General features: G+C 22.1%; 153 protein-coding genes, 8 tRNA genes, 1 pseudogene and 1 other annotated feature (2 of these 163 only partly in view). Of the genes and pseudogenes, 67 read left to right on the forward strand and 95 right to left on the reverse strand.

The features are described from left to right. The 3 genes from AAHM89_RS02945 to AAHM89_RS02955 all read right to left on the reverse strand — a co-directional run. Nucleotides 1-478, reverse strand: partial view of a 3'-5' exoribonuclease YhaM family protein gene (locus AAHM89_RS02945; protein WP_338957759.1) — the start only. It extends 494 nt beyond the left edge of the window; 478 of the gene's 972 nt are visible here — the first part of the coding sequence; the start codon lies at nucleotides 476-478; the stop codon falls past the left edge of the window. 14 nt (nucleotides 479-492) lie between these two features. Beyond that, on the reverse strand, nucleotides 493-2,175 hold the full coding sequence (locus AAHM89_RS02950; RefSeq protein ID WP_342266911.1) for a phospho-sugar mutase: 1,683 nt from the start codon (nucleotides 2,173-2,175) through the stop codon (nucleotides 493-495). A gap of 168 nt (nucleotides 2,176-2,343) precedes the next feature. Next, nucleotides 2,344-2,655, reverse strand: a complete 312-nt coding sequence (locus AAHM89_RS02955) for a hypothetical protein (protein ID WP_342266912.1) — start codon at nucleotides 2,653-2,655, stop codon at nucleotides 2,344-2,346. A gap of 418 nt (nucleotides 2,656-3,073) precedes the next feature. On the opposite strand from AAHM89_RS02955, the gene AAHM89_RS02960 reads away from it, so the two are divergent. Beyond that, nucleotides 3,074-3,508: a hypothetical protein gene (locus AAHM89_RS02960; protein WP_342266440.1), complete on the forward strand. Its 435-nt coding sequence runs from the start codon at nucleotides 3,074-3,076 to the stop codon at nucleotides 3,506-3,508. Here the strand turns inward: AAHM89_RS02960 and AAHM89_RS02965 are convergent, their stop codons facing one another. Next, complete coding sequence (locus AAHM89_RS02965) at nucleotides 3,509-4,630, reverse strand: Mbov_0401 family ICE element transposase-like protein (RefSeq protein ID WP_342266913.1); 1,122 nt, start codon at nucleotides 4,628-4,630, stop codon at nucleotides 3,509-3,511. A gap of 659 nt (nucleotides 4,631-5,289) precedes the next feature. Here AAHM89_RS02965 and AAHM89_RS02970 point away from each other — a divergent pair. Both AAHM89_RS02970 and AAHM89_RS02975 read left to right on the forward strand, forming a co-directional pair. After that, nucleotides 5,290-5,787, forward strand: coding sequence for a hypothetical protein (locus AAHM89_RS02970; RefSeq protein ID WP_342266914.1), 498 nt, complete (start codon nucleotides 5,290-5,292; stop codon nucleotides 5,785-5,787). A gap of 15 nt (nucleotides 5,788-5,802) precedes the next feature. Next, nucleotides 5,803-6,516: a hypothetical protein gene (locus AAHM89_RS02975; RefSeq protein ID WP_342266444.1), complete on the forward strand. Its 714-nt coding sequence runs from the start codon at nucleotides 5,803-5,805 to the stop codon at nucleotides 6,514-6,516. 19 nt (nucleotides 6,517-6,535) lie between these two features. Here AAHM89_RS02975 and AAHM89_RS02980 read toward each other — a convergent pair whose 3' ends face one another. The 3 genes from AAHM89_RS02980 to AAHM89_RS02990 are packed head-to-tail and all read right to left on the reverse strand — an operon-like array spanning nucleotide 6,536 to nucleotide 9,136. Further along, entirely contained in the window at nucleotides 6,536-8,551 is a 2,016-nt protein-coding gene (locus tag AAHM89_RS02980) for a hypothetical protein (RefSeq protein WP_342266915.1), read from the reverse strand. Continuing rightward, nucleotides 8,502-8,678, reverse strand: a complete 177-nt coding sequence (locus AAHM89_RS02985) for a hypothetical protein (protein WP_342266916.1) — start codon at nucleotides 8,676-8,678, stop codon at nucleotides 8,502-8,504. Before AAHM89_RS02985 ends, AAHM89_RS02980 begins: the two co-directional genes overlap by 50 nt. Continuing rightward, on the reverse strand, nucleotides 8,678-9,136 hold the full coding sequence (locus tag AAHM89_RS02990; RefSeq protein ID WP_342266917.1) for a hypothetical protein: 459 nt from the start codon (nucleotides 9,134-9,136) through the stop codon (nucleotides 8,678-8,680). The genes AAHM89_RS02985 and AAHM89_RS02990 overlap by 1 nt, the downstream gene beginning before the upstream one ends. Nucleotides 9,137-9,438: 302 nt before the next feature. Between AAHM89_RS02990 and AAHM89_RS02995 the strand changes: the two genes are divergently transcribed. The 17 genes from AAHM89_RS02995 to AAHM89_RS03075 all read left to right on the forward strand — a co-directional run bounded on the left by AAHM89_RS02995 (nucleotide 9,439) and on the right by AAHM89_RS03075 (nucleotide 15,649). Next, on the forward strand, nucleotides 9,439-9,645 hold the full coding sequence (locus tag AAHM89_RS02995; RefSeq protein ID WP_342266918.1) for a hypothetical protein: 207 nt from the start codon (nucleotides 9,439-9,441) through the stop codon (nucleotides 9,643-9,645). Between the two features lie 467 nt (nucleotides 9,646-10,112). Further along, the gene (locus tag AAHM89_RS03000) at nucleotides 10,113-10,604 is read left to right on the forward strand and encodes a hypothetical protein (protein ID WP_342265952.1); all 492 of its coding nucleotides are present in this window, start codon (nucleotides 10,113-10,115) and stop codon (nucleotides 10,602-10,604) included. Between the two features lie 134 nt (nucleotides 10,605-10,738). Next, nucleotides 10,739-10,897 carry a hypothetical protein gene (locus AAHM89_RS03005; protein ID WP_342265953.1) on the forward strand — a complete coding sequence of 53 codons (159 nt, stop codon included), beginning with the start codon at nucleotides 10,739-10,741 and terminating at the stop codon, nucleotides 10,895-10,897. Further along, nucleotides 10,887-11,069, forward strand: a complete 183-nt coding sequence (locus AAHM89_RS03010) for a hypothetical protein (RefSeq protein WP_342265954.1) — start codon at nucleotides 10,887-10,889, stop codon at nucleotides 11,067-11,069. The genes AAHM89_RS03005 and AAHM89_RS03010 overlap by 11 nt, the downstream gene beginning before the upstream one ends. A gap of 2 nt (nucleotides 11,070-11,071) precedes the next feature. Beyond that, nucleotides 11,072-11,281 (forward strand): hypothetical protein, encoded by a 210-nt coding sequence (locus AAHM89_RS03015; RefSeq protein WP_342265955.1) that lies wholly within the window; start codon nucleotides 11,072-11,074, stop codon nucleotides 11,279-11,281. 15 nt (nucleotides 11,282-11,296) lie between these two features. Further along, a complete protein-coding gene (locus AAHM89_RS03020; protein WP_342265956.1) occupies nucleotides 11,297-11,476 on the forward strand; it encodes a hypothetical protein in 180 nt (59 codons plus the stop codon). Continuing rightward, nucleotides 11,476-12,246: an ERF family protein gene (locus tag AAHM89_RS03025; RefSeq protein ID WP_342265957.1), complete on the forward strand. Its 771-nt coding sequence runs from the start codon at nucleotides 11,476-11,478 to the stop codon at nucleotides 12,244-12,246. Before AAHM89_RS03020 ends, AAHM89_RS03025 begins: the two co-directional genes overlap by 1 nt. Nucleotides 12,247-12,350: 104 nt before the next feature. Next, nucleotides 12,351-12,518 (forward strand): hypothetical protein, encoded by a 168-nt coding sequence (locus tag AAHM89_RS03030; RefSeq protein WP_342265958.1) that lies wholly within the window; start codon nucleotides 12,351-12,353, stop codon nucleotides 12,516-12,518. Next, complete coding sequence (locus AAHM89_RS03035; RefSeq protein WP_342265959.1) at nucleotides 12,511-12,789, forward strand: hypothetical protein; 279 nt, start codon at nucleotides 12,511-12,513, stop codon at nucleotides 12,787-12,789. The genes AAHM89_RS03030 and AAHM89_RS03035 overlap by 8 nt, the downstream gene beginning before the upstream one ends. A gap of 2 nt (nucleotides 12,790-12,791) precedes the next feature. Continuing rightward, the gene (locus tag AAHM89_RS03040) at nucleotides 12,792-13,412 is read left to right on the forward strand and encodes a hypothetical protein (protein ID WP_342266919.1); all 621 of its coding nucleotides are present in this window, start codon (nucleotides 12,792-12,794) and stop codon (nucleotides 13,410-13,412) included. Further along, complete coding sequence (locus AAHM89_RS03045) at nucleotides 13,412-13,573, forward strand: hypothetical protein (protein ID WP_342266041.1); 162 nt, start codon at nucleotides 13,412-13,414, stop codon at nucleotides 13,571-13,573. The genes AAHM89_RS03040 and AAHM89_RS03045 overlap by 1 nt, the downstream gene beginning before the upstream one ends. Beyond that, nucleotides 13,573-13,743, forward strand: coding sequence for a hypothetical protein (locus AAHM89_RS03050; RefSeq protein ID WP_342265961.1), 171 nt, complete (start codon nucleotides 13,573-13,575; stop codon nucleotides 13,741-13,743). Before AAHM89_RS03045 ends, AAHM89_RS03050 begins: the two co-directional genes overlap by 1 nt. A gap of 542 nt (nucleotides 13,744-14,285) precedes the next feature. Beyond that, nucleotides 14,286-14,777 (forward strand): hypothetical protein, encoded by a 492-nt coding sequence (locus AAHM89_RS03055; protein WP_342265952.1) that lies wholly within the window; start codon nucleotides 14,286-14,288, stop codon nucleotides 14,775-14,777. A gap of 134 nt (nucleotides 14,778-14,911) precedes the next feature. Next, entirely contained in the window at nucleotides 14,912-15,070 is a 159-nt protein-coding gene (locus AAHM89_RS03060; protein WP_342265953.1) for a hypothetical protein, read from the forward strand. After that, entirely contained in the window at nucleotides 15,060-15,242 is a 183-nt protein-coding gene (locus AAHM89_RS03065; RefSeq protein ID WP_342265954.1) for a hypothetical protein, read from the forward strand. The genes AAHM89_RS03060 and AAHM89_RS03065 overlap by 11 nt, the downstream gene beginning before the upstream one ends. Nucleotides 15,243-15,244: 2 nt before the next feature. Beyond that, nucleotides 15,245-15,454: a hypothetical protein gene (locus AAHM89_RS03070; protein WP_342265955.1), complete on the forward strand. Its 210-nt coding sequence runs from the start codon at nucleotides 15,245-15,247 to the stop codon at nucleotides 15,452-15,454. Nucleotides 15,455-15,469: 15 nt separating this feature from the next. Continuing rightward, nucleotides 15,470-15,649 carry a hypothetical protein gene (locus AAHM89_RS03075; RefSeq protein ID WP_342265956.1) on the forward strand — a complete coding sequence of 60 codons (180 nt, stop codon included), beginning with the start codon at nucleotides 15,470-15,472 and terminating at the stop codon, nucleotides 15,647-15,649. Between the two features lie 203 nt (nucleotides 15,650-15,852). Here AAHM89_RS03075 and AAHM89_RS03080 read toward each other — a convergent pair whose 3' ends face one another. Both AAHM89_RS03080 and AAHM89_RS03085 read right to left on the reverse strand, forming a co-directional pair. Next, nucleotides 15,853-16,260 (reverse strand): transposase family protein, encoded by a 408-nt coding sequence (locus AAHM89_RS03080; RefSeq protein WP_339045908.1) that lies wholly within the window; start codon nucleotides 16,258-16,260, stop codon nucleotides 15,853-15,855. A gap of 23 nt (nucleotides 16,261-16,283) precedes the next feature. Further along, nucleotides 16,284-16,706, reverse strand: a complete 423-nt coding sequence (locus AAHM89_RS03085) for a transposase family protein (protein ID WP_339045912.1) — start codon at nucleotides 16,704-16,706, stop codon at nucleotides 16,284-16,286. Between the two features lie 103 nt (nucleotides 16,707-16,809). On the opposite strand from AAHM89_RS03085, the gene AAHM89_RS03090 reads away from it, so the two are divergent. From AAHM89_RS03090 to AAHM89_RS03130, 9 genes are all read left to right on the forward strand, one after another. Beyond that, entirely contained in the window at nucleotides 16,810-17,580 is a 771-nt protein-coding gene (locus AAHM89_RS03090; protein WP_342265957.1) for an ERF family protein, read from the forward strand. A gap of 104 nt (nucleotides 17,581-17,684) precedes the next feature. After that, nucleotides 17,685-17,852 (forward strand): hypothetical protein, encoded by a 168-nt coding sequence (locus AAHM89_RS03095; protein WP_342265958.1) that lies wholly within the window; start codon nucleotides 17,685-17,687, stop codon nucleotides 17,850-17,852. Beyond that, nucleotides 17,845-18,123: a hypothetical protein gene (locus AAHM89_RS03100; protein ID WP_342265959.1), complete on the forward strand. Its 279-nt coding sequence runs from the start codon at nucleotides 17,845-17,847 to the stop codon at nucleotides 18,121-18,123. Before AAHM89_RS03095 ends, AAHM89_RS03100 begins: the two co-directional genes overlap by 8 nt. Nucleotides 18,124-18,125: 2 nt before the next feature. Continuing rightward, nucleotides 18,126-18,716 (forward strand): hypothetical protein, encoded by a 591-nt coding sequence (locus tag AAHM89_RS03105; RefSeq protein ID WP_342266506.1) that lies wholly within the window; start codon nucleotides 18,126-18,128, stop codon nucleotides 18,714-18,716. Continuing rightward, the gene (locus AAHM89_RS03110; RefSeq protein WP_342265961.1) at nucleotides 18,716-18,886 is read left to right on the forward strand and encodes a hypothetical protein; all 171 of its coding nucleotides are present in this window, start codon (nucleotides 18,716-18,718) and stop codon (nucleotides 18,884-18,886) included. The genes AAHM89_RS03105 and AAHM89_RS03110 overlap by 1 nt, the downstream gene beginning before the upstream one ends. Continuing rightward, nucleotides 18,886-19,068, forward strand: a complete 183-nt coding sequence (locus tag AAHM89_RS03115; RefSeq protein WP_338978655.1) for a hypothetical protein — start codon at nucleotides 18,886-18,888, stop codon at nucleotides 19,066-19,068. The genes AAHM89_RS03110 and AAHM89_RS03115 overlap by 1 nt, the downstream gene beginning before the upstream one ends. A gap of 2 nt (nucleotides 19,069-19,070) precedes the next feature. Beyond that, the gene (locus AAHM89_RS03120) at nucleotides 19,071-19,355 is read left to right on the forward strand and encodes a hypothetical protein (protein WP_342265962.1); all 285 of its coding nucleotides are present in this window, start codon (nucleotides 19,071-19,073) and stop codon (nucleotides 19,353-19,355) included. A gap of 3 nt (nucleotides 19,356-19,358) precedes the next feature. After that, nucleotides 19,359-19,625: a hypothetical protein gene (locus AAHM89_RS03125; protein WP_342265963.1), complete on the forward strand. Its 267-nt coding sequence runs from the start codon at nucleotides 19,359-19,361 to the stop codon at nucleotides 19,623-19,625. Between the two features lie 145 nt (nucleotides 19,626-19,770). Further along, the gene (locus AAHM89_RS03130) at nucleotides 19,771-20,625 is read left to right on the forward strand and encodes a DUF3800 domain-containing protein (protein WP_342265964.1); all 855 of its coding nucleotides are present in this window, start codon (nucleotides 19,771-19,773) and stop codon (nucleotides 20,623-20,625) included. A 72-nt stretch (nucleotides 20,626-20,697) separates the two neighbouring features. On the opposite strand, the gene AAHM89_RS03135 is transcribed toward AAHM89_RS03130, so the two are convergent. The 13 genes from AAHM89_RS03135 to AAHM89_RS03195 form a co-directional block, all read right to left on the reverse strand. Beyond that, nucleotides 20,698-21,009, reverse strand: coding sequence for a hypothetical protein (locus AAHM89_RS03135; RefSeq protein ID WP_342266920.1), 312 nt, complete (start codon nucleotides 21,007-21,009; stop codon nucleotides 20,698-20,700). A gap of 45 nt (nucleotides 21,010-21,054) precedes the next feature. Then, entirely contained in the window at nucleotides 21,055-24,021 is a 2,967-nt protein-coding gene (locus AAHM89_RS03140) for a hypothetical protein (protein ID WP_342266921.1), read from the reverse strand. Continuing rightward, the gene (locus tag AAHM89_RS03145) at nucleotides 23,951-25,312 is read right to left on the reverse strand and encodes a hypothetical protein (RefSeq protein ID WP_342265966.1); all 1,362 of its coding nucleotides are present in this window, start codon (nucleotides 25,310-25,312) and stop codon (nucleotides 23,951-23,953) included. Before AAHM89_RS03145 ends, AAHM89_RS03140 begins: the two co-directional genes overlap by 71 nt. A gap of 11 nt (nucleotides 25,313-25,323) precedes the next feature. Beyond that, nucleotides 25,324-26,784 carry a phage terminase large subunit gene (locus AAHM89_RS03150; RefSeq protein WP_342265967.1) on the reverse strand — a complete coding sequence of 487 codons (1,461 nt, stop codon included), beginning with the start codon at nucleotides 26,782-26,784 and terminating at the stop codon, nucleotides 25,324-25,326. Between the two features lie 4 nt (nucleotides 26,785-26,788). Next, nucleotides 26,789-28,456, reverse strand: a complete 1,668-nt coding sequence (locus AAHM89_RS03155) for a hypothetical protein (protein WP_342266922.1) — start codon at nucleotides 28,454-28,456, stop codon at nucleotides 26,789-26,791. A gap of 43 nt (nucleotides 28,457-28,499) precedes the next feature. Beyond that, nucleotides 28,500-28,850 carry a hypothetical protein gene (locus AAHM89_RS03160; RefSeq protein ID WP_342265969.1) on the reverse strand — a complete coding sequence of 117 codons (351 nt, stop codon included), beginning with the start codon at nucleotides 28,848-28,850 and terminating at the stop codon, nucleotides 28,500-28,502. A gap of 3 nt (nucleotides 28,851-28,853) precedes the next feature. Then, on the reverse strand, nucleotides 28,854-29,333 hold the full coding sequence (locus tag AAHM89_RS03165) for a hypothetical protein (protein ID WP_342265970.1): 480 nt from the start codon (nucleotides 29,331-29,333) through the stop codon (nucleotides 28,854-28,856). Between the two features lie 8 nt (nucleotides 29,334-29,341). Further along, nucleotides 29,342-30,253: a hypothetical protein gene (locus tag AAHM89_RS03170; RefSeq protein ID WP_342265971.1), complete on the reverse strand. Its 912-nt coding sequence runs from the start codon at nucleotides 30,251-30,253 to the stop codon at nucleotides 29,342-29,344. After that, nucleotides 30,253-31,089 carry a hypothetical protein gene (locus tag AAHM89_RS03175; protein ID WP_342266923.1) on the reverse strand — a complete coding sequence of 279 codons (837 nt, stop codon included), beginning with the start codon at nucleotides 31,087-31,089 and terminating at the stop codon, nucleotides 30,253-30,255. Before AAHM89_RS03175 ends, AAHM89_RS03170 begins: the two co-directional genes overlap by 1 nt. Next, nucleotides 31,052-31,345, reverse strand: a complete 294-nt coding sequence (locus tag AAHM89_RS03180) for a hypothetical protein (RefSeq protein ID WP_342265973.1) — start codon at nucleotides 31,343-31,345, stop codon at nucleotides 31,052-31,054. Before AAHM89_RS03180 ends, AAHM89_RS03175 begins: the two co-directional genes overlap by 38 nt. 2 nt (nucleotides 31,346-31,347) lie before the next feature. Next, the gene (locus AAHM89_RS03185) at nucleotides 31,348-32,664 is read right to left on the reverse strand and encodes a hypothetical protein (RefSeq protein ID WP_342266045.1); all 1,317 of its coding nucleotides are present in this window, start codon (nucleotides 32,662-32,664) and stop codon (nucleotides 31,348-31,350) included. Between the two features lie 14 nt (nucleotides 32,665-32,678). Further along, nucleotides 32,679-33,212: a hypothetical protein gene (locus AAHM89_RS03190; RefSeq protein WP_342265976.1), complete on the reverse strand. Its 534-nt coding sequence runs from the start codon at nucleotides 33,210-33,212 to the stop codon at nucleotides 32,679-32,681. Between the two features lie 147 nt (nucleotides 33,213-33,359). Then, nucleotides 33,360-33,740 (reverse strand): hypothetical protein, encoded by a 381-nt coding sequence (locus AAHM89_RS03195; protein ID WP_342266046.1) that lies wholly within the window; start codon nucleotides 33,738-33,740, stop codon nucleotides 33,360-33,362. A 122-nt stretch (nucleotides 33,741-33,862) separates the two neighbouring features. Here AAHM89_RS03195 and AAHM89_RS03200 point away from each other — a divergent pair, with 122 nt between their 5' ends. From AAHM89_RS03200 to AAHM89_RS03215, 4 genes are all read left to right on the forward strand, one after another. Continuing rightward, complete coding sequence (locus AAHM89_RS03200; RefSeq protein WP_342266924.1) at nucleotides 33,863-35,026, forward strand: Mbov_0401 family ICE element transposase-like protein; 1,164 nt, start codon at nucleotides 33,863-33,865, stop codon at nucleotides 35,024-35,026. Between the two features lie 322 nt (nucleotides 35,027-35,348). Continuing rightward, entirely contained in the window at nucleotides 35,349-35,633 is a 285-nt protein-coding gene (locus tag AAHM89_RS03205; RefSeq protein WP_342265962.1) for a hypothetical protein, read from the forward strand. Nucleotides 35,634-35,636: 3 nt separating this feature from the next. Then, nucleotides 35,637-35,903 carry a hypothetical protein gene (locus AAHM89_RS03210; RefSeq protein ID WP_342265963.1) on the forward strand — a complete coding sequence of 89 codons (267 nt, stop codon included), beginning with the start codon at nucleotides 35,637-35,639 and terminating at the stop codon, nucleotides 35,901-35,903. A gap of 145 nt (nucleotides 35,904-36,048) precedes the next feature. Continuing rightward, nucleotides 36,049-36,903 carry a DUF3800 domain-containing protein gene (locus tag AAHM89_RS03215; RefSeq protein WP_342265964.1) on the forward strand — a complete coding sequence of 285 codons (855 nt, stop codon included), beginning with the start codon at nucleotides 36,049-36,051 and terminating at the stop codon, nucleotides 36,901-36,903. Between the two features lie 53 nt (nucleotides 36,904-36,956). Here AAHM89_RS03215 and AAHM89_RS03220 read toward each other — a convergent pair whose 3' ends face one another. The 3 genes from AAHM89_RS03220 to AAHM89_RS03230 all read right to left on the reverse strand — a co-directional run bounded on the left by AAHM89_RS03220 (nucleotide 36,957) and on the right by AAHM89_RS03230 (nucleotide 40,352). Then, nucleotides 36,957-37,265 carry a hypothetical protein gene (locus AAHM89_RS03220; RefSeq protein ID WP_342266925.1) on the reverse strand — a complete coding sequence of 103 codons (309 nt, stop codon included), beginning with the start codon at nucleotides 37,263-37,265 and terminating at the stop codon, nucleotides 36,957-36,959. 62 nt (nucleotides 37,266-37,327) lie between these two features. Continuing rightward, entirely contained in the window at nucleotides 37,328-40,279 is a 2,952-nt protein-coding gene (locus AAHM89_RS03225; protein WP_342266926.1) for a hypothetical protein, read from the reverse strand. Then, nucleotides 40,209-40,352 (reverse strand): hypothetical protein, encoded by a 144-nt coding sequence (locus AAHM89_RS03230; protein ID WP_342266927.1) that lies wholly within the window; start codon nucleotides 40,350-40,352, stop codon nucleotides 40,209-40,211. Before AAHM89_RS03230 ends, AAHM89_RS03225 begins: the two co-directional genes overlap by 71 nt. A gap of 93 nt (nucleotides 40,353-40,445) precedes the next feature. Between AAHM89_RS03230 and AAHM89_RS03235 the strand changes: the two genes are divergently transcribed. Then, entirely contained in the window at nucleotides 40,446-40,868 is a 423-nt protein-coding gene (locus AAHM89_RS03235) for a transposase family protein (protein ID WP_339045912.1), read from the forward strand. A gap of 23 nt (nucleotides 40,869-40,891) precedes the next feature. Beyond that, nucleotides 40,892-41,299 (forward strand): transposase family protein, encoded by a 408-nt coding sequence (locus AAHM89_RS03240; RefSeq protein ID WP_339045908.1) that lies wholly within the window; start codon nucleotides 40,892-40,894, stop codon nucleotides 41,297-41,299. Nucleotides 41,300-41,472: 173 nt separating this feature from the next. Here the strand turns inward: AAHM89_RS03240 and AAHM89_RS03245 are convergent, their stop codons facing one another. From AAHM89_RS03245 to AAHM89_RS03340, 20 genes are all read right to left on the reverse strand, one after another. After that, a complete protein-coding gene (locus tag AAHM89_RS03245) occupies nucleotides 41,473-42,735 on the reverse strand; it encodes a hypothetical protein (RefSeq protein WP_342266928.1) in 1,263 nt (420 codons plus the stop codon). Nucleotides 42,736-42,746: 11 nt separating this feature from the next. Next, a complete protein-coding gene (locus AAHM89_RS03250; protein WP_342265967.1) occupies nucleotides 42,747-44,207 on the reverse strand; it encodes a phage terminase large subunit in 1,461 nt (486 codons plus the stop codon). Between the two features lie 4 nt (nucleotides 44,208-44,211). After that, nucleotides 44,212-45,879, reverse strand: coding sequence for a hypothetical protein (locus AAHM89_RS03255; RefSeq protein ID WP_342265968.1), 1,668 nt, complete (start codon nucleotides 45,877-45,879; stop codon nucleotides 44,212-44,214). 43 nt (nucleotides 45,880-45,922) lie between these two features. Continuing rightward, nucleotides 45,923-46,273 carry a hypothetical protein gene (locus tag AAHM89_RS03260; protein ID WP_342265969.1) on the reverse strand — a complete coding sequence of 117 codons (351 nt, stop codon included), beginning with the start codon at nucleotides 46,271-46,273 and terminating at the stop codon, nucleotides 45,923-45,925. A gap of 3 nt (nucleotides 46,274-46,276) precedes the next feature. Continuing rightward, nucleotides 46,277-46,756 carry a hypothetical protein gene (locus tag AAHM89_RS03265; protein WP_342265970.1) on the reverse strand — a complete coding sequence of 160 codons (480 nt, stop codon included), beginning with the start codon at nucleotides 46,754-46,756 and terminating at the stop codon, nucleotides 46,277-46,279. 8 nt (nucleotides 46,757-46,764) lie between these two features. Beyond that, nucleotides 46,765-47,676, reverse strand: coding sequence for a hypothetical protein (locus AAHM89_RS03270; protein ID WP_342265971.1), 912 nt, complete (start codon nucleotides 47,674-47,676; stop codon nucleotides 46,765-46,767). Next, on the reverse strand, nucleotides 47,676-48,512 hold the full coding sequence (locus AAHM89_RS03275; RefSeq protein WP_342265972.1) for a hypothetical protein: 837 nt from the start codon (nucleotides 48,510-48,512) through the stop codon (nucleotides 47,676-47,678). Before AAHM89_RS03275 ends, AAHM89_RS03270 begins: the two co-directional genes overlap by 1 nt. Beyond that, a complete protein-coding gene (locus tag AAHM89_RS03280) occupies nucleotides 48,475-48,768 on the reverse strand; it encodes a hypothetical protein (protein WP_342265973.1) in 294 nt (97 codons plus the stop codon). Before AAHM89_RS03280 ends, AAHM89_RS03275 begins: the two co-directional genes overlap by 38 nt. Before the next feature lie 2 nt (nucleotides 48,769-48,770). Then, the gene (locus tag AAHM89_RS03285) at nucleotides 48,771-50,087 is read right to left on the reverse strand and encodes a hypothetical protein (protein WP_342266045.1); all 1,317 of its coding nucleotides are present in this window, start codon (nucleotides 50,085-50,087) and stop codon (nucleotides 48,771-48,773) included. Nucleotides 50,088-50,184: 97 nt separating this feature from the next. Then, nucleotides 50,185-51,162, reverse strand: coding sequence for an IS3 family transposase (locus tag AAHM89_RS03290; RefSeq protein WP_342265776.1), 978 nt, complete (start codon nucleotides 51,160-51,162; stop codon nucleotides 50,185-50,187). A 74-nt stretch (nucleotides 51,163-51,236) separates the two neighbouring features. Continuing rightward, nucleotides 51,237-52,349, reverse strand: coding sequence for a hypothetical protein (locus tag AAHM89_RS03295; protein WP_342266929.1), 1,113 nt, complete (start codon nucleotides 52,347-52,349; stop codon nucleotides 51,237-51,239). Between the two features lie 3 nt (nucleotides 52,350-52,352). Continuing rightward, entirely contained in the window at nucleotides 52,353-52,916 is a 564-nt protein-coding gene (locus AAHM89_RS03300) for a hypothetical protein (protein WP_342266930.1), read from the reverse strand. A 246-nt stretch (nucleotides 52,917-53,162) separates the two neighbouring features. Then, nucleotides 53,163-54,071, reverse strand: coding sequence for a hypothetical protein (locus AAHM89_RS03305; RefSeq protein ID WP_342266931.1), 909 nt, complete (start codon nucleotides 54,069-54,071; stop codon nucleotides 53,163-53,165). Nucleotides 54,072-54,085: 14 nt separating this feature from the next. After that, on the reverse strand, nucleotides 54,086-55,270 hold the full coding sequence (locus AAHM89_RS03310; RefSeq protein ID WP_342266932.1) for a hypothetical protein: 1,185 nt from the start codon (nucleotides 55,268-55,270) through the stop codon (nucleotides 54,086-54,088). Between the two features lie 86 nt (nucleotides 55,271-55,356). Then, a complete protein-coding gene (locus tag AAHM89_RS03315) occupies nucleotides 55,357-55,662 on the reverse strand; it encodes a hypothetical protein (protein ID WP_342266933.1) in 306 nt (101 codons plus the stop codon). A gap of 17 nt (nucleotides 55,663-55,679) precedes the next feature. After that, the gene (locus AAHM89_RS03320) at nucleotides 55,680-55,865 is read right to left on the reverse strand and encodes a hypothetical protein (protein ID WP_281748210.1); all 186 of its coding nucleotides are present in this window, start codon (nucleotides 55,863-55,865) and stop codon (nucleotides 55,680-55,682) included. A gap of 1 nt (nucleotide 55,866) precedes the next feature. Next, nucleotides 55,867-56,055 carry a hypothetical protein gene (locus AAHM89_RS03325; protein WP_174481134.1) on the reverse strand — a complete coding sequence of 63 codons (189 nt, stop codon included), beginning with the start codon at nucleotides 56,053-56,055 and terminating at the stop codon, nucleotides 55,867-55,869. 35 nt (nucleotides 56,056-56,090) lie between these two features. Next, nucleotides 56,091-56,249 carry a hypothetical protein gene (locus AAHM89_RS03330; RefSeq protein WP_174480221.1) on the reverse strand — a complete coding sequence of 53 codons (159 nt, stop codon included), beginning with the start codon at nucleotides 56,247-56,249 and terminating at the stop codon, nucleotides 56,091-56,093. 16 nt (nucleotides 56,250-56,265) lie between these two features. Continuing rightward, nucleotides 56,266-57,090, reverse strand: coding sequence for a hypothetical protein (locus AAHM89_RS03335; RefSeq protein ID WP_342266934.1), 825 nt, complete (start codon nucleotides 57,088-57,090; stop codon nucleotides 56,266-56,268). Nucleotides 57,091-57,101: 11 nt separating this feature from the next. After that, entirely contained in the window at nucleotides 57,102-57,338 is a 237-nt protein-coding gene (locus tag AAHM89_RS03340; RefSeq protein ID WP_342266935.1) for a hypothetical protein, read from the reverse strand. Between the two features lie 255 nt (nucleotides 57,339-57,593). Here AAHM89_RS03340 and AAHM89_RS03345 point away from each other — a divergent pair, with 255 nt between their 5' ends. Beyond that, nucleotides 57,594-58,016, forward strand: a complete 423-nt coding sequence (locus tag AAHM89_RS03345) for a transposase family protein (RefSeq protein ID WP_342266936.1) — start codon at nucleotides 57,594-57,596, stop codon at nucleotides 58,014-58,016. A 23-nt stretch (nucleotides 58,017-58,039) separates the two neighbouring features. Then, complete coding sequence (locus AAHM89_RS03350) at nucleotides 58,040-58,447, forward strand: transposase family protein (RefSeq protein WP_339045908.1); 408 nt, start codon at nucleotides 58,040-58,042, stop codon at nucleotides 58,445-58,447. A gap of 215 nt (nucleotides 58,448-58,662) precedes the next feature. Here AAHM89_RS03350 and AAHM89_RS03355 read toward each other — a convergent pair whose 3' ends face one another. The 6 genes from AAHM89_RS03355 to AAHM89_RS03380 all read right to left on the reverse strand — a co-directional run bounded on the left by AAHM89_RS03355 (nucleotide 58,663) and on the right by AAHM89_RS03380 (nucleotide 61,614). After that, the gene (locus tag AAHM89_RS03355) at nucleotides 58,663-58,956 is read right to left on the reverse strand and encodes a hypothetical protein (RefSeq protein WP_342265856.1); all 294 of its coding nucleotides are present in this window, start codon (nucleotides 58,954-58,956) and stop codon (nucleotides 58,663-58,665) included. Nucleotides 58,957-58,958: 2 nt separating this feature from the next. Then, on the reverse strand, nucleotides 58,959-59,423 hold the full coding sequence (locus AAHM89_RS03360) for a hypothetical protein (protein WP_338978835.1): 465 nt from the start codon (nucleotides 59,421-59,423) through the stop codon (nucleotides 58,959-58,961). Nucleotides 59,424-59,712: 289 nt separating this feature from the next. Beyond that, the gene (locus tag AAHM89_RS03365) at nucleotides 59,713-60,120 is read right to left on the reverse strand and encodes a transposase family protein (RefSeq protein WP_339045908.1); all 408 of its coding nucleotides are present in this window, start codon (nucleotides 60,118-60,120) and stop codon (nucleotides 59,713-59,715) included. 7 nt (nucleotides 60,121-60,127) lie between these two features. Next, nucleotides 60,128-60,565, reverse strand: coding sequence for a transposase family protein (locus AAHM89_RS03370; protein WP_339046404.1), 438 nt, complete (start codon nucleotides 60,563-60,565; stop codon nucleotides 60,128-60,130). Between the two features lie 276 nt (nucleotides 60,566-60,841). After that, on the reverse strand, nucleotides 60,842-61,264 hold the full coding sequence (locus tag AAHM89_RS03375; RefSeq protein ID WP_342266937.1) for a hypothetical protein: 423 nt from the start codon (nucleotides 61,262-61,264) through the stop codon (nucleotides 60,842-60,844). Between the two features lie 98 nt (nucleotides 61,265-61,362). Further along, nucleotides 61,363-61,614 carry a hypothetical protein gene (locus AAHM89_RS03380; RefSeq protein WP_342265833.1) on the reverse strand — a complete coding sequence of 84 codons (252 nt, stop codon included), beginning with the start codon at nucleotides 61,612-61,614 and terminating at the stop codon, nucleotides 61,363-61,365. A gap of 1,360 nt (nucleotides 61,615-62,974) precedes the next feature. Here AAHM89_RS03380 and AAHM89_RS03385 point away from each other — a divergent pair. Both AAHM89_RS03385 and AAHM89_RS03390 read left to right on the forward strand, forming a co-directional pair. Next, complete coding sequence (locus AAHM89_RS03385) at nucleotides 62,975-63,202, forward strand: hypothetical protein (RefSeq protein ID WP_174481002.1); 228 nt, start codon at nucleotides 62,975-62,977, stop codon at nucleotides 63,200-63,202. Beyond that, a complete protein-coding gene (locus tag AAHM89_RS03390) occupies nucleotides 63,202-63,399 on the forward strand; it encodes a hypothetical protein (protein ID WP_281749520.1) in 198 nt (65 codons plus the stop codon). Before AAHM89_RS03385 ends, AAHM89_RS03390 begins: the two co-directional genes overlap by 1 nt. A 53-nt stretch (nucleotides 63,400-63,452) precedes the next feature. Here the strand turns inward: AAHM89_RS03390 and AAHM89_RS03395 are convergent. The 3 genes from AAHM89_RS03395 to AAHM89_RS03405 all read right to left on the reverse strand — a co-directional run bounded on the left by AAHM89_RS03395 (nucleotide 63,453) and on the right by AAHM89_RS03405 (nucleotide 64,432). After that, a tRNA-Gly gene (locus AAHM89_RS03395) sits at nucleotides 63,453-63,526 on the reverse strand. Between the two features lie 649 nt (nucleotides 63,527-64,175). Then, nucleotides 64,176-64,304, reverse strand: coding sequence for a hypothetical protein (locus AAHM89_RS03400; RefSeq protein ID WP_342266938.1), 129 nt, complete (start codon nucleotides 64,302-64,304; stop codon nucleotides 64,176-64,178). Nucleotides 64,305-64,309: 5 nt separating this feature from the next. Beyond that, on the reverse strand, nucleotides 64,310-64,432 hold the full coding sequence (locus AAHM89_RS03405) for a hypothetical protein (RefSeq protein WP_342266939.1): 123 nt from the start codon (nucleotides 64,430-64,432) through the stop codon (nucleotides 64,310-64,312). A 111-nt stretch (nucleotides 64,433-64,543) separates the two neighbouring features. Between AAHM89_RS03405 and AAHM89_RS03410 the strand changes: the two genes are divergently transcribed. After that, the gene (locus AAHM89_RS03410; RefSeq protein WP_342265776.1) at nucleotides 64,544-65,521 is read left to right on the forward strand and encodes an IS3 family transposase; all 978 of its coding nucleotides are present in this window, start codon (nucleotides 64,544-64,546) and stop codon (nucleotides 65,519-65,521) included. Nucleotides 65,522-65,647: 126 nt separating this feature from the next. Here the strand turns inward: AAHM89_RS03410 and AAHM89_RS03415 are convergent, their stop codons facing one another. Beyond that, complete coding sequence (locus tag AAHM89_RS03415) at nucleotides 65,648-66,034, reverse strand: hypothetical protein (protein WP_342266940.1); 387 nt, start codon at nucleotides 66,032-66,034, stop codon at nucleotides 65,648-65,650. A gap of 486 nt (nucleotides 66,035-66,520) precedes the next feature. Between AAHM89_RS03415 and AAHM89_RS03420 the strand changes: the two genes are divergently transcribed. Continuing rightward, nucleotides 66,521-67,549: a hypothetical protein gene (locus tag AAHM89_RS03420; protein WP_342266941.1), complete on the forward strand. Its 1,029-nt coding sequence runs from the start codon at nucleotides 66,521-66,523 to the stop codon at nucleotides 67,547-67,549. A 73-nt stretch (nucleotides 67,550-67,622) separates the two neighbouring features. Here AAHM89_RS03420 and AAHM89_RS03425 read toward each other — a convergent pair. The 7 genes from AAHM89_RS03425 to AAHM89_RS03455 form a co-directional block, all read right to left on the reverse strand. After that, nucleotides 67,623-67,704: transfer RNA gene (locus AAHM89_RS03425), tRNA-Leu, on the reverse strand. 65 nt (nucleotides 67,705-67,769) lie between these two features. Continuing rightward, nucleotides 67,770-67,857: transfer RNA gene (locus AAHM89_RS03430), tRNA-Leu, on the reverse strand. Between the two features lie 6 nt (nucleotides 67,858-67,863). Next, nucleotides 67,864-67,938, reverse strand: a tRNA-Lys gene (locus AAHM89_RS03435). 16 nt (nucleotides 67,939-67,954) lie between these two features. Further along, nucleotides 67,955-68,029, reverse strand: a tRNA-Gln gene (locus tag AAHM89_RS03440). Between the two features lie 10 nt (nucleotides 68,030-68,039). Beyond that, a tRNA-Tyr gene (locus AAHM89_RS03445) sits at nucleotides 68,040-68,124 on the reverse strand. A gap of 11 nt (nucleotides 68,125-68,135) precedes the next feature. After that, nucleotides 68,136-68,212: transfer RNA gene (locus AAHM89_RS03450), tRNA-Thr, on the reverse strand. Nucleotides 68,213-68,219: 7 nt separating this feature from the next. Continuing rightward, a tRNA-Val gene (locus AAHM89_RS03455) sits at nucleotides 68,220-68,295 on the reverse strand. A gap of 284 nt (nucleotides 68,296-68,579) precedes the next feature. Between AAHM89_RS03455 and AAHM89_RS03460 the strand changes: the two genes are divergently transcribed. The 6 genes from AAHM89_RS03460 to AAHM89_RS03485 all read left to right on the forward strand — a co-directional run bounded on the left by AAHM89_RS03460 (nucleotide 68,580) and on the right by AAHM89_RS03485 (nucleotide 71,362). Next, nucleotides 68,580-69,008, forward strand: coding sequence for a hypothetical protein (locus AAHM89_RS03460; protein ID WP_342266942.1), 429 nt, complete (start codon nucleotides 68,580-68,582; stop codon nucleotides 69,006-69,008). A 118-nt stretch (nucleotides 69,009-69,126) separates the two neighbouring features. Continuing rightward, nucleotides 69,127-69,444 (forward strand): hypothetical protein, encoded by a 318-nt coding sequence (locus AAHM89_RS03465; protein WP_342266943.1) that lies wholly within the window; start codon nucleotides 69,127-69,129, stop codon nucleotides 69,442-69,444. 9 nt (nucleotides 69,445-69,453) lie between these two features. Next, nucleotides 69,454-70,080, forward strand: coding sequence for an isochorismatase family cysteine hydrolase (locus tag AAHM89_RS03470; RefSeq protein WP_338962067.1), 627 nt, complete (start codon nucleotides 69,454-69,456; stop codon nucleotides 70,078-70,080). Between the two features lie 195 nt (nucleotides 70,081-70,275). Then, nucleotides 70,276-70,425, forward strand: a complete 150-nt coding sequence (locus AAHM89_RS03475) for a hypothetical protein (protein WP_342266944.1) — start codon at nucleotides 70,276-70,278, stop codon at nucleotides 70,423-70,425. A gap of 83 nt (nucleotides 70,426-70,508) precedes the next feature. Further along, nucleotides 70,509-70,931, forward strand: coding sequence for a transposase family protein (locus AAHM89_RS03480; RefSeq protein ID WP_342266945.1), 423 nt, complete (start codon nucleotides 70,509-70,511; stop codon nucleotides 70,929-70,931). 23 nt (nucleotides 70,932-70,954) lie between these two features. Next, nucleotides 70,955-71,362 carry a transposase family protein gene (locus AAHM89_RS03485; RefSeq protein WP_339045908.1) on the forward strand — a complete coding sequence of 136 codons (408 nt, stop codon included), beginning with the start codon at nucleotides 70,955-70,957 and terminating at the stop codon, nucleotides 71,360-71,362. Between the two features lie 1,303 nt (nucleotides 71,363-72,665). Here the strand turns inward: AAHM89_RS03485 and AAHM89_RS03490 are convergent. Both AAHM89_RS03490 and AAHM89_RS03495 read right to left on the reverse strand, forming a co-directional pair. Then, on the reverse strand, nucleotides 72,666-73,976 hold the full coding sequence (locus AAHM89_RS03490; protein WP_342266946.1) for a glucose-6-phosphate isomerase: 1,311 nt from the start codon (nucleotides 73,974-73,976) through the stop codon (nucleotides 72,666-72,668). Nucleotides 73,977-74,146: 170 nt separating this feature from the next. Further along, entirely contained in the window at nucleotides 74,147-74,533 is a 387-nt protein-coding gene (locus tag AAHM89_RS03495) for a S1 RNA-binding domain-containing protein (RefSeq protein ID WP_342266947.1), read from the reverse strand. Nucleotides 74,534-74,958: 425 nt separating this feature from the next. On the opposite strand from AAHM89_RS03495, the gene AAHM89_RS03500 reads away from it, so the two are divergent. Then, complete coding sequence (locus tag AAHM89_RS03500) at nucleotides 74,959-75,366, forward strand: transposase family protein (RefSeq protein WP_342266948.1); 408 nt, start codon at nucleotides 74,959-74,961, stop codon at nucleotides 75,364-75,366. Between the two features lie 100 nt (nucleotides 75,367-75,466). After that, nucleotides 75,467-76,444 carry an IS3 family transposase gene (locus tag AAHM89_RS03505; protein ID WP_342265776.1) on the forward strand — a complete coding sequence of 326 codons (978 nt, stop codon included), beginning with the start codon at nucleotides 75,467-75,469 and terminating at the stop codon, nucleotides 76,442-76,444. Here AAHM89_RS03505 and AAHM89_RS03510 read toward each other — a convergent pair. The 5 genes from AAHM89_RS03510 to AAHM89_RS03530 all read right to left on the reverse strand — a co-directional run bounded on the left by AAHM89_RS03510 (nucleotide 76,441) and on the right by AAHM89_RS03530 (nucleotide 79,456). Beyond that, nucleotides 76,441-76,617 (reverse strand): hypothetical protein, encoded by a 177-nt coding sequence (locus AAHM89_RS03510; RefSeq protein ID WP_342266949.1) that lies wholly within the window; start codon nucleotides 76,615-76,617, stop codon nucleotides 76,441-76,443. The genes AAHM89_RS03505 and AAHM89_RS03510 overlap by 4 nt on opposite strands. Before the next feature lie 7 nt (nucleotides 76,618-76,624). After that, complete coding sequence (locus AAHM89_RS03515) at nucleotides 76,625-77,047, reverse strand: transposase family protein (protein ID WP_342266950.1); 423 nt, start codon at nucleotides 77,045-77,047, stop codon at nucleotides 76,625-76,627. Between the two features lie 136 nt (nucleotides 77,048-77,183). After that, nucleotides 77,184-77,744 (reverse strand): 5-formyltetrahydrofolate cyclo-ligase, encoded by a 561-nt coding sequence (locus tag AAHM89_RS03520; protein ID WP_342266951.1) that lies wholly within the window; start codon nucleotides 77,742-77,744, stop codon nucleotides 77,184-77,186. After that, on the reverse strand, nucleotides 77,728-78,186 hold the full coding sequence (sufU, locus tag AAHM89_RS03525; protein ID WP_174481014.1) for a Fe-S cluster assembly sulfur transfer protein SufU: 459 nt from the start codon (nucleotides 78,184-78,186) through the stop codon (nucleotides 77,728-77,730). The genes AAHM89_RS03520 and sufU overlap by 17 nt, the downstream gene beginning before the upstream one ends. Then, nucleotides 78,173-79,456: an aminotransferase class V-fold PLP-dependent enzyme gene (locus tag AAHM89_RS03530; protein WP_342266952.1), complete on the reverse strand. Its 1,284-nt coding sequence runs from the start codon at nucleotides 79,454-79,456 to the stop codon at nucleotides 78,173-78,175. Before AAHM89_RS03530 ends, sufU begins: the two co-directional genes overlap by 14 nt. A 305-nt stretch (nucleotides 79,457-79,761) precedes the next feature. Between AAHM89_RS03530 and AAHM89_RS03535 the strand changes: the two genes are divergently transcribed. The 6 genes from AAHM89_RS03535 to AAHM89_RS03560 all read left to right on the forward strand — a co-directional run bounded on the left by AAHM89_RS03535 (nucleotide 79,762) and on the right by AAHM89_RS03560 (nucleotide 85,999). Beyond that, nucleotides 79,762-81,801, forward strand: a complete 2,040-nt coding sequence (locus AAHM89_RS03535; protein WP_342266953.1) for a hypothetical protein — start codon at nucleotides 79,762-79,764, stop codon at nucleotides 81,799-81,801. Nucleotides 81,802-81,817: 16 nt separating this feature from the next. After that, nucleotides 81,818-83,533: a hypothetical protein gene (locus AAHM89_RS03540; protein WP_342266954.1), complete on the forward strand. Its 1,716-nt coding sequence runs from the start codon at nucleotides 81,818-81,820 to the stop codon at nucleotides 83,531-83,533. Nucleotides 83,534-83,631: 98 nt separating this feature from the next. Further along, nucleotides 83,632-84,051, forward strand: coding sequence for an HIT family protein (locus AAHM89_RS03545; protein ID WP_252318901.1), 420 nt, complete (start codon nucleotides 83,632-83,634; stop codon nucleotides 84,049-84,051). 24 nt (nucleotides 84,052-84,075) lie between these two features. Beyond that, the gene (locus AAHM89_RS03550; RefSeq protein ID WP_252318892.1) at nucleotides 84,076-84,438 is read left to right on the forward strand and encodes a hypothetical protein; all 363 of its coding nucleotides are present in this window, start codon (nucleotides 84,076-84,078) and stop codon (nucleotides 84,436-84,438) included. A gap of 303 nt (nucleotides 84,439-84,741) precedes the next feature. Beyond that, nucleotides 84,742-84,864 carry a hypothetical protein gene (locus tag AAHM89_RS03555; RefSeq protein WP_256468302.1) on the forward strand — a complete coding sequence of 41 codons (123 nt, stop codon included), beginning with the start codon at nucleotides 84,742-84,744 and terminating at the stop codon, nucleotides 84,862-84,864. Nucleotides 84,865-85,081: 217 nt separating this feature from the next. Continuing rightward, a complete protein-coding gene (locus AAHM89_RS03560; RefSeq protein ID WP_342266955.1) occupies nucleotides 85,082-85,999 on the forward strand; it encodes a hypothetical protein in 918 nt (305 codons plus the stop codon). 59 nt (nucleotides 86,000-86,058) lie between these two features. Here AAHM89_RS03560 and AAHM89_RS03565 read toward each other — a convergent pair whose 3' ends face one another. Together AAHM89_RS03565 and AAHM89_RS03570 are read right to left on the reverse strand one after the other, a co-directional pair. Further along, complete coding sequence (locus tag AAHM89_RS03565; RefSeq protein ID WP_342265776.1) at nucleotides 86,059-87,036, reverse strand: IS3 family transposase; 978 nt, start codon at nucleotides 87,034-87,036, stop codon at nucleotides 86,059-86,061. A 281-nt stretch (nucleotides 87,037-87,317) separates the two neighbouring features. Further along, on the reverse strand, nucleotides 87,318-88,604 hold the full coding sequence (locus AAHM89_RS03570; RefSeq protein WP_342266956.1) for a hypothetical protein: 1,287 nt from the start codon (nucleotides 88,602-88,604) through the stop codon (nucleotides 87,318-87,320). Between the two features lie 375 nt (nucleotides 88,605-88,979). Between AAHM89_RS03570 and AAHM89_RS03575 the strand changes: the two genes are divergently transcribed. The 4 genes from AAHM89_RS03575 to AAHM89_RS03590 all read left to right on the forward strand — a co-directional run bounded on the left by AAHM89_RS03575 (nucleotide 88,980) and on the right by AAHM89_RS03590 (nucleotide 92,507). Continuing rightward, nucleotides 88,980-89,318 carry a hypothetical protein gene (locus AAHM89_RS03575; RefSeq protein WP_342266957.1) on the forward strand — a complete coding sequence of 113 codons (339 nt, stop codon included), beginning with the start codon at nucleotides 88,980-88,982 and terminating at the stop codon, nucleotides 89,316-89,318. A 397-nt stretch (nucleotides 89,319-89,715) separates the two neighbouring features. Further along, nucleotides 89,716-90,021, forward strand: coding sequence for a hypothetical protein (locus AAHM89_RS03580; protein ID WP_342266958.1), 306 nt, complete (start codon nucleotides 89,716-89,718; stop codon nucleotides 90,019-90,021). Nucleotides 90,022-90,250: 229 nt separating this feature from the next. Then, nucleotides 90,251-92,257, forward strand: a complete 2,007-nt coding sequence (tkt, locus tag AAHM89_RS03585; RefSeq protein WP_342266959.1) for a transketolase — start codon at nucleotides 90,251-90,253, stop codon at nucleotides 92,255-92,257. A 13-nt stretch (nucleotides 92,258-92,270) separates the two neighbouring features. Beyond that, the gene (locus tag AAHM89_RS03590) at nucleotides 92,271-92,507 is read left to right on the forward strand and encodes a YneF family protein (protein WP_252319938.1); all 237 of its coding nucleotides are present in this window, start codon (nucleotides 92,271-92,273) and stop codon (nucleotides 92,505-92,507) included. A gap of 129 nt (nucleotides 92,508-92,636) precedes the next feature. Here the strand turns inward: AAHM89_RS03590 and AAHM89_RS03595 are convergent, their stop codons facing one another. From AAHM89_RS03595 to AAHM89_RS03625, 8 genes are all read right to left on the reverse strand, one after another. Continuing rightward, on the reverse strand, nucleotides 92,637-93,512 hold the full coding sequence (locus tag AAHM89_RS03595; protein ID WP_342266960.1) for an ankyrin repeat domain-containing protein: 876 nt from the start codon (nucleotides 93,510-93,512) through the stop codon (nucleotides 92,637-92,639). Between the two features lie 210 nt (nucleotides 93,513-93,722). Then, a complete protein-coding gene (gene rpsO, locus AAHM89_RS03600; protein ID WP_252319942.1) occupies nucleotides 93,723-93,989 on the reverse strand; it encodes a 30S ribosomal protein S15 in 267 nt (88 codons plus the stop codon). Between the two features lie 166 nt (nucleotides 93,990-94,155). Then, a complete protein-coding gene (plsY, locus tag AAHM89_RS03605) occupies nucleotides 94,156-94,869 on the reverse strand; it encodes a glycerol-3-phosphate 1-O-acyltransferase PlsY (protein WP_342266961.1) in 714 nt (237 codons plus the stop codon). Nucleotides 94,870-94,911: 42 nt separating this feature from the next. Further along, complete coding sequence (locus AAHM89_RS03610; protein WP_281748102.1) at nucleotides 94,912-95,217, reverse strand: SemiSWEET family sugar transporter; 306 nt, start codon at nucleotides 95,215-95,217, stop codon at nucleotides 94,912-94,914. Further along, a complete protein-coding gene (locus AAHM89_RS12785; RefSeq protein ID WP_342258053.1) occupies nucleotides 95,210-95,500 on the reverse strand; it encodes a SemiSWEET family sugar transporter in 291 nt (96 codons plus the stop codon). Before AAHM89_RS12785 ends, AAHM89_RS03610 begins: the two co-directional genes overlap by 8 nt. A gap of 117 nt (nucleotides 95,501-95,617) precedes the next feature. Further along, entirely contained in the window at nucleotides 95,618-95,782 is a 165-nt protein-coding gene (locus AAHM89_RS03615) for a hypothetical protein (RefSeq protein WP_338957675.1), read from the reverse strand. Between the two features lie 61 nt (nucleotides 95,783-95,843). Next, on the reverse strand, nucleotides 95,844-95,984 hold the full coding sequence (locus AAHM89_RS03620) for a hypothetical protein (RefSeq protein ID WP_338980494.1): 141 nt from the start codon (nucleotides 95,982-95,984) through the stop codon (nucleotides 95,844-95,846). Nucleotides 95,985-96,092: 108 nt separating this feature from the next. Further along, nucleotides 96,093-97,244 carry a hypothetical protein gene (locus AAHM89_RS03625; RefSeq protein WP_342266962.1) on the reverse strand — a complete coding sequence of 384 codons (1,152 nt, stop codon included), beginning with the start codon at nucleotides 97,242-97,244 and terminating at the stop codon, nucleotides 96,093-96,095. A 214-nt stretch (nucleotides 97,245-97,458) separates the two neighbouring features. On the opposite strand from AAHM89_RS03625, the gene AAHM89_RS03630 reads away from it, so the two are divergent. From AAHM89_RS03630 to AAHM89_RS03650, 5 genes are all read left to right on the forward strand, one after another. Next, on the forward strand, nucleotides 97,459-97,746 hold the full coding sequence (locus tag AAHM89_RS03630) for a GNAT family N-acetyltransferase (RefSeq protein ID WP_342266963.1): 288 nt from the start codon (nucleotides 97,459-97,461) through the stop codon (nucleotides 97,744-97,746). Beyond that, the gene (locus tag AAHM89_RS03635; RefSeq protein WP_342266964.1) at nucleotides 97,727-97,900 is read left to right on the forward strand and encodes a GNAT family N-acetyltransferase; all 174 of its coding nucleotides are present in this window, start codon (nucleotides 97,727-97,729) and stop codon (nucleotides 97,898-97,900) included. Before AAHM89_RS03630 ends, AAHM89_RS03635 begins: the two co-directional genes overlap by 20 nt. A gap of 53 nt (nucleotides 97,901-97,953) precedes the next feature. Further along, nucleotides 97,954-99,270, forward strand: coding sequence for an ankyrin repeat domain-containing protein (locus AAHM89_RS03640; RefSeq protein ID WP_342266965.1), 1,317 nt, complete (start codon nucleotides 97,954-97,956; stop codon nucleotides 99,268-99,270). Between the two features lie 236 nt (nucleotides 99,271-99,506). Next, nucleotides 99,507-99,926, forward strand: a complete 420-nt coding sequence (locus AAHM89_RS03645; protein WP_342266966.1) for a hypothetical protein — start codon at nucleotides 99,507-99,509, stop codon at nucleotides 99,924-99,926. A gap of 213 nt (nucleotides 99,927-100,139) precedes the next feature. Further along, nucleotides 100,140-101,117, forward strand: a complete 978-nt coding sequence (locus tag AAHM89_RS03650; RefSeq protein ID WP_342265776.1) for an IS3 family transposase — start codon at nucleotides 100,140-100,142, stop codon at nucleotides 101,115-101,117. Between the two features lie 4 nt (nucleotides 101,118-101,121). On the opposite strand, the gene AAHM89_RS03655 is transcribed toward AAHM89_RS03650, so the two are convergent. From AAHM89_RS03655 to AAHM89_RS03695, 9 genes are all read right to left on the reverse strand, one after another. Continuing rightward, on the reverse strand, nucleotides 101,122-101,244 hold the full coding sequence (locus AAHM89_RS03655; protein ID WP_342266967.1) for a hypothetical protein: 123 nt from the start codon (nucleotides 101,242-101,244) through the stop codon (nucleotides 101,122-101,124). A gap of 120 nt (nucleotides 101,245-101,364) precedes the next feature. Continuing rightward, nucleotides 101,365-101,601 carry a hypothetical protein gene (locus tag AAHM89_RS03660; protein WP_342266968.1) on the reverse strand — a complete coding sequence of 79 codons (237 nt, stop codon included), beginning with the start codon at nucleotides 101,599-101,601 and terminating at the stop codon, nucleotides 101,365-101,367. A gap of 307 nt (nucleotides 101,602-101,908) precedes the next feature. Then, entirely contained in the window at nucleotides 101,909-102,631 is a 723-nt protein-coding gene (locus tag AAHM89_RS03665) for a YebC/PmpR family DNA-binding transcriptional regulator (protein ID WP_342266969.1), read from the reverse strand. A gap of 12 nt (nucleotides 102,632-102,643) precedes the next feature. After that, complete coding sequence (gene nadE, locus AAHM89_RS03670; RefSeq protein ID WP_338957464.1) at nucleotides 102,644-103,390, reverse strand: NAD(+) synthase; 747 nt, start codon at nucleotides 103,388-103,390, stop codon at nucleotides 102,644-102,646. Between the two features lie 2 nt (nucleotides 103,391-103,392). After that, nucleotides 103,393-104,484, reverse strand: a complete 1,092-nt coding sequence (locus tag AAHM89_RS03675; protein WP_252319141.1) for a DNA recombination protein RmuC — start codon at nucleotides 104,482-104,484, stop codon at nucleotides 103,393-103,395. A 24-nt stretch (nucleotides 104,485-104,508) separates the two neighbouring features. After that, a complete protein-coding gene (gene obgE, locus AAHM89_RS03680; protein WP_342266970.1) occupies nucleotides 104,509-105,804 on the reverse strand; it encodes a GTPase ObgE in 1,296 nt (431 codons plus the stop codon). A 1,122-nt stretch (nucleotides 105,805-106,926) separates the two neighbouring features. Continuing rightward, nucleotides 106,927-107,286 carry a hypothetical protein gene (locus AAHM89_RS03685; RefSeq protein ID WP_342266971.1) on the reverse strand — a complete coding sequence of 120 codons (360 nt, stop codon included), beginning with the start codon at nucleotides 107,284-107,286 and terminating at the stop codon, nucleotides 106,927-106,929. A gap of 136 nt (nucleotides 107,287-107,422) precedes the next feature. Beyond that, a complete protein-coding gene (locus AAHM89_RS03690) occupies nucleotides 107,423-107,947 on the reverse strand; it encodes a DDE-type integrase/transposase/recombinase (RefSeq protein ID WP_342266766.1) in 525 nt (174 codons plus the stop codon). Nucleotides 107,948-108,438: 491 nt separating this feature from the next. Then, a complete protein-coding gene (locus AAHM89_RS03695) occupies nucleotides 108,439-109,416 on the reverse strand; it encodes an IS3 family transposase (RefSeq protein ID WP_342265776.1) in 978 nt (325 codons plus the stop codon). Between the two features lie 228 nt (nucleotides 109,417-109,644). Here AAHM89_RS03695 and AAHM89_RS03700 point away from each other — a divergent pair, with 228 nt between their 5' ends. Continuing rightward, nucleotides 109,645-110,052, forward strand: a complete 408-nt coding sequence (locus AAHM89_RS03700; RefSeq protein WP_342266972.1) for a transposase family protein — start codon at nucleotides 109,645-109,647, stop codon at nucleotides 110,050-110,052. A gap of 294 nt (nucleotides 110,053-110,346) precedes the next feature. Here the strand turns inward: AAHM89_RS03700 and AAHM89_RS03705 are convergent, their stop codons facing one another. The 7 genes and pseudogenes from AAHM89_RS03705 to rplU all read right to left on the reverse strand — a co-directional run. Then, nucleotides 110,347-110,472 carry a hypothetical protein gene (locus AAHM89_RS03705; RefSeq protein ID WP_342266973.1) on the reverse strand — a complete coding sequence of 42 codons (126 nt, stop codon included), beginning with the start codon at nucleotides 110,470-110,472 and terminating at the stop codon, nucleotides 110,347-110,349. 16 nt (nucleotides 110,473-110,488) lie between these two features. After that, complete coding sequence (locus AAHM89_RS03710) at nucleotides 110,489-110,878, reverse strand: hypothetical protein (protein WP_342266974.1); 390 nt, start codon at nucleotides 110,876-110,878, stop codon at nucleotides 110,489-110,491. Nucleotide 110,879: 1 nt separating this feature from the next. Next, entirely contained in the window at nucleotides 110,880-111,200 is a 321-nt protein-coding gene (locus tag AAHM89_RS03715) for a hypothetical protein (protein ID WP_342266975.1), read from the reverse strand. Between the two features lie 601 nt (nucleotides 111,201-111,801). Further along, the gene (gene coaBC / locus AAHM89_RS03720; RefSeq protein WP_342266976.1) at nucleotides 111,802-112,974 is read right to left on the reverse strand and encodes a bifunctional phosphopantothenoylcysteine decarboxylase/phosphopantothenate--cysteine ligase CoaBC; all 1,173 of its coding nucleotides are present in this window, start codon (nucleotides 112,972-112,974) and stop codon (nucleotides 111,802-111,804) included. A gap of 102 nt (nucleotides 112,975-113,076) precedes the next feature. Further along, entirely contained in the window at nucleotides 113,077-113,364 is a 288-nt protein-coding gene (gene rpmA / locus AAHM89_RS03725) for a 50S ribosomal protein L27 (RefSeq protein WP_174481212.1), read from the reverse strand. Nucleotides 113,365-113,366: 2 nt separating this feature from the next. Next, nucleotides 113,367-113,678, reverse strand: a complete 312-nt coding sequence (locus AAHM89_RS03730) for a ribosomal-processing cysteine protease Prp (protein WP_342266977.1) — start codon at nucleotides 113,676-113,678, stop codon at nucleotides 113,367-113,369. A gap of 334 nt (nucleotides 113,679-114,012) precedes the next feature. After that, nucleotides 114,013-114,303 (reverse strand): annotated as a pseudogene (gene rplU, locus AAHM89_RS12790) (50S ribosomal protein L21); the annotation flags it as partial. Nucleotides 114,304-114,314: 11 nt separating this feature from the next. After that, nucleotides 114,315-114,387 (reverse strand) — a sequence feature (ribosomal protein L21 leader region). A 285-nt stretch (nucleotides 114,388-114,672) separates the two neighbouring features. Here rplU and AAHM89_RS03740 point away from each other — a divergent pair. Further along, nucleotides 114,673-115,194, forward strand: coding sequence for a hypothetical protein (locus AAHM89_RS03740; RefSeq protein WP_342266978.1), 522 nt, complete (start codon nucleotides 114,673-114,675; stop codon nucleotides 115,192-115,194). Between the two features lie 137 nt (nucleotides 115,195-115,331). Beyond that, a protein-coding gene (locus tag AAHM89_RS03745) for a hypothetical protein (RefSeq protein ID WP_342266979.1) crosses the window boundary here: on the forward strand, nucleotides 115,332-115,343 show its start. It continues 279 nt past the right edge of the window; the window shows 12 of its 291 coding nt (coding positions 1-12); it begins with the start codon at nucleotides 115,332-115,334; its stop codon lies beyond the right edge, outside the window.

A 115,343-nucleotide genomic window follows, 5' to 3' on the forward strand; every position in this document is an offset into this window, starting at 1 on the left:
ATAAACCGCTTTGAACAGCATGATGCATTTTAACTGCTGCTGGTCACTTTTTATAATCATCAATATTTTTTTTATTAAAACATTGGATTAATACTTTTTTTAAAATTGGATTTTTAAATTCCTTTATTGTTTGACTAATTTCAGTTCATGCTTCAATAATATTAATTGGTGCTTGTGTAAGTAATAAATCATAATATTCACTAGGATTAGTAATAATAGTTCAATTATTAATTTTTAGTTGTATTTCATTATTATAATTAATGCTATTTGCTTCAATTTTAATTACTTGTCCTATTGTTAATTGTTCAATGGTTTCTTTGCTTACGTCTCAAATTCTTGCTGAAATTGTCCCAGTTTTATCTTGTAATTGTAAGTTTAAATAATTAGTATTGTTAGAAGCAACACCTTGAATTACTCGATTAATAATTACTACTAAACTTAAAACATTATTAGGTTTAATATCTTTAATTACAGTCATTTTTTAGTTCCTTTCTATCATTTTATATCTTTGATATTTAGATATTTGATAGCTAATTCTTCATACATTTTTCTCATTTTTAATTGTGCATCATTAATGGTTTTATCAACACAAACAAAATAGAATTTAATTTTTGGCTCAGTTCCACTAGGTCTAACAGCAACTCATGAACCATCACTGAAGTAAAATTTTAGTAAATTTTGTGATGGCATTCCATGTAAACCAGTTTGATAATCTTCAACTTTAATTGTTTTAATATTATTAAGTGTTGATATTTTACTAGTTCTTAATGTTTCTAACATATTATTAATAGTATTTTGTCCTGTTTTGCCTTTTAAAATAAGATTAACAGTATAACAGTAATAATATCCAAATTTTTGATAAATATTTTCTAAAACATCAACTAATGTTTTTTGTGACTTTTGATAATATCAAGCCGCTTCTGCTGCTACTATTGCTGATTGAATACCATCTTTGTCACGAGTAATATCTTTAATAACATAACCATATGCTTCTTCAAAACCAAAAACAAAGTTAATGTTACGTGCTTTTTCTTTTAGCATTTCTGCACCAATTCATTTAAAACCAGTTAACGTTTTAATAACTTGACATCCATATGATTTAGCAATCATATCAGATAAATTTGAAGTAACAAATGTATTGTACATAACAGGATTTTTTGGCGTTGTTTTATTAAGTTGATAATGGCTTAATAAATATTCTAATAAAATTGGTGCTGTTTCATTACCTGTTAATAATACATAATCATTATTATGTTTTACAGCAATACCAATGCGATCAGCATCAGGATCATTTAAAATAATTAATGGTGCATCATGTTTTTTAGCATGTTTAATTGCTAAATCAAATGTTGGTTTTACTTCGGGATTGGGCGACACTACACCTTTAAAATCAGGATCATAGTTAGCTTGCTCTGTTACTAAAATAATTTCATAACCGCATTGTTCTAAAATTGGTTTAACTCATTCACGACTAGTACCGTGTAGATTAGAAAATACAATTTTAAAGTTACGATTTTTAACTTGTGGATAAAACTGTAAATTTTTAATATCATCACGATAATTATCTTCTACTGTTGAAGGCACTTCTTTAATTAGGTTAGTATCATAATCGAATGTTAATTGAAAATCATCAGGCAATTGTTCCATTTTATTGCTAATTATATTGGTAACATTAGGAAGAAATTGACAGCCATATTGATCATAAATTTTATAACCATTATATTCAGGAGGATTATGACTGGCTGTAATAACAATTCCAGCAAGAGCATTAACTTTTCTAATACTATATGAAAGTACTGGTGTTGGTCTTAAATCATTATTTTTAAATAAAAAAACAGGAATTTTATGTTTAGCTAAAGTTTTTGCTGTTAACATTGTAAATTCTGCTGAAAAGTGACGATTATCATGAGCAATAATAACACCACGAAGTAAGTCTTTTTCAGAAAAGGCAGATTTTAAATATTGAATAAATGCGACAGTTGCCTTCATAATAATAATTTCATTAATTCTGCCGGTACCAACTCCAGTAATACCACGCATTCCAGCTGTACCAAATTCTAAAGTTGTAGTAAAAGCATCTTCAATTTCACTTTTAGACATTGTAGTTAATTGTTTTTTTAAGTGTTGCGGTAAGTTTTGCTTTTTTCAAATCTCATATGTTTTTAGTACATTCATTATTATTTCTCCTTTATAATAAAAAATTAAGTTTATAGGTAAATCATACTATAAAATAAGAAGAAAATAAATTTTAGTAGTTAATCTAAACATAAACTTTGAATTAAATAATAAAAAATAAAATTATTAAAAATTTCAATTTCAATCTTTAATAATTTTATTTTATTTTTATATTGATTGTGAATTGGTTTTATTTAGAATTGTTGTTGGTTGTTTGTCATTTTTAATAGAATTTATTGCTTTAATGTTTATTTTTTTATTTGGTTCTGAAGTTTTAATTAGTTTATATAATGGTACTTGTTTGTTATCTTTATTAAGATACTGATCACTAGTAATAGTACCAACAAGTTTTTCATTATTATTTAGTAATATTTCTGCAAGAGATGTTGTTATTGGTAATTGTGGTTTAATTTTTCTTGAATTTGTTGTTGTTTTTTCTTTTTCTGTTATAAGATTTTCTGATTTTTTACTATATAGCACTTCTAAATATCTCCTTTTTCAAATTAAAAACCTATTTACTTTTATTTTAAAGTAAATAGGTAAAAACTTATATTAATTTTAGGAAAATTATATCATAATATCTATATTAAATATAGATATTTTTCATTTATTTTTGTATTAGATAACTATTGTTTAATTAGAAATAGTTACCTCCTTAGAAGTTTTATAATTGAATTGTTTATAAAAAATACATGTATATGAAATTAATTAGGGAGATTGTCAAAAATCTGGAATAAATTAAATCTTATATATATTATATTTTAGACAAGAAATAATTTGGATTTTTATGAAATTGTATTTAAATAATATAATTTTTTTAAATTTATTGCAACTAAAATACTTAAAATTAAATTTAGTAAGTACTAAACTTTTAAAGTAAATTAAGGAGATTTTAAAAATGAAACTTAAAAAATTACAGTTAATAACTGTATTAATATTTATTTTAACTATTTTAATTATGATTGCTGGACTATTATTACTAAGTTTATTTCATGGAAAAGAAGTAGTAACTACTAAAAATACAGAACCTTTAACATATGAATATAATGGTTTTACTTTATGAAGTAAATATAGTTGATATTACATATTAACTAATAACAATATTTGTTTTAAAAATTTTGGAAGTTATTATATTATTGATAATTCCTATAATTATTCTTTATTATGGTTAAAAATTGCTATTATCTTTTCTACAATTGTAGTTCCAATTTTTATTTCTATAATTTTGTCATTAACATTCTTAATTATTGGTTTAAAAAGAAAAATAAAAAATAATAATTTTTGAGATGCTATTGCAAATTGTGAAATAATAAGTAATTATTACATTCATTAATTATGTTTCTAAATTTATCTTATTACATTTAAAAATAACCATTTTAATATAAATTAAAATATTATATGTTCTATTACCAAGCATTTCTTTTAAAACATGTCAAATATTAGTTTCTGTAAAACAACCAATATTTCATTTCTTACCTTGATTTTCAATACCTTGTTTATTATTTTTAAAATATTTTTTCTTTAATTTTTTATGATTATCTAATTCTTTATATAAATAATCAATTAATTGTTCATAATTACCATTATTAATTAAATTTTTACAGTGATTATATTCTTTTAAATATTTTCCTTTATTTCCAGCCATTATTCCAAGATATAATGTTCTAATTAAGTGGAATTTATCTAAAACAAACTGTGCCCCTAAATAATCTGCTACATCTTTAATTCATCCTGCACTATCACCACAAATAATAATTTTTGCTTGTTCAACATTTTCATAAAATTTTTGACAATGTTCTTTAACAAATTCAGCAGTTTTTTTAACTCCAATTACTGTTCTTGTTGGTCTTATAATTGCTTTTACTCTTTTATTTTGTACTTTGTGATTAATATTATCTGTATATGTTACTATTAAACGCATAGAATGTTTTATACCTTTACGTTTAAAATTTCAAAATTTTCGGTGACCATCATCAATAGCAACAAAAATAGGTTGATTTTTTTCTAATTTTACTTTTACTGGATTTGCTTCAATTATTTTTAAATTTTTAAAAACTCTATGAACAGTACTAACACTAATACCTGCTTTTTTACAAATAGCACAAATATCATGATATCTTTTTCCATCAGCAAAATATTCAATAATAGTTTGTTCAATATCTTCGCCAATTCTTTTATATTTAGGTAATTCTAGTCATTCATCAACTAAACAAACACGAACTCATTTTTGTAATTTTTCATCAAAATATTCATAAATTCTTCTTTTATAAGTTACTAATCCATACATTATTTTTCTTGTTCGATATTGATAATCAACAATTTTATATTTCTTTTTATCTCTTGTATTTTTTATTCTTCAATCTCATTTTTCTCATTTCTTTGTTATATGTTCTAAAACTAATTTATCAATTTTTGCACTTTGTTCTCTAAAATTTCATTTATAATTAAAATTCACATTTACTTCTCCTAACTATTTTAAAAAAATCTAAATTTATTGTAAATATTTTTTAAAAAATAATTTACTTATTTATTATATACATTTATAAGTGTAATTTTAAATAAAATAAAAAATATTTTAAAAAAATGATTTTATATTTACCATATAATAAACAATTTCAATAGAATTAATAGTATAGGTCTCATAAAATAAAAACCTTTAATTTAGGCGTTATTTTGAATTTAAAAGCATACTTGTAAAAATAATCAAAAATAGTACAATTTAAAAGTAAAATTAAGGAAAAAAGGAGTAATTAAATGAGCAAAATAAATAAATGTTTAATAATAAATTGTAATAAAAGAAAAGAATTTTTTAATAAAAAATATAATATTTTTTTGTAATGAGCATAATATTAAATTTACAGATTTTATTGGTAATCAATGAATTCCAAGTGCAACAATAGAAAAATGAAGAAAATATCCAAAATTACATACAGAATTTGTTAATTTAAAAGCAGCAGAGTTTATTCACCAAGAAAATAAAAAAATAAATCCCAAAGTTAGTTTTAGCCAAACAGGAAAAGAAATTTTAAAAATGGAGAATTTAAATGCAAAATAGTAAAGGAAAATTATTAAAAGTTGTAACTAATTTAAAATCTTTAAAAAAGATTTTGCAAAATGAATGTTGTTTGTCAAAGTAAAAATTGTAATAACAAATGAAGTAATATTGTATTATTAGAATGAAAATCAACAACTTTTAGTCTTTTTCTTTGTGAAAATCATGCCAATAATTTAGAGTATGAATTATTACCAAAATGATTAAAAACTTGTGAAAAATTAAGAAAAAATAACAAAATAAAAAAGGAGAGATTTATTATGAAAACGTGAATAAAAACAAATTTAAGTAAAATAACATTAGCATTAGCACTAACTGGTGCAATAAGTGGAGTAACTGGTTTAAAAATTGGTTCAATAACACATCACAAAACAAATAATTTACAATATTTTTTAGATTATGATGGTAAGGTCCACTGGGGGGCTTGTACAACGATATGGTCAGAAAAAAAAGATGATATTCATAAAATATATTTATATATTTCAATTAATTCTGCATCTAAAAGTGATGTAAAATGAGATGGTATTTATCCTAATGGATATTTTAATAAGAAAATCTAAATAAAATGGTTTATTATGAAAAATAATAGAAAAATTCAAATAGTATGATTAATTTTAATTTGATTATTTAGTTTTTATGCATTATCAGTAAAATTTTGACAAGGTGATATTAATTTAAGTTATTTAGTTTTTATTATTGATATCTTAAGATGATTTAGTGTTTGAGCAACCATTATTTCTTTAATTTGAAGTTCATGAAATTTATTTATTTTTTTTAAAAAAATTAATATTCGTTTAATTACTAATTATAATTTTAAAATTTTTTCATTAGTTTATAATTTAATAGCCGGAGTTACTTTTTGATGTGGAATATTTACATATGGATGAAATGATTATATTTTAGCAAGATTACAAGAACCATTATCATTTTCTGGTACTTTAATTGGGCATTTAGTTATTCCTATATTATTAACAATTTACTCAATTATTTATCGTGACTATTGTGTGATTAATCGAACTTATTATAAAAAAGATTTTTGGTTAGTATTGATTTTTCCTTTTTTATATTCAATATTTATGTTATTTCGTTCATTTTATTTAATTCATCAATATAAAATTAAAGGAATTAACATAAATGATTATTTAGATTTTATTTCACCTTATTGATTTCTTTCATGATTTATTTATGGTTGAAGTTATTGAATTTTATCAATGTTATTTTTTGGAATTATTACATTAGTTTTAACTTTAATAATTAATCTAATTAGTGTAATTAAAAAAAATAGTTAATTTGAATGCTATATATTTTCTAAATTTCTAAATTTATATAAGAAATATTTTCGTTGTATTTATCAAATAAATTAATATTTTTTAAGTTTATTTCTTGTTTATCAGTTATTAAAATTAAATCATAATTACCGGCACCAAATATTCCGCTGATTTCAATCATATTTAAATTATTAATAGGATTTTCAATTTGTAATTCAAATTTATTGTCATTATCAATTTGTGAAATTTCTTTATAAAATTCTAATTTGGAAAATAATTGAGATTTATTAGAACCATATAAATTTAAAGCATTTTCAATTTTTATTTTTCCAATAATTGCTCTTGTAAAGTATTTGCCATATTCACCATTACCTAATGTTCAATCAGCTGGAATTAATGAAGGTATGTTATTACTTTCTAATTCATTAATTATAGATAGTCAGTTAAATTGGTTATCATCTAATTTGAATAATTCATTTTGGCTAATGTCATTATTTTTTAATTTAATATTATTTATATCTGTAAAATCAAAATATTGAGATTTTAATATTACTTTTACATCTTTAAACTCTCAGACTTCATCAGGATTTTTATGAATTGGATTTGATTTTAATTCAAAATAATAAGGTAATAAAATTTTATTATCATCATTTAAACCTTTATTAATTGACATACTTGAATAAATATTATTTGATAACATAATAATTATTTTTTTAAGTATTTGTACTTGTGGTAAATTTACATAATTTGGATAATCTAATTTTCATTGTTTAAACAAATTGCTAATTACTTCTTCAGGTTTTTGTCCTTCAAATTTTGCACGTAATTGTGATATTTTTTGTTCAAGATGTGATGGGTCAAAACCATCAAAGTTTCTGTTATAAGTATATGTATAAGTTAGCATATCTAATAATACTTTTTGTAAACTATCAATTGGTGGTCTATCTTTTATTTCTAATTCAACATCATGAAATTTATTTGTTGTAGAAATAAATAAATTATAGTTACCTGCTAAAAATCATGACTCTAATTTTGTATCTTTTAATTCTAGTTCATCAGATAAGGGTCATACTTTTGAATTTTTAGTAACATCATAACCAATTTTAGCATTAGTTATTCTTGCATTATTAATAATTTCTTTTCTTGTTTCTTTACCACCACCAATAGCAATTAAATCTAAAACTGATTTTTCTTGACCTATAAATTGTTTTGCTAAATTTCAAGGTAATATTTGTTCACTAAATCATTGTTGTAATATTCTAACTTTTGGTTGAGTTTCAATAGGCATTGATAATAGCGGAAATGCTATCTTATCTTTAACAAATAACTTTGGGTATACTTCCATATTATCAACTTCACCAAGTACCTTTATATTGCCAAAAATCATGCTTCTAGGTGCTTTAATTTTTAAACCAATAACTTTGGTATCTTTATCTAATGGTTTTTGTAATTTAATAATAATTGGATAACCATCTCTTGTTTTAAAGTCTTTAATTTTAATAATAGTAATACTTTTCGTACTTCTTGTTTTTGGATTTTGATAAGGTTGCGAATAATTATTAATTATATATAAATTATCAATATTATTTTCAGTTAATGGTTCATTTATAGATACAGCATATAACTTAAATTGATTTAATAAATTTATTTCTTGAAAAATTAAATTTTTAATATCAGTCATACTATATTCAATAGTATTATCATTAATATTAGTACTTGCTCTTTGATTTAATTGCATAGTAAAGTCAGATGTTTCAACAGCAGTAGTTTTTAAAACTTTATCAATATCAATAAAACCTATTTTAATAGTATTTGCTGAAAATTTTAAACTATTATTTTCATTATTCTTAAATAAACGTTCAATTTCATAAATATATATAGTTCTTTTTTTAAATTCATCGTATGCTCTATTAATATCTGGGTCACTAGTAGCACTCATCATATTAGTAAAATCATAAGGAATATTATCAATTAAATAATCATTTTCTACTTCTGCTTGATTAAGTTTAGTTTGTTTCTGTGGAAACTTCGTTTGTGGTTTGTTGTTGTTTTCCATTGTTCTCTCCTATTAATTGGTTATTTTTGGGATTAAATAATTTTAATTTAACTGTTAAATTATTAATTTCTTGTTCATCATTAATATTAAATGTTTTACTATTTAATAAATCTTTATCAATTCTCACTAATATTTGAATAAATTTAAGAATATCAATATTAAATTGTCATAATTTTTGTTCAATATAATTAATAGTTGAAATATTAACTGCTGTACTTTCGGGAACTGATTGTTGTGCAGATTTTTTTGACTTGGTATATGAATACCACAACGTTTAAATATTTCATTAACATTTCAATCGTATATATCAGTTAAATTTTTACCTTTAAAATTACTATTTGTCATATTGATGTTTTCGTTTTGTTCATTATTATCTCCACCACTTTTAAATATGTAGTTTTTAGTAACTAATGTTCTAACAGTTTCTTCTAATGTTGATTGAACATTACCATAAGTTTGACTAAAAATAAACTTTGGTGAGTTTAAAATAGTATCTAAAACTATTTGTTCATAAATAACATCTAATGCTTTAATTTTATCCATTACTTTATCACAATCTGCTAATTCATTTGCTTTATTTCGCATAATTACTATTGGTATATAATTAATATTTAATGTTTGTTCTTGTAATAAATTAGGATTATTAATAAATGATTTAAAATCTAATGGAAATTGTTTTTTATTATCACTAATACTATAAATTGCACGATTAATAGTTACTTGTTCATTAAACTTGGCCCATATGCTGATATTTCTTTTTTACATATGGTTATGAAAACTTATAAAGACATATTCCGTAATTAAATTTTTTAAAAGTCAATTAATAATTTTAAAATTTATTTTATAATTTTGTTATTAACAATAAATTTAGAAAAGTGTTGATAAAAATGATTTTTGAAAATTTAAAAAAATTAAAAAATGAAGAATTTTACAGATATTTTGGTATAAAACGTTTTCATTTTAATGAAATGTTAGAAAAATTAATTGAAATAGAAAAATTAGAAAAAAATAAAGGTCGAAAAAATAAACTTTCAGTAGAAGAAAGATTAATGATGACTTTATTATACTGAAAAGAGGACGTATTGCAACCTTAGTTAGATTTAATAAAAATATAAATGAGAGATAAAACTCTCATTTTTTAATTGTTAAATAAAAAAACTTTAAAACTCTCGTAGATATTCTAATTGTGAGTACTAAATGTAAATACTACTACATGAGTATAAAAGAGTAATTTATTTATTTTTATTGAATTGTTATTGTATGAAATTGAAATTAAATTTGTATAGAAATGCAATAACCATAAACCCTGTTCTTTAATTATTAATAAATTATTACACATAAGGGGGGTTATATATTACATACATACCTCATCAATAATATCATAACATAAATAAATTAATTATTAAATATAATTTTTTATTTACGTATATGTGCTTCACTCATCAAGAGTGAAAGCACAATATATTACGTATACGTATTAATAAAAATATATATATAAGCCTTTTATCACTGTAGGTGATAAGGCTTATACGTAAAAATACGTATTAGAAAGGAATATTATATGCCAAATATTAGTTTAGATTTAAAAACTAAAATACAAGAATCAACTAATGGTGGAATATTATTAGAAATTGGTGAATATGAAACATGATTTCCTAAACAATATACTAGTATTGACGAAAATAATAAAAAAATAGCATTAAAAATATTTGAAAATTTTGATTATAAATTAGGTAAAAATTCAATTACAGAAAATATGAAAAGTATTAAAGGTAGTGAAGTTTTAAAATATATAAAAAATATTCCAGATATTACTACAAATGAAAATGAATTAATATCTTGTGAATTTTATGAACAATATAATGGTTATTATATTTTTACAAATGATAAAAATCAAGAATGTTTTAAATATAACATTACATGAGAACAAGATATGAAAAGTTTTAAAATAAATAATCCATATAATGATAATGATTTAGCAATAAATTATATTGTTACACCAATGAAAGATATAAATACTCATAATGAAAAAATATTTTATTTAAAGTATTAAAGGAAATTAATATGTTATTAAATGTTGAAAAAATAGAATTAATAAAAAAATTATGTAATGAAAAATTACTTAAAAATAAAAAATATATTGAAATACAAGAAATATTAAAAATTATAGAAAGAGAGTAATTAATTATGTTGAATTTAAAAGAAGATAAAAGAATATATTTAAAATATGAAGAAATTGAAAAAATATTTGGTTCATGTGATATATGTAATAAAAATTCATCATTTGCAAATAGAACTTGTAATAAATGTTTTTATAAATTAATAGGTGAAAAAAATGAAATGTAATATACATAATGAAAAATATATATGATTTTCTGAATTAGAAAAAACATATTATTGTAATAAATGTATTGATGAAATGATTGAAGAAGATATGTATTTAACATCAAATAATTGAGATTACTTATATGAATATTATATTAATGAATTACAATTAGAAAATTTTAAAGGAGTGTAAATATGAATAGATTAGAATTACAAAATGCAAGAAAATTAATAGAAAAATTTGAAGAATTACAAGAAGAATTTAATAGTAAATATGAAAATAGTTTAGATGTTAGAATTGATGATGATTATGAATTAAACATTAGTAATGATTATTTTACATATGAAGATGTAAATAAATTAGAACAAGCAATTATTGATTATAAAAGAATTTTTAAAGGTTAAAGGAGATAAATAAATATGGTAGCAGCAGCACTTAAAAAACATGAAGATAAATTATTAATTAAAAATTTAAAAATTCGTCTTACTAAAAATGATCATTATGAATTAAAAACATATTGTTATGAAAGAAATATAACTATGAATGATTTTGTAAGGGATTTAATAAAAAATGCAATAAATAGAAAGAGTGATAAATAATGAATAATTTATATAAAAAAATACTTAAATTACAATTAGAAATTGGTAGTACACCTAAAAATGGTTTTAATACTCATGGTAATTATAAATATTGATTATTAAGTGATATTTTTAATAAATTAAAAGGACTATGTAGAGAACTAAATATACTTATTTTACATTCAGATAATTCAGAAAATATGAATATAAATAAAATAGAAAATATTAAAGAATTTATGGATAAAAATAATAATAAAATACAAAATGTAACAAAAGAAATAGAAGTTTCATATCAAAAAAAATATTCAATTATTGATTTAGATAATATAGAATTTAGAGAAGATTTTAATATTTTTGCTTGTGCTAAAAATACAGATATAGCAAAAGCAAAAGGTAGTGCAGAAACTTATGCTTATAGATATTTTTTAATGAATTTACTTTTATTAAGTGAAGATGAACTTGACCCAGATAATGATAATGTTAATTTAATTCAAAATAATAAACAACAAAATAATTATATTAATAATAATGTAAAAATACAAAATGAAAAATGAGAACCAAGTGAAAAACAATTAGATTATTTTGAAAAATATATGATTACAAATACAGTTTTATTTGATGAATGTATAAGAGAAGATATGGAAAGATTAAATCCAAATAATAATAAAGATTTTTTAATATTAATGGGTGAAAATTATTTAAAAACTTTATTTGATAAATTTAAAGAAATTCGTGAAAGATTTAAAAATTTAAAAAATAATAATAAAAGTGAATATAGAAATTATGAATAAATGTAAATATTGTAATAAAAGAATTTGATTAACTAATTATTGATGTATGAATTGTTTAAAAATATTAGTTATAAATTTAAATAAAAAAAAGGAGAAAAAATAATATGAATAAAGAAAAATTAATTAGTTGACTAAATATAATTTTAGATAGTGATATAGAACAATATAATAAAGAAAAAGACATATATTATTTAAATAAATTAAGAGGTTCAATTGATTTTATTAAAATTTTAATTAATAAAATAAAATGTGGAGAGTTTGATAATGAATAAAGAAAATTACTATATATTTACATATAAAGAATGTCAATTATTAGAAGAGAAATATAAATTAGATTTTCCTTATTATGTTGGTAATAAATTAAGAAGTGAATGTGATGAGTGTAAAAGTATTACTGATAATGATGTATTAGATTGAATTAATGAAGAAATGGCAAAAGTTGAAAATTTATTAAAAAAATATAAAAATAAAAAAATGTTAAAAGGTTATTATTTAGGATTAGAAAAAGCAAAATCTTATTTTGTTTGTAGAGAGGGACAATAATAATGAATAATTATTTACTTTCAATTGACCCAAGTATTAAAAATACTGGATTTACATTATGAGAAAAACAATGATATCAAAATGATATTAAATCTTATCCTACTTATTTTAGATGAAAACCAATATTAATTAAAAGTTATAGTTTTAAAAAATATAGTACTGGAGTTGAAATTAGTAAATCAGATTATATTTATAATAATAACTTTAATTATTTAATACTTAATCAAATAGAAAAAGAATTAGATTTTCAATTAGGAAGTAAAAATTCAAAATCCAACTTTAATCTAATTATAGAACGTGGTACTTTTCATAGTAAAAATGGTATTGGTTATGAAACACAAGAACATTTAAGAGGTTTTATTGCTGGACAATTTAATAAATTATTAACAAAAAATATGTTAATAAGTCCAAGTGAATGAAAGAAATGATATGTAAAAAATGATAAATATTGTTCTGCTATTACATTTGTAAATGGTATAAATTATAAATGAGATAAAAATGTTTCTTTATTTATGTGTGAATATTTAATAAAAGAAAATAAATGAAATATAAAAATATCAAATCATGATGAAGCAGATAGTTTATTAATTGGTTGATATTATTTAAATAAGGAGAATAAATAATGAAATGTTTACTGTGTGAAAAAAGAGCAGTAGGAAGTCGAAAAATTATGAAATTAGAAGCATATAGTAACGATAATTTTTCATTTAACTTATATTTTTGTAAAAAACATTTAGAAAAAGAATTAAATATGAATGGTATAAAAATTAAGGAGAATAAATAATGTTTATGAATTTTAAATTAAAAAAAATAACAAAAATTAATAAATTATTAGATGAAAGAGCTTCTTTTTTACATATGTATTTACTTTATAGTAATGAACAAATAAAAAAAGATGTAACTATTATTTATTTAAATAATTATTTAAATAAATTAAATAAGGAAGTAAAATAATGCAAAAACAAAAACAAGAAAAAGTATTACTTAAATGTATTGTTAAAGATTGTAATGGACGTATTGCAACCTTAGTTAGATTTAATAAAAATATAAATGAGAGATAAAACTCTCATTTTTTAATTGTTAAATAAAAAAACTTTAAAACTCTCGTAGATAGTCTAATTGTGAGTACTAAATGTAAATACTACTACATGAGTATAAAAGAGTAATTTATTTATTTTTATTGAATTGTTATTGTATGAAATTGAAATTAAATTTGTATAGAAATGCAATAACCATAAACCCTGTTCTTTAATTATTAATAAATTATTACACATAAGGGGGGTTATATATTACATACATACCTCATCAATAATATCATAACATAAATAAATTAATTATTAAATATAATTTTTTATTTACGTATATGTGCTTCACTCATCAAGAGTGAAAGCACAATATATTACGTATACGTATTAATAAAAATATATATATAAGCCTTTTATCACTGTAGGTGATAAGGCTTATACGTAAAAATACGTATTAGAAAGGAATATTATATGCCAAATATTAGTTTAGATTTAAAAACTAAAATACAAGAATCAACTAATGGTGGAATATTATTAGAAATTGGTGAATATGAAACATGATTTCCTAAACAATATACTAGTATTGACGAAAATAATAAAAAAATAGCATTAAAAATATTTGAAAATTTTGATTATAAATTAGGTAAAAATTCAATTACAGAAAATATGAAAAGTATTAAAGGTAGTGAAGTTTTAAAATATATAAAAAATATTCCAGATATTACTACAAATGAAAATGAATTAATATCTTGTGAATTTTATGAACAATATAATGGTTATTATATTTTTACAAATGATAAAAATCAAGAATGTTTTAAATATAACATTACATGAGAACAAGATATGAAAAGTTTTAAAATAAATAATCCATATAATGATAATGATTTAGCAATAAATTATATTGTTACACCAATGAAAGATATAAATACTCATAATGAAAAAATATTTTATTTAAAGTATTAAAGGAAATTAATATGTTATTAAATGTTGAAAAAATAGAATTAATAAAAAAATTATGTAATGAAAAATTACTTAAAAATAAAAAATATATTGAAATACAAGAAATATTAAAAATTATAGAAAGAGAGTAATTAATTATGTTGAATTTAAAAGAAGATAAAAGAATATATTTAAAATATGAAGAAATTGAAAAAATATTTGGTTCATGTGATATATGTAATAAAAATTCATCATTTGCAAATAGAACTTGTAATAAATGTTTTTATAAATTAATAGGTGAAAAAAATGAAATGTAATATACATAATGAAAAATATATATGATTTTCTGAATTAGAAAAAACATATTATTGTAATAAATGTATTGATGAAATGATTGAAGAAGATATGTATTTAACATCAAATAATTGAGATTACTTATATGAATATTATATTAATGAATTACAATTAGAAAATTTTAAAGGAGTGTAAATATGAATAGATTAGAATTACAAAATGCAAGAAAATTAATAGAAAAATTTGAAGAATTACAAGAAGAATTTAATAGTAAATATGAAAATAGTTTAGATGTTAGAATTGATGATGATTATGAATTAAACATTAGTAATGATTATTTTACATATGAAGATGTAAATAAATTAGAACAAGCAATTATTGATTATAAAAGAATTTTTAAAGGTTAAAGGAGATAAATAAATATGGTAGCAGCAGCACTTAAAAAACATGAAGATAAATTATTAATTAAAAATTTAAAAATTCGTCTTACTAAAAATGATCATTATGAATTAAAAACATATTGTTATGAAAGAAATATAACTATGAATGATTTTGTAAGGGATTTAATAAAAAATGCAATAAATAGAAAGAGTGATAAATAATGGACATATTCCGTAATTAAATTTAATTAATTGTCAATAAAATTGTTTTAAAACTATTTAGTGTTATTGAATATAGAAATAAATATTTTTTGAAAAAATAGTTTAAAAAATGAGTTTACATTTTAAACAAAAAATTGTTAATAATATTTTTATATTAACTCGATAAAAATTTAAATTTTAAAAAAATATTTTTAATATTTTTTTTATTTTAATGGTTTTATTTTATTAAAAATTTCACAAAGTAAGTTAAATCTTAAGTACATAAGTCTAAATTTAGATTTTCTACATTTATTTACTAAAATTTTGAATCTTTTCAATCAAGCAAAGACATGTTCAACTTTAATTCTAATTTTAGATACAATCTTATTGTATTTTCTTTCTTGTTTAGTTAATTTTTTATTTTTAGTTCTTTTAATTGGTATTATTGTATTTTTATAAATATTTTGTATACCTTGATATCCTAAATCACCAATAATTATTGTTTTTTCTGAAAATTCAAGATTTGAATTTTTTAATATTTGAAAATCATGCACTTTACCATTATCAGCAAAAATATCAACAATTTTTTTATTAAAAAAATCATATACAATTTGAAATTTTATAGAATACATTCAACTTTTACCAGAAAAATATTCTAACTGTAGTTTTTTTTAGTTGGTCTTTCAATTTCAATCTCAGTTGAATCAATTAAATAAAATTGAAATTCATTTGAATTTTCTTGTTTTTTATCAATTTTTAATTTATATCTTTCTTTTAAAAATTGGTAATCTTTGTGGTTACTAAGTTTATTTTCTACTCAAGTAATATTTCGAAAACAACTTGATGGGCTCATTTTAGATTTAATACTCATTTGAAAAAAAGTATAATATTCTTTTCAGTATAATAAAGTCATCATTAATCTTTCTTCTACTGAAAGTTTATTTTTTCGACCTTTATTTTTTTCTAATTTTTCTATTTCAATTAATTTTTCTAACATTTCATTAAAATGAAAACGTTTTATACCAAAATATCTGTAAAATTCTTCATTTTTTAATTTTTTTAAATTTTCAAAAATCATTTTTATCAACACTTTTCTAAATTTATTGTTAATAACAAAATTATAAAATAAATTTTAAAATTATCAATTGACTTTTAAAAAATTTAATTACGGAATATGTCTAATGAATAATTTATATAAAAAAATACTTAAATTACAATTAGAAATTGGTAGTACACCTAAAAATGGTTTTAATACTCATGGTAATTATAAATATTGATTATTAAGTGATATTTTTAATAAATTAAAAGGACTATGTAGAGAACTAAATATACTTATTTTACATTCAGATAATTCAGAAAATATGAATATAAATAAAATAGAAAATATTAAAGAATTTATGGATAAAAATAATAATAAAATACAAAATGTAACAAAAGAAATAGAAGTTTCATATCAAAAAAAATATTCAATTATTGATTTAGATAATATAGAATTTAGAGAAGATTTTAATATTTTTGCTTGTGCTAAAAATACAGATATAGCAAAAGCAAAAGGTAGTGCAGAAACTTATGCTTATAGATATTTTTTAATGAATTTACTTTTATTAAGTGAAGATGAACTTGACCCAGATAATGATAATGTTAATTTAATTCAAAATAATAAACAACAAAATAATTATATTAATAATAATGTAAAAATACAAAATGAAAAATGAGAACCAAGTGAAAAACAATTAGATTATTTTGAAAAATATATGATTACAAATACAGTTTTATTTGATGAATGTATAAGAGAAGATATGGAAAGATTAAATCCAAATAATAATAAAGATTTTTTAATATTAATGGGTGAAAATTATTTAAAAACTTTATTTGATAAATTTAAAGAAATTCGTGAAAGATTTAAAAATTTAAAAAATAATAATAAAAGTGAATATAGAAATTATGAATAAATGTAAATATTGTAATAAAAGAATTTGATTAACTAATTATTGATGTATGAATTGTTTAAAAATATTAGTTATAAATTTAAATAAAAAAAAGGAGAAAAAATAATATGAATAAAGAAAAATTAATTAGTTGACTAAATATAATTTTAGATAGTGATATAGAACAATATAATAAAGAAAAAGACATATATTATTTAAATAAATTAAGAGGTTCAATTGATTTTATTAAAATTTTAATTAATAAAATAAAATGTGGAGAGTTTGATAATGAATAAAGAAAATTACTATATATTTACATATAAAGAATGTCAATTATTAGAAGAGAAATATAAATTAGATTTTCCTTATTATGTTGGTAATAAATTAAGAAGTGAATGTGATGAGTGTAAAAGTATTACTGATAATGATGTATTAGATTGAATTAATGAAGAAATGGCAAAAGTTGAAAATTTATTAAAAAAATATAAAAATAAAAAAATGTTAAAAGGTTATTATTTAGGATTAGAAAAAGCAAAATCTTATTTTGTTTGTAGAGAGGGACAATAATAATGAATAATTATTTACTTTCAATTGACCCAAGTATTAAAAATACTGGATTTACTTTATGAAAAAAAACAAAAAGAATTAGTGAATGTGAAGTTAATTATAATGAAATTGAATATATCGATGAATGAAAACCGATATGAATAAGCAGTTATAATTTTAATAAATATGAAATAAAAACATCATTAGAATTAAAATGAAAAATTAGAGATTATATTATTCCTAATATTGATACAAAACCTAATAATACTTATCCATGATTAGAAAAATTTGATTTAATCATTGAACGTGGTACTTTTCATAGTAAAAATGGTATTGGTTATGAAACACAAGAACATTTAAGAGGTTTTATTGCTGGTCAATTTAATAAATTAATAACAAAAGATATGTTAATAAGTCCAAGTGAATGAAAGAAATGATATAAAGAAAATTATAAAAATATAGAAATAAATTATAATAATTGAAAAAAAGAATATTCTTTAATATTAGTTAAAGATTTAATTACTTTTAATAATTGAAATATAACAATATCAAATCATGATGAAGCAGATAGTTTATTAATTGGTTGATATTATTTAAATAAGGAGAATAAATAATGTTTATGAATTTTAAATTAAAAAAAATAACAAAAATTAATAAATTATTAGATGAAAGAGCTTCTTTTTTACATATGTATTTACTTTATAGTAATGAACAAATAAAAAAAGATGTAACTATTATTTATTTAAATAATTATTTAAATAAATTAAATAAGGAAGTAAAATAATGCAAAAACAAAAACAAGAAAAAGTATTACTTAAATGTATTGTTAAAGATTGTAATAGTAAAGTATTAGTTACTTTAAAAATTGGAAATATAGAAGATAGTGCTGTTCAATTTTTTAATATGTGTTATTTTCATAAAAAACAATTTAAAAATAAAGTCAAAGAAATAAAAAATAAGGAGTAATTATGAATTTATGAGACTTTTTAAAATATAGTGATAAATATAATGTTTTTAAAATATTTACTGAAGATAAAGAAATATATTTTTCATGAAATGGTGGAAATAGTGAATTAGATGATGACCGTACTTTATTAGGTTATGAATTAGCAGACTGAAAAGTATTATCATATAAGTTAGACCCAGATAGTTTAGAAATTGAAGTATTTGTTGCACCAGATAATCAATTAATGCAAAATTATAATCATTTTCCAAAAACAAAAGAAGAAAGATTAAATTATAATAAGGAGTAAATAATGATAATGATAAATTGTACAATAGATGAATTTTTAAATAAATGAAAAAAAGAAAAACATTATGATGTAAGTGTTGGTCATTTTTCAGGTGAAGGAGATTTTACTTTAAATTTTAAAGATTTGCATATTGACAAAAATAATATTGAAGAATTTGAAGAATTATTAAATGATTATAATATTAATAGAAAAATTTGAGAAAAAATAGAAAAATGTAAACAATGTCATCATCATAATTCTCAAATAGAAATTAATGATGATGATGAATAAAATAATTAAATAATCTATATTTAATATAGAAAATATGATATAATTAATAAAGAGAAATTACTCATTCCTAAATAATTTCTCTTTTTTATTTTTTTTGATTTATAATATTATTAACAAATAAAAAAATGGGAATGAGTTTTTATTTATGAGTAATAATAATATAAATGAATATTGATTATATTTAGATGATAGTGGTAAATTTCTTAATAAAAGCGATAAACATGTAATTTATGGTGGTATTATTTTTAATAATAAAAATAAAAGAAATAATTTTATTAAAAGTTTTATTGAAGCAAAAAAGAAAGTAACAAAAAAATCTGAAATAAAAGGAGATGATATTGCTAAAAAATATATTAAATTTAAAAAAAGTCCTTATAAAAAAGCAGATATAGAAAATTTAATTAGTAAATACAAAATAATAGATAATTTATTTTGCGTTTGAACATGCAAAAAAGATTTAATTTTACCAACTTCAGATGAAGAACATGCAAAATTAAAAAATAATGAATTAATTGCTTTATTAATAAAAAAATTAATTGAAAATAAAACTATATTACCTAATTCAAATATAAATTTATATATTGATGATATTTATACACAACCTATTCAAGAAATAGATGCAATTAATTTAAAATCATATCTAAATAAAAATTATTCAAAAAATGGAATAATTAGATTTTTAAGAACAAAAAATATAATCATTAATAAAGTAAAATACTTAGATTCTAAAATATATAATTGTATACAGGCATGTGATATTATTGCAAATTTTTGTAATAAATATTTAAATAAACATAAAGACGCAAAACAATTATTAAATATATTTGAAAATTTTGAATTTAATATAATTGCTTGTAAGTTTCCGGTAATTATATATAATAATAGTATATTAGATATAAAATGCTGTTGGTCAGAGTCTAGTCAGGTAAATACTACTGGAAATAAAGTTGCTGGTGTGTTCTTAGAGAGCAGGCAAGCTGCCCAACAAGATAAGGAATAATTTTTATTCCTTTTTCTTTTTATATAAAAAAAGTTACCTTAATTGGTAACTTTTTAATTAGATTGTGAAATATTATTTTGGTTTATTTTCTAATTCTAATTTATCTTTTACTTTTTTTCTTTGTTCATAATCGTATAATATTTTTCTTCCTTTTTTAATTCCCAAATCTGTTAATAATTCATTATATTTTTTTTGCATTATGATAATTCCGATTATTAATCCTATTACATTAAGTGCAATAAAAAGAATCAATATTCCCCAAGCAGTTCTATCTTCTCTTACACCACCCATTAATAATACAAGTCCATATGCGGTTAATCAAGTAATAAATATTAAAGTAAATATTGAACCTAATACTGTTAATCAAATTGCTCAAGTCGGCATTTTATTCTCCTTAATTAATAATTTTACATGTAAATAATATAATAATTATCTTGAATTTACAACTATTTTGGTAATAGATATTGAATAACTATCAACATTTTCAGCATAAAATAAATTTTCGCCATTTGGACCATTACTTCTATTTGCTAGTGAATAAATATAAGTAGGAAATAATTGTAAGTTAAAATTTAATCTACTATTATCTAAATTTTTAAATCCAAGCAATATTTCACTATCATATTCTTTGGTATATACAGTAGTACCATTATTTTCATTGGCTGTAACATTAATTGTTTTTTCATTTAATTTATATAATTTGTTTTTATTATTTACTGTTTTTCCCATTGTAGCAATACCATAATAACTAAACCTTAAATCAAATTTATATTTATTTATATTATAATTTTCATTATTAATTATTAATAATTTATTATCACTATAATAATTTAATTCTTTTAAATTATAACTAAACATTCTAGTATATTCTTTTTCAGAAAAAGTTTGAGATGTGTAAAAATCTATATAAGTAGCACTAGTATTTGAATGTTTACTTGTTTTGTAATTTCAAGAAATATAAACATCTATACTTTTATAATATCTTTGCAAATCTTCAAAACTATTAATTAACAATGTAGGGTCTAGTTTAGATTTAATATCTAAATTAATTTCTAATGGTTGAATTTTAGGTGCTATATTATTTATTCAATTATTGGGATTATAAGACATGTTATAATTATTATCCACATTAAATACTTTTTCTAATTGTAAATTAGTACTATAAGTAGGATTTTCTGGAATGATTACAATTTGTTTTGCTATATTTTGTGGACTTGGTGGTAATATTTTTGCTGGATAACTAAATGTAGTTTCTTCACTTTCTGAATATTCATCATGATTTAATTTATATAAAGTTGTTCAATTAAAAGCATTACCAGTTAAATAACCCATATTATTATAACGAAATTGAGCAACTGATATTTCATTATAATCACCTTGATAAGTAAAAGGATTATCACTATAAAATGTATGTCTTTCTTCACCTTGATGTAATGATTGAGTTACAATTGTATCAATAATATAAGCATAATTTGAACCATCAATAACTCCATTTGATGTTGGATTTCATTGACAATTAGTATCTTCATTTGTAAATGGTGAAGCAATATCTAAAAACTCTGTATCTTCTGCTAAAATATAAACTTTATTATTTTTCTTTTGTGATAAATCAACTGTACTTATTTGTTCTTTTGTAGTTAATTTCTGACCAGTAGTAGGGTCTCATGGATAAACACTTACTCTATCACTTAATTTCATTGTCATAGCAGTTGTTGAAACATTTGCACCTAATAATTTACCAATAGTAAAATCATTATCATTTGTAAATGCATTTAATGGAATTAAACCACCATTACCAATAATACTTTCTAAATTACTTGTAAAAAATGCACTCATAAAACCATTAAAATATAACATTTTTTTATATTGTTGAGCATTTTGAGTAATAACTCAACTACTTCATATACCTAATGTTAAAGCATTTAATAATTTACCAATTAAAGGAATATCACTTAAAGCAAAAGGTAATCATTGTTGACTATCATAAGGCATTTGTATTAAAGGACTAAATACTACACTATTAAAATTTAAAATAGCAGACATATATTTTTGACTTATTTTTGAATAATCTACAGTTGGACTACCAATAATTAAATGAGTATCTGGGTCTTTATATTTAAAATTACTTGACATATCTACATTATAATTACCAGTTAAATTATTTATATTTCATTCACTATCTCAAAAGAATTTTGCTTCTCCTACTGATGTACCATTACTTAATCTTGCTTTATCTTTATCAAATGATAACATACCTTTAAAATCTTTTGTTACAAATAAATTATCTTGAAAATTTAATGAAGTTTTTAATCATTCTGTAAAATTTTTAAAATTAGTAAATCCAGTTGGTTTTGCGTCCATAATATTATAAAATGTAGTTTCTGGATGACTACTTGTTGTTATTTTATCATTTATACCAGCAAGTAAACCACCATTATTTTTAATATCAGTTGTAGATTTTTCATTATTACCAGCAATAAATAATCTTCTAGAAGCAAATACTTTACTTTCAAATATTTCTTCATTATTTTGTTGAATAGGTTCTTGACCTTGAATTATTGGTCTTCCATAATAATAACAACTTGTTAATAATTCTAATCCATAACTTTGTCTATGACTATAACGTACACCAATATCTTTCATTAAAGTACGATTTAAAGTTACTTTTCCTTGTTGAATAGTAGGGAAAGCATAACCACTACCCGGACTTGCATATTGTACAAAATCAAGTGTATTTTGACCACTACTTATTACTCTATCATTTAAACTACTAAAAGTTAATACTTGCATACTAAATGCACCATTATAAGGACTATAATAATTTGTTACATTTGAAATATATAATAATTGTCTATCTTGATTTTTACCACTATTACCACCAATATTTTCATTTTCATCATTAAATACAACAAAAAATTGTAAATAATCATCAATTGTAATATGTTCTTCAAACATTACTAAAGTATATTGTCTTTTTGTTTGTACTGTTTTAAATATTTGATTATTTGGTAAATTACTAAAATCAACACCACTTGTATCATCAATTAAATAAGCATTTCAATAATCTCCAATTTTATATTGTTTTGTATAAAATTCATCTTGACCATTAACTTTATGTATTTCTTCATTAATTTTACCTTTATTTTTTTGATATATTTTTGTACTATTTTTTCAAATACATACAACTGGAGTAGTACCAGTTAATATTAATTCATATTGACCAAAATCACTAATTTTACTATTAATTGGTTTATAACCAGTTTCAGTTAAAGGAATTGCTCCATTATTAATAACAAATGGAAATATTTTTCAAAAACTACATCTTTTAATTAGCAATTGTTGTCTTTTTAATTGAAGATGTAGATGTTTCATTAATTGAATTTGTTGATGTATCATTTTGATTATCTCCTAATAATTTTATTTCTTCTTTATCTTCTTCTATTATTTCTTTATAATGTTTTTTTGCTTGTTGTTTTGTTACTTCATCTAATTCAGCAATAGCTTGTGTATATGACATTGTTCTATCTGCTAATCTTTGACTAATCATTTCTTGTTTTAATAATTGGTCAGTCATAGCAATAGGTAAAAATTTAAATGAATAAGGTCTATCTCCAATACCATCTCATAATTTTTCATGAATTAATAACATATCAAAAAATCTATAAAAATAATATGAATAATGACTTATTTTAGTTTCTGTAGTTTCCATATCATTTTTATTATTAAATAATGATTTAGTTTTATTTTCATAATTTACACCAGAAAATTCATTATAATCATAACCTGCACCATTTCATATATCTTTACCTAAATCATCTTTATCTAAAATATAATTACTTGCTTTAAAATTACCTTGTATAACTTCCATACCACCAGCACCAGATTTATTATAGCCAGCAGTACCAACATTAACTACAATATTTTTTTTAGGATTATCAATAATTTTTCCATGTTCAATCATATTTTTAACAGTTTCATTATCAAATGCACCAAATAAAGTTGTAACATTTAAATCTCTATCAACATTTCTTTGAGTATAAGATTTATGATAATATTCAATTAAATTTCAAACTGGATAAGTATCTGGATATGCATTTAAAGTTGTTGAATTACCATAAAAATTAACCATTGGTAAATTTGTTATTTCTAATATTGGTAAATAATTTCAAGGATTTTTAATTTCATAACTATATTTTGGTGTTAATTCTGGTTTTAATTTTGTATGTGCTGTTCCTAAAATAATTTCTTTTTCATTTTTATTATCATTTTTATAAGTTTCAAATCTTATTTTTCCATTTTCAGCAATTACTCAAGTTAATGTTGCACTATCTGCTTGTTCATTTATAAAAAAGAATTCTGCACATTGTTCTTCTTCATTATATTTAGCAACTCTACCAGCAAATGAATTAGGTAATACTTTTAAACTTGTACTATTATCTTTATAAATAATAGGCATTATATATACTTTTCCAAGTAAACTTTCTTGAATTCCAAATTTATATAATTTTTCAAATCATTTATCACTAATAATTTTATTAGTAAAATATTTTAAAATTTCATCTTTTTCACTATCAAATAATAAACCTTTACCTAATCATAATTTAGTTGATTTTTGAGCAATTCTCATAGGAATATCACTATATCATTCTCTTCTATTACAAGAAAGATATTCTAATGGATTATTCATTTTTATCACTCCTAAAATTTATTTTTATTAATTAATAATTCATTATTAATATTATTAATTAATCATTTCATTTTATGCATTGAAGCATACATTCTTGCGTCTCAACAATTATCATATAAATCAAGCATTTGTGGTTCATTATTTGAATTTTCTAATTTAGATTTTGCTAATCATTGCATTTTTGATAATTCTTCATGTGTATTAGGACATCTTTTTCAATTAATACTTAATATACCTTTAATCATACAAATAGTATCTCAATCAATTCTATCTCTTAAATACATTGTAGTTTTATCTACTGGAGTAAAATGTAATCAATTAATTCGTCTTTTTTCTACTTCTTTTTTTAAAATATCAATAACTGCTAATCCACCACTACCATAATCAACATAACAAGTAAAACCAAATTTCATTGCTTGAAATTTAATACTTTCATCTAAATAATAATCAATAATATTATTTGCTAATTCATATGTATTTTTAAATTGCATTATTGCATTACTATGATAAAATTCACTTTCTTGATGTATTCTTCTAGTTTTTTCATTTTCACCAATAAAACATAAAACAGCAACAGTAGGATGTGCTTGTGAACTTGTAGCAAAACCTAAATCTAAACCACCAACTATTTCATTAACATTAAAATCTAATTCAGTTTTAAGTTTATCTAAATATCTTGCAAATATAGAACCAGTTAAAACACTAGGTACACCATAATATCAACTTTGTGCTTTAATAGGGTCTAATTCTTTTAATTCTTCTAAATCATTAATTTTATCTTGTTTTAAATTATGTTCATTTAATTTTCAATTTGAATAATGAAATAATTTAAACATTTGATTTTCTTCTATTGATTTAATTTGTTCATTATTTTCTTTCATTAAATCTAAATTAAAAGGTACACGTTTATTCATATATTCAATAAAATATTGATAAATATTATCTGGATTACAACTTCTTATTTTAATAGTTTTTTTAGCATTACCTAATGCAAAAGTAATTGCTTGAAATTCTGCTTGACTAAATTCATTTGCTTCTTCACATCATTCAATTGCTAAATCAAAACCTTTTATTTCACTTCTAGAAAGCCCTTTAAGTGGTATTCTATCATTACTATTACTATATACACCCATAACTCTAATAAATGATTTACTACCTTTAAAACGAAAATCTGCTTGTTTATTTGGATATTTTAAAGTAAAATCTTTATAATCAAAACCAATATTAATTAATGCTTCATCAATTTCTTTTGTTAATTCATTAATATCTTTATTTAATTTTCTAAAACAATATATAGCAATTGATTTATTAACTTTAATTGAAATAGCAATTAATATTGCTAATTCTTCTGCAATACTATATGTTTTACTTGAATAACGACTTCCACTTAAATTATATTCACTATGAGTAAAATCACTTTTATTTAATAATCAATAACTAATTTCATGTAAATAAGTAAATTCTTTATTCATAATATTATTCCTGTAATTCTTCTAATTTTAAAAGTTGACCATATCTTGTAGGGTCACTAACAATAGCAATGGTATCATTTTGCATTTGTAAAGAAATTATTATTCTATCATTAACTTTATCTCAATATAATGTTTGAACATCAGTATTCAATTCACCGTATAAAAATTCTTTAGACATAAAAGCAAATTTCTTATTACTTGATTGACTTTCAAAATTATAATAAATTTTATATTTAGTATTTGATTTAAAAGTATATTTAATATGATTTATATTAACTTTTGTTCCTACTTCTTTTCATTGTGGAATATTTGGACTTGGTGTTGGAGTATTTGGTAATTCAATATTAATCTCATTATTTTTTAATTCATTTATTTTTAAAGTATGACTTGTAATTTTTATAGGTTGAATAATATCTACTTTAACTGTATTTTGTAATTCTTCTAATGAAAAAATATTTGCATATTTTTCATTTCCACCTTCTAAAATTAATTGTCATTTATTAATATCTAATAATTGTAAATATAAAATACCTTCTTCATTATTAATTAAACCTTTTGTAAGAAATATTTTAATTCCATGATTTCCACCTAAATAATTACCTGTTTTAAATTCTACTGTTATTCTTGTATTTACTTGATGAAATGGTGGAGATTCCCATGTAATAATTACTCTATAAAGAGTATTAAAAGCAAGATTAAAATCACCATATTTACGATTATTTATACTTTTACCTATTACTTTTCAATTTTCTTTAACTTGTTTTTTATTTATTTCATTAATAGCACCAACAATAGTTTTATTAGTAGTTTCTAATCTATCATATCTATTATTAAGTAATAATGAAATAGCAAGAGAACTATTTGAAACATCATTTATTCATAATTGGTCTCTATCATCTTTATATGTAAAATATCCTTTCATAAAAACAGATTTTTTATAATAATCAGATAAATCTATTTTACCACCAGTAGCACTAATAACTTTCTTTTCTTGACCTTCTTTACCATCAACTAATTTCATAGTATCATTACTAAAATATTTAGTAAATAATTCAATTGTTGTTAAATTATCAAATGATTTAATACCAGTAGTATCAATTCATAATTGAGTTCCAATTAAATATTTAGGATTTTTAGGATATATTTTTACTCTTGTATCATTTGTTTTTAAATTTATTAATTCTAAATATCTTGTAAAAGGACTATCTTCACCATAATTACTATAAAAATTACTAAAAAAATCATTTCTTTTAGGTAAAACATCTAAATTAAAACCAGTAATATTTGGATATTCTTTAATTTTTCTTAAACAATTAAATACTTCTGGAACAATAAAATAAGGGTCAGTAGGATTAGTTTCACTATAAGTCATACCACCTTGACTAATACTTGATTGACCACGAATATAATTACTATCTTTTGTTAATAAAAATCTAACATAATATGCAGTTGCAGTTTGTATTTCATCAGTAAATTCTGTTAATGTAGTTTCTGGTCATTTTTTTGAAATAGAATGTCCACTTAAATAATCAATATTATTACTTGCAACTGAAATAGCAAATCAAATTTCATTATCTGGTGTTGTAGTATCATCAAATTCTAATTTATTAAAACCTTTTCAATTTTTAAATTCTTCAATTGTTATAAACATTAATGGTTCTTTAATAGCCATAATAATTTACTCCTTAATGTAAAATAAAGGGTATTTAAACCCTTTAAATTTTAAATTTAGTTACTTTTTTCTTATCTTTTTCTGATAATTCTTTTTTAGAAGCTCTTTGACTAATAATAGTATTTTTAAATACTTCTTGCTTTTCTTCATCATTATTAAAACTATCTAAAGATTTAGCAATTGATGTAGTTTCTAATTGTAATTGAGAATTTATTTGTTTAATATTTGCTTTAATAAATTCTAATTCTTTATTATTTTTTAATTCTTTTGCTAAATTTGATTGTTTTGATTTTTTAATAAATTTTGATAAAAATAATAAAACAATAGTTACAATTACTCCACTAGCAACTGCTCCACTTAATACTGCTGATATTACTGTTGTAGATAAATTCATTTTTTATTCCACCTTTTCTTTTTTTATTTTTCTTATTTCTTTTTCTATTTTTGGTAAATATCAAATAATAATTAATATTAAAATTGGTATTATTTTAATTATTAAATTTAATATAAATTTAATTCTTGATGGTGCTTTATTTGGTAAATGATGTAAACCAAATCCACCAATACTAGGTACAATTGTTAATCATATTGCATTACCTCAATTATGTTTTCAATCTACATGTTCCATACCTAATTTTGTAAATGATAATCATTTAGGTAATATTATTATTTGTGGTAATGTACTTCATAAAGTAATAATTAAAGATATTAATATAAATGATAATAAATTAATTGAATCTAATTGTTTTTTTCTTAATTTTTGAATATCATTTAATAAACTAAAATCATATATTTTTCTATCTTTAATATAATCTCTTCTACCACGAGTAAAAGGAATTAAATAACTTGTTTTTCACTCTGGTTTTTGAATTTCCATTTAACCACCTACTTTCATGTTTTATAAAAATTAGAATTTCTTTTAATTTTTATATATTTTCTTGTATGTAAAGAATTTTTTAATAATTGTTTTCTTTCATATCTTCATTGTGTACTTCCAATTTCATTTTTAGATAAATTTTTATATTCTTTTAATTTAAAAAAACCTTTTTCTAATCTATTAATAAAATGCATAGTTTTTTGAACATTAATATTATTTGGATAAATTACACTAGTATCTTGTGAACCATAATATTTACCTTTTTTTGATAATTCACTTTTAACATATTTTCTTAATTGACTTGGTAATCATTTTCTATTTCAAAATTTTCAAAATATTGTTCCAGCACCAGAACCATTTTTACCTTTTGCTTGTGTCATTAATATTCATATTTCTTGTGGAAATGTTGGATAAGTATATGGACCATATCATATTTGTCTTTTATCATTATCACTTTGAAATAATGTTGTTAAAGTTCCAATTTTTAAATTTTTATTATCAACAATAAATCTTCCTTTTTTAAATCATGAACTTGATAATACTTCTCATGCATTATTTGGTATTTCTTCTTCATTTTCTTTAAATAAATTATTAAATTTATTAACATAATTTTTAACTGTTCTAATTTCTGTTGGCATAATATAATTTTTAAAACTATTTATTGGATTTTTAAATTTATTAATTTCATTTTGTAATATAGATAATTCACTTGGTTTTAATATACTTGTTAATTTTTTAAGTATATTTGGATTAAAAACACTATATGGTTGATGTATTTCTTTTTCACTAATATTTTCACTATCAAATACTGCTTTTAATGATTGATTTTTATAATAAGTTTTTAAAGCATTTATTAATGCTAATTTAATATCATTACTTGCTAATGCATAATATATTCATTCAATAATTAAAGGTAACATTATAAACTCATGTGATTATAATCTCAATTTAATGAAACATTATCATGATTTAATGGTACTTCACTCATATTATCACTACCATATTGACTAGTTGTTTCACTATTAATAGTAAATCTATTATCATTTATTAATCTTGCAGTTTCATCATTAAATGATGTTTCTTGCATTTCTTGAATATGATTTGTAGTTTCCATAGGTAGTAAATTATGGATTATTTCACTTGCACCAGCAATAATAGTAGGTACTGCATAAGCATTATTAAAATCATTATTAATACCCATTGCAACACCACTTGAAATTAAACATCCACCAGTAGCCATATTACAAATCTTTCTTATTGCTTCAAATTTATTAGGTATTAATTCTAGAATTCCATTAATAAGATTTGATATACCATAAGCATTTAAACTAATATATGTATCTCAATCCATTAAATGATTATCAGTAGTATTTGGATTACTAAATAATAAATCTGGTGGAAATGGGTCAATAGTAGTAGTTGTTATTGGACTTTCAGTTGGATTAGGATTAATGGAAGAATTAGTAAACTTACTATAATTTGCTAATCCAATTGTTCCTAAACCTAATAAGATTTTTTTAGAACTATTAATTAATTTAGTTTTAGTATTTGGTCTTTGATTTAAATTTCAAATATCTAAACCTAATTTTTTACCAAATAATAAACTATTAATTGAACCTAATAATGGATTTGCAATTACTTGACCATAATAAGCACTTGTACCAATCATTGCACAAATAGGACTTATACCAGTTCTAATTAATTTAGTTAAAGTATAGTTACTCAATTGTGTAGTCTCAGAATGTTGTTGTGGCATATTTATTTTCTCCTTTTGATAATTGATTAGTTTTTTTAATTTGAATTCTAACTGTTCCTTGACAATTTATATTATTACCAACACATATTGCAAAATTATCATGTACATCACTTACTATAAAATAATCATTTCTTAATTTAGGATATTCATCTAATAAAATTGCTCTAATATCATTACTAGTAGTTAAATCTTCTGGTTTTGGTGAATAAATAATAATATGTGCTTTTTCATTAAAATATTTATAAATATATTCCATAATTATTTTTTAGTAAATTCTAAATTTACTACTCCATAATAATCACTATTATTACCAGTCATAGTTGCACTTGTTGATTTAATATCAAATTTTGCTTTACCTTTTTCATAACCATTATTACCAGCATTTATTATTGCATTTTCTAATTCATCATTAGTAGGTTTATCACCAGCCATAGTAATTTTTCCTAAATTTCTATAATAAATAACATCTTCTAAATTTAATTTATTAATATCATCATATAAAGTTGATTGATAAGTTGCATTTTCATTTTTAGGATTAGTTAAAAAATCTTTTGCTCTTGCTTCTTTTATTTCTTCAATTGTAGGCATAGTTGGTCTAATTAAATACATTAAATTTGGTCTAATAGCACTAGGTAATGCAAATAAACATTTACCAATAATTTTAATATTATCTGTATCATTATCTAATTTTTGTCTTATTTTAGTAAATGAAATTGGCATACCTCACATATATCTATTAACTACAAAACCATGTGTATTTTTTAAACTATAATCTTTTTCTAAATGCATTGCTTTTTCAGTATCATGAATAAATTCTTGTTCTAAATAAAAACTTTCTCAAAATTCCATACCAGCAATTAAACTTGTATATCTTCTACCATATGCTAATGTATCTGCTGAAATTTGACTATAATTTAAAACAGTAAATGCTTTTGATAAACCTAAATTACTATCAATTCCAGTTGCTCCCATTAAATCTTCTCTATTAGTTCCTACAGTAATATAATTAACTAATTTAATTAATTTATTATTTCTTGCTCAAATTTTATAATAAGCTTCTTTTGCTTGTTCTGCATTCATATTAATTAAATCTAAAGGTAAGACTAATGATTTAGCAATAGCATAATCTTGAATACCATTTAAAAATATTAATTCTAAATTTTCACCTAAATTTCTCATAAATGAAGCTGTTCAATTTGAAACAATTTGTACTGCAATATCTTTTGGTGATTTCATAAATCTTTCAATATCAAATTCTGGAATTTCAAAATCAATTGTTAAATATTTATTAATTTCTAATTTAGTTGTATAAACATCACCTTTTTGTCTTTTAGTACCATTTTTTCAATCTCATGTTGATCCTCATAATACACGAACTGTAGCTCTATAAATTGCTATAGCAACTCCAGCCATTTCACCAATTTGAGTAGCACTACAAGTTCCACGCATAAACATTGTTGATTTTTCACTTGTTAATTCACCACGTACTTGTGCTTCAAGTACACTTAAAATAGCATTTTCAGTAGGATTATTACCTTTAATAAAAAATGCTTCAGGTATTTTTATAGCTCCCATAATAAAACTTCTTTCTATTTACTAATAGATTGAAAAACTTCATTTCTAGTAATTTCAACTAAATCTTCTAATTCTTTTTGATTAGTCATTCCTTGTGTTGTTGCTTTATTTTTTAAATCTTGAGCAATTTTAAAATGGTCTAATGAATTATTATGTAATTTTAAAATTAAATCAGTAGGATTAATTGAATTATCTTGTTGTTTATTTTCTTGTTTAATAGGTTCTGATTTATCAATTAAAAAATCTTTATAATCTTCATTTATTTTATTAAATGCTTCTTGTTTAGATAAAGATTTATAATTATCAGTATTCATTAAATTTTTAATTAAATTTACTTTTTTAGTATCTTTAATATTTGAAAATAATTGTTGCTCTTCAAAACTATTAATTTTATTTTCATATTCTTTTATTTTAGTTTCATATTCACTTAATTTAGGTTCAATATCTTTTTTACTTTCAGCATATACTACATTTCTATGTTGTTTTAGTAAATTTTTAACATCATCTAAACTATAATTCTCTTTTTCATCAAAAGTAAAATCACTCATACTTTTAATCTCCCTTTATTAATTTTTAATAATTCACTTGGTTAATAGGTCACTTTTATATATGTTAATTTAACATATTCACTTTATTAAATTATATCATTTTTATCCTTTAAAATAAAGAAAAAAACCTATATTTATTATAGGTTTTTAATCATTATTTTCTATTTTTCTAGGTTCACAAATATTAATAATTATATTACTTTTTGAGTTATTATCTTCTTCATTAATATCATATTCATTCGGATAACTAACTTGTCAATGTTTATAAATTATTTCTGGTTTTACTAATGATTTTTCTAACATATGAGTTGAAATTATCGCTCTTGCATTATCATAATCTTTAATAAATTTTTTACGTCATGGATTGCTTCTACGTCGGCAATCATAAACAAATTTTCTATCAATTCCAAGTGCATTATTTAATCCTTGTGGAGTTAATATAACCTTTTTAGTTCTTAAATAATTATCAATTTGAGTTTTATAATTAACACTTAATTTTTCACCATATTTTTTTTCTTTTTCTGGCATATTATATCACCTATATTCAATATTTATATACTAATTATAACATTTTAAGCAAAGTATATTACAACACTGAACAATTAATAATTGTTATACTAAAAATTATGTATTTAGAAAGGAATAATATTATGATTTTACTTCCTGAACAATTTCCTCATAATCAGTTTAAAATTAGTCATGAAAAACAAATGTTATTAGATTATAAAAATAATTTAATTAATTATGATAAATATTGACATAAAAATGAATATGATAAAAATAAATATAAATATGTTAAAACTGCTAAAAGAACTTTTACATCAATGTATGGAATAGTAAAAGATTTTTATAGAAAAGTATATCAACATAAAATTACTGGTGAATATTTATATCCATTAGATACATATATTAATATTGATAAAAATAAAAAATTTACTAATCAAGTAACAAAATCAATAATTTATGAAGCAGATTTAAATAATATTACATATCCTATAATTAAACATAATTTAAAAATAAGTATATCATTATCAACTATTTGTAGAAGAGTAAAAAAAACTAATATATTTGTTCAAGAATTACCACAAGAAAAAATAAAAATATTACCAACTGATTATATTTATATTCAATCAGATGAATCATATAATAATTTAATTGATAATAAAAAGAAAAGAAAATTTAGACATAGAACAGTAAGTATAAGTACAGGTTTTGATTTAAATAAATCTACTGATAATAGACATGTTTTAGAAAATAAATATATTTTTGTTTTATCAACTAGAAAAGGTCAAAGAATTACTAAAAAAGAATTTGGTAAATCTATAATAACTAATTTAGATAATATTTTTATTGGTTATACTAATGAAAATTTAAAATTAACTGGTGATGGTGCAACTTATCTTAAATCTACTGCTAATTATTTAAAAATTGATTATGCTGTAGATAAATGACATCCATTACAAAAATTAAAACAAGTATTTATTGTAGGAAAAGGTAAAAGAACAAAAGAAAATAATAAAAAATTAAATTATGCATATTATAAATTATTTTTAAATGGTTGTTATTATAAATTATTAGATTATTTAAAAGAAAATAATGCTGATGAAAAAATATATGAATATTTTAAAAATAATAAAAAAGGTATTGAAAATCAAAATGCTATTTGAAATATTGGTTGTAGTGCTGAAAGTGATGTTTATCATTTAATAAAATCTATATCTAATAATAATGCAAAAATTTATTCAAAAGAAGCATTTTTTAATTTATTAAAATTAAAACAAGCAAGAATTAATAAATTAAAAGTATTTGTTTAAATTTATAAAATTTAATAAATCTAAACCTAAATAGTTAGGAATTTTTATTTTATAAAAGTTAATAAAATCTATAATAAGACTTGACATTTACCCTATTTAGGGTTATAATATTTATAACAATTAATAATTTATTTTATCTTTTATTTAAAGAAAATTAAATTATAACTAGACTTGAAATACGCCCGATTGTAATAGTAAAGTATTAGTTACTTTAAAAATTGGAAATATAGAAGATAGTGCTGTTCAATTTTTTAATATGTGTTATTTTCATAAAAAACAATTTAAAAATAAAATAAAAGAAATTAAAAATAAGGAGTAAATAATGAATTTATGAGACTTTTTAAAATATAGTGATAAATATAATGTTTTTAAAATATTTACTGAAGATAAAGAAATATATTTTTCATGAAATGGTGGAAATAGTGAATTAGATGATGACCGTACTTTATTAGGTTATGAATTAGCAGACTGAAAAGTATTATCATATAAGTTAGACCCAGATAGTTTAGAAATTGAAGTATTTGTTGCACCAGATAATCAATTAATGCAAAATTATAATCATTTTCCAAAAACAAAAGAAGAAAGATTAAATTATAATAAGGAGTAAATAATGATAATGATAAATTGTACAATAGATGAATTTTTAAATAAATGAAAAAAAGAAAAACATTATGATGTAAGTGTTGGTCATTTTTCAGGTGAAGGAGATTTTACTTTAAATTTTAAAGATTTGCATATTGACAAAAATAATATTGAAGAATTTGAAGAATTATTAAATGATTATAATATTAATAGAAAAATTTGAGAAAAAATAGAAAAATGTAAACAATGTCATCATCATAATTCTCAAATAGAAATTAATGATGATGATGAATAAAATAATTAAATAATCTATATTTAATATAGAAAATATGATATAATTAATAAAGAGAAATTACTCATTCCTAAATAATTTCTCTTTTTTATTTTTTTTGATTTATAATATTATTAACAAATAAAAAAATGGGAATGAGTTTTTATTTATGAGTAATAATAATATAAATGAATATTGATTATATTTAGATGATAGTGGTAAATTTCTTAATAAAAGCGATAAACATGTAATTTATGGTGGTATTATTTTTAATAATAAAAATAAAAGAAATAATTTTATTAAAAGTTTTATTGAAGCAAAAAAGAAAGTAACAAAAAAATCTGAAATAAAAGGAGATGATATTGCTAAAAAATATATTAAATTTAAAAAAAGTCCTTATAAAAAAGCAGATATAGAAAATTTAATTAGTAAATACAAAATAATAGATAATTTATTTTGCGTTTGAACATGCAAAAAAGATTTAATTTTACCAACTTCAGATGAAGAACATGCAAAATTAAAAAATAATGAATTAATTGCTTTATTAATAAAAAAATTAATTGAAAATAAAACTATATTACCTAATTCAAATATAAATTTATATATTGATGATATTTATACACAACCTATTCAAGAAATAGATGCAATTAATTTAAAATCATATCTAAATAAAAATTATTCAAAAAATGGAATAATTAGATTTTTAAGAACAAAAAATATAATCATTAATAAAGTAAAATACTTAGATTCTAAAATATATAATTGTATACAGGCATGTGATATTATTGCAAATTTTTGTAATAAATATTTAAATAAACATAAAGACGCAAAACAATTATTAAATATATTTGAAAATTTTGAATTTAATATAATTGCTTGTAAGTTTCCGGTAATTATATATAATAATAGTATATTAGATATAAAATGCTGTTGGTCAGAGTCTAGTCAGGTAAATACTACTGGAAATAAAGTTGCTGGTGTGTTCTTAGAGAGCAGGCAAGCTGCCCAACAAGATAAGGAATAATTTTTATTCCTTTTTCTTTTTATATAAAAAAAGTTACCTTAATTGGTAACTTTTTAATTAGATTGTGAAATATTATTTTGGTTAGATTTTATCTTATTTTTTGTAACTTTTAAAATTACTCAACCTATAAAAAATGCAACAGAAACCACAAACCATAAAGATAACATTTTAATTAAAAACATTCTTCCACTACTAAAATATTTAGTCATATCATCAGTAATAATACTTACATTATCATAAAATTTATCTCAATAGATTAAGGTTCCTAAATAATAAATTGATATAATTAAATAAATAAAACTAATAACTATTAATCATGTTTTTTTTTCTTTAAATTTTATTTTTTTTAAAATATTTTTCATATAATAGTACTCCATAAAAACATTTATCATAAACATAAGTATTTTAACATATAAAATAATTTTTATCTTGAATTTAAAATTATTTTATAAATATTAGTTTTAATATTACTGATATATCTTTTTCCATGTGTATATATTAAATTGTTTTTTCAATCATTTATACATTCAATTTTACCTAAATTTGCTTGTAAATAAAAATTTCATTTTAGATGTTTATTATCAACAATACTCAACGCAATACATGAATTTGTTTCATAATTTTTATTTACTGTTCTTCCTAAACTTCCAAAATGTACTGATAGATTAAATTCATAACCAGTTAAATTATATGGCATTGAATTATTATTACTATAAGTATAAATATATGCTAATCCATTTTCATCATTATTATCATTTGGATGTAAAAATTCTTGTTTATATTCATTAATTGTTGGATTATGATTACTTAATATTAAATCTTTTAAATCAATAGTTTTACTTATATTTTCACTTTTTGCCGGTCTAAAGGTTTCGTTTGTAGAATATACTACTAATTTATTATCATGAGAGTTTTTTATTTCTTCCTTTGTTTCAATAACATAATCGTAATAAATAGTTATTGATTTATAATATCTTTTTAAATCATTAAAAGTATTAATTAATAATGTAGGGTCTAATAATGATTTTAAATCAACTTCATAATTACCTAATTTATTTGGATTATTAGTAAGTCAAACATTAAAATTAGGTTTATATGATACCAAACTTGTATCAATTAATGATACATCATTTGCTGTCATTTCTATTTTTAAATCTGGAATAATAATAATTGATTTTGCTATATTTTGTGGACTTGGTGGTAATATTTTTGCTGGATATGAAAATGTAGTTTCTTCACTTTCTTCATATTCATCATGATTTAATTTATATAAAGTAGTTCAATTAAAAGCATTACCAGTTAAATAACCCATATTATTATAACGAAATTGAGCAACTGATATTTCATTATAATCACCTTGATAAGTAAAAGGATTATCACTATAAAATGTATGTCTTTCTTCACCTTGATGTAATGATTGAGTTACAATTGTATCAATAATATAAGCATAATTTGAACCATCAATAACTCCATTTGATGTTGGATTTCATTGACAATTAGTATCTTCATTTGTAAATGGTGAAGCAATATCTAAAAACTCTGTATCTTCTGCTAAAATATAAACTTTATTATTTTTCTTTTGTGATAAATCAACTGTACTTATTTGTTCTTTTGTAGTTAATTTCTGACCAGTAGTAGGGTCTCATGGATAAACACTTACTCTATCACTTAATTTCATTGTCATAGCAGTTGTTGAAACATTTGCACCTAATAATTTACCAATAGTAAAATCATTATCATTTGTAAATGCATTTAATGGAATTAAACCACCATTACCAATAATACTTTCTAAATTACTTGTAAAAAATGCACTCATAAAACCATTAAAATATAACATTTTTTTATATTGTTGAGCATTTTGAGTAATAACTCAACTACTTCATATACCTAATGTTAAAGCATTTAATAATTTACCAATTAAAGGAATATCACTTAAAGCAAAAGGTAATCATTGTTGACTATCATAAGGCATTTGTATTAAAGGACTAAATACTACACTATTAAAATTTAAAATAGCAGACATATATTTTTGACTTATTTTTGAATAATCTACAGTTGGACTACCAATAATTAAATGAGTATCTGGGTCTTTATATTTAAAATTACTTGACATATCTACATTATAATTACCAGTTAAATTATTTATATTTCATTCACTATCTCAAAAGAATTTTGCTTCTCCTACTGATGTACCATTACTTAATCTTGCCTTATCTTTATCAAAAGCAAGCATACCTTTAAAATCTTTTGTTACAAATAAATTATCTTGAAAATTTAATGAAGTTTTTAATCATTCTGTAAAATTTTTAAAATTAGTAAATCCAGTTGGTTTTGCGTCCATTATATTATAAAATGTTGTTTCTGGATGACTACTTGTTGTTATTTTATCATTTATACCAGCAAGTAAACCACCATTATTTTTAACTTCAGTTGTAGATTTTTCATTATTACCAGCAATAAATAATCTTCTTGAAGCAAATACTTTACTTTCAAATATTTCTTCATTATTTTGTTGTATTGGTTCTTGACCTTGAATAATAGGTCTTCCATAATAATAACAACTTGTTAATAATTCTAATCCATAACTTTGTCTATGACTATATCTTACTCCTATATCACGCATTAAAGTACGATTTAAAGTTACTTTTCCTTGTTGAATAGTAGGGAAAGCATAACCACTACCCGGACTTGCATACTGTACAAAATCAAGTGTATTTTGACCACTACTTATTACTCTATCATTTAAACTACTAAAAGTTAATACTTGCATACTAAATGCACCATTATAAGGACTATAATAATTTGTTACATTTGAAATATATAATAATTGTCTATCTTGATTTTTACCACTATTACCACCAATATTTTCATTTTCATCATTAAATACAACAAAAAATTGTAAATAATCATCAATTGTAATATGTTCTTCAAACATTACTAAAGTATATTGTCTTTTTGTTTGTACTGTTTTAAATATTTGATTATTTGGTAAATTACTAAAATCAACACCACTTGTATCATCAATTAAATAAGCATTTCAATAATCACCAATTTTATATTGTTTTGTATAAAATTCATCTTGACCATTAACTTTATGTATTTCTTCATTAATTTTACCTTTATTTTTTTGATATATTTTTGTACTATTTTTTCAAATACATACAACTGGAGTAGTACCAGTTAATATTAATTCATATTGACCAAAATCACTAATTTTACTATTAATTGGTTTATAACCAGTTTCAGTTAAAGGAATTGCTCCATTATTAATAACAAATGGAAATATTTTTCAAAAACTACATCTTTTAATTAGCAATTGTTGTCTTTTTAATTGAAGATGTAGATGTTTCATTAATTGAATTTGTTGATGTATCATTTTGATTATCTCCTAATAATTTTATTTCTTCTTTATCTTCTTCTATTATTTCTTTATAATAGACATATTCCATAATTAAATTTTTTAAAAGTCAATTAATTAATAATTTTAAAATTTATTTTATAATTTTGTTATTAACAATAAATTTAGAAAAGTGTTGATAAAAATGATTTTTGAAAATTTAAAAAAATTAAAAAATGAAGAATTTTACAGATATTTTGGTATAAAACGTTTTCATTTTAATGAAATGTTAGAAAAATTAATTGAAATAGAAAAATTAGAAAAAAATAAAGGTCGAAAAAATAAACTTTCAGTAGAAGAAAGATTAATGATGACTTTATTATACTGAAAAGAATATTATACTTTTTTTCAAATGAGTATTAAATCTAAAATGAGCCCATCAAGTTGTTTTCGAAATATTACTTGAGTAGAAAATAAACTTAGTAACCACAAAGATTACCAATTTTTAAAAGAAAGATATAAATTAAAAATTGATAAAAAACAAGAAAATTCAAATGAATTTCAATTTTATTTAATTGATTCAACTGAGATTGAAATTGAAAGACCAACTAAAAAAAACTACAGTTAGAATATTTTTCTGGTAAAAGTTGAATGTATTCTATAAAATTTCAAATTGTATATGATTTTTTTAATAAAAAAATTGTTGATATTTTTGCTGATAATGGTAAAGTGCATGATTTTCAAATATTAAAAAATTCAAATCTTGAATTTTCAGAAAAAACAATAATTATTGGTGATTTAGGATATCAAGGTATACAAAATATTTATAAAAATACAATAATACCAATTAAAAGAACTAAAAATAAAAAATTAACTAAACAAGAAAGAAAATACAATAAGATTGTATCTAAAATTAGAATTAAAGTTGAACATGTCTTTGCTTGATTGAAAAGATTCAAAATTTTAGTAAATAAATGTAGAAAATCTAAATTTAGACTTATGTACTTAAGATTTAACTTACTTTGTGAAATTTTTAATAAAATAAAACCATTAAAATAAAAAAAATATTAAAAATATTTTTTTAAAATTTAAATTTTTATCGAGTTAATATAAAAATATTATTAACAATTTTTTGTTTAAAATGTAAACTCATTTTTTAAACTATTTTTTCAAAAAATATTTATTTCTATATTCAATAACACTAAATAGTTTTAAAACAATTTTATTGACAATTAATTAAATTTAATTACGGAATATGTCCAATGTTTTTTTGCTTGTTGTTTTGTTACTTCATCTAATTCAGCAATAGCTTGTGTATATGACATTGTTCTATCTGCTAATCTTTGACTAATCATTTCTTGTTTTAATAATTGGTCAGTCATAGCAATAGGTAAAAATTTAAATGAATAAGGTCTATCTCCAATACCATCTCATAATTTTTCATGAATTAATAACATATCAAAAAATCTATAAAAATAATATGAATAATGACTTATTTTAGTTTCTGTAGTTTCCATATCATTTTTATTATTAAATAATGATTTAGTTTTATTTTCATAATTTACACCAGAAAATTCATTATAATCATAACCTGCACCATTTCATATATCTTTACCTAAATCATCTTTATCTAAAATATAATTACTTGCTTTAAAATTACCTTGTATAACTTCCATACCACCAGCACCAGATTTATTATAGCCAGCAGTACCAACATTAACTACAATATTTTTTTTAGGATTATCAATAATTTTTCCATGTTCAATCATATTTTTAACAGTTTCATTATCAAATGCACCAAATAAAGTTGTAACATTTAAATCTCTATCAACATTTCTTTGAGTATAAGATTTATGATAATATTCAATTAAATTTCAAACTGGATAAGTATCTGGATATGCATTTAAAGTTGTTGAATTACCATAAAAATTAACCATTGGTAAATTTGTTATTTCTAATATTGGTAAATAATTTCAAGGATTTTTAATTTCATAACTATATTTTGGTGTTAATTCTGGTTTTAATTTTGTATGTGCTGTTCCTAAAATAATTTCTTTTTCATTTTTATTATCATTTTTATAAGTTTCAAATCTTATTTTTCCATTTTCAGCAATTACTCAAGTTAATGTTGCACTATCTGCTTGTTCATTTATAAAAAAGAATTCTGCACATTGTTCTTCTTCATTATATTTAGCAACTCTACCAGCAAATGAATTAGGTAATACTTTTAAACTTGTACTATTATCTTTATAAATAATAGGCATTATATATACTTTTCCAAGTAAACTTTCTTGAATTCCAAATTTATATAATTTTTCAAATCATTTATCACTAATAATTTTATTAGTAAAATATTTTAAAATTTCATCTTTTTCACTATCAAATAATAAACCTTTACCTAATCATAATTTAGTTGATTTTTGAGCAATTCTCATAGGAATATCACTATATCATTCTCTTCTATTACAAGAAAGATATTCTAATGGATTATTCATTTTTATCACTCCTAAAATTTATTTTTATTAATTAATAATTCATTATTAATATTATTAATTAATCATTTCATTTTATGCATTGAAGCATACATTCTTGCGTCTCAACAATTATCATATAAATCAAGCATTTGTGGTTCATTATTTGAATTTTCTAATTTAGATTTTGCTAATCATTGCATTTTTGATAATTCTTCATGTGTATTAGGACATCTTTTTCAATTAATACTTAATATACCTTTAATCATACAAATAGTATCTCAATCAATTCTATCTCTTAAATACATTGTAGTTTTATCTACTGGAGTAAAATGTAATCAATTAATTCGTCTTTTTTCTACTTCTTTTTTTAAAATATCAATAACTGCTAATCCACCACTACCATAATCAACATAACAAGTAAAACCAAATTTCATTGCTTGAAATTTAATACTTTCATCTAAATAATAATCAATAATATTATTTGCTAATTCATATGTATTTTTAAATTGCATTATTGCATTACTATGATAAAATTCACTTTCTTGATGTATTCTTCTAGTTTTTTCATTTTCACCAATAAAACATAAAACAGCAACAGTAGGATGTGCTTGTGAACTTGTAGCAAAACCTAAATCTAAACCACCAACTATTTCATTAACATTAAAATCTAATTCAGTTTTAAGTTTATCTAAATATCTTGCAAATATAGAACCAGTTAAAACACTAGGTACACCATAATATCAACTTTGTGCTTTAATAGGGTCTAATTCTTTTAATTCTTCTAAATCATTAATTTTATCTTGTTTTAAATTATGTTCATTTAATTTTCAATTTGAATAATGAAATAATTTAAACATTTGATTTTCTTCTATTGATTTAATTTGTTCATTATTTTCTTTCATTAAATCTAAATTAAAAGGTACACGTTTATTCATATATTCAATAAAATATTGATAAATATTATCTGGATTACAACTTCTTATTTTAATAGTTTTTTTAGCATTACCTAATGCAAAAGTAATTGCTTGAAATTCTGCTTGACTAAATTCATTTGCTTCTTCACATCATTCAATTGCTAAATCAAAACCTTTTATTTCACTTCTAGAAAGCCCTTTAAGTGGTATTCTATCATTACTATTACTATATACACCCATAACTCTAATAAATGATTTACTACCTTTAAAACGAAAATCTGCTTGTTTATTTGGATATTTTAAAGTAAAATCTTTATAATCAAAACCAATATTAATTAATGCTTCATCAATTTCTTTTGTTAATTCATTAATATCTTTATTTAATTTTCTAAAACAATATATAGCAATTGATTTATTAACTTTAATTGAAATAGCAATTAATATTGCTAATTCTTCTGCAATACTATATGTTTTACTTGAATAACGACTTCCACTTAAATTATATTCACTATGAGTAAAATCACTTTTATTTAATAATCAATAACTAATTTCATGTAAATAAGTAAATTCTTTATTCATAATATTATTCCTGTAATTCTTCTAATTTTAAAAGTTGACCATATCTTGTAGGGTCACTAACAATAGCAATGGTATCATTTTGCATTTGTAAAGAAATTATTATTCTATCATTAACTTTATCTCAATATAATGTTTGAACATCAGTATTCAATTCACCGTATAAAAATTCTTTAGACATAAAAGCAAATTTCTTATTACTTGATTGACTTTCAAAATTATAATAAATTTTATATTTAGTATTTGATTTAAAAGTATATTTAATATGATTTATATTAACTTTTGTTCCTACTTCTTTTCATTGTGGAATATTTGGAGTTGGTGTTGGAGTATTTGGTAATTCAATATTAATCTCATTATTTTTTAATTCATTTATTTTTAAAGTATGACTTGTAATTTTTATAGGTTGAATAATATCTACTTTAACTGTATTTTGTAATTCTTCTAATGAAAAAATATTTGCATATTTTTCATTTCCACCTTCTAAAATTAATTGTCATTTATTAATATCTAATAATTGTAAATATAAAATACCTTTTTCATTATTAATTAAACCTTTTGTAAGAAATATTTTACTTCCATGTATTCCACCTAAATAATTACCTGTTTTAAATTCTACTGTTATTCTTGTATTTACTTGATGAAATGGTGGAGATTCCCATGTAATAATTACTCTATAAAGAGTATTAAAAGCAAGATTAAAATCACCATATTTACGATTATTTATACTTTTACCTATTACTTTTCAATTTTCTTTAACTTGTTTTTTATTTATTTCATTAATAGCACCAACAATAGTTTTATTAGTAGTTTCTAATCTATCATATCTATTATTAAGTAATAATGAAATAGCAAGAGAACTATTTGAAACATCATTTATTCATAATTGGTCTCTATCATCTTTATATGTAAAATATCCTTTCATAAAAACAGATTTTTTATAATAATCAGATAAATCTATTTTACCACCAGTAGCACTAATAACTTTCTTTTCTTGACCTTCTTTACCATCAACTAATTTCATAGTATCATTACTAAAATATTTAGTAAATAATTCAATTGTTGTTAAATTATCAAATGATTTAATACCAGTAGTATCAATTCATAATTGAGTTCCAATTAAATATTTAGGATTTTTAGGATATATTTTTACTCTTGTATCATTTGTTTTTAAATTTATTAATTCTAAATATCTTGTAAAAGGACTATCTTCACCATAATTACTATAAAAATTACTAAAAAAATCATTTCTTTTAGGTAAAACATCTAAATTAAAACCAGTAATATTTGGATATTCTTTAATTTTTCTTAAACAATTAAATACTTCTGGAACAATAAAATAAGGGTCAGTAGGATTAGTTTCACTATAAGTCATACCACCTTGACTAATACTTGATTGACCACGAATATAATTACTATCTTTTGTTAATAAAAATCTAACATAATATGCAGTTGCAGTTTGTATTTCATCAGTAAATTCTGTTAATGTAGTTTCTGGTCATTTTTTTGAAATAGAATGTCCACTTAAATAATCAATATTATTACTTGCAACTGAAATAGCAAATCAAATTTCATTATCTGGTGTTGTAGTATCATCAAATTCTAATTTATTAAAACCTTTTCAATTTTTAAATTCTTCAATTGTTATAAACATTAATGGTTCTTTAATAGCCATAATAATTTACTCCTTAATGTAAAATAAAGGGTATTTAAACCCTTTAAATTTTAAATTTAGTTACTTTTTTCTTATCTTTTTCTGATAATTCTTTTTTAGAAGCTCTTTGACTAATAATAGTATTTTTAAATACTTCTTGCTTTTCTTCATCATTATTAAAACTATCTAAAGATTTAGCAATTGATGTAGTTTCTAATTGTAATTGAGAATTTATTTGTTTAATATTTGCTTTAATAAATTCTAATTCTTTATTATTTTTTAATTCTTTTGCTAAATTTGATTGTTTTGATTTTTTAATAAATTTTGATAAAAATAATAAAACAATAGTTACAATTACTCCACTAGCAACTGCTCCACTTAATACTGCTGATATTACTGTTGTAGATAAATTCATTTTTTATTCCACCTTTTCTTTTTTTATTTTTCTTATTTCTTTTTCTATTTTTGGTAAATATCAAATAATAATTAATATTAAAATTGGTATTATTTTAATTATTAAATTTAATATAAATTTAATTCTTGATGGTGCTTTATTTGGTAAATGATGTAAACCAAATCCACCAATACTAGGTACAATTGTTAATCATATTGCATTACCTCAATTATGTTTTCAATCTACATGTTCCATACCTAATTTTGTAAATGATAATCATTTAGGTAATATTATTATTTGTGGTAATGTACTTCATAAAGTAATAATTAAAGATATTAATATAAATGATAATAAATTAATTGAATCTAATTGTTTTTTTCTTAATTTTTGAATATCATTTAATAAACTAAAATCATATATTTTTCTATCTTTAATATAATCTCTTCTACCACGAGTAAAAGGAATTAAATAACTTGTTTTTCACTCTGGTTTTTGAATTTCCATTTAACCACCTACTTTCATGTTTTATAAAAATTAGAATTTCTTTTAATTTTTATATATTTTCTTGTATGTAAAGAATTTTTTAATAATTGTTTTCTTTCATATCTTCATTGTGTACTTCCAATTTCATTTTTAGATAAATTTTTATATTCTTTTAATTTAAAAAAACCTTTTTCTAATCTATTAATAAAATGCATAGTTTTTTGAACATTAATATTATTTGGATAAATTACACTAGTATCTTGTGAACCATAATATTTACCTTTTTTTGATAATTCACTTTTAACATATTTTCTTAATTGACTTGGTAATCATTTTCTATTTCAAAATTTTCAAAATATTGTTCCAGCACCAGAACCATTTTTACCTTTTGCTTGTGTCATTAATATTCATATTTCTTGTGGAAATGTTGGATAAGTATATGGACCATATCATATTTGTCTTTTATCATTATCACTTTGAAATAATGTTGTTAAAGTTCCAATTTTTAAATTTTTATTATCAACAATAAATCTTCCTTTTTTAAATCATGAACTTGATAATACTTCTCATGCATTATTTGGTATTTCTTCTTCATTTTCTTTAAATAAATTATTAAATTTATTAACATAATTTTTAACTGTTCTAATTTCTGTTGGCATAATATAATTTTTAAAACTATTTATTGGATTTTTAAATTTATTAATTTCATTTTGTAATATAGATAATTCACTTGGTTTTAATATACTTGTTAATTTTTTAAGTATATTTGGATTAAAAACACTATATGGTTGATGTATTTCTTTTTCACTAATATTTTCACTATCAAATACTGCTTTTAATGATTGATTTTTATAATAAGTTTTTAAAGCATTTATTAATGCTAATTTAATATCATTACTTGCTAATGCATAATATATTCATTCAATAATTAAAGGTAACATTATAAACTCATGTGATTATAATCTCAATTTAATGAAACATTATCATGATTTAATGGTACTTCACTCATATTATCACTACCATATTGACTAGTTGTTTCACTATTAATAGTAAATCTATTATCATTTATTAATCTTGCAGTTTCATCATTAAATGATGTTTCTTGCATTTCTTGAATATGATTTGTAGTTTCCATAGGTAGTAAATTATGGATTATTTCACTTGCACCAGCAATAATAGTAGGTACTGCATAAGCATTATTAAAATCATTATTAATACCCATTGCAACACCACTTGAAATTAAACATCCACCAGTAGCCATATTACAAATCTTTCTTATTGTTTCAAATTTATTAGGTATTAATTCTAGAATTCCATTAATAAGATTTGATATACCATAAGCATTTAAACTAATATATGTATCTCAATCCATTAAATGATTATCAGTAGTATTTGGATTACTAAATAATAAATCTGGTGGAAATGGGTCAATAGTAGTAGTTGTTATTGGACTTTCAGTTGGATTAGGATTAATGGAAGAATTAGTAAACTTACTATAATTTGCTAATCCAATTGTTCCTAAACCTAATAAGATTTTTTTAGAACTATTAATTAATTTAGTTTTAGTATTTGGTCTTTGATTTAAATTTCAAATATCTAAACCTAATTTTTTACCAAATAATAAACTATTAATTGAACCTAATAATGGACTATCTATTACTTGACCATAATAAGCACTTGTACCTATCATTGCACAAATTGGACTTATACCAGTTCTTATTAATTTAGTTAAAGTATAGTTACTCAATTGTGTAGTCTCAGAATGTTGTTGTGGCATATTTATTTTCTCCTTTTGATAATTGATTAGTTTTTTTAATTTGAATTCTAACTGTTCCTTGACAATTTATATTATTACCAACACATATTGCAAAATTATCATGTACATCACTTACTATAAAATAATCATTTCTTAATTTAGGATATTCATCTAATAAAATTGCTCTAATATCATTACTAGTAGTTAAATCTTCTGGTTTTGGTGAATAAATAATAATATGTGCTTTTTCATTAAAATATTTATAAATATATTCCATAATTATTTTTTAGTAAATTCTAAATTTACTACTCCATAATAATCACTATTATTACCAGTCATAGTTGCACTTGTTGATTTAATATCAAATTTTGCTTTACCTTTTTCATAACCATTATTACCAGCATTTATTATTGCATTTTCTAATTCATCATTAGTAGGTTTATCACCAGCCATAGTAATTTTTCCTAAATTTCTATAATAAATAACATCTTCTAAATTTAATTTATTAATATCATCATATAAAGTTGATTGATAAGTTGCATTTTCATTTTTAGGATTAGTTAAAAAATCTTTTGCTCTTGCTTCTTTTATTTCTTCAATTGTAGGCATAGTTGGTCTAATTAAATACATTAAATTTGGTCTAATAGCACTAGGTAATGCAAATAAACATTTACCAATAATTTTAATATTATCTGTATCATTATCTAATTTTTGTCTTATTTTAGTAAATGAAATTGGCATACCTCACATATATCTATTAACTACAAAACCATGTGTATTTTTTAAACTATAATCTTTTTCTAAATGCATTGCTTTTTCAGTATCATGAATAAATTCTTGTTCTAAATAAAAACTTTCTCAAAATTCCATACCAGCAATTAAACTTGTATATCTTCTACCATATGCTAATGTATCTGCTGAAATTTGACTATAATTTAAAACAGTAAATGCTTTTGATAAACCTAAATTACTATCAATTCCAGTTGCTCCCATTAAATCTTCTCTATTAGTTCCTACAGTAATATAATTAACTAATTTAATTAATTTATTATTTCTTGCTCAAATTTTATAATAAGCTTCTTTTGCTTGTTCTGCATTCATATTAATTAAATCTAAAGGTAAGACTAATGATTTAGCAATAGCATAATCTTGAATACCATTTAAAAATATTAATTCTAAATTTTCACCTAAATTTCTCATAAATGAAGCTGTTCAATTTGAAACAATTTGTACTGCAATATCTTTTGGTGATTTCATAAATCTTTCAATATCAAATTCTGGAATTTCAAAATCAATTGTTAAATATTTATTAATTTCTAATTTAGTTGTATAAACATCACCTTTTTGTCTTTTAGTACCATTTTTTCAATCTCATGTTGATCCTCATAATACACGAACTGTAGCTCTATAAATTGCTATAGCAACTCCAGCCATTTCACCAATTTGAGTAGCACTACAAGTTCCACGCATAAACATTGTTGATTTTTCACTTGTTAATTCACCACGTACTTGTGCTTCAAGTACACTTAAAATAGCATTTTCAGTAGGATTATTACCTTTAATAAAAAATGCTTCAGGTATTTTTATAGCTCCCATAATAAAACTTCTTTCTATTTACTAATAGATTGAAAAACTTCATTTCTAGTAATTGGTGGTTGGCCCTTAATTACTGGACCATTTTTGATATAAAATTCTAAATTTTAATTTGTAAAATTGGTGGTTTTAGAAATTTAGAATGTATTCTTTCATAATTATAAAACATAACATATTGATTTACATCATTTATAGCTTCATTGATGGATAAATATTGATTTGATCCTTTAGGTAGTCATTCTTGAGATAAATGAGAAAATCAGTTTTCAGATAATACATTACCACCAATATCATAAGGTTGTTTTTTGCTTAAAATTATTTGTTTATCCTCTGCTCATTTTGTGATATCCTGACAATAAAATTCGTTGGCGTTATCTGAATGTAAAATAACATTTTTTACTTGATTTCAAGAAAATTGTTTGTTGATTTTTTCAAGAGCAGGAAGAATTAAATCCTGATATGATTTATTAGGAGCAATATTATAACTAACAACATTATTTGAATAAAAATCAATAATTACAAAAAGATATAATCATCCTTCTTTAGTATTTATTTGTTTAGTGTCCATTGATCAAATTTGATTTGAAGAGGTTGTACTTTTATAATCTTTGTTTACTTTATCCATTGTAGGTATTCACTTATTTGGATTTTTTTTGTTTTTAGGATAGTTATTTTTAGTTTGTTTTAATCCTTGAATATTGTGTTCTTTCATAATTTTTCGCATTTGTTTTATTGATAATTCTATATTTAAAATGATATTTTTTTCTTGTTTTAATCACTCTTTAAAAGCTGAAAAAATTCTTAAATATCCATAAATTCTGCCTTTTCTTGTAGAATGAAATTCGATTAAAAGTTGGCATATTTTTTGATATTTATGATTGCATTTAATAATATGATTTTCTTCTTTTTTAATAGGTTTTTGTTTATTTTTTAAAAAGTAATATGTTGATCTGTTTAATTGAAGATATTGACATAGGTTTCTAATTGAATATTGATTTTTACAATCATCAATAATTTTAATTTTTTCTTTGATATTTAATTTGTTAATTACTAATGCTATTTGTTTAATTTTATCCATTAATAAAAATCCTTTCAGGTTAAAATTAGTGTTAATTATATAACACAATTGTTTTTAGAATACATTCAGGTTTTTTAAATTAATGGTCTAGTAAAAAGGGCTAAGTGGCAAGTGGCAAGTGGCGTCATGGAATCAACATTTAACAATTCAAATTCATGAAAAATATTATTTAAATAAATTTTAATTACTTTATAAAATTTCATAAAGTTATTTTCTGTTGAATATTGATAACTGATTTTAATAAAATATCATTTAAATGTTTCTATATTATTATTTTCAACTTTTTTTCATAAGGGACTAGTTTCAATATTAAATCAATTATTTTTAACATCATTAATATTTTCATTTGCTTTAATTAATTCATTATTTAATTTGGTAATTTCATTTTCATTTGTAGTAATTCGTTTTTGTTGTTTAGCAGAAAAATCACAAGTTGGTGCATGTGTATAATCACCAATTTGTGGATTATTTTGTAATGCTTCTGGTGGTAATGTTCCAATTTCATCAGGTCAATCTAAAATCATTGTTTCAGTTTCTTTATCGTAATCTGTTGCAACATAACCTTTATTAATAAATTTACTAACAGGACCTCTATATATTTCATTATCATTATCATCAACTAAATCATCATATAATTTAATTTGTTTTGATAATGTAAATTCTTTTTGTTGTTCAATTAATTCATCAACTTGATTTCTAGTATAAAATGCTTTTAAGTCAATTTTTTCAACATCTATTTCATCATCATTATAACTTGAAAATATTTGTTTTAATTCTGTTAATCTTGCTCATATTTTCATTCTACTAGGTGCTAAATCTCAAACATTAATTGTAGGAGTACTATTTGCACTAAATTGAGTACCATTATTAAATTGAATAGTAGCATCAACATTAAATTCAATTGGTGTACGATTAAATACTCAATGTTCAACCATAACATAAACCATATCTCTTAATGTTTCTTTAATTAATTCATCTTTAAAACTATCGAAAGGAAATTTAGATAAAATAAAATCAAGATAAGCATTAATATCATTTTGAGCACGAATAGCAAAAGTTTTAAATCAATCATTAACATTAGGTCATGTATTGATATATTGTGGTGGTGTTTCTGTAATTTTTCCAGTTAATGGATATCAGTTATTATAATTTTCAAGACTGACATCAGTTCAAAGTTTATTAATCATAATTTATCATTCCTTAAAAAATGCTTGTTTATAATGATGAGTATGTTTTTTTGTTTTTTTATGTGTTATATGTTCAATTTCTTTTTGTATTTTATTTTTGCCTTTTTTTAATTTTTTCTTACTTTTTGCTACAACTTGACTATATGCAAACTTTTCTAAATGATGTAATAATCCAGTACCAAATAAAGTATTTACTGAAAATTTTAAACCAACATTTTTAAATGATTTGTTAATATTTTCAATAGGATTATTAATAACATTTACTACTTTATGATAAGTTCTTATTATTCTAAATATTTCTCTATATACTTTAAAACTATCTCTAATAACTTGCTGCACCACTGGGGGAGCAAATGCTATTGCTTTTAATCATTTATTACGATTAACACCATAACCAATGTATCAACCACTATATCAACGATATCAATGAAATGGATGTATTTGAGTAACAAAAGTTTTCGCTTTAAGAATACTATCAACAACTGTAATTGGTTTATATTTAGGATTGTGATGATAAATAGTAATTGCACATTTATTTAATGATAAAGGTTGAATTTTACAACCCATAAATACTGGTGAATTTAATGGAATTAATTGTGCATGTTTAATTGCTCTTTTTTCTGCACTAGTAAATAAATCAGTTGCTTTTTCTTTTAATTTATTAATTTTTTCAAATGCTTGTTTTTCTAACTTTTCAAATTTTTCTTGTAATTTATATATATTTTCTCGTAATTTTTCAAAATATGGTGTTTCTTTTCAAAATTTATTAAAACCTTTTTTTAAGTAAAATCTAATATCAAAATATTTAAAAGTTTAATTTGCTTTTAAAACAATTTGATGAATAACATTATTTTTAAAATTAAATTTAATAGCATTAGCACGAATTTTTTGTAAATCTAAAATTAAAGTTTTTCCATATCTATTTTCTGTATGTATTGTATGAACTAAATTTAATCAATCATGCTGATTCATAGATAATACTTTTTTTAAATCAGTATTAAATTTTTTTAAAAAGTTATTTGCTTTTTCAATATCTTTAATTTTAAATTTTGGAGTTAATTGTGGACTTAATTTTATTAATGTATTTTGTAATAATAAGTGTTCCATTAATTTTTCTGTTTCTAGTTTTTGAAAATTATTCTTATATTGTCTTTCAGCAACATAACCTAAATCTCGTAATACTGTTTCACGATTAGGAGTAAAACTATAATTCATTAAATAACGTTTATTACCAATAATTTTATCTGTTAAAATTTCTTTTCTACTTACTTGATTAATAATTTCTTGTAAATTTTTTACTTCTTTAATTCCAACTTGTTCTAATGTTTTAGTTTTTTCTGCTAGTTTAATAAATTTAGTTGTACGATAACCACGACTAATTTTATTAAGTCCAGCAAATGCAGGAAGTATATTAAAGAAAGTATTTAACTCTGTTACATTTCCTTTTAAATAATCATAAACTTGATTAATAGTAAAATCAGTTAAAAATTCTACACCAACAGCACTAATACTAGCAACTAAATCACTTGCACCTAATCCAAGTGCTATACTTTCACTTAACCCACCAGTAAAAGGAGCAAGTGCTACTGCTATTACTTGTACACCAATCATTTCTAAAATTTCTCATCAAAAACTTTTATTTTCTTGTTGTTTACTTATTCTAGTATGTTTTGGTTTATTTATATTTAATAGTATTGCTGTACTAGTTGTACCGATTGGCATGGTATTAATTTCCTTTATTTAAGAGTTATTTTAATTGGATTTGTTGTTCCTTTATAATTTAAATCATTAACATTTGCAGTAATAGTTATATATAAGTCACCTGCTTTTTGTTTTTGATTATTTATATTAGTTTTACTTTGTGCATCACTAAAATATTTAATAGTTGGATTTGTTAAATTTGGATTTAATGATTTAAGTTCATTAGTACTTTTTATTTGTGTATTTAATTCACTATTATTGTTATTAACATTTGCAGTAATATCAGTTGTTAAACTTGTAATTTTATTTTTTAAATCAGTTTTTTCTGTTTTAATAACTCCACATAACATTCAACGTGAAGTTGTTTCATTATTAGAAATATATGGGATTGCTTCTCCAACAACTTCACCAGCAACTTTATATGCTCTTCCTGCTTTATCATCTTTAATAAAATCTACATAAATAACTGTATTTTCTATCATATATCTTTTCATCACTCTTGGTGTTGCTAAAACAAAGGTCATTAATTGTTGTTCATTTTTATCATTAGTAAAAATCATATAGTCATCAAGAACGATTTCACATAATACGCCTTTTACATATAAATTATTTCCATTTAAACGTAATTGTTGTGCCAACTGATTATCGGTAATTAAACCTTTATTATCTGCTAAATAAACTAAACTATCATAAAGACCATTAGTAATAAAAAATTTACTATTTGCAATGTTTCTAAATTGAAACAAAGTATTTCAAGCAGATAACATTGATTTTAAATAGCCTACTGGTGTTGTATCTTCAATATCGATTTTAGTAGCAAATTTTGCAATTGCTTGTGTATCATCAATTGCTAATTTATCTGCTAAATCATTTGCAACTTCATATTGCATACTATCTAATAAATTTTGTCCATTATTTGCTTTTAAATCTACATCTGCAATAATTTCTCCTGCAAGATATTTTTTAGTTATTTTTTTACTAATTTTATCTGTATCAACATATGGTAATTCATATCTTTTACTTTTATCATCCCAAGCAATAATTTTTACTTCCGGTTTTTTTTGTTTTTTAACAATAAATTCAATATTTACTGAGTCAACAATTTCAGTAGGAAAAAAGTTTGCCCATGGACTATTTGAAATTTTAAAAAACTCTATAAATTCTGGTGCTTCTACTAATCTCTCTGTATTGTCTAAATTTTGATTAAATGGTACTGACATTTTATTTCTTCCTTTCGTTTATAAATAATTTTTCTTTTTATAATTAATTAAAAAATTTTCTTTATCATTTGTTTTATTATTAATAATTATTTGTTTATTGCCACCTGTATTAATTGTTTGTTTAAATATTGGTTGTTCTTTAATCATTTTTTAATAGTTTCTTCAATTTTTGAATTTTCTATATTATTTGTTTTAAATTTTAAATAATCATAAAATTCAGTTTTAACTTGATATTTTTTAAATATATTAATCATTTCTTTTTCTTTAATTTCTTGATTAAGTTTATTTAACTTATTTTCTGCTTCATTAACTTTATTTTCTATTTCTTGTTGAGCATTATTTTCATTTAAAGGTTCAGTTGTTTGTTGAACATTATTTTCATTTTCTAACATTTAACATTCTCCTAATCTTATCCCAATAATCAATCTTTAACTAATTGTGGCATTTCACTTATTAATTTTTTATAATCATTAACTGCGTTTTCTAATGTATCAATATCAGAAAATTTAAAACAATTATCAATATGTAAATCAAAATCTCTATCAATACTGATATCTTGTTTTCTATATTTTTCATTAAATTCAATTTTTGTCATATTATTTTTCTCCTTTATTAATTTTTTCGTTTAATTTTGCTAATTTTTTTTGATGTTTTATAATTTTGTTATTTGCTCTAACATGTTTTGGAGTTGTGATAAATCTTTTTAATAAAACAATAATTTCTCTGCAAATTAATGTTCCAACACTTGTTCCAATAATTATTAATTCATGTAAAAATTCTTTCATTTGAATATTTTCCTTTCAATTTTTATTTTTTTTAATTATTCATCAAATTGCCCACCATTAATTCTTTCAATCATTGATTGTGAATTACTTATAATAGTTACTAATAAAGAAATTTCTTTATTTAATTGTTCCATCCTTTCTTTATGTGTTTTTATTTCGTGATTATAATATTCAATTAATTTTTCTTTATTCATAAATTACTCACCTCCTTTATAAACTCATGTGATTATAATCTCAATTTAATGAAGCATTATCGTGATTTAATGCTACTTTGCTCATATTATCACTACCGTATTGACTAGTTGTTTCACTATTAATTGTGAATCTATTATCATTTACTAATCTTGCAGTTTCATCATTAAATGATGTTTCTTGCATTTCTTGAATATGATTTGTAGTTTCCATAGGTAGTAAATTATGGATTATTTCACTTGCACCAGCAATAATAGTAGGTACTGCATAAGCATTATTAAAATCATTATTAATACCCATTGCAACACCACTTGAAATTAAACATCCACCAGTTGCCATATTACAAATTTTTCTTATTGCTTCAAATTTATTAGGTATTAACTCAGTTAATCCACTAATAAGATTTGAAATACCATAAGTATTTAATGAAATATAAGTATCTCAATCCATTAATGACTGATGTTCTTGTTTATTTAATAGTAATCATGGCGGACCTTCTGTTGTGGTTGTAGTAGTTATTGGAATTGGTGTTGTTGGAATAATAGGATTAATATTATTTTCTGTTCATTTACTATAATTTGCTAAACCAATTGTTCCTAATCCTAATGCTATTTTTTTAGAACTATTAATTAATTTAGTTTTAGTATTTGGTCTTTGATTTAAATTTCAAATATCTAAACCTAATTTTTTACCAAATAATAAACTATTAATTGAACCTAATATTGGATTAGCAATTACTTGACCATAATAAGCACTTGTACCAATCATTGCACAAATAGGACTTATACCAGTTCTAATTAATTTAGTTAAAGTATAATTTGATTGATTTTCTATATTTGGCATTTTAATCTCCTTTAATTTTCTAATTTTTTAATTGTTACTTTAATTCAACCTTGATAAACATCATTATCATCAACTATTAATGCAACATTACTTTCGGGGTCAGAAACAATTATGTGTTTTGATTTAACATTTGGGTATTGTCTTAAAATAATTGCTCTAATATCATTACTTGTATGAATTGCTTTTGGAAATGGTGATAATATTTCAATTTCATCTTTATTTTCAAACAAAGTAGGTAATATTATCATTAATTATTCTCCTTATTTTTAATTTGATTAGAAATTTCACTTAATATTTTCAATATTTTATATTCATTTTTTAAATCTTTAATTATATAAATTAAAAATATTATTAGTGTTATACTTGTTATTAATATTGGTGCTATTAATAAAATTTTTCATAAGACATATTCCGTAATTAAATTTTTTAAAAGTCAATTATAATTTTAAAATTTATTTTATAATTTTGTTATTAACAATAAATTTAGAAAAGTGTTGATAAAAATGATTTTTGAAAATTTAAAAAAAATAAAAAATGAAGAATTTTACAGATATTTTGGTATAAAACGTTTTCATTTTAATGAAATGTTAGAAAAATTAATTGAAATAGAAAAATTAGAAAAAAATAAAGGTCGAAAAAATAAACTTTCAGTAGAAGAAAGATTAATGATGACTTTATTATACTGAAAAGAATATTATACTTTTTTTCAAATGAGTATTAAATCTAAAATGAGTCCATCAAGTTGTTTTCGAAATATTACTTGAGTAGAAAATAAACTTAGTAACCACAAAGATTACCAATTTTTAAAAGAAAGATATAAATTAAAAATTGATAAAAAACAAGAAAATTCAAATGAATTTCAATTTTATTTAATTGATTCAACTGAGATTGAAATTGGAAGACCAACTAAAAAAAACTACAGTTAGAATATTTTTCTGGTAAAAGTTGAATGTATTCTATAAAATTTCAAATTGTATATGATTTTTTTAATAAAAAAATTGTTGATATTTTTGCTGATAATGGTAAAGTGCATGATTTTCAAATATTAAAAAATTCAAATCTTGAATTTTCAGAAAAAACAATAATTATTGGTGATTTAGGATATCAAGGTATACAAAATATTTATAAAAATACAATAATACCAATTAAAAGAACTAAAAATAAAAAATTAACTAAACAAGAAAGAAAATACAATAAGATTGTATCTAAAATTAGAATTAAAGTTGAACATGTCTTTGCTTGATTGAAAAGATTCAAAATTTTAGTAAATAAATGTAGAAAATCTAAATTTAGACTTATGTACTTAAGATTTAACTTACTTTGTGAAATTTTTAATAAAATAAAACCATTAAAATAAAAAAAATATTAAAAATATTTTTTTAAAATTTAAATTTTTATCGAGTTAATATAAAAATATTATTAACAATTTTTTGTTTAAAATGTAAACTCATTTTTTAAACTATTTTTTCAAAAAATATTTATTTCTATATTCAATAACACTAAATAGTTTTAAAACAATTTTATTGACAATTAATTAAATTTAATTACGGAATATGTCCATAATATCATTTTTTACTCTTTTCATTTTTTAAATCATTTAACATTGATTGAACAAAATGCACGATTTTTAGGAATGTTTAAAGTGTTAAAGATTTGACCAGTTACAATAATTTCATCGTTTTTGTTTAATAAAATACATCGGTTATAAAGTTTTGGTTTATTAAAAATTAAAGTAACATAATTTAATCCATTTCATTGACCACGAACACTATAATATAATTCCTTATTACCTTTTTCGTAATATTTTGCTTCAATAGTGTTACTCAGTTTTACTGTTAATTTGACATAATTTTCTTTATCTTTCATTTTTATAATTTCCTTAAATAATTATCAAAAATTAATATTTTTTTATGATTTTTTAAATAATATTGAATATGCTTATAAGCATCTTGTTCATGTTTTGTTAATTTTATATTTCCTTTATAATTTGTTATTTTATTTTTATTTTTTGGGTGGTTTTCTAGATAATCTCAGTTGAAAACATCTTGTACTAATACCATTAATGCACCAATAATTTTAGGTGTTGCTAATGGATTAGTTAATAATTGTTTTGAACTTAAAAAGAAATTTTCTACAATAACTAATATTTTTTTATCAATAAATTTTTCTTTAATTAATTGCATTTTTTCTTTATACATATTTTTAGTTCATAAAACAGTTAATGTATTAAATGTTTCATTAAAAACAATATTATTAGTTTCACTTGAATATATAACCATTCCATTACTACCTATTCCTGCTGGGTCAATACCAATAATTAATTCATATTGCATTATCAATCAAATTCACCATTTTTAATTTTTATAATTATTTTATTTAGATTTCCAGAACAACATGTATCTATTTTCCCAAGATATATAGGACATATTCCGTAATTAAATTTAATTAATTGTCAATAAAATTGTTTTAAAACTATTTAGTGTTATTGAATATAGAAATAAATATTTTTTGAAAAAATAGTTTAAAAAATGAGTTTACATTTTAAACAAAAAATTGTTAATAATATTTTTATATTAACTCGATAAAAATTTAAATTTTAAAAAAATATTTTTAATATTTTTTTTATTTTAATGGTTTTATTTTATTAAAAATTTCACAAAGTAAGTTAAATCTTAAGTACATAAGTCTAAATTTAGATTTTCTACATTTATTTACTAAAATTTTGAATCTTTTCAATCAAGCAAAGACATGTTCAACTTTAATTCTAATTTTAGATACAATCTTATTGTATTTTCTTTCTTGTTTAGTTAATTTTTTATTTTTAGTTCTTTTAATTGGTATTATTGTATTTTTATAAATATTTTGTATACCTTGATATCCTAAATCACCAATAATTATTGTTTTTTCTGAAAATTCAAGATTTGAATTTTTTAATATTTGAAAATCATGCACTTTACCATTATCAGCAAAAATATCAACAATTTTTTTATTAAAAAAATCATATACAATTTGAAATTTTATAGAATACATTCAACTTTTACCAGAAAAATATTCTAACTGTAGTTTTTTTAGTTGGTCTTTCAATTTCAATCTCAGTTGAATCAATTAAATAAAATTGAAATTCATTTGAATTTTCTTGTTTTTTATCAATTTTTAATTTATATCTTTCTTTTAAAAATTGGTAATCTTTGTGGTTACTAAGTTTATTTTCTACTCAAGTAATATTTCGAAAACAACTTGATGGGCTCATTTTAGATTTAATACTCATTTGAAAAAAAGTATAATATTCTTTTCAGTATAATAAAGTCATCATTAATCTTTCTTCTACTGAAAGTTTATTTTTTCGACCTTTATTTTTTTCTAATTTTTCTATTTCAATTAATTTTTCTAACATTTCATTAAAATGAAAACGTTTTATACCAAAATATCTGTAAAATTCTTCATTTTTTAATTTTTTTAAATTTTCAAAAATCATTTTTATCAACACTTTTCTAAATTTATTGTTAATAACAAAATTATAAAATAAATTTTAAAATTATTAATTGACTTTTAAAAAATTTAATTACGGAATATGTCTATACTATTTCTTAATTCAGTAATTAATTTTCTTTATTCATATTTATACCTCCTACTTAACCTAATATTTAAAATACAGTCATAACAAATTGCTTTACTATTTTTATCTCTTAAAAAATATTTTCTTGTTTTTATATCATTAGTATTAAAGAATAAATAATCTAATTTATGTTGTTTACATGTTCAACAAAAATACTTTTTCATTATGAGTTGAAATTTCTTTATAGGAAGTAACTATATAATTAGTTGGTAAATCATCATGTTTATATGGATTATTTATTTTAAAACCTTTTCTGTTCTCTTCTCACGTAATGTTATATTTAAAACAAGGATTAGTAATTTTAGTTTTGTTATCAGTTATTTCACCCATAAATCAACTATTATGCTGTTCATAAAATGTTAATGGTTCAAGTTTTATATCATTAAGATAATATTCTTTTGGAGCAGTTGGTTTATTAACAGTTATTTTTTGGTCTTTAATATATGGCTCTAATAATTTTATTAATTCATTACCACTTAATTCTCTTTTAATATTTTCTAAATTAAAAACTCAATATGTATATTTATCATCAGCAATAAAACTATTATTTTTAACCATTCATTTTGGACATTATAATTTATATTCACCATAATCAATAAGAATAGATTGTGGTCTATCTTTTACAATTTGTTCTTTTTTAAATTCTATTTGCATAATTAATCACTTCTACATCAATCACAAACATATCCAAATGGTTTTGTATAATCCAAATGTTCATCAATATCATAATCATCTTCAAATTTTCTAATATCATGTTGTTCTGCTTCTAATTCTGTTTTAAAGCGATAAAGCATTTGGATTTTGTCATCTTCATATAATTCATTACATTCAACACATCTTTTTCTTCTTTTTTTAATTTTTTTATCAATCTTTCTTAGTGCTTCATAATCAAGAATTTCTATTGCCATAATAATCCTTTCCTAATATGTTCTGTTGCTTCTAGCATAAAGAACATATATTTTGATTTTTAGGTTATTAATAATACTACTATTCGTTTTATTCATTCCAGTAATTCTGGGCTCAAAAATAAATTTCAAAAAAAATAAAAAATAAAATCAACACTTGCTCACTTGGTAGTGGCAAGGTTGGTTAAATAAAGAATAGAATTAATACAATAGGTCCCTACAACAGGTCTATATATACTAGTTTCCAATTCGCTCCCACCCCAAGAATTACCATTAATGGTTAGTATATTTTATTAGGTATCACTCCACTTTTTATTTATCCATGCAAGTCCACATGTTCTAGCTACTATTTTTAACAACTGTGTTGTAGTTCACTTTTTTAGTTCCCTAACACGTGTTGATAATAGCGTTAAAGAGGGTTATTAAAAATTTTAAAATTTTACAATTACAAAAAAAGACAAGATTATTTCTTGTCTTTTTCCTTAATAACTTTGAGAATAATTTTTATTTTTTTTAAATGTATATTTTTTAAAATACGTCGAATATAAATTTAAATTTAAGGGTTAAAGAGAGTAATTTTATCTAATTTTCATTATTTTTCAAATAATTCATTTTTGGAAATAAGTTACTAATATGATAATAAATTATTTCGTAAATTTGACAAGGGCGCAATTAAATATTAATACTTATATAAGTGTTAATTATAATTTTCATCAAAAGTATTATTTTTTATGTTATTATATATTCATAATTTAATAACTGTTCAGTCCTAATATAGATATATCTCTATGTTAGGATTTTTATTAAATTAAAGTTTTAAAGAAAAGGAAAAAAGATTAAAAGAAATTCCTAAAGATAAAACTAAAACAAATTAATTAAAGTAGCAGTAAGCAATAGAACAGTTCTTGCTTATGCTTGAGACCCCAGATTAGTCAATAAGAAACATTGTGAGGTTGAGTTACAAATTATGAAACAAATGATTATTTTTGTTTCTATTGTTACACCTGACTATGTAGAGATGAAAAGCTTAGTTAAAAAAATGACAAAAACAAGTGAGTGATTTAATAAATAAAACTGAAGTTCCAATTAGTGAATATAAAAATTTTTGTTTTAAAAACAATTTCAGGACAATTATAAATAAAGATTACAAATGTAATCTTTATTTATCTCTTTATATTAATTTTAAGTTATTAATTTTTTTTATTGATTTTACTTGGAATTTCTTGTAAATGAGTTACAATTGTATTAAAGTTTTAAAGGAACTTTGGAACAAAATATTTTGGTTTTTTTATAGACCTCGTTTAAATTTTTGTATTTAAATTAGGTTTTTTGTTTTATTATATCGTTTAAAGGAGTGAGAAATATGAAATCACAATTTTATAGAGATGGAATAATTTATTATGCAATGAATTTAGAAAAGTGAGCAAATGTTGAAAATAAAACTTACTTTATAAAATATCATGATGTGATTTTAAAATTAACTGATATCATTAATTGTTATGATTTAAAAAATATTTCTGAAGTAAAAGTTTATAAGTTCTTAGCAGATGCTTTTAATAGTCGAATTTTAAAAGAAGTAGGGGATAACTAATGAAAATTAATTTAGAAGAATGCACAAATAATAAAATAAAATATTTAGAATCATTACCAGAAAGAACTAATGGAATGTCTTTAGTTATGTATCCAGTAAATTCATGAGCAGAAATAGTTAATAAATGTGCTTGCAGCAATTCTAGTGATGAAGAAACAGCAGTAGTACTACAAACTAAAAAAGGTCCTAAAATATAAACCATTATAAAATAAAAAAAGGCGTATTAATTACGGCTTTTATTTTTTTATAATGGAGCGGGTGATGGGAATCGAACCCACGTCTTCAGCTTGGAAGGCTGTAATAATACCATTATACGACACCCGCAGTTATGTTAACCACCATGTATTTATATCATATTACTAAAATTAAAGTCAACTACTTTTGATAAACAAGTTAAAAAAAATTATTTTTTAATCTTTTTTTCAATATGTTTATTTTTTTTCTTTTTAAATAAAAGAAGTTTTTCTTTAAAGAAAAAAGAAACAATGACAAAAATAATTGAAGCTATAGCAAAAAAATGAGCAATTAATCATATAATTCAGAATTTATTAATATTTAAACTAAAAAGAAAAGTTGTGCACAATATTGTGATAATTAGTGACAATGTTAAAAATATTAATAAAATTTGTTTTTTATTAGTAACTCATATTGGCATAATAAAAATAAATAGAATTATACTAGTAATTGGTCAAATCATAATTTGAATTGAAATATTTATAATTTTGGCAACAAATGAGTTTTGAGATTTAGGAAAAAAATTATTAGTCATAAACATTAGTCAAACTAAAAATAAAAATAAAGAAGCAATTGTTAAAGTTATTTTGCTAATTAATAAAATTTGTTTTAATTTATTTTTTTCCATTTCACTCACCATTTAATAATAAGTTTTGTAATCTGGCATTTTAATGCCAGATTACAAAAAAACCTAATTATAATACTTTATCATAAGTATACTAAAATATTTTAAAAAATATTATTCTTTGTTTTTTTCTTTTCTTTTTTGTTTTTTATGACTCTTAAAATCCATTATGACAAAGAAAATAAAAAGACCAATAATACTTACTAAAGAAATTACCATTAAACTAATTGCTCCAACATCCATGTTTTTTAACCTCTTTCAGTTTTTGTTTTTATTTTAAATAATTTATTAAAACCATTATGAATATTTTTATGATAAGTTAAGATAAAAGTTAAAAGTAAAACTAACCCAACACCAAGGCCACTTGCCACTTGCCACTTAGCCCTTTTTACTAGACCATTAATTTAAAAAACCTGAATGTATTCTAAAAACAATTGTGTTATATAATTAACACTAATTTTAACCTGAAAGGATTTTTATTAATGGATAAAATTAAACAAATAGCATTAGTAATTAACAAATTAAATATCAAAGAAAAAATTAAAATTATTGATGATTGTAAAAATCAATATTCAATTAGAAACCTATGTCAATATCTTCAATTAAACAGATCAACATATTACTTTTTAAAAAATAAACAAAAACCTATTAAAAAAGAAGAAAATCATATTATTAAATGCAATCATAAATATCAAAAAATATGCCAACTTTTAATCGAATTTCATTCTACAAGAAAAGGCAGAATTTATGGATATTTAAGAATTTTTTCAGCTTTTAAAGAGTGATTAAAACAAGAAAAAAATATCATTTTAAATATAGAATTATCAATAAAACAAATGCGAAAAATTATGAAAGAACACAATATTCAAGGATTAAAACAAACTAAAAATAACTATCCTAAAAACAAAAAAAATCCAAATAAGTGAATACCTACAATGGATAAAGTAAACAAAGATTATAAAAGTACAACCTCTTCAAATCAAATTTGATCAATGGACACTAAACAAATAAATACTAAAGAAGGATGATTATATCTTTTTGTAATTATTGATTTTTATTCAAATAATGTTGTTAGTTATAATATTGCTCCTAATAAATCATATCAGGATTTAATTCTTCCTGCTCTTGAAAAAATCAACAAACAATTTTCTTGAAATCAAGTAAAAAATGTTATTTTACATTCAGATAACGCCAACGAATTTTATTGTCAGGATATCACAAAATGAGCAGAGGATAAACAAATAATTTTAAGCAAAAAACAACCTTATGATATTGGTGGTAATGTATTATCTGAAAACTGATTTTCTCATTTATCTCAAGAATGACTACCTAAAGGATCAAATCAATATTTATCCATCAATGAAGCTATAAATGATGTAAATCAATATGTTATGTTTTATAATTATGAAAGAATACATTCTAAATTTCTAAAACCACCAATTTTACAAATTAAAATTTAGAATTTTATATCAAAAATGGTCCAGTAATTAAGGGCCAACCACCGATGTAAATCAATATGTTATGTTTTATAATTATGAAAGAATACATTCTAAATTTCTAAAACCACCAATTTTACAAATTAAAATTTAGAATTTTATATCAAAAATGGTCCAGTAATTAAGGGCCAACCACCGCCAACCACCAATTAAAGTTCATCCTACTAAAACACTATAATAAGTACTTAGTAAAATAATGGTTGTTGAATGCAATCAAGAGAAAAAAGCACCCTTTTTACCTCCAACCTCACTAAAAAATTCAATATGATTTTTTCGATATTTATTACCAATTGTCATTTCAATAAATAAAACTGGTATTGCACAAATTACCATACATATTAAAAAAGGGATTAGAAAAGCACCATGATGGTTATACATTTGAGTTGGAAATCCTCAAATACCACCTAATCCTACTGCCGAACCCATTACTGAAAGTAAGAATCCTAATTTTGAGATATTTAAGCGTTGTTTTTTCATATTAATAAATGACCTCCTTTATAACAGTTAATTATACAAAAAAAATATTTTATTAAAACCAATTTCAGTAAATAAAATTTTGCGATGTTATTTATTAATAATGTGTATTGGAAAATATATAGAAAATCAAAATTTTATTTTATTTAATAAAATGATATTATTACAAATAAATAATAAGAAAAAACAAGGTTTTTAAGTAAATTTTAAAAAAGTAATATTAAAAAATAAAACTCCTCCTTATATAAGGAAATAATAAAAATTTATTTTTAATATTATTAATTTAATTATTTAAGTTATTAAAATTATTTTTCATAATTTCAATATTAATGATTATATTACTTTCATTTATTTAATATAGGGTTATAATACAAGAAGTAATAAATAAAGACTAGAGTTTAGCTCATATTTAAGGATTGTAATTCTTAATATGGGTGTTTTTATATTAATTTTATTACTTTAAATTATTTTTTAGAAAGGATGAAAAATATGGATTCATCACCAGCAAGAAGTTATTCTTCTACAGAACAATTATTATCAAATGATTTAATATCAACTAATAATAGAAATAGGGTAGTACCTACTATAAGAGATGTGTTACTTACTCTTGGTAATTGAATGGTAACTGGGGGTAACTATTTATTATATCAAGATGGAGTATTATCACTAGCACCAGCATTATTTTTTATGTTGGAAGGAGGAATTAATTCAAAAATTTCGTTAACTAATTTAATATTAAGATATCGAAATATTAATAATGTAAGGATTAATAATTTATTAACAGGAGTAAGTTTTGCAACAGCACCGTTATTACCACTAGCAGTAGCTTGACTTAACTGACCAACACCCAATCCAGATACATTACCTGTTACATATGCTTTTATTACAGCAGCAGCAGCTTCAAGTTTAAATCATATAGTGACAATTAGTAAAAAAATATCAGAATGTTGTGCACCTAATAATGAAGAAAATGCAATAAATCAACAACGTAATATATGACAAAAAATAGGTAATACAGCTTCAAGTTTATTAACACCAATAACTATTGCTAGTGCAATTACTGGTGTTAGTCTTTTTGCATATCATGAATTAAGTAATCCAAATAATAATGATGATGACCAACCATTTTATAAAAAAAGATCAACGGCTTTTTGAGACACAATAGCTGGTCTTGCAATAGTTGGTACTGGTTTATTAGTAAATACTGGAATGGAATTATATGAAAATTGATGTGCGGATGTTAATGATTTTGATGAGGAAGATAATTATGAAAATATTTCTAGCAGTACATCTTCACCAACATCATCAAGTTCTGAAGATAGTGATGATAATAATCCATTATTAAATAAACCTTTTAATCCAGAAAAAATTAATAATTGAGAGGAAACACAATCAGTCATGTCAACTTCTCATGTTGTTGAAATAGCTGATCCTAAACGACTTAATACAGCAGCATTAAATTCTGAAGAACGTTTGCCTGTTAAACAACAATCTTCAGAACGTCGATTATCAGTTTAATAATATTTAATATTATAAAAATAAAAAGGTATTCTTTTAAGAATACCTTTTTATACTAATAATTTAATATTAGTGGTGCCCAGAGCGGGACTCGAACCCGCATGATTTCTCGGTAGATTTTGAGTCTACTGCGTCTGCCATTTCGCCATCTGGGCAAAATATAGTTTACTTGCTTATAAAAAATGAGGAATACTTCCTCGTCATTAATAAATATATAAAATGGTGCCCAGAGCGAGACTCGAACTCGCACAACCTGTAAAAGTCATCGGATCTTAAGCCCGACGTGTCTGCCATTTCACCACCTGGGCATCAAATGGTGTCCCCGGCAAGGATCGAACTTGCGACACCTCGGTTAAAAGCCGAGTGCTCTACCGCTGAGCTACGAGGACAAATTAATAAAATATATGGCTGAGGTGGTTGGATTTGAACCAACGCATGACGGCGTCAAAGGCCGTTGCCTTACCGCTTGGCTACACCCCAATAAGTAATATGGTGGAGGGGGAGGGAGTCGAACCCCCGAACTCGAAGAGATCTGGTTTACAGCCAGGTGCAGTTGGCCACTTTGCTACCCCTCCATAAATAATAATGGTGCTGATGACAGGAATCGAACCTGCAACCTACGGTTTACAAAACCGTTGCTCTGCCGGATTGAGCCACATCAGCAGGTAAATGGTGGAGTATGACGGACTTGAACCGCCGACCTATTGCTTGTAAGGCAATTGCTCTCCCAGCTGAGCTAATACTCCTTATTTATTGTTTTATTAGAATTATTTATTCTTAAAAAACCTTAATCATTATAATAGATATTTTTCACATTTACAATTATTTTTTAAAGATAATGTAAAATTATTTTATTTTTAATTATTTTTTAAAAGAAAAGTTAAAAGAAAAAACCAAAAAAAATAATTTTATGTTAAATATTACTATTTTATACCTATTTTCAGTTTTATATATTTTAAATATAATATTTTTTTTAAAGTTTGCTAAAATTTTTTTGAGCCATATTTATATTAAAAGAAAGGGAAAATTTATGCAAAAAATTTGAAAAAAATTATCAAAGTTAGATAAAATTAGCATTTACGTATTTATAACTATGTTAATAGTAATGATTTTAGGATTAATTTTAATTGGAACAGTATCTTGAACAGTTAAACCTCTAGGAGCTAAAGCGGCTGAAAGTCATGATGGGTTTTGAATTTTAAGAAATTCTCATCCTTGAACTATTGGAGATTTTATTAAGGGTAGTATAACTAATTTTGGTGTTACTATGTCATTAACTGATTTTTTTGATAAATTAAAAGTTGCAGTTGCTGCATTAGGTGGAACTGCAACTTTAACAGGTACAGCAGCACAGTTACAAATAGGATTAATCTTAGCGGTTATTGCTACTCCAATCTTATTTTTTACAAGTCTTATTATTTTTGGATACAGTTGTTATTTAAAAGTAGTAAAAAAATAAAAATAGCAATTTATTAATTTTAAAAAATTCTTATTTTTCACATTAAAGTAAGAATTTTTTTATTTATTTTATAGCAGTAATATAACAATGATATAATTAAAAAAAATAGGTGATAATAATGATAACTAAAAATTGATGAAAAAAATTACCTCTTGATGAAAAAATAATTACTATTTTATTTTTTTCTGGTTTTATATTTTTGTTATTAGGGTTAATTATGTTATTAAGTATTAAAATAGAAAACATTTTTAATGGATTTAATTTTATTTATATAAATGGTGTAATTTATAGTTTAACCTATCAAAGTAGTCAGGGAATAACAGTAGATATTTTCTTTTTAAAAGTAGGAATTATTTTTACTATTTTCTTAATGCCAATTTGTTCTGGCTGTAGTATAATTTGATTTATTATTAAACGATTAATTTTTAAAAAATAGAGGTGAATAATGAAAAATAATGATTCATTTATTGAAATGATAAATAAAACTTTGGATAAAACAGTTAATTTAGATTTTAAAACTTTAAAAGGTCATAATATTATATTTATTGTTGATATGGTTAATGGCTTTGCTAAAAAAGGAAATTTATTTTCACCTAATATTAATTCAATTATTAAACCAATTAAAAATTTATTAGCAAAAGTAAATACTAATGAAACTAAAGTTATTGCTTTTAATGATGCTCATAATGAACATAGTCCCGAATTTCATACTTTTCCTAGTCATTGTTTGGAAAATACTATTGAATCAGAGTTAGTAGAAGAATTAAAATTTGACAATATTAAGATTATTAAAAAAAATAGTACTAATGGTTTTTTTGCTTTTGATTTTAAGCCAAATTTACAATGGGATAACATTATTATTGTTGGTTGTTGTACTGATATTTGTATTTATCAATTTGCTATTAGTTGTAAAACTTGATTTAATCAGCACAATAAAGAAGTAAATGTTATTGTTCCGATGACAATGACAAATACTTATGATCAACCAGAGCATCCAGCTCATATTTTAAATCAATATGCATGATATTCAATGCTTAAAAATGGCATTACTATTGTTAAGGATGTTATTTAATTAAAGTAGAATTTTAAATAAAATAAATTTATATAAATAATAAATTTTATACATATTATTTAATAATTTTTCTATTTAGAATAGAAATTATGATAAAATGATAAAATAATTTAATAAATGTTTATACCTAATATAGAAATTATTCTATATTAGGTTTTATTAAATTAAAGTTTTAAAGAAAAGGAAGATTAAAAGATGGCTAGTAAAGTAATCCAATCAGAAAGCGAGTATCAAGAACTTGAAAATCAGCAATTAATAATAAATATTTTTGAAAAATTTGAATTTAATTTAAATTTTAGAAATATGAGTTATGAAGATTTATCAATAGACATATTCCGTAATTAAATTTTTTAAAAGTCAATTAATAATTTTAAAATTTATTTTATAATTTTGTTATTAACAATAAATTTAGAAAAGTGTTGATAAAAATGATTTTTGAAAATTTAAAAAAATTAAAAAATGAAGAATTTTACAGATATTTTGGTATAAAACGTTTTCATTTTAATGAAATGTTAGAAAAATTAATTGAAATAGAAAAATTAGAAAAAAATAAAGGTCGAAAAAATAAACTTTCAGTAGAAGAAAGATTAATGATGACTTTATTATACTGAAAAGAATATTATACTTTTTTTCAAATGAGTATTAAATCTAAAATGAGCCCATCAAGTTGTTTTCGAAATATTACTTGAGTAGAAAATAAACTTAGTAACCACAAAGATTACCAATTTTTAAAAGAAAGATATAAATTAAAAATTGATAAAAAACAAGAAAATTCAAATGAATTTCAATTTTATTTAATTGATTCAACTGAGATTGAAATTGGAAGACCAACTAAAAAAAACTACAGTTAGAATATTTTTCTGGTAAAAGTTGAATGTATTCTATAAAATTTCAAATTGTATATGATTTTTTTAATAAAAAAATTGTTGATATTTTTGCTGATAATGGTAAAGTGCATGATTTTCAAATATTAAAAAATTCAAATCTTGAATTTTCAGAAAAAACAATAATTATTGGTGATTTAGGATATCAAGGTATACAAAATATTTATAAAAATACAATAATACCAATTAAAAGAACTAAAAATAAAAAATTAACTAAACAAGAAAGAAAATACAATAAGATTGTATCTAAAATTAGAATTAAAGTTGAACATGTCTTTGCTTGATTGAAAAGATTCAAAATTTTAGTAAATAAATGTAGAAAATCTAAATTTAGACTTATGTACTTAAGATTTAACTTACTTTGTGAAATTTTTAATAAAATAAAACCATTAAAATAAAAAAAATATTAAAAATATTTTTTTAAAATTTAAATTTTTATCGAGTTAATATAAAAATATTATTAACAATTTTTTGTTTAAAATGTAAACTCATTTTTTAAACTATTTTTTCAAAAAATATTTATTTCTATATTCAATAACACTAAATAGTTTTAAAACAATTTTATTGACAATTAATTAAATTTAATTACGGAATATGTCCATTGAAAAGATTCAAAATTTTAGTAAATAAATGTAGAAAATCTAAATTTAGACTTATGTACTTAAGATTTAACTTACTTTGTGAAATTTTTAATAAAATAAAACCATTAAAATAAAAAAAATATTAAAAATATTTTTTTAAAATTTAAATTTTTATCGAGTTAATATAAAAATATTATTAACAATTTTTTGTTTAAAATGTAAACTCATTTTTTAAACTATTTTTTCAAAAAATATTTATTTCTATATTCAATAACACTAAATAGTTTTAAAACAATTTTATTGACAATTAATTAAATTTAATTACGGAATATGTCCATTGAAAAGATTCAAAATTTTAGTAAATAAATGTAGAAAATCTAAATTTAGACTTATGTACTTAAGATTTAACTTACTTTGTGAAATTTTTAATAAAATAAAACCATTAAAATAAAAAAAATATTAAAAATATTTTTTTAAAATTTAAATTTTTATCGAGTTAATATAAAAATATTATTAACAATTTTTTGTTTAAAATGTAAACTCATTTTTTAAACTATTTTTTCAAAAAATATTTATTTCTATATTCAATAACACTAAATAGTTTTAAAACAATTTTATTGACAATTAATTAAATTTAATTACGGAATATGTCTAATATTAAATATAAAATTATTAAATAATGAATTTAATGATGTTTATCAAGAGATTATTAAGAATAATGAAATAAATGAAAAATTATCTTTCATTTTTATTGAATGTATTAATCAAGGTTTTTCTGAAGAAAAAGCACAATATTCTATTCAAGAGCAAATAACTAAGCATATAGTAGAAAGTTTTTTAATTAAAGAACAAGAACAAAAAATGGTAAATGAAATAAATCAATTTGATTTTATAAATGCACCATCAACTAGCACTGGTATATATCATTTACCATCATTTAAAATACAACTTAACTTATAATTACATTTATTTAGATTATTATTTGCAAAAAAATGTCATAATATAATATTGTAAATTAATAAGTGAAAAACAACTAAGTAAGTTATATAAAAACCATTCTGAAAAGAATGGTTTTTATATAACTATATTTTAATGTTTTATTAAATTTATTATTAGGAAATTATTTTTTACCTAATAATGTAAACATTTTCTTTTTGTATACTTCAACACCAGGTTGGTTAAATGGGTCAACACCCAATAATTTTGCACTAACAGCACAAGCCTTCATAAAGAAATAACTAGCATAACCAAACATTTTGCCATCCATTGTATCCCATTCTAATAAAATATTTGGTGTTTTTCCTACTATTTCATCACTATGAGCTTCAATAGTTCCTTGTAAGGCAATATTATTAATTTCATGTAAAGAATGTTTTGTTAAATAGTTTAATTGATCATTGTTTTCTTTATCAAGTGGAATTTTGATATCTTCATTAGGTTTTTTGATTTTTATTACTGTTTCAAAAAACATTTTTGAACCTTCTTGAATAAATTGGCCCATTGAATGTAAATCAGTTGAAAAAACAACACTAGCTGGTAATAATCCTTTGCCATCCTTACCTTCTGATTCACCAAATAATTGTTTTCATCATTCACATAACATTTGCATTTGTAATTCATAGCTTACTAAAATTTCAACTGCTTTATTATTAGTTTTATGTAAATGATAGCGAGAAACTGCATATAAATAGGCATCATTAACATCAATTTTATCACTTTTACATTCTTTTGCTGCTAATTGCGCACCAGCAATAATTTCTTCACAGTTAATTCCTGCTACCATCATCGGAAAAATACCAACAGGAGTTAAAACAGAGTATCTACCACCGATATTATCAGGAATAACAAAGCTTTCATATCCTTCTTCTTTTGCCAAATCATGGAGTACTCCTCTTGTTTTATCAGTAGTAGCGATAATTCTGTTATTAACAATATTCTTATTTTTCTTTTGTTTAATTAATAGTTCTTTTAACAAACGAAAGGCTATTGCTGGTTCAGTAGTAGTTCCTGATTTAGAAATAACATTAATGGCAAATTCTTTATCTTTTAAATATGATAAAACTTGGTGAACATAAGTTGAACTCATGGTATTACCCATATAAATTACTTTAACAGGAGCGGTATTATTAAATAAACCTTGCACCATATCAATTCCTGCTCTAGCGCCTAAGTATGATCCACCAATACCAATTACTACTAAAACTTGTATTTCTTTTTGTAGCTTCAATGCTAGAGTTTTCATTCGTTTTCAAGACTCTTGAAAAGTAATGTCTTTTTGGTATGCAAATGGAAAATCAATTCATCCTAATCAACCATCTTCATTTTTAGCATTACTTTCCAGTTCAGCGTTAATGGCCGTTACTTTTTCTTGATATAAAGTTGATAATTTTTTCATATCTAAATTAGTAAACTTTAAATTAGTTTTTATCACTATTCTATAACCTCCTTATAGGATTTAAAATTAAAATATTAATTCGTAATAATACTATTTAATATTTATAATAAAAATATAGTTGTAAAAATTTTAGATTGCAAGAAAAAAATAAAAAATATTGCCATTAAATAGCAATATTTTTTATTATTTGGAAGAAAAATAGTATTTTAATTATTTTCTTCTTTTTTAAATCAATTATCAACAGTTTCTCTTATTGGTGCAAATCCTTTACCATTTTCTTCAATTGAAGAATTATTCTTTGCAACTAATCCTTGTTCTTTTGTACTTAAACTTAATTGTTGTTTAGTATGATCAATACCTGTTATTTCTGCTTTAACTGATGTACCAATTGTAAAATAATCACTAACATTTTTAACAAATTTAGGGGTAATACGGCTAATGTGAATTAAACCAGAAAATCCATTTGGACACTTACAAAAAACTCCAAATTCCTTTATTCCAGTTGGAGTTACGGTAATAATGTCACCAACTTGAAATTGTTGAACATTTGATTCATTTTCTTCATTTTCTTCATTTTTAATAATTGTACTCATAATAAGTTAATTCCTCTTTCTTTTGTATAATTTAATAATACATAAAAATATTATAACATTATATTTAATCTTGAAGTTAAAATTAATAATATTAATTTTATGAATTTTTAAACATTAGAATGAGAAATTATTAATTGATTTTAAATTTAAAGATTATTAAAATATTAAATTTGTTAGCAATTTCTTTATTTTTAAAGAAATGAATGTTACTTGTAACAATATTACTAATTTTTTTTAATATTTTTCTTTATTTTATACTTAAAATGGTAAGTTAATATAGATATTTTATTTTATAAATATTATTAAAAATATTAGGATTTATTAGACATATTCCGTAATTAAATTTTTTAAAAGTCAATTAATAATTTTAAAATTTATTTTATAATTTTGTTATTAACAATAAATTTAGAAAAGTGTTGATAAAAATGATTTTTGAAAATTTAAAAAAATTAAAAAATGAAGAATTTTACAGATATTTTGGTATAAAACGTTTTCATTTTAATGAAATGTTAGAAAAATTAATTGAAATAGAAAAATTAGAAAAAAATAAAGGTCGAAAAAATAAACTTTCAGTAGAAGAAAGATTAATGATGACTTTATTATACTGAAAAGAATATTATACTTTTTTTCAAATGAGTATTAAATCTAAAATGAGCCCATCAAGTTGTTTTCGAAATATTACTTGAGTAGAAAATAAACTTAGTAACCACAAAGATTACCAATTTTTAAAAGAAAGATATAAATTAAAAATTGATAAAAAACAAGAAAATTCAAATGAATTTCAATTTTATTTAATTGATTCAACTGAGGCCACTTGCCACTTAGCCACTTAGCCCTTTTTACTAGACCATTAATTTAAAAAACCTGAATGTATTCTAAAAACAATTGTGTTATATAATTAACACTAATTTTAACCTGAAAGGATTTTTATTAATGGATAAAATTAAACAAATAGCATTAGTAATTAACAAATTAAATATCAAAGAAAAAATTAAAATTATTGATGATTGTAAAAATCAATATTCAATTAGAAACCTATGTCAATATCTTCAATTAAACAGATCAACATATTACTTTTTAAAAAATAAACAAAAACCTATTAAAAAAGAAGAAAATCATATTATTAAATGCAATCATAAATATCAAAAAATATGCCAACTTTTAATCGAATTTCATTCTACAAGAAAAGGCAGAATTTATGGATATTTAAGAATTTTTTCAGCTTTTAAAGAGTGATTAAAACAAGAAAAAAATATCATTTTAAATATAGAATTATCAATAAAACAAATGCGAAAAATTATGAAAGAACACAATATTCAAGGATTAAAACAAACTAAAAATAACTATCCTAAAAACAAAAAAAATCCAAATAAGTGAATACCTACAATGGATAAAGTAAACAAAGATTATAAAAGTACAACCTCTTCAAATCAAATTTGATCAATGGACACTAAACAAATAAATACTAAAGAAGGATGATTATATCTTTTTGTAATTATTGATTTTTATTCAAATAATGTTGTTAGTTATAATATTGCTCCTAATAAATCATATCAGGATTTAATTCTTCCTGCTCTTGAAAAAATCAACAAACAATTTTCTTGAAATCAAGTAAAAAATGTTATTTTACATTCAGATAACGCCAACGAATTTTATTGTCAGGATATCACAAAATGAGCAGAGGATAAACAAATAATTTTAAGCAAAAAACAACCTTATGATATTGGTGGTAATGTATTATCTGAAAACTGATTTTCTCATTTATCTCAAGAATGACTACCTAAAGGATCAAATCAATATTTATCCATCAATGAAGCTATAAATGATGTAAATCAATATGTTATGTTTTATAATTATGAAAGAATACATTCTAAATTTCTAAAACCACCAATTTTACAAATTAAAATTTAGAATTTTATATCAAAAATGGTCCAGTAATTAAGGGCCAACCACCTTTTTTCTGAAAATTCAAGATTTGAATTTTTTAATATTTGAAAATCATGCACTTTACCATTATCAGCAAAAATATCAACAATTTTTTTATTAAAAAAATCATATACAATTTGAAATTTTATAGAATACATTCAACTTTTACCAAAAAAATATTCTAACTGTAGTTTTTTTAGTTGGTCTTTCAATTTCAATCTCAGTTGAATCAATTAAATAAAATTGAAATTCATTTGAATTTTCTTGTTTTTTATCAATTTTTAATTTATATCTTTCTTTTAAAAATTGGTAATCTTTGTGGTTACTAAGTTTATTTTCTACTCAAGTAATATTTCGAAAACAACTTGATGGGCTCATTTTAGATTTAATACTCATTTGAAAAAAAGTATAATATTCTTTTCAGTATAATAAAGTCATCATTAATCTTTCTTCTACTGAAAGTTTATTTTTTTCTAATTTTTCTATTTCAATTAATTTTTCTAACATTTCATTAAAATGAAAACGTTTTATACCAAAATATCTGTAAAATTCTTCATTTTTTAATTTTTTTAAATTTTCAAAAATCATTTTTATCAACACTTTTCTAAATTTATTGTTAATAACAAAATTATAAAATAAATTTTAAAATTATTAATTGACTTTTAAAAAATTTAATTACGGAATATGTCTATTGATTAGTGTATTTAATTTTTAGATTAAAATATTAATTAGTAAAAATATAGTCTAATGGTATATCTCAATTATCGTGATTAATTATATAAGGAATTTTTTGAATAGCAAAACCAAGTCCTATTTTACTAAAGTTAAATTTATTTTTAGATAAATAACGATCGTAAAAACCTTTACCATAACCAATACGATAATAATCTTTATCAAAAGCAATCAATGGTACTAACATACAATCAATTTGACTTCCTATAACTTTTTGGCAATTTAAACTTGGTTGTCCAATTTTAAAATCATTATCAAATAAGATATCGTTTCAACTATTAATAAAGTAAAATTCCAAATGCTCACCATTCATTCTTGGTAAACAAACTTGTTTTAGATTTTTTCATAATAATTCAATAATTTCTTTAGTTTCTACTTCATATGGTAAGGAATTATAAAGAGCAAATACATTATTTTGTTTAAAATAATGTGATTCATTAAATTTATTGAAAATAATTTTATTTCACTTTTGATAATTATTTTTAGAAACATTTTTTAATTTTTTTAAATAAATGGTTCTTAAACTAATTTTATCCTTAATTTCCATTTCCATTTTTTTCACATTCTTTCTCAATTATTTTATTAATACCATTAATACCAATAAGGGCACATTTAATTCGATTACGCTGTCTTGGTACATTTTTAAAAGCAATCATATTTTCAATTATTTTATCATTAAATTGCTTTTCTGATAACATTGCTTGATAATTAATAATAATTTCTTTTATTTGTGATATTGTTTTACCTTCAATTAAAATACAAAAAAGATCGGTTGCTGCAGTTGAAATAGCACACCCAATTCCAGTAAAGCGTGCGCTATTAATAACTTTATTTTTAATAGAAATTTCAACATGAAAATTATCAACACATGATTCATTGTTTTGATGATATGTCAAACTATTTGGTAAATTTTTAAAACCTTTATTTTTTGGATTACTATAGTGTTCAACAATTAGTTTGCGATAATAGTCTTGATTGTTATTAAAAGAATTCATTTAAAAAATCTCCTCCTTCATTAATCCCTTTTTTTAAAGCTATTACTAATAAGTCAATATCTTTTTTGCAATTGTATATGTAAAAACTAAGACGAATTGTTACTTCAGCGTTAATTATATTAGGTAATAATTTAGCACAATAAGTTCCACTGCGTACGCATATATTTTGTGTTCCTAAAAAATTAGCAACATCTTGTGCAAATACTTTTTTAATATTAAATATTATGTTGCTACTATTGCCATCAATATTATAAATTTCAATGTTATTTCCTAACTGCGCTGTTAATTGTTCAATTGCGTATTTTTTTAGTAAAATTTCATGATTTCTAATATTTTCAATACCAATGTTTAATAAATACTTAATAGCTGCACCTAGCCCAAATACACCCGCAATATTTTGTGTTCCACCTTCAAAACGATAAGGACTATCTAATAAGTTAAATTTACCATTTTCATAAATATCACCATTCATGCCTCCACCCAATATTAGTGGATCTAGCATATTTAATCATTCGTTTTTTCCTCAAAAGACACCGATTCCAGTTGGACCAAAAACTTTATGACCAGAAAATCCAAAAAAATCAATATTTCAATTTTTAACATCGGTTTTTATATGTCCTATTGATTGTGCACCATCTATTATTACTAAAATATTTTTAAAAATTCAATTATCATTTTTAACATTTTTTTTACCATATTCTTTAATAAAATTAGTTAATGTTTCAGTATCATTTTCTATTGCTAAAGAATTATTAATATTTGCAAAAGCAACTATTCTAGTTTTAGGTGTTAAAACTTTTTTTAAATTTTCAACAGTAATGACTCCTTGTTTATTTGTTTCAATAAATTTTATTTTAATTTTTTTAGTTTGTATCAAACGATAAAATGGTAAGAGTAATGAGCTATGTTCTAAAGTGGTTAATAAAATTTCATCATTTTCTTGTAAATATTTTTCTAAGCCAAAAGCAATTTGATTATAAGCAAAAGTTGCTGAAGGACAAAAAACTATTTCGTTTTCGTTACTATTAATAAATTTACTAATTGTTTTTCTAGTATCTTCAAATATATCATTTCCCTTAACAGCAAGTTGATAATCTTGACTATGTGGATTAATACAATATTTTTCATAATAATCCCTAACAGCATCAATAACTATTTGTGGTTTTAGTGAAGAAGCCGCTGTATCTAAATAAACTAAATCAGGATTATTTTTAAAAAAGGGAAAATCAGTTTTAAAGGTATTATCATTAATGTTTATTTTTTTATTCATATTTACTCCTATATCATTACACCAAATATAATATACTTATACTAATGATTATACACTTAATTTTGTGCTAATTTTCTTAAAATTAAAAAATGAATAAAATATTATTTGTGCACTATAAAGTAATAATATTTAAAAAAATTAATATTTTAAATTTTTTAAAATAAATAATTGGTAATTAGTTATTTCATTTTAAAATTAATTAGAAAAAACTATCCCTTAAATATAAATTTTATGTTAAGATATCTTAGTAAAATAAATTAAAAAATCTTTTTTTGCTATAGATTTAATTAAAAGGAGTGAATAAAGTGCGCAATATTCTTGCCTTAGTTGCAGCTTTCACGTTATCATCAACATCAACTATGTCTATTATAGCTTGTAATAATTCAAATGAAAGAGGCACAACTAATGTTTTCGACTGAAATAGTGCTTTTATAGATACAAGTACTACGACTGACACCTTTTTTAATTACTTATTAAATAATCCCAATAGTGGATGAGGTAAAACATTATATACTGATATTAATCAATATATTAATCTTTCAATTTTAAAAAATACTCCAGAATATAAAGATGATTATCTTGCTGCTTTGACAGCAGCTCAATCTGAGATGGAAAATAAAATAAAATCATTACAAGCAAAATATGGTCGTTCATGAGAAAAACAATGAAAGAAAGTATTGGGCGATGATGATGTTAATACTTACATTGATAATATTTTAAAAAAGAGTGCTTTAGGTATTATTCAACGTAGTTATGTTACTAGTAATTATAAGGATTATAAATACTACAATCAAAATGAAATTAATATTTGATTAAAGGATTTATGAGAACAAGTAAAGAGTGAAAACAATCCAAATGGTACTTATGATAGTGTACAACAATACATTAATGGTAAAACAAGTATTACTGATGCTGGTAAATATTCTAGCAAAATTTGAGTTGTTGCTAATGCCAATAGTTTAAATCCTGATCTTACTGATTTTAAACAATTAGATGATGCTGTTAAAGCTGCTAAAACATGAACTGGTGTTAATATTAGTCTTCCTGTTGTAAAAACTAGTGATGATAAGAATGATAGTAATTATGAAATAGATTCATACAATACTATTGATGGCTTATTAAGTGATAATCAATCTAAAATAGCTAAAGTAATGTTAAGAAATCAAGAATTAATTTGAACTCGTCAAATTGTTATTCCTTTTGATTCTACTGCTAAACCTTTACAAGAAAAGATTAGTGCTTCTCAGTTTTCTCAAAATAAAACTAAAATTAATGAAATTTTAAAGAATATTACTAATAATGGTTTTGATCAAACATTCACTGAAGAAAAAGGGGCCGCTACTACTGATGTTAGTAAAACTGGTGATTTAGGATTAATGGATATTACTAAATCTTCACAAGAGAATAGTCCTTTTTATTATTACTTATATCGTTATGTAACTAGTGCTGAAGGTGTTGGTAAAAATGTTGATGGTATTCAACCATATAAATTAACACAATTTACTTCACCAACTGACAAGGAAAAGGGTTTAGATGACTTAATTCCTTATATAGACCGTGATACTATTAAAGATAAAGGTAAAGATGGTACTAGCCAATATAATGATTTAGTTTATATGAAAGATATAAAAGGACCACAACTTCCTGATGCTGCAGTTAATAATGGACCTGGAGTTGGCATTTTTATTGATACTGGTGGTATTCATTTTATTCAAACGCCAGGTATCACATATCAACAGCAAGACAAACCTAAAAGCGATGAATCAATTTATAATATAATTAAAACATTTAAAAATCATAGAAAAGATACTTATCAGTGAAAAGACTTAGCACCGTTATCTGAGCGTCCAGGTGGATTATCTGATTCTCCTTATCTTGATTATTTACAAACTGGTTTTTTACTACAAAAATATACTCCAAATACAACTCTTACTTTTAATTTAAATGATGCATTAACAGCCTTTACTGGAGGTACTGGTAGCCTTGGTGATGCAACTTGATGAGATTATAATTTATACTTTAATAATAACTCGAGTTTAATTCATTGAAATTTACAGGATATATTTGGTTCAAGTCCTCTTGATCCAACTGATACGAAAATTAATAGCTTTGTTGAAAAAATGAAAAGTTGATTTGATAAAACTAAAGAAAATCGTTGAAACAATAGACAAGGTATTAATATTAATGCAACATTTAAGGATAATATTATAAAAACTAATAATACATGAGATGGCTTTACACAAGATGCACCAGTTGCTCGTATGGATACTAATATTGCTAATTATCTAGATGTTGTTGGGAAACGAACATTATGATGATATGATCCAAGTATCATTAGTTCTTAGACGGGAGGTATAAAAAATGAAAAAGATAAAAAAGATTTTACCATTATTAACTTCAGTTACTCTTTTATCTGGCCCTGTATTATTATTAGTTGCTTGTGATAATGAACGTGATATGAGTAATTTACCTAGTGGTAAAATTCCTGATGATTATAAAAATCGTGTATTATTTAATTTTTTAGGAGTAAATTTTAATGAAACGATTTCTGCTCAGTTTAAGAATACTTATTCACAAGGTCTTGATTTTATTTTAAAAGATGTTGAAGGAACAATCGCTCAGCAAAAATTTTATGAATTTTTTCATAAGAAACTTCATTATAGTGAAGACACAAAAAATGCAGATGGTACTACTGCAATAATGGGAGAAGCCAATAAAGCTTTTATAAAACTTAAAGATGATTTAGGATTAAGTTTATTAACTCAAAAGTACTTAAGTGGTATTAATACAGCCAATTCACTAGATAAAGTATCAGCAGCAGATAATAATGAGTTATTATTTCAAAATCAAAGTTGACATCAGGATGGTACAAGTAAATTTAATTATCAAAATGTAGATTTTTATAAAGAAAAAAATAAAGATACTGGTAAAGTTAATGATCCTGATCAAATATTTACTCCTGATAGTTTATATAAAGATTATGGTGATAAAGATGCTGCTTTTGATGAACAATTAGCTGCCATTGCTAAACATCCAGATGATAATTATAGTAATGAAATTGGTAAATTATTACCAAATGATGCTAAAAAATGAAATAGTAGTGCTGGTATTAATAAAACACAAAAAAGTCTTTCTGGTACTGATATTCCAACTTATTCAAAATATTTAAAACGTTTCCAATGATGATTACGTTTTCGTTATCAACAATATTATCAATATGAAATTTTACCAGCATTAAATCAAACTTTATTTACAATGTCTTATATTTTAGACAATATTGTTGATATTAAAGATAATGAAGCAGGTAAACCTATAATTTCAACCCAAACAAATAACCTTTACATAAGTCAATTACAAGATACTACTGGTTGACAAAAGAGTAACTATAATGTAAATTGAAACTTTACTACTGATTTAGCAAATGCGCAAAGCATTGATAAAAAATGAAATAGTAGTCCTTCTGAACCTCCAAAGTGAGAGTCAATTGTTAAAGATGATGATTCAGGAAAAGGAAAAACTTTAAATTCTGATTTTTTTACTCAATTAACAAGCGGTAATGCCTCAACTATTAGTGAAATTGATCCTAATTTTGGTGCTAATGGTTTCTTAAGTACTGCAACTAATAATCAATTGGCTGCAGGTTGAGTATCTAATGGTGGATTACATTACACTACGAATAATAATATTGCTACATTTACTTACTCTGCTCCTATTTATTTCCTAAACCTTCTACAAAATTTAGATTTTAGTTTTTTAAGTAATAAAAACGAAGGCTGAGTTCCAGAAATTAGTAATTTAATTCATTCATGAAACATTAGTGGTAATGCTAGTCTTGAGACAGATTTCTCTAAATATATAAGGGGTGATGGTAAGGAAAGCACTATTACCCAAGAAACAAAGTGAAATATATTTTGACAAATGTTATATTCTATATCTGCTAGTGATTCTGCAACTAAAGATTCACCAGCAGCTGAAAACTTTAAAATCGCTGCCCAAAATTTATTTCCAACATATATTCCAAAAAATAATATATATGAAGAAGAGTTTTGAAATAAGGTAAAAGAGTTTTATCCATAATAATACTTAATATTTTAAAAAACATATACTAAGTATATGTTTTTTAAAATATTAGAATAATTTAAGTTATACTTATAAAGTAAGTTGAGGTGAAATATATGACAAATAAAGCATGCATTTTTTGTACAATTATTAAAGATACAAATAACTTAATTTTTGAAGATACAAATACAGCAGCATTCATGGATATCAATCCTGTAACTAAAGGGCACATTCTAGTAATTCCAAAGCAACATTTTGAAACTTTTATTGATACTACACCTAAAATAGTGAGCGATGTTAGTATCACAACTCATAAAATTGCTAATTTGCTAATAAAAACTATTCCCGAAATTAAAGGATTTAATATTTTAACTAATAATGGTAGCGAAGCATTTCAAGAAGTATTTCATTATCATGTTCATATTATTCCAAAATATATTCGTGAAAAAGGGTTTTTAATTAATAGGACAAAAGAAAATGTTACAATTGATGATATTAATAATCTTAAAAAAATACTAAAATCACAATTAATGTAAAACAAATATTTAAGGAGGAAAAAAATGAAAAGTCTTAAGTTATTAACTTTACCTAAAATATTAATGCTAATTGGTGCTGTATGAATTATTGTTTTTAGTTTATTGTATGCAGCGGGAGTTATAACTTATAGTTTCTATGGCTGAAATGAAAATGGAGCTACATTAGTTATAATAGGTATTATTTATATTCTAATACCATTTTCTGTTAAACCCGGATTATGATCAAGACTATGAGCACTATTTATATCATTTCTTTCAGTTATAATAGTTATTGGTTTATTTGTTGGCAAAGATGTAGATTATAAGTCAACATGAACTTATATTAATGCTTTACCACATATTATCATGGCGTTTGGTTCTATTTTATGAATATTTAATAGTAAATAAGTCATAAAATAATTATTAATAACTTAAAATATTGGACAATATATTGTCCAATATTTTTTTTATAATTTTGGTTGAAAATAGTATTAAACCAATTTTTAATAAATAATTAATAATATTGTTAGAGTTTATTTTCAACATAAATAATAAGAAAAAAATATTATAATAGTTATTATTATCAAATTTTATAAAAATTATTAATTGATGAGTGGCATAACTACCTTTTTGTTTTCATCAAAAAAGCATTTTTTATTAATGATGCTATAATTTTAAGCATTAATAAAAAAAGATAAAGGAGATTGAGATATGAAAAAAAGAAAAGTGTTACATTGTTCAAGTTGTAATAAAGAAATTAATGGTAATGATTTAGCTTCAAACTCAAAAACAGCAAGAAAAATTATGAAATGCCCAGAGTGTGCTAATCAATAATTTTTTGATTATTAATAAAATTTATACTATTATCAATAGCCATTATCAACTAATTTTAAAAATTTTTACTGATTGTTTTAGAAATCTAAAACAATTTTCATCTTAATTGTTAATAAAACAAATTAGAATTAAAAACAATACTAGTCTATATCTATTGATATCAAAGGCAAGAATATAAAGAACTTATTTCTGAAATCAAAATATGGAGGAGTATTATATGTCTAAAAAAAATAAAAATTCAAAAATTATTGCTGGAATAATTAGTTCTGCGGTTTTAATTGGTGGTGCAACTACTGGTATTTTATATAATTCTGAAATGGAAGAAAATATTGAAGAAGAAATTGAAATTGAAAAGAAAAAAAACTTAGAAATAATTTTTCCTAAAGGAAAAAGAAATTTAGGTAAAATTTATATTGGACAAGACATAACTACTATAAATGATGATGAAAAAGTAAAAAAAGAAATTATAGATATTTTTAGTAATAAATATAATATAGATGTAACTAGTTTGGAAATTAAAATTGTTACTAATCAAAATGAAGCAATAATTACTTCAATAAATGAAGATATCTATATTGGAACAGTAAAGCTTAAGTATAGTCCTAATAGATCTTTTGTAACGTTAGATTATATTGTTCCTGATTTGAATATAAGAGATAAACAAGTTCCTACTTACTCTTATCAACATCATCAAGAAATTTTATTTGGAAAAAATGATATTTTAAATGATAATGAATTTAAAAATTTACCTGCTGTAAATGATTTTATTAATATTTTAAATGAACAAGTTAAATTTAAAGCAAGTGAAGAATCAAATAATGCTTTTAAAAAGTTAGAAAATAATAATGATAATTTTAAAGATTTTGAAGATTTAAAAAAACAATTTAATGATCATCATCTTTTATTTGATGGCAAAATTGATTTTGAATCATTTATTAAAACAATTAGTAATTATCATATAAATGCAAATATTGATGAATTAAAAATAGGAATATGTCGGTTTTATAATATTTTAACTCAATTATATGGAAAAAATAATGTTTTTAAAATGTTAGAAAAAATTGAATTAGATCAAAAGTTGTGAGAACAATCTAAAAATAAATATGTCAGGAGAAGCATATTTTGGTTCTTGTAATGATAATATGTGTAATGGTGGTTGGCCCTTAATTACTGGACCATTTTTGATATAAAATTCTAAATTTTAATTTGTAAAATTGGTGGTTTTAGAAATTTAGAATGTATTCTTTCATAATTATAAAACATAACATATTGATTTACATCATTTATAGCTTCATTGATGGATAAATATTGATTTGATCCTTTAGGTAGTCATTCTTGAGATAAATGAGAAAATCAGTTTTCAGATAATACATTACCACCAATATCATAAGGTTGTTTTTTGCTTAAAATTATTTGTTTATCCTCTGCTCATTTTGTGATATCCTGACAATAAAATTCGTTGGCGTTATCTGAATGTAAAATAACATTTTTTACTTGATTTCAAGAAAATTGTTTGTTGATTTTTTCAAGAGCAGGAAGAATTAAATCCTGATATGATTTATTAGGAGCAATATTATAACTAACAACATTATTTGAATAAAAATCAATAATTACAAAAAGATATAATCATCCTTCTTTAGTATTTATTTGTTTAGTGTCCATTGATCAAATTTGATTTGAAGAGGTTGTACTTTTATAATCTTTGTTTACTTTATCCATTGTAGGTATTCACTTATTTGGATTTTTTTTGTTTTTAGGATAGTTATTTTTAGTTTGTTTTAATCCTTGAATATTGTGTTCTTTCATAATTTTTCGCATTTGTTTTATTGATAATTCTATATTTAAAATGATATTTTTTTCTTGTTTTAATCACTCTTTAAAAGCTGAAAAAATTCTTAAATATCCATAAATTCTGCCTTTTCTTGTAGAATGAAATTCGATTAAAAGTTGGCATATTTTTTGATATTTATGATTGCATTTAATAATATGATTTTCTTCTTTTTTAATAGGTTTTTGTTTATTTTTTAAAAAGTAATATGTTGATCTGTTTAATTGAAGATATTGACATAGGTTTCTAATTGAATATTGATTTTTACAATCATCAATAATTTTAATTTTTTCTTTGATATTTAATTTGTTAATTACTAATGCTATTTGTTTAATTTTATCCATTAATAAAAATCCTTTCAGGTTAAAATTAGTGTTAATTATATAACACAATTGTTTTTAGAATACATTCAGGTTTTTTAAATTAATGGTCTAGTAAAAAGGGCTAAGTGGCCCTGAACAAAATCGTGATCTTGGATGAGAAAAATTAGATAAATTTTTTCGAATAGATTTACTTAAATTATTATAATAACAAAAAATATATCTTTATAATCATAATAAGGACAAAGTTTATTTTGCCCTTATTATTAATTTTGTTTATTAATTAAAAATTGTAAATAAAGTTATTAATTGTTCATTATGTTATGAAAATTAATGTTGTTTAATGCAATGTTAACATATGTCATACGACCAAATGAAGAATTTAAAAAACAATACCATTGAAAGTAAATATTATCATTATCATGTCAAAGATCTAAGTTAAGAGCAATTTCTGTTCCTCATCCTCCACCATCTTTAGTATTAATATAAGCAATAAAAAGAACATTAGCATTACCAGGGTTTTTATATTGTTCAATTTTTGCAGTATTAGTTGCTAGTGTTGGACTACTTTCAATTCCTGTTGAAGTTGATACTTTGAAATATGAATTAATAAAAGAAAAAGTTGGATACATATTAGTGAAGGTATTTCAGTCTCTCGCGTAATTGCTTCACTTAAGAATATTATAAACATTAGAATTATCAGTAGCGATTGATGTTCCATTATGTCAATCTGAAAAAGAATAATTTATTTTATCATTAATAATATTATTAGTGTTTTTTCAATTATTATAATAAATAGCCACTAGATTATTACTTTTATCAAAAATTCAATTTAATGAATAGTTTTTAGTAGTTAATGTTAGTGGTGATTTATTCAAAAAATTATAAACATTTTGATTATCAATAATTAAATTAATAATGTTACTAGTTAATTGATTGTTAATTTGCCCTTTTAAACTAGTTTGATTAATAAAATACACTGCTAAGTTATTAGCTATTGTCTTACTAATTTTATTATCATGTGTTGCTTTAGCAATATAATATAAACCTAGTGTTTCATTTAGATTATTGCTATGTTCAACTTTATCAGCACCTGCTTGATTAGAAATATCAATATGTTTTTCAATATCACCTTGTTGAATATATTTTCAATTATTATAACCAGTAAAGTATGAATCAGAATATTCACTTTTACTATATGGATTATAATCATCTTTAATAATAGTTACTTTTTTGTGGCTGTTCATTTCTTGTTTTGTATTTTCAATATTTACTTTATCTTTATCAGGAATATTTATATTAGGGTTATAAACTAGGTTACCATAGTTATCTACTAAAAAAGTATTCCTTGCTTTAGGAAAAGTGTATTTTGCTAAAGATAATGTATCATAACTATAAAATTTATGATCTGTTATTGATTGATTAGTAATTCACTCACTATTGCTTAAATAGTTAAATTGGTTATTGAATGAAGTATTATTTTCTTCTAATTGATTTATTAGTACAGTATTTTCAATATTTTTATTATTAATATTGTTTCCTAAAAAAGTTAAAGGTGGTATCACACTTAAAAAAATTAAATATTTATTCATAATTTTATACCTCTATTTTTTAAATAATTATTTAAAAAATTAATAATTATATATTTTATAACACTTTAGTCATTAAAAAGTGTTGATTTAATTATAAACATTTTATTTGAAATTAGCAAAAACTAAAAAACTTAAATAAATAATGTGTATTAAATGTACTTTACAATATGTTTCAATATTAATAATTTGCATATTAAATAAGTTCTTTTTTAAGTTATAATATTTATTTATAACCCAATGAAAAAAAATAATAATTTATTTATTGGAAAAATATTATTATTATGATAATATTCTACAAAAGAATATAAAGTTTTTTAATCCTCTTATTTTAATTTTAAAATAAATGGGTTTTTATTTTGAAAGGAAGAAAAAATAATGGCAGCTGAAACTTATATTAGAAAATTAAAATTATCACCAACATTTGCATTCACAACACAACAAATCCGTTCATTGACAAAAGAGCAAAGAGAAGTGATTGATAAAAAACAAACACCAGTATTTACAATGGAACAAATGAGAACATTTACACTTGAACAAATGGAACAACTTGCAATTGATCCAGATCTTATTGCTGAAGCCATGAGATTATCAGAAGAAGAACAAGTGGAACTGGCAAAAAAATTATCGTTAGAAAAAGAAAAACAATCTGACATAATAGTAAAAGAATTTCAAGAAACATCAATGCCCTGCCCTCATCACAAACATTTAAAGTAGAGACAGAAATAAAATTAGTTACTGAAGAGGAAATACTAAAACAAGGAGTAAGACCCAAAGGAAGTAAGATTATTCAACCTCAAATTCAACGTACAAATAATAGTCATCAAGAAAAGGTAATAATTTCCGAACCAACCATTTCACCATCTCTTTATGAAAGTAGTTTAGATTTACAAGCAACCAATGAAGATGATGAATTGGTTTTGTAGTTGTTGATGAACCTTATAAAACATTACAATCAGAAGAAGTATCTGAGAAAGAAAGAGAAGATATTGATAGAGCGATTACATTAGAGGCTTTATCATTAAAAAGACAAGAAAGAAATAATAAAGCAATTGGTTTATATTTAGAAGAACAAGAAGAACTTGAAAAATCAGCAAGAACACAATCAAATTTAATGCAAGTAATCAAAAAATTTGAATTAGAAGAAATTAAAGTTTTAGAACAACAAAAAATAAATAAAATTTTAAATTTCTTAATTAAATTAGTAACTTTTGGAAAAATTAATAAAAATAAGAAAATTGAAATAGAAATTAGTCAAAAATGAAAAAAAATATCAGAATCATGTAGTAAAAAACCAAAAACAAATCCAACATTATTTTCAAAATCATCTGGAAAAGATTTTAATAAACAACAAGTAAACAATGAATCAGCAAACCTACCATTAATAAACTTAAATAAACCAAGAACATCACAAATGTAAAATATTAAGAAAAGAGTTATCTTATTTAAGATGAAATATTATTTTTTTTATCTTGGGGTGACCTTTTCTTTTTTAATTTGTGCAAAGATTCAATTTAGTTAAAATAAAATTATATTTTTTGTCATTATTATTTATACTTTTTTAATTATTTTTAAAAAATTACCTATTTTATTAAGAATATTGTTAATATTATATTAAATAATAACTATTAAAAATTTAAGGAGAAATTATGGAAAATAAAATTAATTTAGATAAATTAACTATTAATTCAATTCGTATGTTAGGAGTACAAGCAGTTAATGCTGCTAAAAGTGGCCATCCTGGTATTGTTTTAGGTGCTTCACCAATGACTTTTTCTTTATTCAAAAATCATTTATCTTTTAATCCAAAAAATCCAAAATGATTTAATCGTGATCGATTTGTTTTATCAGCAGGTCATGGTAGTGCTTTATTATATTCAATATTACATCATGCTGGTTATAAATATACAATCAATGATATAAAACAATTCCGTCAATTAAATAGTAATACACCTGGTCATCCCGAATATCATTTAGACTATGGAGTAGAGACGGCTACCGGACCATTAGGTCAGGGTATCGCTAATGCTGTTGGAATGGCACTTACTGAGAGTTTTCTTAGTGCTAAATATAATCAAAAAGATCTTAATATTATTGATCATTATACATATGCAATTTGTGGTGATGGTGATTTACAAGAAGGTATTGCACAAGAAGCACTTAGTTTTGCTGGACATTTTAAATTAAATAAACTAATTATTTTATATGATTCAAATGATGTTCAATTAGATTCATCTGTTAAATTAGTATATTCAGAAAATTTAAAAATGCGTCTTCAAGCATTAGAGTGAAATTATTTAAAAGTTGAAGATGGTGAAGATGATAAACTTATTTCTGAAGCTATTAAAAAAGCAAAAGTTAGTGATAAACCAACTTTAATTGAAATTAAAACTATAATTGGTTATGGGGCTAGTAAACAAGGAACACCGAGTGTTCATGGTTCTCCTTTAATGGAAGATATTAAAACAGTTGCTAAAAATTTAAACTGAGAATATCCTGAATTTATTGTTCCAAAAGAAGTAAGTACTTACTTCACACAAACAGCACTTAATCATGGTTCTAAAATAGAATTAGTTTGAAATCAAAAAGTTGAAAAATATGTAAAATTATATCCAAAATTGTATAAAGAAATTAAATCAGCATTGAAAAATGAAATTTTTAATGAAGATTATCAATTAAATAAAATTGATTGAACTTCAATTATTGCAGTAAATCCACAAGCAACAAGAGTAGACTCTGGTAATATTTTAAAACTTTTATCAGCTCATTGTCCAACATTAATTGGTGGTAGTGCTGATTTAGCTGGCTCAACTAAAGCATTAGTAACAGACAAAGACTTTCTACCTCTTGATCATTCAGGAAGACATATTCATTATGGAGTAAGAGAATTTGCAATGGGCGCTATTGTTAACGGTATGACGTTACATCAAGGCACAATTCCTTTTGGTTCTACTTTTCTTGTGTTTAGTGATTATCTAAAGCCTGCATTACGATTAGCAGCTTTAATGTCAATTCCATCTTTGTTTATTTTTAGTCATGATAGTATCGCAGTTGGCGAAGATGGTCCTACCCATGAACCAGTTGAACAACTAACAATGTTAAGAACTATTCCTAATTTTAATGTAATTCGCCCTGCTGATACAAAAGAAACAATTGGTGCATATTTAATGGCATTATCTAGTAAAACTAACCCTAGTGCTATTATTATTACTAGACAAAATTTACCACAACTTGCAAATAGTAATATTGAGGCAGTTCAAAAAGGTGCTTATATTATTAGTAAAGAGAATAGTAGTAAAGCTTTAGATTTAATTATTATTGCTACCGGTAGTGAAGTTTCATTAGCTATTGCTAGTCAAGAACAACTATGAAACGATCAAAAACTTAATGTTCGTGTAGTTTCAATGCCTTCTACTTTTATTTTTGATAAACAAGATAAAACATATCAAAATAGAATTTTACCTAATGATATTATAAAAGTTGCTATTGAAATGGGTTCTAAAGATAGTTGATATAAATATGTTGCAGGTAATGGCTTTGTTATTGGCGTAAGTACTTTTGGTATTTCTGCTCCTGATAAGGTAGTACTAGAAAAATATGGCTTTACATCAAATCAAGTGTGTGATAAAATTAATAAGTTTTTAAACAGTAAGTAAGGAGAAATTAATAATGATGGTTTGGTGAGCAGTATTAATCATTGGCATTGCTAGTGCGTTAATTGGTGGATTAGTTGGTTTTATTGTTACTAAGAAGATTTTCGAAAAACAATTACAGAAAAATCCTCCTATTAATGAAAATATGATTCGTGCAATGTATTTACAAATGGGGCGTAAACCTACTGAATCTCAAATTAAATCAGTAATGCAAGCAATGAAACGTCAACAAAGTACTACTAAAAAACGATAATTTTTATTAAATATAAATTGTAAAATAGTTACCATAATGGTAACTATTTTTATTCATTATATTTGTGATAAATTTAATGTTTTATATATCCACTTGTTGAATGCTTATTTTGTGGATAATTTTCTTCTTTTAATTCTTGTTTATTTTTTTTCTGTCATTTTTTTCTTTTTCTTGATTAATATTTAATTTATTAATGTTACATTTAAATATTTTCTTTATTTTTTGTTCAATTTTTAAAATCCTTTTCTTATCAATTTTTAATCCAATTAATATTAAATTTTCTTTTATATTTTTTACTGAATTATTTGTATTTAAATGTATTAATATATTATCTTTAATATCATGAAATAATGAGTTATTTGAAAATTCTGGTCTGTATTTAATAATTTCTACTTTTGCCTTATTTGTAATATATTCTTCATATTCTTGATAAAATATGTTTTCTAATATATTTTTTATGTTTTTATCATAAAATAAACTATTATTAATAATGATTGTCAAAGCCGTATCACCATTTTGATTTATGAAATGAATATTTGCCTTATTTATTAGTAAAGTATTAACTATTTGTGCTAGTCGATTTTTAGCAGCTAAATGCAAGGCTGTATCACCATTTTGGTTTGCATGGTTGATATTAGCGCCATTTTCTATTAAAACATTAATTATACTTAAATAACCTTTTTTAGTAGATATTATTAGTGCTGTATCACCATTTTGGTTTGCATGGTTGATATTAGCGCCATTTTCTATTAAAATTTTAATGGAATTTATAAGTTGATAATAGTGACTTGCTACTATTAAAGGACTATCACCATTTTCGTTTGTATAATTTATATTAGTATTTTTTTCTATTAAATTATTGATCTCTTTTTTTATTTCAGAACTAATTTTTTCTTCTTTAATTATATAATCCCAATAATTAAAATATGTAATATTTTGATATGAAGTGACAGAATTTAAAATAACTGATATTATTTTTTCACCATTAATATCTTTATCATTCATTATTTTGTTCCTCCTTTTTGAAATCAAAAACCCATTTATTTTTTACTAAAATAAATGGGTTAGAAACATATAATAATTAATAATTATATTATAACATTTTTAGTATTAATTTTATTATTGTTTAAATAATTTGTAAATCTATTTCTATGTTTAATATTATTTAGATGTATATAAAAAAATCAGTATTAATAAGTAAATACTGATTTAATATTAGTTATCTTTTAGTGATAGTGCTGTTAATAATTTATTGTATGTAGCAACATCTTGTTTTTTAAAGTATTTTAAGAAACGTTTTCTGCTTGCTACCATTTTTAACAAACTTCGTTTTGCAGTAATATCTTTTTTTTGTACTTGTAGATGGGCTGTTAATTCTAAAATTCTTTTTGTTAAATTAATAATTTGAACTGCAGAAGAACCAGTATCCTTGGCATTTAAGCGAAATTTTTTAATCAATTCATCTTGTTTAATTTGTTCCATATTTGACAACTCTCCTTTAAATATAATTCGGCTTAAGCAAAGCTAATATCGGAGAGAATATTAACAATGTTAAGTCAACACGATTATAATAGTACATTAATTTTAAACATAAAACAAGTATTTTTTAAAAAATATTTTTATTGAGTTTGTATAAAGAGATGATTTTTTATTTTTTTTCTTCATTTGCTTTTTTATTTTTTTTATCAAAAATAGTCACTTTACGTTCAGTATGATTAAGAATTCTTTTACAATTATCTCAATGACGAATAATAATTAATATTCAAATTAGAGTCATAGTTATATTAACAATATAGTATTGAGTGTCTTGTTGGGAAAGAAAAGAATGCAGTGGTATATTCGGTATTCATGATAAGATAAAAGCAAGTATCGTCATTAACATTGAAGATAAAGATGACATTCTACTTAAATATAAAATAAATCATCAACTAGCAATTGTGATAACGCAATAAATAGGATTAATCATTAATAGTACTCCTAATGAAGATGCAGCTCCTTTACCACCACGAAAACCATAAAATAGTGGTCAACAGTGACCAATAATTGCAGCAAGACCAGTTGGATAAATATATGCTTGTTTAAACATTGTTTCATAATTAGGATTAGTAATATCAATAAAGGTTAAACCGTATGCAATTAAAATAGGGATAGCGGGCTTAAAACCATCAATAATTAAAATAATAGCTCCCCATTTACCACCCATAACTCGTGTTGAATTAGTAGCACCAGCATTTTTAGAGTAATAATCTCTAACATCGGTTTTAAATTTTAATTTACTAATAATAATTGAAGGTGAGATTGAGCCAATTAAATAACCAATGATAATAAAAATAAAAGTTCCTAATAGATTAATATGTGCCATTTTTTTCTCCATTCTTGTGCAAGTATTATGTTAATAAAAATTTTATTTTTTGGAAGTTAAATTGTTCTTTTTATCTTTATTATTATAATATAAATTATAAATTATTAATGTTAATAATATGATATTAATAACTGTACCAAAGGCATTTGCTGCTAGTAAGGGAATGTTTTTAATTAAACTAGCATAAATTATAAATGAAGTTAAGCCTATTTGATATATGCTATAAGAAATTAACGATAAACCTTTTGTGTTTTTAGTTTTAATTAGTTTAATAGTTTGTGGTAAAAAGGCAACTGAAATAAAAAAGGCACCTATATATCCAATAATATCAATTGCAATATTAGACATTTTTTTCCTCCTTATTTTTTTGTTTAATTAAATTGTTAACAATAATCCCAATTATTATGAAATTTAGTGTAGCAGTAATAGTTTGACAAGTAATCATGGGAATATCATTACGAAGTATGCCAAATATTAAAAAAGTAAGACCCCCCAGTTGATAGATACTATATGAAAAAATAGAAAGACCTGAAGTATTTCTTGTTTTAATTAGTTTAATAGTTTGTGGTAAGAATGTCAAAGGAATACAAATGGCTGCAAGATACCCCAATATTTCTATAAAAATGTTCATTTTTTCTCCTTTTAATTAATTTAATTTATCATAATAATTATAATAAAATATTGTGAAAATAGTTATTTATTTTATTTTAAATAATAAAAAATGTGTTTTGCTAAACACATCATTAATTTATTTTTCTTCTTCTTTAATGAAACATTTTTTACATAAAGATTTTCCTTCTTTTATATCAAGAATGTCAAAAGGTTCAAACATCATTCCGCAATCAAAACATTTTACAGTTTTTGTTAAAGATTCATCATCAGTTTTTTTGTTTTTTTTATTGAATCATTTCATTATATCCTTCCTTTCTAAATATATTAAATAAGTGTGTTAATGACACACTTATTTAATATATTTATTTAGCACAATCTTTACACAAACATTTACCATCTGCTGCTTTAGTACATTCAGATGAATTTTTCATTTTCCCACAACCATCACATTTTTTTTGATCTTTTGCTTCTCCAGTTTTATCCTTTTTTTTAAATGGTCACATGTATATAACTTCCTTTCCTCATATCATAATTACTCTACTCAATTATAACAAATTTTATTATTTTCTATGGTATTAACTATTTTTAAAACTTTTTTTGTTAAATTTTGATTAATTATTTTTTTCTATTTTAAGAATATTATTTTTGATTTCTTCAATTTCTTCAATATCAGTTATTCTATTAAATAAGTGAAAAAGCATATAGTTTAATTCTTTTGGTTTATGAAAGTGTTTTTTAAAAAATATTATTGTTTCATCAATAGTTGCCATTAGCGTTACTGCTTGTTTGGTGTTAATGCTATTATTTTGTAATGGTATACGAACAAGTGTTGGCAATTGACTAACAAACATGTAGTCTTCTAAAGATTTTTCTTTTTGTGTATAATAGAAAATTTGAAAAGCACTAATTTTAGCAGCAATTGTTTTAATAGCATTTTTTACTGCTGTAACTTGTGAATTAAGCATATTTTTGATTAATAAGGTAATGAAGATGGTAATTGTTCCAATTGGTAAAATAATTGATAAAATTAAGTCTAAGTTAACATTAAACTTTTGAGCAAATATTGATTTTAATAAAGTATAACCATTTTGGAATAAAATAACAGATAAAAATAAAGCAAAGTTTGGTGTTTTTCATCATTTATGCATAATTAATATTTCTGTTTTAATTTTTAAAATATATCAAAAGAAATAAGAAGTTAATGCCAAGATAATACCATAAATTAATACAATTGAAAAAACATGATAGTTGTTAGAAATAAAAACAATAGCTAAATTAACTGTAAAACCTAGATACATTTTAATATCATAAATTGGATAATCATTAGCAAATTGAGTTGTTAAACCATATTTTCTTTGAAATGCTCGACGACGATAAAGTTTAATAATGATAATAATATAAAAAAGTAAAGCGATTAAAGCGATTAAAATTGTAATAAAGATATATGAATAAGCAGTATTAATGCTATTTAAACGTTGTGTTCATGCGCTTCCTCAGTCACTTATTGGTGAATCATCATGTTTAGTAAAAATAAATGACATTAATGAAAAATCAATTAATGGATAATAAATATCCATTAATTTTTTATATAAAGGAGTTTTGTCACTTTCTTGTTTTGCATTAGCAATTTGTTCTAGTAGTTCTTTAACATTATTTTCTTTATCAATTCTTGTTCTTTCATTTAAAAATAAGACTAATGCAGTAATTAGTAATGTAATAAATATTATTCAAAAAAATAATAAAACAAAATATTGCCCTCCCAAAAAATTATGCGGTCGTAATTTTTAAAATTGAATTTTTTGTCCTTCCAAAATTTATTCCCCCCCAAAAAAAATATTTTTTAAAATCGCTTACTTAAATTATAGCACTAATTAAAAATTCACTTATTAATTGGTAAAATTTACTAATTGTTAGATTAAATTTAAAAATTAATTATATAATTAATTTAAAATATTATTTATATTTAAGGAGAAAACTATGAAAATTGAAATAGTTAATAATATTGAAATGTTAGAACAAGCATTTTTGATTAGAAAAAAAGTTTTTGTTAATGAACAAAATGTTCCTTTTGAAGAAGAAATTGATCAATTTGAAGATGTATCGATTCACTTTTTAGTTTTTGATAATAATAATAAACCAATAGCTACTAGTAGAATGCGAAAAGTTGAAGATATTGTAAAGATTGAAAGAGTGTGTATATTACAAGAATATCGTAAATTAGGTATTGGTAAAATTAATGGAATTTATGGAAAAAGTTGCAATTAAAAATCAATTTAAAGTTATATCTCTTCATGCCCAAATTCAAGCACTAAATTTTTATAAAAATTTGGGTTATAAAGTTTGTTCTGAAATATTTTTGGACGCTGGAATTAAACATTGTAAAATGGAGAAAAAAATATATAATGAAGGTAAATTTTAAAGAATAATATTTTAAATACATTGTTTTTTTAAAAACAATGAAAGGAAAAGAATATGTTTGAGTGAATTAGAGAAATATTTGGAATAAATATAAATATTAATAACAAAGAAGCAAAAATGATAGATGCTATTAAAAATAAAAAGTTAGATGTAGTCAATAAAATATTAAAATATGATATTAATATTGATTATATTGATAGAACTGGTTATACGCCTTTAATGTGAGCAGCTGAAAAAGGTTATCTAGAAATAGTTAATGTTTTATTAGCACATAATGCTAATATTAATTACATATCTGTAAATGGTAATACTGCTTTAATCTTAGCTGCTAAAAAAAATTATACAAAAATAGTTAATCTGTTATTAGAACATAATGCTAATTTTAGTTGTGAGGAACAATTTGGTAATACTGCTTTAATTTTAAGTGCTGAAAATGGAAATTTGGAAATAGTTAAAAATTTATTAACACATAATGTTAATGTTAATCATGAAAATCGATATGGCGAAACTGCTTTGTTAGTGGCTGCTAAAAATGGATATACAGAAATAGTTAATGATTTACTAGCAAATGGCGCTAATGTTAATCATGTCTCTATAAATGGTAATACTGCTTTAATATTAGCAATTAAATCTAATTATTTAGATATAGCTAATGCCATATTAACAAATTATCCTAATGTTAATAGAAAAAATATGTTTGGTTATACGCCTTTAATGTGAGCTGCGAGGAATGGTCATTTAGAAATAGTCAGAACTTTATTAGAATTGGGAGCTAATGTTAATTGTATAAATGAAAATGGTGATACGCCTTTAATGTGAGCTGCGAGGAATGGTCATTTAGAAGTAGTTAATTTGTTATTAAATAAAGGTGCAAATGTTTACTCTATAACAAAAATTTGTGGTTATACTGCTTTAATTGCTGTTGCTGGTAAAGGTCATTTAGAAATAGTTAAAACCTTAATCAAAAATGGAAATAATGTTAATCATGTAACTATCAATGGTTTGAGTGCCTTAATGTGAGCAGCTGAAAAAGGTCATTTAGAAGTAGTCAAAACTTTAATCAAAAATGGCGCTAATGTTAATCATGAAAATATAATTGAAGAAACCGCTTTAATTGTTGCTGCTAAAAATGGACATTTGGATATAATCAAAACTTTATTAATAAATAGTGCAAATGTTAATTGTATAAATGAAAAAGGTTGCAATGCTTTAATGTGAGCTGCTAAAAATGGACATTTGGATATAGTTAAAACTTTATTAGCACATAATGCTAATATTGATGATGTAGATGTAAATGGCAATACTGCTTTATTATTTGCAACCAAATATAATCATTGACATATAAAAAAAGATAATCATGCAAGTAAATAGTTTAAAAAGAGAAAACTTATTAAATGTTAAAAAAATGATAAATAAAATGAATATTATTTTTATTAAAAATAAAGAAAGAATTTATTCAAAAAAAAATAGAAAGAAAATTTATTAAAATATTGCAAAATTATGAAAATTATATTAATAAAAAAACCAAAAATATTGATGGACAACTAAATCTTTTTTTTAAAAAAGAATTTATTAATAGTCTAAAATTTGAAGAGGAAAATTATTCATTGTTGCATATAGCAGTATTAAATGATTGACAAAAATTAGTAACTTATTTAGTAACAAAATGATCAGTTGATATTGATTATAAAGATAGTTCGGGGAATTCAGCATGAAATCATGCTTGTATGTTACTAAAAAAAGAAAATGCTTTAGCAATTAAATCAAAAGTTCAAATAAATGAAGAAGATAGAATATTTTTAGAAAAAAATATTGATTTATTATCAAGAAAAAAATCTTGTTTTATTAAACCTTTAGATAAAAAAGATAAAAATGCTAATAAAAATAGATTTAACATTATAAATTATTATTATGATGTTGATGAAGTTGCTATTGATGCTTTTGATTATTTTAAAAATAACATAAATTTAATTGAAGATGATAATACTTTTTTAACAATTAATAATAAACAAACTTTACAAATATAAAGGTAATTTTCATTTAATTATACAGATTAAATTTATACAATTAATTAAGTAAACACTCAAATCATAATAAAATAATAATTAATGTAATAGCCACTTGCCACTTAGCCACTTAGCCCTTTTTACTAGACCATTAATTTAAAAAACCTGAATGTATTCTAAAAACAATTGTGTTATATAATTAACACTAATTTTAACCTGAAAGGATTTTTATTAATGGATAAAATTAAACAAATAGCATTAGTAATTAACAAATTAAATATCAAAGAAAAAATTAAAATTATTGATGATTGTAAAAATCAATATTCAATTAGAAACCTATGTCAATATCTTCAATTAAACAGATCAACATATTACTTTTTAAAAAATAAACAAAAACCTATTAAAAAAGAAGAAAATCATATTATTAAATGCAATCATAAATATCAAAAAATATGCCAACTTTTAATCGAATTTCATTCTACAAGAAAAGGCAGAATTTATGGATATTTAAGAATTTTTTCAGCTTTTAAAGAGTGATTAAAACAAGAAAAAAATATCATTTTAAATATAGAATTATCAATAAAACAAATGCGAAAAATTATGAAAGAACACAATATTCAAGGATTAAAACAAACTAAAAATAACTATCCTAAAAACAAAAAAAATCCAAATAAGTGAATACCTACAATGGATAAAGTAAACAAAGATTATAAAAGTACAACCTCTTCAAATCAAATTTGATCAATGGACACTAAACAAATAAATACTAAAGAAGGATGATTATATCTTTTTGTAATTATTGATTTTTATTCAAATAATGTTGTTAGTTATAATATTGCTCCTAATAAATCATATCAGGATTTAATTCTTCCTGCTCTTGAAAAAATCAACAAACAATTTTCTTGAAATCAAGTAAAAAATGTTATTTTACATTCAGATAACGCCAACGAATTTTATTGTCAGGATATCACAAAATGAGCAGAGGATAAACAAATAATTTTAAGCAAAAAACAACCTTATGATATTGGTGGTAATGTATTATCTGAAAACTGATTTTCTCATTTATCTCAAGAATGACTACCTAAAGGATCAAATCAATATTTATCCATCAATGAAGCTATAAATGATGTAAATCAATATGTTATGTTTTATAATTATGAAAGAATACATTCTAAATTTCTAAAACCACCAATTTTACAAATTAAAATTTAGAATTTTATATCAAAAATGGTCCAGTAATTAAGGGCCAACCACCCATTTCATTAAAATGAAAACGTTTTATACCAAAATATCTGTAAAATTCTTCATTTTTTAATTTTTTTAAATTTTCAAAAATCATTTTTATCAACACTTTTCTAAATTTATTGTTAATAACAAAATTATAAAATAAATTTTAAAATTATTAATTGACTTTTAAAAAATTTAATTACGGAATATGTCTATTGATATATTTCTTCTACTAATCCACTAAAAAATATTTTCCTTTTTGGTTGGGGTATTCTTGACCACTAATAATAAATTTTTTAGTTTCGGTATTATAAACAAGTCCCGCTATATATAATACAGATTCATTTGTTGAAATATATTCCATGAAAGAAATTGAATCAAAAGAGGGAAAATTTATATCATTTGTTTTTAAATAAAACTTAACTTGTTTATTAAAATTTGTATATTTATCACTTGGTTGTTTTTTCAAACTAATCGAATATTTAACTTTAACACATTAAGTAAGTGAATAAAAAAGGTTTTTATTGGTTTTGATACAAACCCAAAAAATTGTTCATAAGTTGGTTTTTGATGAAAATAAACATAAATTTTCACTTTAATATTTAATGGTAATGTTTGTAAATTAACACCTTCAATAATATATCCATGATCATTACATTCAAAAATAATTTTATTTTCATAAAATTCTTTAATAATACCTAAAAATATTCATCCATGACTTATTCCTCCTTTTCTATTCTTACTATTAATTAGATGAAAAAGAAAAATAAACCTTTTTATTTTTTAAAATTATGTTCAATTGAAAGCACATCATCATCATTTTCAATTGTTTCTAACAATATATCAATTAATTTAATTTGTTGTTGGTCAGTAATGGTAATCAATTCATGGGGAATATTAACAATTTCATTAGTAATAAAATCATTAATATTATTTTTTTCTAATAAATTAGTTACAGCATTTAACTGTTTAGGATTAACTTCAATATCAATGATATCTTCTTTTTTTTCAATATTAAAAATTTCAAAATCAATTATTAACTCCAAAATTTCTTCAACTGATAATAAACTTGAAAATTGAATTACCCCCGTTGTTTGAAATAAATATTGAACAGAATTAGTAGCAACTAAATGACCACCCAATTTATTAAAATAACTTCGAATATTACTTGCAGTTCGATTTTTATTATCAGTTAAACAATGAATAATTATGGCAATATTACTTGGTCCATATCCTTCATAAGTGACTGCTTCATAATTAGTTGTTTCATTTTTATTACTAGCTTTATTAATAGCACGATTAATATTATCCTTTGGCATATTTATACGTCGTGCTTTTTCTAACATTAATTTCAATCGCGGATTATTTTCAACATTTGCACCACCTAATTTAACAGCAACATAAATTTCTCTTGATAATTTTTGAAAAATTTTACCACGTTTGTTATCTTGGGCATCTTTACGATGTTTAATATTTGCATATTGTGAATGTCCAGCCATATTCTCATTCCTTTATTTTTTTCTTGTTCATTTCGGAGCTTGCGGTACAGGTATTCTTTTGTGTGCACTATTCTGATGCATAAATTCAATTTTATTAATTACTGATGATGGTATTAATGATTTATTTCCTAGTAAATATTGATCTAATTGTTCATACTTAAATTGCATTTCCATTTCATCAGTTTGTCCATCTCATAAACCAGCAGTTGGCTTACGAATAATGATCTCTTCACTAACTTTTAATATCTTTGCTGCAGCAAAAACATCTTTTTTTAACAAATGAATAATTGGTAATAAATCAACACCACCATCACCATATTTAGTAAAATAACCAATGTGTCATTCATCACTATTATCTGTTCCTACAACTAAATAATTATGATTTTGTGCATATGCATAAAGAGTATTCATTCTTAATCTAGCTTTTAAATTGCCTAAAATTAATTTTGATTTTTCTATATTAATTTCAGTTTCTAATGTTTTTTTAAAACTTAAAAAAACATTATTTAAATTAACTACTTTGGCATTTAATTTATGAATATTAACTAAATTATTTGCATATTCTAAATCAATATCTGGTGAAAAACAAGGCATAATTAATGCTAAATGATCATTAGGAAAAGCTTTTTTAATCAATAATGCTACTACTGCTGAGTCAACACCACCACTTAAACCAACAATTAAACCTTTGGCATTTGCTTTTTTTACTTCACTTTGTAAAAATTTAATAATTTCATCTAAATATTGTTCTAAATTCATAATTATTCACTCTCTTTTATTTCTTCAGACATTTCAAAAATATTGTTATAATGTCCAGCAATTTTATTATGGGTTTTATCTAAAGTTTCAATGGCTTTATTAGTTGTATCAAAACCAGCCTTAACTTTTTCTCATCTATCAACCCAACGATCAAAATCATCTTTGAATAAACGTAATTTTTTTGCCATTTTTTCTAAATTTTTATTAAAATCAATGTCTTTACGATTTTTATCAACTGTAAATAAAACAGCAGATAAAGTAGTAGGAGAGGTAATTCAAACACGTTTCTTAAAAGCATATTCAACAATATCATCAGCAAATTGTGCGTAAATAAAAGCAAATATTTCTTCAGAAGGAATAAACATTACTGCGCTAGAAATCTTATTTTTAATATTAATATATTTTCCAACTTCATCAATTCGTTTACGAATATCATTACGAAAATCTTTTAAATAATTTTCTTTAACTTTAATATCTTCACTTACTAAATACCTTTGATAGTTATCAATTGAAAACTTTGAATCAATAGCAATTCCTTCTTTTTCAGAATCTGTTTTTACATAGGCATCAACAACTTTGCCATCAATTGTTTTATATTGTCGTTCTCATAATTTTTGATTTGAACCCAACATATTAGTCAAAATTTTTTCTAAAACAAATTCACCAACATTACCACGTTTTTTAGTATTAATAAAAACTTCTTGTAAACTTTGAATATTATCATTAATTTTTCCTAAAACAGTTGATGATTCTTGTAACTTTGCTAAATCTTTAATAACATCTACTACTTGTCTTTGAATGACATCAGCATTGCGTTTATAATCATCTTCTTTTTTATCTAAATTTTTTTGAAAATTATCAATATTACTCATTAAATTAATTAATTTTTCGGTTTTATCACGATCCGAACCATTTCATGATGTTTTAAAATCATTTAATTGTTCTTTTAAAGTTTCTACTTGCATTTTTAAAAAGTCTTGTGCAATTGGGTCACTAGTAACATTCTGACTTTTTTTAATTTGCATATAAATTATTAAACCACCAATACTACTAATAATTAAAATAACTACCAATAAACTAATTACTATTTCCATTTCCTATTTTCCTTTGCCCTTTATTTATTCTTCTTCTCAAATCATATCATAATTAAAAATCTTAACATGATCACCTTTTTTTATTCCTTGCTTTCTTAATTCATCATAAATTCCTAAATCTTGTAATTTAATTTTAAATAATAAAATATTATGATAATTATTTAAAGGATTTTTTTGATATATTACTTCAACTGTTTTACCAGAAATAGTTCATTGATTATTTGCAAATTTAGTAATAATAACTTGTGGAACTTCTTCTTTATTAGTATATTCATAAAGAATATGTTCTTCATTATTTTCATTATTTTCATTATTATTAACTTGATGCAGTTGTTCTTTTTCAACAGCTTTAGCAATATCTTTAATTAATATATCCAAACTAATATGTTTCATAGCAGAAATTGCAATTATTGGTAATTTAATTTGTTCTTTTAATTTCTCTAAATTAGTTTGTGCATCTGGTAAATCAATTTTATTTGCAACAATTAAATGCGGTTTTTTTGTCAAATCTTTATTATAACTTTCTAATTCACTCATAATTAATTGATAATTTAAAAAATGATCTTGAGTCTTATCACTAATATCAATCATATGTACTAAAACTTGACAACGTTCAATATGACGCAAAAACTGTAAACCTAGTCCTTTTCCTAAACTAGCTCCTGCTATTAATCCAGGCAAATCCGCCATAACAAAATTATTATTTTTATCAACTCTAACAACACCTAAATGTGGATTAAGAGTAGTAAAAGGATAATCAGCAACTGTTGGAGTTGAAGCAGAAATAGCTCCTAATAATGTTGATTTACCGGCGTTAGGCAACCCAACTAATCCGGCATTGGCCAATAATTTCAACTCACAAATTATTTCAAAATGTTGTCCAGGCATTCCTTTTTCACATATTTTAGGTACTCGATTTATTGCCGAAGCAAAACGAGCATTTCCTCGTCCACCAAGACCACCGGCAGCAATTATTATTTCTTGTTTATCTTTAATAATATCACCAAGAATATTTTGAGTTTTGTTATCTCTAATAATAGTACCTAATGGAACTTTTACATAAGTATTGGTTCCTTTACGTCCATGCATATTTTTGGGTGCACCATTTTTACCATCTTCAGCAGTTATCTCTTTATTTTTACGTAAGTCTAATAGAGTATTCATACCTGAATCACCAATAAAGATAATATTACCGCCTCTTCCTCCATCTCCACCAGATGGACCACCTTTGGCTACATAAAGTTCACGACGAAAAGCAACAACACCATCACCGCCTTTGCCGGCAGTAACTTTTAATTTTGTTACATCTATAAAACGCATTTCTTACTCCTTTTTTATATTAATAATAACTCTTATTATATAGTGTTAACATTTTTGTGTAAAATACTATTTTATTTTTCATATAATTTTAGTATACAGATATTATTGTTAAAAAAATAATAATTTACTATATCTAGTTAATATTTTTTGTAAACTATTTTTGCTTTATGAAAATTAAAAAAATGTTTTTTTAATGTTAAATATCATTTAAGTTATTTTCATATATGAAAAATTATATATTAAAATAAAACTTATAGGTGTTTTTATTAATTTGATTAAAATCAAATTAATAGTTTTTTATTTAATTTTATCTTTGAAAAAATATATTGTATATTGATTTTTTCACATATAAACTTTATTTGAGATTTATTTAAAGTAATTTAAAAAAATAAAATTTATTACTGACTTATTAGTCAACTACTTTTATTTAAATTAAAACATTAATAATATTAGTTTAAATATATTTATTATTTTTTTAATTTATAAGAAAAAATAAATGAAAATTTAATTAAAAATATTTTAATAAATCTCAATTATTAAAAATAAATATTTATATTTAAAAAGGGGTACTTTAAAAATGATAAAGATAAAAATATAGTAAAAAAATCTGATGTTGATAGTTGATGAGGTATTACCACTAGCAATAAATGTGATAAAAAAATTGAGAAATTAAATAAAAAATTACAAGAAACATGTAATAAATTAGACGAAATAAGCAATCTTTATACAAAATCAGTAAAAGAAAACAAAAATTTTGAATATAAAGTTAAAGAACTAAAAGAAGAATTAAAAAAAATTCAAGATAATAATACAAAATTAGAAACAGAATTAAATGATTCAAAAAACAATAAAAAAGAATTAGAAGCACAATTAAAACAATTTCAAGACAGTAAAGAAAAACTAGAAACAGAACTTAAAAATTCTAGAAATAGTAAAGAAAGATTAGAAGAAGAACTAAAAGAAATTCAAGATAAAAATACAAAATTAGAAACAAACTTAAAAGAAGCAACAGAAAGTATTGAACATTTACAAGAAATAATCCAAGATTACATGGATAATAAAGAAAAACTAGAAACAGAACTTAAAAATTATAAGGATAATAATCAAAATTTAGAAGAAGAACTAAAAGAAATTCAAGTATATAGGGACTACGTCCCTCGCCACTACGTGGCTCACCCAAATTATAGTCCCAGTAGGTTCACTGGGACTATAATTATTTTTATTTATCTTTATTTTAGGTTTATCTTTCCTCTTTAAAATATTATCCAATTTATCCAAACCAGCAGACTTAATATCACTATAAGTCATATCAATACTACTTGCTTCTTTAAGATATTTCTTAGGTGATAATTCACTTTTAAGTTCATGCACATAATGTAAAGCCCTAGAATTATACCTTTTCAACCAATGTCTAGGAAAAAATAAAGTCATAGCCATTGCTTCACCACTATAACTCGGAGGCATAATACCTCTTTTAATCATTTTCTTTGTTCTACGACGTGAAAATACTACTTTATTATAATCCTCAATATTAGTATATAAATTAAGATTAAATATAACAACAAAGCCCAAAAAGGTGGTTGGCCCTTAATTACTGGACCATTTTTGATATAAAATTCTAAATTTTAATTTGTAAAATTGGTGGTTTTAGAAATTTAGAATGTATTCTTTCATAATTATAAAACATAACATATTGATTTACATCATTTATAGCTTCATTGATGGATAAATATTGATTTGATCCTTTAGGTAGTCATTCTTGAGATAAATGAGAAAATCAGTTTTCAGATAATACATTACCACCAATATCATAAGGTTGTTTTTTGCTTAAAATTATTTGTTTATCCTCTGCTCATTTTGTGATATCCTGACAATAAAATTCGTTGGCGTTATCTGAATGTAAAATAACATTTTTTACTTGATTTCAAGAAAATTGTTTGTTGATTTTTTCAAGAGCAGGAAGAATTAAATCCTGATATGATTTATTAGGAGCAATATTATAACTAACAACATTATTTGAATAAAAATCAATAATTACAAAAAGATATAATCATCCTTCTTTAGTATTTATTTGTTTAGTGTCCATTGATCAAATTTGATTTGAAGAGGTTGTACTTTTATAATCTTTGTTTACTTTATCCATTGTAGGTATTCACTTATTTGGATTTTTTTTGTTTTTAGGATAGTTATTTTTAGTTTAGACATATTCCGTAATTAAATTTAATTAATTGTCAATAAAATTGTTTTAAAACTATTTAGTGTTATTGAATATAGAAATAAATATTTTTTGAAAAAATAGTTTAAAAAATGAGTTTACATTTTAAACAAAAAATTGTTAATAATATTTTTATATTAACTCGATAAAAATTTAAATTTTAAAAAAATATTTTTAATATTTTTTTTATTTTAATGGTTTTATTTTATTAAAAATTTCACAAAGTAAGTTAAATCTTAAGTACATAAGTCTAAATTTAGATTTTCTACATTTATTTACTAAAATTTTGAATCTTTTCAATCAAGCAAAGACATGTTCAACTTTAATTCTAATTTTAGATACAATCTTATTGTATTTTCTTTCTTGGGTGGTTGGCGGTGGTTGGCCCTTAATTACTGGACCATTTTTGATATAAAATTCTAAATTTTAATTTGTAAAATTGGTGGTTTTAGAAATTTAGAATGTATTCTTTCATAATTATAAAACATAACATATTGATTTACATCATTTATAGCTTCATTGATGGATAAATATTGATTTGATCCTTTAGGTAGTCATTCTTGAGATAAATGAGAAAATCAGTTTTCAGATAATACATTACCACCAATATCATAAGGTTGTTTTTTGCTTAAAATTATTTGTTTATCCTCTGCTCATTTTGTGATATCCTGACAATAAAATTCGTTGGCGTTATCTGAATGTAAAATAACATTTTTTACTTGATTTCAAGAAAATTGTTTGTTGATTTTTTCAAGAGCAGGAAGAATTAAATCCTGATATGATTTATTAGGAGCAATATTATAACTAACAACATTATTTGAATAAAAATCAATAATTACAAAAAGATATAATCATCCTTCTTTAGTATTTATTTGTTTAGTGTCCATTGATCAAATTTGATTTGAAGAGGTTGTACTTTTATAATCTTTGTTTACTTTATCCATTGTAGGTATTCACTTATTTGGATTTTTTTTGTTTTTAGGATAGTTATTTTTAGTTTGTTTTAATCCTTGAATATTGTGTTCTTTCATAATTTTTCGCATTTGTTTTATTGATAATTCTATATTTAAAATGATATTTTTTTCTTGTTTTAATCACTCTTTAAAAGCTGAAAAAATTCTTAAATATCCATAAATTCTGCCTTTTCTTGTAGAATGAAATTCGATTAAAAGTTGGCATATTTTTTGATATTTATGATTGCATTTAATAATATGATTTTCTTCTTTTTTAATAGGTTTTTGTTTATTTTTTAAAAAGTAATATGTTGATCTGTTTAATTGAAGATATTGACATAGGTTTCTAATTGAATATTGATTTTTACAATCATCAATAATTTTAATTTTTTCTTTGATATTTAATTTGTTAATTACTAATGCTATTTGTTTAATTTTATCCATTAATAAAAATCCTTTCAGGTTAAAATTAGTGTTAATTATATAACACAATTGTTTTTAGAATACATTCAGGTTTTTTAAATTAATGGTCTAGTAAAAAGGGCTAAGTGGCAAGTGGCAAGTGGCAAATTCAAATGAATTTCAATTTTATTTAATTGATTCAACTGAGATTGAAATTGAAAGACCAACTAAAAAAAACTACAGTTAGAATATTTTTCTGGTAAAAGTTGAATGTATTCTATAAAATTTCAAATTGTATATGATTTTTTTAATAAAAAAATTGTTGATATTTTTGCTGATAATGGTAAAGTGCATGATTTTCAAATATTAAAAAATTCAAATCTTGAATTTTCAGAAAAAACAATAATTATTGGTGATTTAGGATATCAAGGTATACAAAATATTTATAAAAATACAATAATGCCAATTAAAAGAACTAAAAATAAAAAATTAACTAAACAAGAAAGAAAATACAATAAGATTGTATCTAAAATTAGAATTAAAGTTGAACATGTCTTTGCTTGATTGAAAAGATTCAAAATTTTAGTAAATAAATGTAGAAAATCTAAATTTAGACTTATGTACTTAAGATTTAACTTACTTTGTGAAATTTTTAATAAAATAAAACCATTAAAATAAAAAAAATATTAAAAATATTTTTTTAAAATTTAAATTTTTATCGAGTTAATATAAAAATATTATTAACAATTTTTTGTTTAAAATGTAAACTCATTTTTTAAACTATTTTTTCAAAAAATATTTATTTCTATATTCAATAACACTAAATAGTTTTAAAACAATTTTATTGACAATTAATTAAATTTAATTACGGAATATGTCCTATGTTTAAATTTTCAAACTAACTTTTAATAGTACCTTTAAAAGCTCAAGAAGTACCAAGCACAGCAATTATCACAACTATTCACTTAACCATTATTTTTTACCCCCTAAAAAATCATCATAATTCATATTTTCACTTAATCTTTGGTCAAAATTTCTTTTTGCCTTTTTCTTATGCAACTTTTGTCTTGACATATTTTTTCATTTATCTTTTTTCATAAAATTAATTCACTCCTTATAAAATAAATGTTCTTATAGTTTTATTTTGTTCATTATTTCTTAAATTTTCATTATTAATTTCTAATAATTTACTTTGAAATTCTAATGTTTGTTTTAATTCTTTTACTTGATTATTTAAATTTTGAAATTTTCTTTCAACTTTTAAATCATTCTTTTTAATAAATTTATTTTCTTTTCTCTTAAAAACTCAATTTGTTATTTTATTTTTAATATTATTTCATGGAATACCAATATAACCCACAACAATCCCAATTAAGATAGATACTGGTTTAATTGCAACAATTCCTAAAACTATAATGCTAGGAATTAATCCTAAAAATATACTAAATGTAATACATCCAGTTAATGCCATAAATTTTAAAATTCATCACATATATATTTTCACTTTAAACACCACCTAGTGTATAAGCATAAGAATAATCCCAATTTAAACTTGCTCTATCTAAATTAATCTCAGACATACTATCATCATTTAAATCAACATCAACCATACTGTCATGTGTACTTTGATAATCACTAAAACTACCATTAATCAATCTTGCTCTTTCATCAGTAAAGACTTCTTGCAATTCTGTATTATTATGTGTATTTCCTAATGGCAACAATAAAGTATTTATAATTTCACTTGCACCGGCAATAATCGTAGGAATAGCAAAATAATTATTAAAATTATTATTAATACCCATAGCAACACCACTACTAATCAAGATAATAATATAAAACTGGAAACAAAATTAAAAGAAGTAGAAAATGATAAAGAAAAACTAGAAACAGAACTTAAAGATTATAAAAATAATAATGAAAATTTAGAAGAAGAATTAAGAAAATCTAGATATACTATAGCAAAACAAGCAGCAGAATTAAGAGAATCTAAAGGTATTAAAGAAAAATTAGAAAAAGAACTAAAACAATCTCAATATGATAAAGAAAAATTAGAAAAACAATTAAAACATTCAAAAGAAAACATTGAAGAACTAAAAAAATAATACAAGATTGTAAAAACACTGTAGAAAAACTAGAAAAAGAATTAAAAAACACTAAGGATATTAATAAAAAAATTAGAGACTTTTTACTTGAATGTGTACCTTTAAATTAAAAAAACACTTATATATAACCTTTTCTTATATATTTATTGATACAAATTAATTACATATTCAAACTTTATTATAAAAAATGAACAATATGATATTTAACATTAAAATATCATATTGTTCATTTTTTATAATAAAGTTAGCTATATAAATATTTTTTTAAAATAATCTATTGTTAGGAAAAAATATTAAAGCAATAAATTCTATTTTTATTATATTAATAATTTAAAATATTCTTACTTATAATATCAACTATCTGTTTAGCAACTTCCACTTTTGAACCAATTAAATTATAATTATTATTTTTAAAATAAAAATTAATTTCTGTTTCATTTTTACCCATAACACTAATATTATTAATACAAATACCATCACAATTTTTAATTTTCATTTTTTCGATACCAAGATTTTTATCATTAAATTCTTGAGCAGCAAAACCAATTAAAACTTGTTTTGTTTTCTGCTTACCTAAAAATGCCAATACATCAATATTAGCAATCAGTGATAAAGATAAATTTTCGTTTTTATTTTTAATTATTTTATTAGGAATATATTTACTTACTTTATAATCATTTAAAGCAGCACCACATATTACAATATCAGCATTATCAAAGTTTTCTTTCATTGCTAAGAACATTTTTTCATTAGTATTTGCTTCAATAATAGTTAGGTTTTTTTGCGATTTAATTTCAAAATCACAATCACCTGCAACTAATACTACTTTAGCGTTAGTTTTAAGAAAAGCATCTACTAATGCTTTACCCATTTTTCCTGAAGAATTATTAGTAATATAACGAATTGGATCAATATAAGTTCTAGTACGACCAATATTAATTAAAATTTTTTTATTAGATAAATCAATACTTTTTTTAAAAAAATCTTTAATTATTGTTAATGCATTATCTGGACTTTTAACTCGTCCATCACCAATCATCTTACAGGCTAACATTCCTGAATCTGGAGGAATAATAGTAATATTTTCAAAATTAGATAATTCTAATAAATTCTTTTGAAAACTTTGATTGTGATACATATTATGATTCATTGCTGGAAATAATATCTTTTCTGCTTTGGAAGCTAAAAATACTGATAATGCTAAACTATCAGCAATTGCTAAATTTGCTTTACTAATAAAACTCATAGTAGCAGGATAAACAACAATTAAATTTGTTTTAATTGCTAAATTAGTATGAGTAATTAAATCTCCTTTAACATATGATTCTTGTTCAAACATTTCAGAATAATAAGAAAATGTTTTATCTTCTAGAAAATGTAAAGAACTTTTAGTACAAATAATATCAACTAAAAATTCTTTTTTTAATTGTTTTAATAAAATTAAGGCTTTGTTTGCTGCAATACTACCAGTAATTATTAAAGTAATATGTTTCATTATTTTCTCCTATCATATCATTAAACATAAAATAAACAAACAAAACCTATCTTCAAAATATGATAGCATTGAAAATAGGTTTTTATTATTAAAAATTTATTTTTACTTTTTATCAAGTATAACTGAAACTCGTGTTTTATTTTTTTTAAAAATAGTATACTTAACAATTCCTGATTTTAAAGCAAATAAGGTATCATCACCACCACGTCCTACATTTTCACCAGGGTGAATTTTAGTTCCACGTTGACGATAAATAATTGTTCCCTCTTTTAAACTTTGTCCATCACCAATTTTAGCACCTAAACGTTTAGAATGTGAATCACGACCATTACGAGTTGAACCCACTCCTTTTTTTGAAGCAAATAATTGTAAATTTAATTTATAAAACATAATTACACCTCCTTTATGTTAATATATTTTGGATATTGTTCTTTAATAGTTTTTAGTTGTCAAAGCATTGTTTTTAAAATGATTTGACTATTATTAGTGAAACTAGCAACTTTAAGTTTAACTAATCCAGCAGTATTATTAATTACTTGAACTTGATTATTATCAAGTTCATGAAGTGCATTTAATGTACCAATAACAATGGTTGAAATCCCTGCACAAACAATATCATTTCCAATTTTTGAAAAATTAGCATGACCAGTAATTATAACTTCTACAATGTTACTATTTTGGTAATTATAAGTAACTTTAACCATAATTTGATATTACCTTAAATTATTTTTTATTATTTTCATCATCTTCTTTAACAACTTTAACAGTCATATTTTTATGATCAAAAATAGTTTTTAAATTACCTTCACTAACAACAGTTTTAGTGTTATCTGGTTCTGTAATATTATCCTTAACAACTGATTTAGTTTTAACAACTTTTTCTTTTGTAAGTTCTTTTTTTACTTTACTAACTACTGATTTTGGCTCTTTAATAATAGGAGTTACTACTTCAGAAATTACTTCTTTTTTTACTTCATCTTTAATTACTGGTTTTGATTGTTCTGCCTTCTTATCAACAAGACTTTTACCAGCAAGTAAAATATCAGTAATTAATACCTTTGTATATGGCTGACGGTGTCCATACATTGTTTTTGAATTTTTCTTAGGTTTATATTTAAACACTCGAATCTTTTTTGATTTATCTTGTTTAATAATCTCACCATGAACTTCAGCACCTTTTAGGAAAGGTTTACCGAATTGTTGATCAATCATCAATATTTTGTCAAAAATAATCTTATCTTTAGCTTTGCCAACAAGTTTTTCAACAAAAATTTCTTGACCATAGGAAACATTAATTTGTTTTCCTCCTGTTTGAATAACTACAAACATTTTTCTTATTACCTCCAGTTTAGACTCGCCTTATAGGTGGAATAAATCACTTGTTAACCTAAAGTAGAGCGGTTGAAACTGCATAAACAGTCTTAAATATTATAAAGTATTTTTTATTAAAAGCAATACAAAATTTAGAATTATACACATAATTTAAATATAAAAATTACTAAAAAAAGAAAATAAAAAATATATCTTTAATAATTAATGTAACTATAATTAATCTACACTAAATTGTGTAATTAATATTTTTTTATAATTATTATTAAAATTATGATATTATTTTTTTAAACTTAATATAAGTTTTTAACTCATTACTTGTTAAAAAGTAAATGAGTTTTTTGTTTTTAGAAAGGAAGATTAAAAGAAATGTCTAAAGATAAAAATATCGTTAATGAAACAATTGATTATTTACCAATGATTTTTGGTGGATTGGGTGCTGGATTAGGAGCAATTGATGGTCTTTCATGAACAAATCCACTACCTGTTACCGACATTGCGATTGGTGCTGTAGCCGGAGGAATAGCGGGTTATCAAATTAAAAAATCCATAAAACATAAAGATAAAAATAAAACTAAAGTTGGAACATCATTAATTTGTGGTGCTGGTGCTGGTGTATTAAATGCAATATTAAATCCAGAAGCATCATTAATGAATACATTAGAAGCAACTGCTGGTGGTATTGTAATTGCTAAAGGTGGCAAATATATTGTTGATAAAGGTAGTAATTATGTAAAATCTAGACCAGAATATCAAATATTGAAACAAGGATATAAAATCAAGAAAAAAGTAAATAAAATTCAAGATTTTTCTTCAATAAAAAAAGAAGCAAATTCACTAAATTCACAAAAAAAATCTTCAACAAATCAATATAAATTAAAACTAATGTAAACTGATCAATAGTAAATTAAAACATTAAAACATTATTTAGGAATGAAAATATAATTGATATTCAATTTAACTCATTCCTTTTAAGTGTTGAAATTCAAATATAAAAGAAATATAATAACACTTTGGAGTGATGAAAGATGAAAAGAAAA

The organism is Spiroplasma endosymbiont of Villa modesta (assembly GCF_964030925.1).
Classification (GTDB): Bacteria; Bacillota_I; Bacilli_A; order Mycoplasmatales; family VBWQ01; genus Spiroplasma_E.